Raw genomic sequence first — 85,870 nt, forward strand, 5'->3', positions numbered from 1 at the left:
ATGCAGTCGCCGCAGAAGATCTGGTACAGACCGCCTATATCAAGGCGGTCGAACGGATTGATCAGTTTGAACCGGGCACACGGCTTGACAGTTGGCTGTATCGCATCATCCAGACAAGCTGGATCGATGAGAAACGCCGCGACCAAAGACGCGGCAACGTCATTTCGTTTGAAGATGCCCGCGATACCGTCATGCCCATGCAAAGACATGGCGGAACAGACCGGGTCTTCTTGCAAGCAGCCATGGCATCGCTGGTCGAAGACCAGCGTGCTGCCCTGACACTGGTTTTGATTGAAGGATACAGCTATCGCGAAGCTGGCGACATTCTGGGCGTTCCCGATGGAACCGTGATGAGCCGCGTTGCACGGGCCCGCAAGATACTTGCCGCCCTGCATGACGATGATAGCAACCTGACAAATAATGACGGCATCCAAAGAGGTTCGCCATGACTACTGAACTCAAGGAACAGGATTACATCTTGTTGTCGGCCTATATCGACGGTGAACTCGTCCCGACCGAGTGCCGCAAGCTTGAAGACCGCATTGCCAATTGCCCGGTTCTGACCCGCCAGTTCAACATCATGGCCGGACAAGCCGTTGTTTTGCGCAATCAGTCCAATCGCCTTCTTGATGATCACGTCTATCCGGAGCTGTGCAAAAGCATCCAGGATATCCTTGATCAGAAGCCGGTTGAAAAACGTAACACCGTGCATGATGCAGGCAATGTGCATCCGGCACCGCGTGCTGCGAACAACAATAACGCAATCTGGACCGGCATCGGCGCCGCCGCCGCCGTCCTGATCGCATTCGTTGGTGGTAACTGGTTTAACGAAAACCTTGCCAGCGACCCGCAGGCAAGCGGACCGCAAGGTACTGCACAGATGGCGGCCTTTTCCCCCATCGGCAATCCGGTTCTTGATCAGGAAATCAGCCTGACCTTGGAAAAAACACTAAGCGGCGAAATCCGTCATGTTGCTCTTGGTGCCGATCAGAAGAGCGGTTCGGACACCTTGATCGAACCACTGCGCACCTTCCGTCAGGGCGGGCGGTTCTGCCGCGAATATCAGGTGAGTTTTGCCGGTGATCCGGTAACGGGCAGTGACACAGGTTTCTACGGGCGGGCATGCCGTACCGGTGAAGGACAATGGGAAACGGTGTATCGCCTGATTCCGGGCGTTGATCTGCCCGATCTGGAGCCGCCAACCCCAGATCATAAATTGTAAATACCGGGTTGGGACGAAGGTGGGGCTTCGTCCCAATCTGTAATGCTGAACGACACGATAAAAAACACGACGCAAACATCGACCAAAAAGAATAAGCAGGATCAGGACTATGAAGATGCCGACCCTTTCGCGTCACTTCGGGGCGCTTTCATGCTTTTTGGGCCTTGCATTATTGGGGGCCTGTCAGACCCTTGACGATTTTGGTGCCAAGCTGAATGAACTGAATGACGGCATGGGGCAATATGCCGAAAAGACCGAGAATACCGGTCCCGACCTGGCGCCCGCCACCCTCCCCGATTTCGGGGTTGGTGATGCCTTTGTCTTTGACAGCGGTCGCGCCATCTATGTCGAAAAAATCAGCGGCGATAACTTTGTCTGGAATGGTGGTGGTGATTATCGCTTTGAAACCGGTGCGGATTTCACCGGCCCCAATCTGGAATGGTCCTATACCGACAAGGAAGACCGCAAACGGTCGGGCACCGCAAGCATCAAGGATGGTTCGCAATCCCTGTGGCCACTTGAATATGACAAGATGGTTCGGGTTTCGACCAAGTCGGAAAACATTGATCCCGACACCGGGAAGGTCAACAGCTATGACCAGTGGCTGACTTGCAAGGTGCCTGCGACCGAACGCATCGAAGTCCCCGCCGGGACCTTTGATACCTATGTGATCGAATGTTCCCGGTATTACGGGCAATGGTGGATGCAGACCACCAAATGGTGGTACGCGCCCGAAATCGGTTTTTACGTCAAGCGCGACCGGTCATGGAATTCGGGCAGCGATCATAGTGAATCCCTGATGACCTATGGCCCGGCGCCAACAAAGATCCCGAAAAAGGCCCGTGATCAACTTGCCCAAACCGTACAGACAGCGCTTGAAAACAACAATTCCGGCGATGCCGATAAAACCCGGGTTTCGTCCCTGGGGATATCGGTCACACCGTTAAAAACATTCAAGACCGACAAGGGCAACTGGTGCCGCACCTATCGTCAGGAACTTTCATCCCATAACCGAACCAGCCAGCAAATCAAATCGGCCTGTCGAACCGACAAGGGTTGGGTGGTTGAAGACGAGGTTGCCGCCAAAACAACCGCCGAAAAGTGATCTGATCCATCACATGATATGCAAAAGGCCCCGCCGAAACCGGCTTGGGCCTTTTGTTATTTCAAGATCAAGGAACCAGCTGTTCCGATCAGTAGTCAATCCCGTCAAGCATCGTCGACAGCTCCCCGCTTTCGCGAAGGTGTTTCAGGCCGCTATTGAACTGGGCAATGATTTGTTCGGCCCGCGGGTTTCTTTTCCCGACAATGAAATGCAATGGCTGATCAGACAGGGCTTCGGGGATATGGCCAAAATCATCATTTGAAAGACCGGCGGCTGCTATTGAATTAACCGCCTCGGGCCGCGGACTGATGACACTGTCAACCCGCCCTGCCGCCAGCAGCTGGAAACAGGTTTTCATATCCGGTGGGGCGACCCTTTTTGCCTGACCGTTACCAAACAGTTTTCCGGTATAGCCAAGCTCCGCATGCCCCAGTGGCAGACACAGATTCTTGCCGATCAGATCAAGGTTGGCATCAAAGGAAGAACGCGACTTCAAGAACCATCCATATGCCTTCAGGCTGGTGATCGGATCGGAATACAGCACTGCCTTGCCGCGCGTCCGGGTAAAGGCATAGGGAAAAGTCCCGTCGACTTCCCCGTCCACCGTCATCTCGTAACCCTTAAGCCAGGAACGCCAGGCAATAACGACATTCTCGTGCCCGACACTTTTGAAAACCCTGCGCACGATGTCGGTTGCCAATCCGCCATTTTCGAGTTGCCGGTCGGCAAAAGGCGGGAACTCGTCGCCGGTCACAACGCGGATATCTTGCGCCTCGGCAGACGTCACAAACATGCTGGCCAACAGCACCAAAACCCATCCAGATGCGCGCTGTAGCGACTTGAACATTCTGACAGCGATCCCTTCTTTGTCCTTAGTTTAAAACTTGGACAACGGGGCAGCACTTTCAAGGGCATAGATCAATTGGCCGAACTATTCTTTAGCCTTATACAAATCACCCCGGCCATTTCCGACCGGGGTGATTGATGTATCGCTTTCGCGAGGTCAACAAGCGATCAGGACGCTGCCTTGCGCACGAAGTTACCGCGCTGATAATCATCGAAGGCCTGCATCAGCTCCTGTTTGCTGCTCATGACAAACGGGCCGTACCGGACAACCTGTTCATGGATCGGGCGCGCCGCAATCACCAACATCCGGCCACCATTCTTGCCACCGCGCAGGGTCACACCATCCCCGTCATCAAGGATTGCCAGATGATGGGTCGGGACATCTTTGCCCGCAACAACCGCATCACCGATAAACACATAAACCACCGCTGCATGGCCCTCGGGCACCGGAATGGTGACTTCCTTGCCTGCGTCAAGCTTGGCATCCACAAAGACCGGGTTGGTGGAAATCCCGTTGATCGGACCAACCTTGCCAAACATTTCACCGGCAACCAGACGAAGGTCTGCGCCCTCGGATACGGAAATCTCGGGAACGTCCGGTGCTTCGATATTCTGATAGCGCGGATCAATCATCTTGTCCTTGGCGGGCAAATTGATCCAAAGCTGGAACCCCTGCAAAAGACCATCTTCCTGCATCGGGGTTTCGGAATGGATGATGCCGCTTCCTGCAGTCATCCACTGCACACCACCGGATCGAAGCACGCCTTTGGAACCAATGCTGTCTTCGTGCCCCATCGCACCTTCAACCATATAGGTCACAGTTTCAAACCCGCGATGCGGATGTTCGGGGAAACCGGCAATATAGTCATCGGCATTATCGGTTGAAATGGAATCAAGCATCAGGAACGGATCAAGCATATCAAGCTGCGGCGTTCCGATGGACCGTTTCAGCGACACACCCGCACCATCGGATGTATCCATGGCGCGCAGAACCCGCGCAACACCGCGTATATTTGCGATCTGATCTGACATCATCATTCTCCTGATCTGGCCGACACCTTGTGCCGGGCGGAATTTTATGGGTTCTAATGTGCCACAAAACTGTCGCCAAACAAGGCACAATCAGGCACCTGATTGTTTCCCGAAACGCAACAAAAAAGGCAGTGTCAGGTCCCTGACACTGCCTTTGATCTTAATGGATGACGGCTGGATCAGCCGGCAAGCTTTGCGGCCAGTTCGGCAACGTGTTTGCCCTGGAAGCGCGCAATATCAAGCTCGTTCTCGGACGGCTGACGCGATCCGTCAGCACCGGCAAGGGTCGTCGCGCCATAGGGCGAACCACCGGTAATTTCATCCATATTGGTCAGCCCCGCACAGCTATAGGGTACACCGACAATCACCATGCCGTGATGCAAAAGCGTCGTATGGGTCGAGGTGATGGTGGTTTCCTGACCGCCATGCTGGGTGCCGGTCGATGCAAAGACAGAACCGATTTTACCAATCAGCGCACCCTTGGCCCAAAGACCACCGGTCTGATCAAAGAAGTTGCGCATCTGGGCCGACATATTGCCAAAGCGGGTCGGCACACCAAAGATGATGGCATCATATTCCGCAAGATCGGAAACAGCCGCAATCGGGGCTGCCTGATCAAGCTTGGCACCAGCTGCCTTGGCAACATCTTCGGGCATGATTTCGGGTACGCGTTTGACATCGACCTGGGTTCCGGCAACACCGCGTGCGCCTTCGGCAACTGCATTTGCCATGGTTTCGATGTGCCCATACATCGAATAATAAAGAACCAGTACCTTTGCCATATCAGCCTCCTTGGTTGAAAATTGCGAAGTGCAATAATGACTTACCTGCTTGCCTCTGATAACGATCAGATTGGAAACAGATTGCTGCGCAAAACGATAAAATCGCGGTTATGACGCCGGATTGTTCGCCAAAAACTGCACAGCCTGATCCGGAAAATCGGTGAAAATGCCGTTGATACCCGCATCATCAAAGATCGCCTTCAGGGCAATATCCATATCCCCCGCCCATTTCGGCAACTGATCGGCGCGCAAGGTATAGGGATGGACCAAAAGTTGCGCGCGCTGGGCGGCAATCAGGGTCGGGGTCATGATCGCCGTCCCATTGGCACTTAACCCTTCGATGACTTGCGGCAGCCACGGTCCGATGCCGTCGACAACGGTTGCCATTTCAACCACACCTTCGGCCGATTTCAGATAATCGTAATCCGTGCCCTCTGGCGCGCCCCAGCGGTTTTCACCCAAAAGCTGAACCATCTTGCCCTGATACTTCAGTTCGTTACGGATGCGCTTGGTTTCGGCCCAGTCAAAGCATTGCACAAACGCATTCGACGCCGGATTGTTATAGCCCCACTGTTCCAGAACCGTGATCACGGTCTTGGAAATATCCTGCCCTTCGGCGCGGTGGAATGCCGGGTCCTTGATTTCGGGATAGATACCGACATCACGCCCGGTCGAACGATTAAGCCCCTGGATAAGCTTGATCTCTTCTTCAAGCGTCGGGATTTTGAACATTCCGAAATCACCGGGGAAACGATCTTCATAAACCTGTTTGCCGGTATCGGCCTTGAACCGTTCGGTCACAGTCAGGGATTTAAGCTCGGCCAGTGTGAAATCAATGACGTAGTAACGCCCGTCTTCGCGCTTGCGATCCGGGAACTTGGTTGCAACATCGGTCGTGGTATCCAGATGAATGTCATGCAGGATCACCGGCACGCCGTCCTTTGACAGAACCACATCCTGTTCGATGTAATCGGCCCCCATGCCATAGGCCAGTGCCTTGGCTGGCAAAGTATGTTCGGGCAGATATCCCGACGCCCCGCGATGGGCAATCACGACTTTTTCCTGCGTGACGTCCTGTGCGCGAACGGACATTGCACCCACAAACGGAGCCGCCATCATTGCGGCCACGAACATCCCGCTTGCGATCATACGCCGAGGATTCCAATTTTTTACCAGCATCACAAAGTCCCTTTGATTACAGTCCTGTTCGGATTTTTCAGGACTATAGGCATGGTTTCAAATCACAGAAACGTCAGTGCGAATTTCACCTTCATTCTTCATCAATCTGTTACATTAATTTCTGAACGTATCTCCGCGGATTTGGTTCCCCGTCAGGATCACATAACAATTGCAGATCCAATACTGGAAAACGTTCCCGCAGCCACCAGATACAGATAAATAAATCCGTATTTGTCAGTGAAATCAGTGAACTCAAGTAACAGCACGTTGTCTCCGAACAAAATAAAAGTTCTGTCGGTAACCATTGCCCTTATCGGCATTGCACTCAGTGCCGCGACGACATGGCATCTCCGTAACAGCAATATTGAAATTATCGACGACGCAGCGGACAAAGCTGCAACACTCGCTGTTTCGGCCATCACTGATCGGTTCAGGCTGTACCAATACGGTTTGCAGGGCGCCAAGGCGGTTGTCCTGACAGCTGGCGAAAATGATCTGAGCCGCCGACAATTCATCCAGTACAATCATGTCCGCGATATTGATACCGAGTTTCCCGGTGCGCGTGGCTTCGGCTTTATCCGGCGTGTGCCCGTTGCCGACGAACAGGCGTTTGTTGAACGCGCAAAAGCCGACGATTTCCCGACATTTTCAATCCGGCAACTTACGCCGCATCCTGACGAACGTTATGTCATCCAGTATATCGAACCGGCCGAGCGGAACATGCAGGCCATCGGTCTTGATATCGGTTCGGAAACCAACCGCCGCAAAGCCGCAGACGATGCGATGAAAACCGGGACCGTTCAGTTGACCGGGCCAATCACACTGGTTCAGGCAACCGGCAACCCGAAACAGTCATTTTTAATCCTGTCGCCGCTTTATCGACCGGGCTTACCAACAGACACAGAAGAACAACGCGTTCAGGCAGCTTTTGGCTGGAGTTACGCGCCCTTATTGATGGAAGAAGTGCTGGCTGATCTGGACATTTATGACCAGACTTTTTCGCTTTCGATGACAGACATCACTGTCGCCGACAACCCGGTAACCTTTTTCCGCAACTTCCCGGAAGGCGCGCTTGAGACCACCGGGCTTGTGACCAACTCTGAAATGACCCTTTTTGGTCGCGTCTGGTCGGTTGACTTTGCAATCACGCCTGAATTTGTAAGCAATCTTAATCTGTTTCCCCATCAAGTAGTGATGGGGGCCGGTTCGGCGGCCAGCATCGGTCTTGCCCTGCTTTTTTCGGCCTTTATATCCAACCGCCGAAACAAACTTAACGCGATGAAAGACCGCGCTGCATTGGCGTCGATTGTTGAAAGTTCGTTTGATGGCATCATCGGTTGCGACCTTGAAGGCAAGATCACAAGCTGGAACCCCGCCGCGACCACCCTGTTTGGCTATTGCCGCACCGAAGTGCTTGGATTGCCGTTTGATACCTTGTTGGTTCCACCTGCCCTGCACGGCGAGGAACGTGACCTTAAGGAACGCCTGGCCAAAGGCATACCGGTCCAGAACTTCGAAACCCAGCGGCTTCGCAAAGACGGTACATTGATCGACCTGTCCGTGACGGCATCCCCGATCAAGTCCGATTCAGGCGACATCATCGGTTCGTCGCAAACCATGCGCGATTTCACGGCCCAGAAAGAAGCCCGTCGACGGATCAATGAAATCAATACCCAGCTTGAAAACCTTGTTTCGGTCCGGACCGAGGAGCTGACAAGCGTAAACGCACTGCTGATGAATATTCTGCGCGCTGCCAACGATGTTGCAATCATTGCCACGGATGAAAAAGGGCAAATCACCGTCTTCAATAGCGGCGCTGAACATCTCTTTGGCTTCCTTCAGGACGAAGCTGTTGAAAAACTTCATATTTCCGAACTGTTCGCGCCTTCCGAACTGAAGACATATGCAAAAGAACTGTCAAACCCGATCCGGGGTGACATCCCCCCTGACAGAGCCTTGTTCATCTTGCCGATGATCGGTGAAACGACCACCCGTGAATGGACGCAAATCCGCAAGGATGGCAGCGAATTCATTGCCTCGACCGTGATTTCCGAGCTTAAAAGCGATGCCGGCGAACATCACGGGCTGGTTTACGTGTCAATCGATGTCACACAGCAATACAAAATCCGTCGCCAACTTGATGCCACCAGAAATCAGATCGAGATGGCGGCCGATGTCGCGGAAATGGGAATCTGGTCGTGGGATGTGACGACCAATGCACTTAGGTGGAACCCTAATATGTTCCACATCTATGGTTATCCCGCATTCATGCAAAATGAAGGCGTAAGCTTGGAACATTGGCAATCCCGACTTGATCCCGGTGACGTCGACCGCTTGCAACTTCGTATCGCAGCCCTCCTTGATGGTACGGGCGACTTCAACACGACATTTGCAATCTTTACCCCGGACGGTGAAAGACGGGTCATTCAGGCAGGTGCCGATGTTGAACGCAATGAAGATGGCAGCGCGTTCCGCGTGACCGGCTTTAACCGCGACATTACCGATCAGGCCAACCGCGAAGAACTTTTGCAACAGGCCAAGGAAAGTGCTGATCGGGCAAACGTGGCGAAATCAAACTTCCTTGCCAATATGAGCCATGAAATCCGCACCCCGATGAATGCCATCCTTGGCATGCTTCAACTTACCCGGCAAACCGATCTGACACCGACACAAAGCGACTATTTGAATAAGGCCCAAAGTTCTGCTCGTGCATTGCTGCGTATCCTCAATGACATTCTTGATTATTCCAAAATCGAGGCCGGGAAACTCGAACTTGATATGCACAGCTTTGATCTTGTTCAGTTACTCGAAGAACTGGGACACGTTCTGTATGGCAATCACGTCAATGATGACATCGATCTCATTTTCGATGTCTCGGCAGACCTGCCGGTTAACGTTCGAAGCGACAGCCTGAAACTGCAACAGGTCCTGACCAACCTTGCCAGCAACGCCCTTAAATTTACCCGAACCGGTCATGTCTGCATTTCGGTGAAAACCGTTGATCGCAACATGCCGAGAAAATCAAAAATTCGCTTTGCCGTCGAGGATACCGGCATTGGAATATCAAGCGAACAGTTGGCCCGGCTGTTTACCGGCTTTACACAGGCAGAAGCATCAACATCGCGTCAGTTCGGCAGCACCGGACTTGGCCTTGCCATCAGCGACAGTTACGTCACGGCCCTTGGCGGCAAAATCGAAGTTATGACGATGCCTGGTGAAGGCAGCACATTCTCGTTTGAGCTTGAATTTGATGTCATGGAAGACAGTTTGACGACGACTGAGGACAACCCGCATCCCATTGATAATGAAGACATAGTCTTTCTGGCCATTGCCGATCATGCGGCTGATATCTATCGCAAATTCGTCGAATATCAGCATCTCGATTTCACACTTGCCCGGACCCCGGGGGAATTGATTGAATTGCTACAGGGCTTGAAAAGCCATGACGGCACAGAATTGAAAATCGTCATAGATGAATACGGGCTCAGTGATCAGGATGCGCAGGTCATTGCGGATACACTGGCATCCCTGCCCGATGACACATACCGGATCGTGGCCCTGACACGTCGTGAAAGTAAACTTGCGCACGCAGCCCCAAGCTTGACGATACATGATCTTCAAAAGCCGTTCCTTGCCCACCACCTGAAGGACGCCCTGCAGAACCTTTCGTCAGATGGCAGTGACACCAATCTTGCCAACGGCATCAGTACCGGCCGTCTTGAAGGACTTCACGTTCTTGTGGTCGAGGACAATGCCCTGAACCGGCAGGTGGCAAAGGGACTTCTGGAAAACGAGGGGGCGATGGTCGACCTTGCGGTGAATGGCGAAGAAGGGGTTTCGATGGCTCTTTCCCCTGATCAGAAATATAACATTGTCATCATGGATGTGCAGATGCCCGGTATGGACGGGCTTGAGGCAACGCGTGAAATCCGCAAGGTCAAATCATCGACCGAACTGCCGATTATTGCCATGACAGCCAATGCATCCCGTGCAGATCGGGATGACTGTCTTGCCGCGGGCATGAATGATCACTTGGGCAAACCGATCAATCTTGACGCGTTCATCGACCTGATGGCGCAGCATATCCCGCCCGGCCAAAATACAACCCCGCAAGAACCATCCGCCAACCGGATTAGCGGTTAAGTTCCCCGGTCATACGATCCAACCCGTCAAGGGTCAGGGGGAACATCCGTCCTTCCATCAGCTTGTGCATGATCTGGATCGACTGGTGATGACGCCACCAGTTTTCCGGTTGCGGATTGATCCAGGCCGCATGATGGAAATGATCAACAAGGCGTTGCAGCCACACAGACCCGGCTTCCTCGTTCCAGTGTTCGACAGCCCCGCCGGGATAGGTGATTTCATAGGGGCTCATTGTTGCGTCCCCGACGATCACCAGCTTGTAATCCGCGCCATAGGTATTGATCACATCCCATGTCGAAACCTGTTCGTTCCAGCGACGGGCATTATCCTTCCACAACCCTTCATAGGGGCAATTGTGGAAGTAATAATATTCAAGATGCTTGAACTCGGTTTTGACCGCGGAAAACAGTTCTTCACACACCTTGATGTGGTCATCCATTGATCCGCCAACATCAAACAACATCAACACCTTGACCGCGTTGTGACGTTCCGGGCGCATCTGCACATCAAGCCACCCTTGGCGTGCGGTTGACGTGATGGTGCCCGGAAGATCAAGCTCGTCTGCCGCCCCGGTCCGCGCCCATTTGCGCAAGCGACGAAGGGCCACCTTGATGTTGCGTGTGCCGATTTCAACACTGTCATCAAGGTTCCTGAATTCGCGTTTATCCCAAACCTTGACCGCACGACGATGACGGGACTTGTCCTGTCCGATCCGCACCCCTTCGGGGTTATAGCCATATGCGCCAAATGGCGAAGTCCCGGCCGTCCCGATCCATTTATTACCGCCCTGATGGCGGCCCTTTTGTTCTTCAAGACGCTGTTTAAGCGTCTCCATCAGCTTTTCCCAGCCGCCAAGGGCTTCGATCTCGGCCTTTTCCTCGTCAGTCAGGAATTTCTCGGCCAGTTTGCGCAGCCATTCTTCAGGGATATCAGTTTGGGCAACCTCGTCCATGCCCGCCGCCAGATCGGCAACACCTTTGAAATGTTCGGAAAACACCCGGTCGAATTTATCAAGATGGCGTTCGTCCTTCACCAGGGCCGCACGCGCCAGATAATAGAAATCCTCAACCGAATAGCCTGCCAGTCCCTTTTCCACCGCCTCAAGCAGAGTCAGATATTCCCGCAGTGACACAGGAATACGCACATCTTTAAGCTTATAGAAAAAACCGGTGAACATCACTTGCCCCCCGATCCAAACGCCATCATGCGCGGATCTGAAACTTTTGCGATATAAAACATGACTTCATGCAACCCAAACCTGGACAAAGCGGCCCCCATCAGGCACTTTCCGCCCGCACGTACCGGGCATGATCGCCGCGGATTACCAAAAACAAACGCACGAGCATTCTTTTTATGACTGATTTTCTTTATGGCTTTGTCGCCATTGCCATCATTGCCCGACTGATTTCCTTGGCAATTTCCAAACGAAACGAAGCACGTTTGCGCGCGGCTGGTGCCGCCGAATATGATGTTGCCACCACCCGTATTCTGACCGTTGCGCATATCGGGTTTTATGCTGCCAGCGTTATCGAAGGGATTAACCGCGCAGCCCCGGTCGGTACTTTGACCTATGCCGGAATTGCGATTTGGGTGGTTTCGATTGTCATGCTTGCAGGTGTGATTGCGACGCTGCGTGACCTTTGGACGGTCAAGCTTTTCATCTCGCCCAATCACGAGATTCGCACCAGCATCCTTTATAAAATTTGCAAGCATCCCAATTACTTCCTGAACATCGCACCTGAATTGATCGGCTTTGGCCTGGCTCTTCAGGCGTGGGGAACGCTGATTGTCGGACTGCCGATTTACGCAGCCATACTTTGGCGTCGTATTCGCGCTGAAGAAGCTGCAATGAAGGCAACCTTTCCGGCCTATTAAGGCCGGGAACCACCTAGCGCCCTTCGCGCCGCGCCATGAAGGCCAGCCGTTCAAACAGATGCACATCCTGCTCGTTTTTAAGCAATGCACCATGAAGGGGCGGCACGGCCGATTTGGCATCCTTGGCACGCAGCACTTCGGGCGGCAGGTCTTCGGCCATCAGAAGCTTCAACCAGTCCAGAAGCTCGGACGTTGACGGCTTTTTCTTCAATCCCGAAACGTCGCGAATATCATAGAAAAGGTTCAGGGCCTCGGCGACCAGACGTTTCTGGATACCGGGATAATGCACCTCGATAATCTCGGCCATGGTATCGGCGTCGGGGAAGCGGATATAATGGAAGAAACAACGCCGCAGGAACGCATCGGGCAATTCTTTTTCATTGTTTGACGTGATGATCACGATCGGACGATTGATGGCCTTGACCGTTTGCTGGGTCTCGTAAACGAAGAATTCCATGCGATCGAGTTCCTGCAACAGATCGTTGGGGAACTCGATATCGGCCTTGTCGATCTCGTCAATCAGAAGAACCGGGGCGTCTCCATCCGACTCAAAGGCTTCCCAGAGCTTGCCCTTGACGATGTAGTTGGCGATGTCATGAACACGCTCGTCCCCCAACTGGCTATCGCGCAAACGCGAAACCGCATCATATTCATATAGGCCCTGCTGGGCGCGGGTAGTGGATTTGATCGACCATGTGATCAGCTTTTTGCCAAGTGATTTGGCAATTTCCTCGGCCAGAACCGTCTTGCCCGTACCCGGCTCTCCCTTGACCAAAAGCGGACGTTGCAACGTGATCGCGGCATTGACTGCCACCATCAAATCCTCGGTTGCAACGTAATTCTCCGTACCCTGAAACTTCATTTTGCCCTGCAACATACGTTGACGTTTACGTTAACCTAAGATGTTCGGACTGCCGGGGCAAGTGGCCAAGTTAAAGCTTTTGAACCGCGATCACTAACACAGGCTTAGCGGTCGTGAATGCCTTTGCCTTCCAGAATGCGCGGACGATGCTTTTCGATCCGGGCCAGCCGGGTCGCTGACTGTTTTGCACCACCGATATAAAGCCCGTATCCACGTTGTCGGCCCGGTGTAAGGGCTTCGAACGCGGTTTTCAGTTCGCTGTCTTCGGCAAGTTTGGCAAGCAGTTCCGCAGGCAAATCAGGGGTATCGGCCTTCTCAACCTTAAGCCCCGCTTCTTCGATCTTGAGGGCCGCCTGGACATAGGACTTGATGCTGTTTTCAGATTTGGCAACATCATCCATGCTGGCAAAACGGATTTGTCGGCCGGAGTTTGAATTGGGTCCGGGCGGCACAAGGATATCGGCCGGATCATCCATCAAGGCGCCCTTGAAAAACATCAGGGCAAGAAAATCCTTCATGCCCTGAATGATGGCGATGTTTTTGCCATCCTGCATATAGCAGGGCTTGCCCCATTTAAGGCCTTCTTCCAACCCGCATTCCAAAAGAATGCCGCGAAGACGAACAGACTCAAGCGGCCAGCTCTGTCCTCTTTCGAAATAACCATCTGCCGGTGAGCTCATTATTTTCGGCTCCGATTGCGCGTTTCAACCCTAGGATGCGTTTTGATAACATCACGGGCAAAAGCCGCCAAGCAGTTTGGAATCCATGATCCGGGCTGCTGACATCCTGCTGTCAAAGAACAGGATGTCAGCTTTGCATATCCGCCCTAGTTCCGGACGGGCAGAAAATCATTCATGATTGCAGTCACTTCGCCCATCACGGCACCGGCCCTTTTGTTGCCGTTGGCTTCCTGTTCTGCTACCCAGGCGGCCTGCACATCCTGATAGCGGGTGGCTTTGGCGAATGCGTCAACCTCGGACGTATCAAGCATACGCACATTGGCACCAGCTTCGCGCAGCTTTGAAATCTGGTCATCAAAGCTTTGCGTCATCACTTTACCGAGGGTCTCGTATGATTTTGCAGCAGCCCGGTGAATGGCATCCTGATACTCTGTATCAAGGCTATCCCAAACATCCTTGTTCATGGTCAGTGGATAAACATGACCAAGCCACAGGTCATAGGAAACCAGAATATTTGGCGCCACGTCGTGGGCATTAAGGAAATAGCCGCTATCGACATTGACCATCAGGCCGTCAAGTTCACCAGATTTCATCGCTTCGTAGACTTCCGGACCCCAATGGACACGCACAGGCGTTGCACCAGCATTTTTCAGGAAATCGAGGTGCCAGAAACTTGCCGAACGCCATTTCTGCCCGGCGATCCCCGACAGGTCAGAAAGCGGTTCAGTGCTGTAAAACGCGACCGGATAGCCCGTTCCGAAAAAGATCGGCACAATATTATTATCGGCCAGTTCCTTGGTAAATACGGGTACTTCGTCATAAACGCGGCGGAAAAACGCGATCTGCTGATCATCCTTCGGACCAACGATGAAGCTTTTGAATATTTGATGAAGCGGCATTTCCTTGGCAGTGTATTCCGGCACCGTTGTTGCCATATCAACTGCACCACTGCTGAGCGCACCCAAGGCATCATAGGCCTGTGCCAGTTCACCATCCCAATGATCTTCGATTTTCAGGCGTCCATTTGATTCCGCCTCGATCAACGGAAAGAGCACGTCGCGCAAAAAGCGTGTCCGCATTCTGTCTGCGGGCTGGTGATCACTGAACGTCAAAATGCGCGGTGATGCATGTACCTGCTGGGAAAACCCGACGGTCATCCCCGTTGCCAGTACAGCAGCACCCAGGATCGAGCCAAGAAACAATCTGCGTCCGATCGATATGACCTTCGTGGTTTTAATGCCTTCACGCATGTGCATCACTTTCTGTCCTCGCGGTTTATCAAACCGGGCTGTTCATCCTGTCCCGGATCTTCGGTGTGCGCCACCCAAATCCGGGGAAAATCGTGCGCCCGTCTTGTCGGAACGCTATGAAACAAATATATCTGAACAATCCTTCAGTTTGGAATTCGCATATTGAAAGCATCCGCTACAGACGGCCTGAAGCCCAGAAAACAGCCGATCCAAAGCAGGTCCGGTGTCACGGTCGAGGCCATTCATGAAGCAACCATTCAGGTTTTGCTGGCCGAGGATCTGGGGCGTTTCACCACGACACGCGTTGCGGACCGCGCAGGCGTTTCGGTCGGCACGCTTTATCAATATTTCCCCAACAAGGAAGCCCTGCTTTACGCCATCCTGCTGAACCATTTCGAAGCAATGGCGACGGAATTCGAACGCATTGCCTCCAACGCCGAGAATGCCCCTTTGTCGGATCTCGCGGCAAGCATCGCAGACGCCTATGTATCTGTGAAAATGAGAAACCCCGAAGCAACCAAGGCCATGTACCGGATCGCCGGCGCCATCAATCAGGTCAGATTATCGTCCGACGTGTTCGCACGGATGGGGCGGGCTGTTGGGGAAATTCTTGGAAAGGCAAATGACGCATCCTTTGCCGATCCCAAAACCGCAACATTCACGGTGCTGGCTGCACTGGCCGGACTTGCGCGTGGAAGTTTCGGTGAGTTGGGCGAAGATCACGGCGTTCTGGATAATCTTCGCATTGAAAGCCGACGCCTTGCCATCGCCTATCTGCATGCGGCGGCAAGTGCGGGCAAAAACGCCTAGCTTGCCTGTGATACCAGATCGGCAAGCGGGATATTCTGGCGGGCGACCTGATCTTTCAGGCCATCCACATTCATTTCCTCGTCTTTGACAAACTCGATGAACATCATGTTCACATTGTTAAAGACAAGCTCGCCGGTTGCCGTGCAATCGACATCCTTGCGCACAATGCCGCGATCCTGAAGGGACCGGAAAAGATCGCAAACCTGTTTCGACAGGCGATGATCAAGGGCGGTATAGCGCTTGGAAAACGGTGTTTCAGGCTGTGCGATTGAAAGCGACATGGCAGTCCGCCACATCTCCTTGGACAGATATGTCAGGGAATGGTCGTAATATTTCCCGATCAGTTCAAGCAGGGCACCGGCGACCTGATCATGCTTTTTGGCAATGATCCCCTCGCCCGCTGCCAGCACTTCCTCGACCTCCATCGAGACCGTCGCCATCAGCATATCCCCCTTGTTTTTATAGTAATTATAAAACGTTCCAACCGATACACCGGCCATTTCGGCAATGTCCTCTATGCGCGCACTGTCATAGCCGACTTTGCGAAACAGTGTTGTCGCCGCCTCAAGAATACGGCGGTTTTTATCGGCTTTTTTCTGGGCGCGCAGACCTGACATTGTCACTCCGAGAAAACTGAACGGGTTCAAAAATTACATTGACTCAAAAAATGAACACGTTCAATATTTTTTCAACGGCACCGGAATGAGTGCCGAAAGACCCAATAAAAGGGAGGCCTCAATATGAAATCAGGGAGAGCCTATGTTTCGTCACGTTGCTACGGGGAAAACCCGCAATAAGCTTTTAGGCGGTGCCGCAACCTTTTTGCTTGGTGCCATTGCTGTTGCAAACAGCGCACAAGCCACCGAAGAGTTGAACGCACTTGTCTGGTGCGATCACACCGATCCGGCCTTGATCGAGCCGTTCGAAAAGAAATACGACGTCAAAGTCAATCTGAAGGAATATGAAGGCACGGGTGCGGGCCTTTCGATCATCGAACAATCCCGTCCGGGGGACTGGGACGTGTTTGTGATTGACGGCGTTGATGTGCATCGGGCTGTTGAAATGGACCTTCTGGCCGAAATTCCGGCCGATGCCCTGCCGACTTCCGATATCTTCCCCGAAGTTGTGATGGCGGAAAACAACGTGGTTGATGGCAAGATTTATGCCGTCACCGAAAAGTTCGGCTACAACACCATCTCGTTCGACAAGACCAAGGTTGATCCCAAGGACATGGAAGACATGTCGGTGATCTGGTCGGACAAATATGCCGGGCGCATCGCAGTTTATGATTACTACCTGCCGGTTATCGGACTTGTCGGGCTGGGCCTTGGCATTGATACGGCGGACCTTGGTGCCGACGATATGGACGCCATCAAGGAAAAGCTGTTTGCGATGAAAAAGGTCTCCAAGCAGGTTGGCGAAGTTGTCTCGTCCCAAACGGCTTTGGCCACAGGTGAAGTCGATATTCTTGTTGGCGGCGGTGAATGGATCACGGCGGTTCTGTCCGAAGACAAACCCGACCTTGATTGGGTCATCCCGAAACAGGGCGGCCTGCGCTGGGCCCAGTCGATTGGCGTGATGAAAGAGTCCGCCAAACCCGACCTTGCGCTGAAATTCGTTCAATACATCCTGAGCCCGGAAGGACAGGCACGTCTTGCCACATCGTCCTGTTACTGGGGGATGCCCGCCAACGCCAAGGCCGGCGACAATTTGACCGCCGCGCAAAAAGCAGCCCTTCGCTGGGATGATCAGCCGGGCTACCTTAAAAACTCGCAGCTTTATCCGATCCCAGATGCCGATCTGGATGCCCAGATGCAGGATGCCTGGGTCGAGATGCTCCAGCAATAAGCATCCCGCGCTTATTGCCACCCGCCATTGCCCCGCTTTTTGCGGGGCAGTGGTTCTGCTAAGCTTGCCAAAACGGCGACCAACCTTCCACGACACCAAGACTGGTAACCGGGCCAAATGCCTGTGTTGCTTACAAAGGACACCGTGATGGCTTCTGTCACCCTGGAAACACGCGAGAACCGCCGCGCATGGGGGTTTGTGACCCCGGCATTGCTGTGGACGGTCGCGTTTTTCGTGATCCCGTTTCTTGTCATGGCCGCGATCAGCCTTGCCACCCGCAAGGGCCGCGACATCGTCATGACGTTCAATCTGGACAATTACATCACGTTTTTTGAAAAGGCCCATCTGCTTAAGGGGCTTTTTGTCTCGCTTGAAATCACATTCACCGTCACCATCATTTCCGTGATCCTTGCCTATCCGCTGGCATGGATCATCGCCGAACGTGTCCCCCAAAAATGGCAGCGCATGGCACTGATCATGGCGATCCTGCCATTCTGGACCAGCTATGTGGTGCGGTCCTATTCATGGCTTCTGGTTCTGGCCAAAAACGGGGTGATCAATAACGCCCTTTTGCATATCGGTCTGATTGCCGAACCGCTTGAACTGGCCAGCACCCGCACCGCCACCGTGATCGGGTTCGTGCATTTCTTTGTCATGCTTTTGACCCTGACCATCTATGCCAATCTGGTACAGATGCCGCCAAATTATCGCCGGGCGGCAGCCGATCTTGGCGCCAACGGCTTTCAGGTTTTCTGGCATGTCATCTTGCCGCTGACCTTGCCCGGTATCATGGTCGGTGCGTTTCTGACATTTGTGCTGTGCATTGGTGATTACATCACGCCACAGATATTGGGCGGCAATAATGAATTGGCCCTGCCACAGGTCATCATGTTGCAACTGGGCCGCCGGGCCGATTTCCCGATGGCCGCCACATTGTCGATCATTCTGATGGTGGTGGTCACACTTGCCTATATCGCGTGTGCCCGATGGCTCAAGATGGAGAGAACATAAAATGATCTCTCCACGCTTTTCCAAAATTGCCTCCTGGGTCTATCTGGCGGCACTTTACGGCTTTATCTTTTTGCCGGTTGCAGTCCTTGTGCTGTTTTCATTTCAGGATGGCCGCCTTCCCGTCCCGCCCTTTAATGGGGTCACCCTTAAATGGTATGGCGAGGTTTTTGCCGACAGTCGCCTGATGTCTGCCCTTGGCAATTCCTTGATGGTGGCCATCGGATCTTCGCTGGTTGCCTGTGTACTTGGCTTCTGTGCCGCGTATGGGCTTGCGCGCTATATTCTTCCGGCCTCCCGGCTTCAGCGCGGGCTTCTGGTTGCGCCCATGACGGTCAGTTACCTGATCATCGCCCTTGGTCTGTTATCGACCTTTAACTGGCTGGGTGTTTCCCTGTCGCTTTGGACCGTTGGCATCGGGCATGTGGTGATCAATTTGCCGCTATGCTTTGCGATCATTTACGCATCGATGGGCGATCATCAAAAAAACATCGAACGGGCCGCGCGCGATCTTGGTGCTGCCGAATGGCAGGTGATGACACAGATATCCGCCCCGATGTTGATGCCATCGATCCTTGCGGCATTTTTCCTGTCCGTCACCTTTAGCTGGGATGAATTTATCATCGCGTTCCTGCTTTCGCGCTTTGACGTCACCCTGCCTGTTGAAATCTGGAGCATGTTGCGTTCGGGCCTGAACCCGAAAACCAACGCGGTCGGAAGTGTTGTCTTCCTGGTATCGGTTGCGCTGCTGCTTATTCTTGAACTGATTGTCTTTAGAAGGACGGCAAAGAAATGACCGCCCCAGTATCCATTCGCAATGCGACCAAAACCTTTGGCGATTTTACCGCCCTTGATGATGTCAGTCTTGAAATCGCCGTTGGTGAATTCATTGTCCTGCTTGGCCCGTCGGGTTGTGGCAAAACCACCCTGCTGTCGCTTTTGGGCGGGTTTCTGTCACCGACCCGTGGCGTGATTGAAATCGCCGGGCGCGATATGGGCGATGTCCCGCCTTCCAAACGTCCGACCACCACGATGTTTCAGGATTATGCCCTGTTTCCGCATATGACCTTGCGCGACAATGTCGCCTTTGGCCTGAAGATGCGCAAGGTCGGCAAGACCGAACGCCACGCCAAGGCCGAGGAACTTCTTGATATGGTTGGCCTTAAGGCGTCCGCGACCAAGAAACCCCACGAACTTTCCGGTGGCCAGCGCCAGCGCGTTGCCCTTGCCCGCGCCCTGGCGGTTGAACCTGATGTGTTGTTGCTTGATGAACCGCTTGGCGCACTTGATCTGAAACTGCGTCGTCAGATGCAGGATGAACTCAAAGCCATCCAGAAGCGCGTCGGCACCACCTTTGTTCATGTCACCCACGATCAGGAAGAAGCCATGGCGATTGCCGACCGGATTGTGGTGATGAACGAAGGCAAGATCGAGGATGTCGGTCGCCCCGAAGATATCTATATGCGCCCGCGCACCCTGTTTTCGGCAAGCTTCATGGGGGAAGTCAATTTCTTTCCCGGCACGATTGATGCCCTGACCGATGATGCCATTCACATCCATACGGCACTGGGGGCGGTGAAGTTGCCCGCATCGGTAATGGCCGATCAAAACGCGACAGCGGCGCAAAAGATCACCCTTGCCATTCGCCCCGAACATTTCCGTGCCAGCACCGGAACCGGCCCGCGCATCACACTGGGCAAGGCCAAGGTCGAAGATGGTGCTTTCTTTGGCACGCATCATCGCGCCCATCTAAGCCCGGCGGATTATCCCGACATGATCATCACCGCCCATATGCCGCAATCGGCAATCATTGAACCGGGTGCCTGGATTGACCTGACCCTTGATCCGGCATCGGTGGTCATCCTACCCGGACATCCCGCCGCCAAAGTGCAAGAGGACGCCGCATGAGGATCCTTGATCACGCCAAACCCGAAGACTGGTACAGCACCAAATCCGTCGGCGACGATGTCACCTATATCGGTGAACCGTTTATCGAGGAATTTTACCGCTGCAATATCTGGCATATCCGCGGACGCGATGGCGATATGCTGGTCGATAGTGGCATGGGGGTGGTGTCATTGACCGCCTGGGTGCCACTGGTGACAGAACGCCCGGTTCAGGCGGTTGCCAGCCATACCCATTTTGACCATATCGGCTGTCACCACGAATTTGAAAACCGCATCTGTCATCGCTGCGAGGCAGACCTTCTTGCCGCGCCGACGCGCAAAAACACCCTTGCCGATCCTTATGTAACGGACGAGATTTTCACCAAACTGCCGCCGCTTCCCTATGCCTCGACCACCTATGCGGTCAAGGCCGCCCCGGCCACCCGGATTGTCGAGGATGGCGATGTCATTGATCTTGGCGACCGGCATTTTGAAGTCATCCACACACCGGGTCATTCGCCGGGCGGCATTGCCCTTTGGGAAGCATCAACCGGCATCCTGTTTTCGGGCGATATTGTTTATGATGGACCTTTGATCGAAGACACTTATCATGCAAATGCAAAGGATTACGTGCGATCAATGGAACGGCTTTATGATTTGCCGGTCCGGGTCGTTCATGGCGGACATTTTGCCAGTTACGGGGCCGAACGCCACCGCGAGATTATCAAAAACTGGTTAGGCAATCGGACCTGACTTCAGGCACTCCGTCCCGAACGACAGACGATCTGGCCCGACACAACCCTACGATCAGGAAGGCTTCCTAAATGGAAAACGCAGGCAAATTTTACATCAACGGCAAATGGGTTGATCCGATTTCGTCGCAGAAAATGGATGTCATCAATCCGGCCACCGAAGAAGTCATTACGCAAATCACGCTGGCCAGCGAAGAAGATGTCGATCTTGCGGTTGCCGCGGCCAAACGGGCCTTTGTCACCTATAGCCAAACCACCATTGATCAGCGCCTTGGCTGGTTGGAAAACCTTCTTGCGATTTATAAGCGCCGCTATTCCGAAGTGGCCGATATCATCACCGCCGAACTGGGTGCGCCAACCACCATGGCCCACGAACAGCAGGCCGCGGCGGGCAGTGACCATCTTGCCGATTTCATTGCGGTTTTGCGTGATCTGAAACTTGAAGAAACCCTGCATAACGGTGAAACACTTTTGCGCGAACCGATCGGGGTTTGCGGCCTGATCACCCCCTGGAACTGGCCGATCAACCAGATCGTTCTCAAGGTCATCCCGGCCCTTGCAACCGGCTGTACCTGTGTGCTTAAGCCGTCCGAATTTACCCCGCTTAATGCCACCCTTTATGCCGAAATGATCCACGAGGCGGGCTTCCCCGCAGGTGCCTTTAACCTTGTTCAGGGGGCTGGCCCGGTGGCCGGTGCCACCCTTTCACAGCATCCCGATATCGCCATGATGTCCTTTACCGGATCAACCCGCGCAGGCAAGGCCATCACCCGTGATGCGGCAGAAAACGTCAAACGCGTAACCCTGGAGCTGGGTGGAAAATCGCCAAACATCGTGTTTGATGATGTCGATATCGAAGATCGCATCACCTTTAGCGTGCTGGATGTCTTCAACAATTCTGGACAAACCTGCGATGCACCGACCCGGATGCTTGTGCAGCGATCCATCTATGACGAGGCGGTCAAAGTTGCCAAACGCGTTGGTGACGCCGCCAGAGTCGGTGATCCGACCATCGAAGGCGACCATATCGGCCCGCTGGTCAGCCACATTCAGTTTGACCGCGTACAGACCCTTATTCAGGCGGGCATCGACGAAGGTGCCACCCTTCTGGTCGGCGGAGTTGGCAAACCCGATGGCATCAATGAAGGCTATTACACCAAACCAACCATCTTTGCCGATGTGAACAACAATATGCGCATCGCACGCGAGGAAATCTTTGGCCCGGTCGTTTCGATGATCCCGTTCGATACCGAAGAAGAAGCCATCAAGATCGCCAACGATACCCCCTATGGTCTGGCGGCCTATATCCAGACCCCCGATGATGCCAAGGCCAACCGCGTTGCCCGCAAGTTGCGTGCGGGCATGATCCGCATCAATGGTGCCTTCCCCCGCCCGGGTAGCCCGTTTGGCGGCTATAAGCAATCGGGTATCGGACGCGAAGGCGGCCTGTTTGGCCTTGAAGATTTCATGGAAATCAAGATGCTGCATAAACCATAAATCACATCAAGCCAAAGATGCCGGGCGGCAACCTGCTGCCCCGGCATGGCACTTCGGGGACCTTCATGATCAAACTGTTGCTGGTGTTTTTGGCAGCCACCTTCACTGCCTTTCCGGCCCTTGCTGGAAACCTGTTTGACGACAATTCCGCCATCGGGACGGTCCTGCATAGCCAGATTGAAACGCCGCATGGTGAAATCATGTTGCCAAACGGGGACTGGACCCTTGCCGGTTTGCAAACTGGCGGCGCAGATGCCCCATCATCCCTTGGCAAGACTGTTTTGGCGCGGATCGGGCAGGATAACAGCCTTGATGGCCTGATCTTTGTGACGGTTTCCCTTGGTGATGGAACCGATTACCGACCCACGGCCAAACAATGGTGTGCCCGCAATTCCGATGCCCTGTTCATCACGGAAATGGAACCATCCAGCGCATCCGAAACCGGCTGCCTTGTAATTGAAGAACTGGTCAGCCGGTTGGATAACCTGACACAACCACATCTCAAACAGGCATCAAGCTATCTGGAAAACCGCAAGGCAATCCATCCCGACACCCTGTATTTCGCGACATTCCAGATCGCCAGTGAACAGAAATTCCTGTCGGTATCCTATGGATTTGATTTCCGCCTGCCGCCAACCGAAATGCTGCCCGGATATACCCCGGCAAGCAACACCGCATATGACGGCCCCTATTCCGATCTGACGCGGCAGAACAACCTTGATCTTGTGAAGGGCTGGGCACAGGCAAAGGAAACCGAAATCCGAAACGGGTTTCTGAACTGACCATCGCGGTTCTCTGACCTTTGCCAAACGTCACCTGCATTCATCACCCAAGGTCGACATAGGGCTGGCAATGCCTGCCCCGGTCTTTATAATCCCATCGTTAATCGATAAATCTAATGATCCGGCAAACGGATCAGGAATGGATTGGGAAATCTCGGATGAATGCAATGTCCTTTGCAGATATGGGGCTTGCAGCCCTGAAAAGGCGACAATTTGACGCCGCAATCAATATGCTGCGTCAGGCCCTTGGCGAAGATATGGATAATCTGGAAGCACGGTTCGGTCTGGCCCGTGCGCTTCATGAAAAAGGTTCGATCACCGAAGCACTTGGCGAATATCGCACTGTGCTGCAATCTGATGGGGACAATGCCGAATGCCTCTATCACATTGCACGCGCCCTGCTTGAAAATGGTGATGCCCGCAATGCACTGAACCATGTTGATATTGTTCTGCGCTCCAAACCGACCAACCCGGATCTTCTGACCTTGCGTGCGCAGGCATTGCTTGAACTTGATCGTAGTGAAAGCGCCCTTTCGGCCCTGCAAACCGCCGCCCATCACAGCCCGGGGTCGGAAACCATCCATCGTCTGATGGCAGCGTGTTATCGCGCCAACGACGATGCCGAAGGCGAAAGACGCGCCGTCGAACAGCTGTTGCGCATCAATCCGTCATCACTGACCGCATCGAATGATATGGGGGTCATTAACCTGCGCGAAGGCCACCTGATCGCGGCGTTTGAGGCATTTGAACAAATCCTGTCACAAGCCCCTGAACACCCCGAAGCAACCCTTAATCGTGCCATCGTGCTGACGGTTATGGGCGGGATGGATCATGATGCGATCTGGGGCCGGGTGATGACGGTATGTGATGATCTGGACGGTCTTGAAGATATCCGCGCACTTGCCGATGAACTGGCAAAGCTGCCCGATGACAAACGCAAGGACAGTGACATCGCAAATGCCTTGGTCGCACTGGCTGCACTTGCCCCAAACGATCTGACAGATAACTGATATCAAAACGCCCGCATTATTGTGCGGGCGTTTTTCTGTTCATACAGGTCTCAGACGACCGGCTATTCCGCAGGCGCTTCGGCCGGTGCCGGCACCAGGGCGCGCGACTTGACCCAGCCCAGAATGCCAATCACGCAAATCAATGCGGCAATCCCGCCAACCATAAAAGGCGATGTGTTATTCAGCCCGGCAAGAACGCCACCGGTCAGAACGGCTGCCGCCTCGGCCAGCACATGGACGGACCGGTAAATGCCCAATGCCTGGCCCTGTTCATGCGCGCCTGCCCCGTTTGAAATGAACAGGCTGGTTGTCACCTCGCACCATGCGATCCCGAAAGCAGCAATGCACATCGGCACAAAAACCCAAACCAGACCATCAGGCAGAACAAAGGTCACCAGACCAATGGCCAAAAGCAAATGACCAAGGGTGGCAACACCGCGCAAACCCAGTGGGCGCTGTGCCCGTTCCACGGTCAATCCGGCCAGAATAAGCGGGATCGAAATGATCGCCGAACACATACCAAGGAAGCTGCTGGTCACGTCGCTGGTCTGAACCAGATAGACACCAAAGAAGCAGAAGAACAAATAGATCGCGAAATAGCTGGCAAATGAAACCGCATAGCCCGGCAACAGCACGGAGTCGGTCAAGGTTGCCCAGACAGTTCGCCCGGCAATCGCCTGATCATCCTTGGTCCGACCGCGACGGCGCGCATATTCCGGAATGTGCAGAACAACCGCGACCACCAGAAGGTTAAAGCCATACATGCCCGCCGCAAAGAAGAACGGCCAGGAAACGTTAAAGGACGGATGAATGGACGGGTCGGAGAAAAAGCCGCCCATCAACGGCCCGACGATCCAGCCAACATTGATCGCCACCGTAATCAGGCCAAAGTTGCGCACCTTGTTTTCCGGCTTGCTGATATCCGATGCAATGGACTGGGCAATTGCCATATTGCCTTCGCACAGGCCCGACACAAACCGCCCGATCAGGACCAGCGGCAAGTTCGCACTCGCCACACCCACCGCCACAACGATATAGCCACTGGCCGCCCCCAAAAGGGACGCCATCAAAACCGGCTTGCGCCCGACCCGGTCGGACATCCGGCCAAGCCAGGGGGCACCAATGAACTGCCCGATGGGATAAAGCGCCATGGCAACGCCCAAAAGGATGGTGCGATATTGTTCGGGAACCGACGGATCAAGAAAGCCCAGTTCGGGTTTCAGGAACATCGGGCCGAAGACAGGATAGGGCAAACTGAAACCGGCAAAGCCAAACAAGACAGTCAAAAAGACTGCCGACATTGCCTTGTTTTCCTGTGACATGGGGAACTCCTTGGGGCGTTTGGGGCGCGTTTCTTTAGGGGGCGCTATTGGTGGCGAGAGGGGATAGAAATTATCGTCAATTCATCGGTCAAAAATCGGGAGTCCCGGCATAGGCAGCAGCAAGCGCACGAACCTTTTCACGTGCATCATCAACCTGCCAGCCAGCCCCGATCATCAGATCGGCCAGGCCATCGCACAAAATGCCAACGGCATTCTTGCGCAATTCCTGGCCGTAATGCCGGTCGGTAATTTCTGATAAAACCAGCACATTGATCCCGTAACCAAGCCCCCAACTGCCAAGGTTAAGATTGCGGCTGCGGCTGGTCATGTCCGGTGCAATGCCAAGTTCGTCCTCCCCCTCGGTCAGGAAGGTTTGAAACATGGTGGTGATAGCATTGATCTGATCAAGCTGGGCCTGATGGCGGGCCGGGGTTGCGCGTTTCCAGACCGACGGCGCCAGGGCAAGATATTCGGCCTCGAACAATTGCGGATGATCGATAGAAAAACTCAGATCAAGCAAATTGGCGATGATGTATTTTTCAATCGCACTGCCGTCGTGATTGCGTGCGATGTCGAACTTCCCGGCGCGTTTGGCACCGGCCATAACCGCAAGCCCGATCAGCAAATCTTCCTTGCTGGCGAAATGGCCATAAAGGGTGCCAACCGAAATGTCGCAGGCCCGCGCAAGGTCCGACATCTTAAGCTCGAAAAAGCCGACTTCTGCGATCAGCTCTCCCGCGGCATCAAGGATCAGTTCTTCGCGTTGCTGGCGTTTTTCCATGCGGTTTTGCGCAACCATACCAATGCGGCCTTCCATCCAATGGATCATTTTTGACGTAAAATCGAATTTGGTTCAATTTTTGGATTTAAACAATCGCCGTTTTTGCATGGGTGGGTTTCTGGGCAGGATTCATCGCCGCAACACATTGAATTTATGAAAAACCCGAACCAATAGAAAAAGCCCGACAATCAAAACTGCCGGGCTTTTTGACGCATCTTTGATGGCGCGCCATATGTATTGGGCGGGGTCGGATAAGTGCTGTTAAGGTCAGGCGACCTGACGGACAAGACGCGATGTGATCTTGTTGACCGTTCCGGCACTGAGCATCACCAGCGTAAAGCCGATCGGCCAGGCAACGATAAAGGCCTGCGCCCAGCGCGACGTGTAACCGGCATCAACACCGGTATTGATCAAGGTGACAATGCCGGTCATCAAAAAGCAAAGCCACAGCGACATAAAGAACGAAAAAACCATACGCTGCATCTGCGGGGGGAACATAACGGCTCCTCATATTGGGTCTGTTGTTGGCGACAAACATCCCTTATTCTTGTTTTTGGGAAAAGATCACAATTTCGGAACCCGGATTCTCAAAAATGGAACACCTGAAGAATCTCGATGATCTGGCAATCTTTGCCTGTCTGGTGGATGCCGGCAGTTTACGGCGCGGATCGGCCCAGATGCGTGTGCCGGTCGCGACCCTTAGTCGCCGTCTGCAAAAGCTTGAAGCAGCCCTTGGCAGCAAGCTTCTGGATCGCGGCAGTGGCAATTTCACCCTGACCGAAGCAGGTCGTGAATATTACGACCGCATCAAACCGATCATGTCCGAACTGGCCCTGCAACTGGGTGAAATTGATCAACGCCAAAGCCAGTGTGTCGGTTCATTGCGCCTTGCCTTGCCGGTCAATCTTGCCAATTACTGGCTGCCGGATTTCTTTTCCGACTTCATGACCAAATATCCGCGGATCGAATTGCGCCTGACACTATCGAACGCGCTTCTACCCGAAGAAGACTTTCCGTTTGATGTGGCAATCCGGGTTGGCAAGCAAACCCGGCCATCATTGATGATGCGACGACTTGCGGGAACATGGCTTGTTCCCTGTGCGGCACCGTCCTATCTGGCGCGCAAAGGCTATCCGTCATCCCCAACCGACCTTGCCAATCATGACATGATCATTTCCCGCCCGCTTTTGACCTGGCGGTTTTATGATCGCACCACCGGGGCCGAAGAAAACATCACCGCCACCGGCCGGTTCAATGTTGATGAAATGGAACTGGCGATCAAAATGGTCCGCAAGGGGCACGGGCTTGGTCTTTTTGCCCATAACATCATTGCCGACGATCTGGCATCGGGCAAACTGGTGCCGATCCTGCCCGACTGGGAAACGGAAATGCGTGATTTCTATGCGGTATGGCATGAAACCGATTTTATGCCGATGCGCCAACGGGTGTTTATCGACGAACTTGCCGCCTTTGCGCTGCGCAATCCACCCGACAAGGGCGTTATCCGCTAAATGCGCAAGATCGGTCAGGTATTGTTGCCATGATCCATGCATGATCACGCCAGGATGATTAAGCCAAGAGCAACACACCAACCACAACCCGTCAGGTATCACCGCAATGAGCATCCCGGCCAAAACAGATATCGAACGCCGGTTTGACCGGGTGATTGCCCATATTGATGCCCATCTCGATCAAGCCCTGCCCCTTGATGTGCTTGCCAGTATTGCCGCCTATTCCGCCTTTCATTTTCATCGGCAGTTCGCGGCCTTTTACGGCATCAATGTCGGGCATTATATCCGCCTGATGCGGATGCGCCGGGCAGCCCATATGCTGGCCTTCCGCCCAAACATTCCGGTTCTGCAAATCGCCCTTGATGCCGGGTATGAAGGGCCCGAGGCCTTTGCCCGTGCCTTTCGCCAAATCCACGGGCTAGCCCCGCGTGATTTTCGCAATGCCCCGAACTGGGAGGGCTGGCAGGCCCCGTATCAAGCACTTCTTTCCGTGCGGAGAAATACGATGCAAAACACCATTGCAAACGACGTGACCATCATTGATTTCCCGGAAACCAGAACGGCCTGTCTGGATCATCTCGGTCCGCCTGCACGGATCGGGGATACCATTCAACGGTTCATCGCATGGCGCAAAACCCACCATTTGCACCCGTCAAAACATGCCACATTCAATATTGTCTGGTGCAATCCCGATGACACCCCGCCCGATCAGTTCCGCATGGGGCTTTGCGTTACCACCACGCAAACCCTTTCCGCCGAGGACGAAAAGATGGGTCTTTATTCCCTGACCATCCCGTCCGGTCGCTGCGCAAAACTTCGCCATATTGGCAGCGATCAAACCCTTGGCGACAGCGCCCTTGCCCTTTATCGCGACTGGTTACCACAAAGTGGCGAAACACCCGGTGACTTCCCGCTGATTTTCCAGCGCGTCGCCTTCTTCCCTGACGTGCCGGACCACGAAGCCATCACCGACATCATCCTGCCACTGGCGTGATGTGATTGGGGCAACACCAGTTGCCTTACCACATCGCAATCATCAGACAAAACAAAAGGGCCCCGGTTGGGGCCCTCTTAATCTTCAGACAATTTATGCTTTAGCTATCAAGAGCCATTTCCTCGGCCTCTTCTTCTAATGCTTCGATACTGACATCCAACGATCCATCTCGCTTAGACTTGATCTTGGGAGCAGACTTGCGCCATGCAACAAGGTTTTGCCCAACCTCTTGATAAAACTCGGGCACTATCTCTTCCAAAAGCGAAATGAAGTTGGTCTGCTGAGTAAATTTCGCACCAACTCTGCGCGATAGCAGAATATGGAAACCCAGAACCTGCATCGTTTCCTTCCCGGTCTCGGCCGTAGCGGAATCCTCTCTAAGGTCTTCTAGCGGATAAAGAGTGGCTTCGCTGCTACCCGGCCACATTAACCGCACGTGTATGTCTGGCGTTTCGACTGCCTTTAGCTGCCGCAATAGCCAATTCACACGGGCCTTGGTCGACTTCTTATCTTCTGGAGCCCTTAAGAACATTTCGACCGATATAGTACGCGTCATCAAATTTGCATAAATCTCAACAGGAGAAGCTGCATCAGGAATAATCAACGTCGTACTTAGTCGCTTTGTTTCTCTGAGGCTGGCAAACTCTTCCTTAATCCGCAGATTGGGATCATCCATATGTTTTCTTGGTAGTTTTTCTCGGACCAGTGTTTCTGTCTGCCGACTCAAGATAAGAGACAGATCACGGGTTTCCTGATGCCAAGCTTCGAGAACGACCTGAGCTGCCTCGGATTTCGCAGGAATTCCCTCTGACGCCGAGACCAGCTTGTTTAGCTCAGTCCATTCAGCAGGCATCCGGTCGAACCCTTTAATTCCAGTACTTTCGTGCGTCAAAAACCTCTTGAGTTCATTCAGCAAGTATAGTTGATCAGGATCAGCTATCTCATTGTTGCTAATTAACAAGTCTGCCGTCGTAAGAACAAACATCCAAGACCAGTGATAAACTGGAATTTTGGATCGACTTTTCCGTACCGATTGCAGCGGATGATTTTCTGGCTTCGAAGTGAACTGGTTCGAAATCGTGATAACACAATCGACCCCATGCAATTTTGCAAGATTGCGATATCTATCGACCTGATCATCGTCCAAAACGTTAGAAGCAACTTTCGTTTCCACTAGAGCCCGCCACTCACGCTGGCCAGTTTTGACGATCAGAAGTCCGTCTGGACGGTCTTTTGTCGCATTCTTATCACCAGAAAAAACGATCTCTGTAAAAGCATCGACAGTTGAAGTTTTCCCTACGCGGACTCCAACAGACTTCAAGAGTGACTGTCCAAACTCATGTATGCTCGTCAAACAACTTAGGACAACGGCAGTAGTTCGTCCTTCCTTTGAAGTCGTGGCCAGAACCGGAAACAATCTCGCGGCCTCGCCTTGGGATAAGTAATCTGGTCTCATGTTTCTCTCCCCACAAACACAACCAAAGGTTATCCCTGCAACTACAACCATCGCAATCAAAAGATTTATTAACTAGACATAATTTACGCAGTCTCAGCGCAGAAACAGAAAAAGGGCCCCGTTTGGGGCCCTTCCAATATTCATACTTTTGGTTGTCACGGCATTAGCCGGCAACATGCGCCTCGATGGCGGCGAGTGCAGCGTCAGCCTGTGACGGGTCGGAACCTCCGCCCTGCGCCATATCCGGACGGCCACCGCCGCCCTTGCCGCCGAGTTTCTCGACGCCGATACGGACAAGGTCAACCGCGCTGAATTTCGCGGTCAGGTCTTCGGTCAGGCCCACCACGATGGATGCCTTGCCGCCATCACCCGAAACAAGGGCAACGATGCCAGAACCCATCTGATCGCGCAGCTCGTCAACCATGCCTTTGAGTTCCTTGGCCGGAATGCCGTCAAGCGAACGCAGGGCAAGTTTGACACCATTGACTTCCTTGAAGGCATCGCCACCCGATGCACCGCCGGAACCGGCAGTCGCAAGTTTCTTGCGCAGGTCGGAAACCTCGCGTTCCAGACGACGACGTTCTTCCTGAAGTGCCTTCACACGGGCCGGGACGTCTTCGGCAACGGCCTTAAGATCAGCCGCAACCGTTGCCAGCACGTTTTCGCGTGCAGCCATATATTTGGCAGCATCAGCACCGGTCAGGGCTTCGATACGGCGCACACCGCTTGAAACCGCACCTTCGGAAACGATTTTGAACATGCCGATATCGCCGGTGCGCTTGACATGCGTACCGCCGCAAAGTTCCAGCGAATAAGCATGTTCGTTGCTTTCCGGCAGGCCCATGGAAACAACACGGACTTCATCGCCGTATTTTTCGCCAAACAGCGCCATCGCACCCAGTTCAATCGCCTCGTCCGGGGTCATCAGACGGGTGGTGACTTCGCTGTTTTCGCGGATCAGACGGTTAACGTCTGCTTCGATGATTGCGGCTTCCTCGGCGGTTACGGCCTTGGGATGGGACACGTCAAAACGCAGGCGATCCTGCGCAACGAGCGAACCCTTCTGGGTCACGTGACCACCCAGATGCTTGCGCATCACGGCATGAAGCAAATGCGTTGCCGAGTGGTTGGCACGCAAGGAAGAACGGCGGGAATGATCAACACGGAATTCCGCGGCATCCCCCACATTGACATCACCCTCGACAACCTTGCCCAAATGCACATGCAGCGCGCCGAGCTTTTTCTGGGTGTCGGTGATTTCAATGATCGCACCTTTTTCGGTTTTGATCACGCCGGCATCGCCCTGCTGACCACCGGACTCACCAAAGAAGGTGGTCTGGTTGGCAAGAACGGCAACTTCGTCGCCCTTCGATGCAGCTTTGACCTCGGCACCGTCCTTGATCAGGGCAGTAACAACGCCTTCGGCGGTTTCGGTTTCATAGCCCAGGAACTCGGTCGCGCCATCACGGTCGTTGATGTCAAACCAGACTTCCTCGGTCGCAGCTTCGCCCGAACCCGACCATGCGGCACGTGCCTTGGCTTTCTGTTCTTCCATGGCCGACGAGAAACCGTCTTCATCGATGCCGATTTTACGCGCCTTAAGCGCATCGGCGGTCAGATCAAGCGGGAAGCCATAGGTGTCATAAAGCTTAAAGGCCACATCACCCGAAAGGGTCGCACCTTCGCCCATGCCATCCGTCGCGTCATCAAGCATCTTGAGACCGCGATCAAGCATGGTTTTAAAGCCCTGCTCTTCAAGCTTAAGGGTTTCTTCGATCAGGGCCTGTGCACGAACCAGTTCCGGGAACGCACCGCCCATTTTGCGGACCAGTGCGGGGACCAGTTTATACATGACCGGATCCTGGGTTCCGACCATGTGCAGGTGACGCATCGCACGGCGCATGATACGGCGCAGAACGTTACCGCGACCGGCATTGGACGGCAGAACACCATCAGCAATCAGGAAGCTGGTCGAACGCAAGTGGTCGGCAACCACGCGGTGCGACACATTATGCGGGCCATCCGGGTCGGTATTGGTGGCATCGGCAGATGCTTCGACCAGTGCGCGCATCAGATCAATGTCATAGTTGTCGTGCTTGCCCTGAAGGACAGCGGCAATACGTTCAAGGCCCATGCCGGTATCAATCGACGGCTTGGGCAGATCAACGCGATCGCCATTTGCCATCTGTTCATACTGCATGAAGACGAGGTTCCAGATTTCAATGAAACGGTCGCCGTCTTCTTCCGGGCTGCCCGGAGGACCACCCCAGATGTGATCGCCATGATCAAAGAAGATTTCCGAGCATGGACCACACGGGCCGGTATCGCCCATCGACCAGAAGTTATCAGAGGTCGGGATGCGAATGATGCGATCATCGGTCAGACCGGCGATCTTTTTCCAAAGACCGTGCGCTTCGTCATCGGTGTGATAAACCGTAACCAGAAGCTTGTCTTTGGGAAGACCATATTCCTTGGTGATCAGGTTCCAGGCGAATTCAATCGCGTTTTCCTTGAAGTAATCGCCAAACGAGAAGTTGCCGAGCATTTCAAAGAAAGTGTGATGGCGGGCGGTATGACCGACATTTTCAAGGTCGTTATGCTTGCCACCGGCACGCACGCATTTCTGCGAGGTGGTCGCGCGGGTATAATCGCGCTGTTCCTGACCGGTGAAAACGTTCTTGAACTGGACCATCCCGGCATTCGTAAACATCAGGGTGGGGTCATTGCGCGGCACCAGCGGGCTGGAGGAAACGACTTCGTGGCCGTTCTTGCGGAAGAACTCCAGAAACGTGGTGCGGATATCGTTAACGGTCTGCATATCTCTCCAACCCGGAAAACGCGGAACAAATTCATCCGCCATATTGGCGGACGGACTGCCCTATTTAGCGGCTCGGCCCTGCCCTGTCCAGTCAGGCGAAGGGATCAGGGCACAAATGTATCAAGATTTGTGAAATTACCGGATCGAACCCGAGGGCGGTTTGCTTGCTAAACATGGCTAAGGATCAAACGGAAATGATCACGACGCATGTTCCGAACAAACCCGACATGCGAAAATCCCAGTTTGGTCAACAGCTTGGCAGAAGATGCATTTTCGGGATGGGCAAAGGCAGTCAGGGTCGTCAATGCCGTTTGAGTTCGAGCATAGTCGATGGCAAGGCCTGCCAGTTCTGATGCCAATCCCTGCCCCCAGACATCCGGGTGAAAGAAATAACCGATTTCAGGGCCCCAATCGGGGTCAAACGGATCAATGTAAAGTCCGCCCCACCCGATGATTCTTTGATTTTCATGCAACCGCACCACCCAAGGCGCAAAGCCGTCTGTTTCCCGGCGGGCTTCAAACGCCATCACGCGGGCCTGACAATCGGTGATTGTTTGATCGCAATGGGTAAACTGCATGGCAGATGCATCGCCCAAAAACGCAAAGAGGTCGCCAATATCGGCGACCTTTACGGGCGAACAAAGCAGCCTTTTACCTTGCACAGAAAGAGGCGGGTTATTCATTCACGCTTTCTTGGATTTGCTGACCAAGCTTTTCCATATCACGGCCAAAACCCTCGGCGGTTTCACAGGCCGAAAGCGCCATGCCAAAACCAAGAACCATTGCAGCAGCCAACAAACGCTTTGTCATTGTAACCATCTTATCTGGTTGCTCCGTCTCTGTGCGGGTTTCACCGCTTTGTCTTTATGCCGGTTATTTTGGCGTGATGCCCTTATGCATGCAACTGATATCACCTGCTGATCTCACCGGCCCGGCACCACACATGTTGCGCATATGATTACATACCAAAAAGGACGCCTTTGTGACGTCCTTTTTGGTAGCTTTGAGGGCTGATAACGCGCATCACGTCACATTGGCGGGCGACGACCGCGCAGTGCATTTACCAGAAGCGAAATGGCAAACAGCACGATGAAGACAAAGAACAGGACTTTTGCAATCCCGACGAATGTCCCGGCCAAGCCACCAAAACCAAGAACGGCAGCAATCAGGGCAAGGATCAAACAGAATATGGCCCAACCTAACATGGCCTGATCTCCTGTGATTGTTCAGAATGATGACAGATCAGAATGGCGCTTTACTGCGCGCTTTCCTGAATGGCTTCGCCGGCATCTTCGACGTCTTCGCCGAAACCTTCGGCAGTTTCACAAGCCGCAAGACCAAGGCCCATGCCCGTAATCATCAGAACGGCAAAAATCTTTTTCATCAGGTCCGACATGTTTGTTCTCCTGTTTGCTCGTAAGTGAAATGCTTCACAACAATCAAAACGGGAAGAAGCGGATGATGTTCCCGCAAATCATGCCAATCACCTGATTTGACACAATTAAGGCAGCCGCAACCCTTTCATTTCCAAGCCCCTTGGCCAATCGTGATCATTTTGGGGCACGGGCAAAAGAAGCCGCGATTTTGGGGGCTTCCTTCGCCAATGTGACCGCAATGCCGGTCAGTCGGACTTGGGTTTAAGGGATAGGAAACCGCTGATTTCATCAATGATCTGCGCGTGGATCAAACCCCGGTCCGTCCCCGCCGGGTCCGAACAAATTGGATCATCATCCATCTGTGCCAGCATTTCGGCGACACCGGGAACACATTCCCCGAGGAAAGTCAGATGATTGGCCGGGGCAAAAACCGCATATTCCGGATGATCAAGCTTGGCCAAAAGGTTGCTTCCGGTTGCTTCAACATCACTGGCACGCCAACCATGTTCGCGCCCCAGCCGGATGAACAGAAAATCACCATCGACATCCTTGATGCTGTCGGGATCGACGGCATCGGTCATGCCCGGTTCAATGACGATGAATTTTTGAATGCGCGGGTCTTTCGAATTTGCCGACAGGTCATCGGGAAACTGGTCAAACTTCACCCCGCCCCGGCGCAAAAAGGCGCAATCCTGAACTGTATCGCCAAACCGGTCACAATATTGGCGATAAAGATCGCGATCAAACCGCAAACCCGCCAGATTAAGAACCGTTGACCCGCCAAGCGAGAACCCGGCCACCGCAATCTGGTCGGTATCGATATAGGGCGCGAATTCGGGATTGGCGAGAAGCTGGTCCAAGGTCGCGGTGATATCCGCCGAACGTTGCCCGATATAGGAGGTGCGTCGCGGGGATGAATCCCCCGATGTCGTACCCGGATGGTTTACCGCAACAACCATTGCACCACGCAGGGCAAGTTCGGACGACAACCAGCCAATCGCATCCATATTGCCCCCGGACCCGTGGGACAACAGGACAAGCGGATGTTTGCCCGGCGCAATTGCCGCACCGATATAAGCCATCGTCGTTTTCCAGATCGGTCCCTTATTGACCGGGGCACTATAAATACGGGTTCCCGCCGGATACCAGATCGATGCGGCAAGTGGCATGGATCGATGTGCGGCAGTAACGTCAAAGCGGTCATAGCCCGCCAGATCGCCCTTCGCATGAACAGGCATGGAGAAGGAAATTGCAGCGATCAGCCCGACAGTAAGACAGAATGCAGAAGTTACATGTTTCATGATTTCAATCCGTGTTCTAGATTTCAACAGCTTGAAACTGCCCCGGTTTTCCGGTGGCTGGCGTCCTGAAACCGGTTTCAGGACGCCCAAAACCGGTTTTCGTACCCGTCACCCCAGATCAAGACGAACCACATGATCGCCTTACCCGTTCCGATGATTGTCGCCCTGTTGCTGGGATATCTGTTTGTGCGTGCGGTCGTGCTTGGCAATACGACGCGGTTGCTGAATGCGTTGTTGCTTGCCTGCGCGCTGCAAAGCATGACCGTATCGCTGGTGCATTATTACGGTTTTGACGATGTCCGCCCCCTGCAACCGATTATGGCATCCCTGATCCCGGCCCTTGCCTGGATCGCCTTTCTGGAAAGTGCGATAAGGACACGCTTCAGACTTTCTGATCTTTGGCATGGCTTGGCCCCCGTCATCATGATCATCGTCATGTTTGTGGCCCCGGCCTTTATTGATGCACTGTTGGGCGGACTTTTTGTGGGTTATGCCCTTGCCATCATTCTGGCACTGCATCGCCAAGGCAATGATCTGGCCCATTCCCGGCTGGCATCGGGTCCGGTTCCGGCCTTGATATGGCGGGTAATTGCCGGGGCATTGATTGTTTCAGCACTAAGCGACGCTCTAATTTCGGCAAGCCTGCAATTGGGTATGGACCGTGCGCCGGGCATTATTCTGAGTATCTTTTCCTCACTGGCGGTTCTGGTGATCGGATTTCTCGCCCTGTCGCCTGATCTTGCAATTGCCAAGGACCACACCGACGCATCCAAAGAAGACACGCAACCATCCCCATCCGAGCGGATGGAACCCGAGGTTCCCATCCACGAGATCATGGCCGGGCTTGAACAAGTGATAGTGACCGAGAAGCTTTATCTTGATCCCGACCTGACCCTTGCGCGGATCGCACGGCGGCTTGGATATCCGCTTAAACAGGTTTCAACGGCCATCAATGCTCAAACCGGCGAAAACGTTTCGCGCTATATCAACAAGTTCAGAATTGACCATGCCTGCGCAGAACTTGGCCGTGGGCAGAATGTGACGACAGCGATGCTGGCCAGCGGCTTTAACACCAAGTCAAACTTCAATCGCGAATTTCTGCGCATTACCGGCAAAACGCCCAGCCAGTGGCAGCAACAAAGCTTGTCTGCTGATACCTGAACCGGCCGGACGTTTGTAGCCGGGCAAACTTAATCCAGGACCGGGCGCATAAAGCTGCGTTCATAGGAGATGATGCTGCGATTGCGGACCTCCATTTTCAGGACGTCCTGGCATTCCGCATCATCGGCCATCCGGTTGCGGTAATCTTCATATTCCGCAAGGCTTGGAAAACTGAACAGGGCATAGGCCACATTGCTTGCCCCTTCATGGGGCAGGAAATAGCCATGATGGGTGCCGCCCATGCGATTGACGATCGGGATCCAGCGTTTGGCGTATTCTTCAAATTCCGGGATCTTGTGGCTGTCGATGATGTATTTCAGATAACAGGTGATCATGGCGGGGCCTTTGGTTCGGAGTGGCGGACTTGATGGCTAAAACAAAAAAGACGAGCCGTGAATTCGGCCCGTCTTTTTGGAAATCATGCAGAAAACACCGCGCGATCAATCGTCGTTGACCGGGTCATCTTCGCTCATATTGGTCATGCCTTCGGCAATCAGCCCCGCACTTTCACGGATGCTTTTTTCGATTTCCTGGGTCATTTCCGGGTTTTCGCGCAGGAAGGTCTTGGCATTTTCACGGCCCTGACCGATCCGGGTCGAATTATAGGAGAACCAGGAACCGGATTTCTCGACGATGCCGGCCTTGACACCAAGATCAAGGATTTCGCCCATCTTGGAAACGCCTTCGCCATACATGATGTCGAATTCGACCTGCTTGAACGGAGGTGCCATTTTGTTTTTGACGACCTTGACACGTGTCTGGTTGCCAACGACTTCGTCACGGTCCTTGATCTGACCGATACGGCGAATATCAAGACGAACGGACGCATAGAATTTAAGGGCGTTACCACCCGTCGTGGTTTCCGGGCTACCGAACATCACACCGATCTTCATACGGATCTGGTTGATGAAGATAACCATACAGTTCGACCGCGAGACGGAGCTGGTCAGTTTACGCAAGGCCTGGCTCATCAGGCGGGCCTGCAGACCAACGTGGGTGTCGCCCATCTCGCCTTCAAGTTCCGCACGCGGGACAAGGGCCGCGACCGAGTCAACGACCAGAACATCAATCGCACCGGAACGCACCAGCGTATCGGCAATCTCAAGCGCCTGTTCACCGGCGTCGGGCTGCGAAATCAGAAGTTCGTCGGTGTTCACGCCAAGCTTGCGGGCATAACCCGGGTCAAGCGCATGTTCCGCATCGACAAATGCACAGGTCCCGCCAAGCTTTTGCGCCTCGGCAATTGTATGAAGGGCCAGGGTGGTTTTACCCGAACTTTCCGGACCATAAATTTCGATGATACGGCCACGCGGCAAACCGCCAATACCAAGGCCGATATCAAGGCCAAGGGAACCGGTTGAAATGGCTGAAATGTCAACGGCGCTTTCCCGCTGACCAAGCTTCATAATCGAACCTTTGCCAAATGCCCGTTCGATCTGCCCAAGGGCGGCTTCGAGTGCCTTCTGCTTATCCATAGTATCCTTATCCACCAAATGCAGCGCGGTCTGAATCATTGCTCGAACTCTCTTATTCCACAGGGCCGGGTAGGATGCAACGCAGGCGGTTCCCCGGACCTATAATGCGGAACGCCACCGCTTGAAGAACCTGCTGCCCCGACAGACTGTTTTCCCTGTTCACGTCAGCAGAACGATTGAGAACATAATGCGAACACTCTCATAAAATTTCAGATGTTGCAAGTTTGTTCTCATTCTTTCGCGGACAGATTTTCCATCCAAACAGAAACCCCGGCCACAACCGGACCGGGGTTTTCAAATTCATAAGGGGATACACAGCTTTTGGCGGATGGGCCTTTTGCGGACAGGCCTAGGTCGTGATTTTCAAATGTTCGTGCTTGTGTGCATGGCCATGATGATCATCGCCGTGATGATGGGTCTCGACATGCAACTCGCCCGGCACGGTATAAAGCTGTCCGTGGCGAACCCCCGGCTGCGCCAGCACCTTGTCGGCAAAGGTCCGAATTTCCGCGAGGTTCCCGCGCAAAGTCACGCTTTCAAGACAGGTGTCATGATCGATGTGGAAATGCACGGTCGAGACCGTCAGATTGTGGTGTTCGTGCTGAGTACTCATCAAACGGGATGCCAGCATCCGTTCTTCGTGATCATAGACATAGTTCAGCACGGCAATGCCCACACCATTGTCTTCTTCATCAAGCTTGGTGTTCTGAAGCTTTTCGCGGATCAGATCGCGGAAACCCTCGGACCGATTGGTATAGCCACGTCCTTCCAGGAAGGCGTCAAAGGCCTCCATCAGATCGTCTTCAATCGATACCGTCACGCGGGTCATGGCAAATCCCTTTTCAGAATCATCATCTTGACTTGTATGAACATTTTTGAAAAGTTCACACATCCTGTTCTACAGACCTAATTTCCCAAAGGATAGCAGATGTTTCAATCAAAGTTCGCACGCGCCCTGATAATTGGTGTGACCGGATGCCTTTTGGGCAGTGCGGCAAGTGCCCATGAATTCGTTGCCAGCACCAGCCAAACCGATGCCAAACCGGGCAGCACGGCGATCCTGATAATGGATTCGACCCATCAGTTCGGCATCCCCGAAGAAGCCGAAGCGACCAAACATGTGCGCGCGCAACTGATCACGACATCGGGCAAAACCGGCCTTGAGGTCGCAGAAAATCCTGATGCACCCAACCTTGCCGCATCCTTCACCTATCCCGATCAAACGGCCTGGCTGCAAGGCCACCGCCTGCCGGTGGTGTGGTCACAAACGCCCGATGGCTGGCTTGAAGGCGGAATGGATCAACATGCCGATGCGATCACATCTGCACGCTATGAAAAATTTGCCAAACATCTGATTGGCAGATCGCAGAATGATGACCTGATCACCACGCCACTTGGTGACAAACTTGAAATCGTGCCGCTTTCCGATCCGCGTAAAACCGCGATTGGCACCGATGCCGAGTTTCAGGTCCTGCTTGACGGGCAGCCTTTGACGACCACTGTCCTTGCGACCTATGCCGGGTTCACCGATACCCCGTCATCCTGGGCCTATTACAGCGAAACCCTTGCCGACGAACGCGGCAGCGGCATTGCCAAAGTCCGCATTTCATCACCGGGTCTTTGGGTTGTGCGTGTCGCAACCGATGTTGCCGATACCCAAGAAGGTGTACGGGTTCATAACTTGCGGGCAACGCTGAGCTTCCATGTGGATGGTCAGGATTAATGTTCGCACAATCTGCGCGATGGTTGCCTGTTCTTCTGGTCCTGCTTTTCGCAGGGCCGGAAGATGCCCATGCCCACGGGGCCGGTTGGCAGGTGACAAACAGCGATAACACGGTTCGCTATCGCTTTGGCTATACTGACGGCAGCCCGATGGCCTTTGCCGAGGTCGTCGTGACCAGCCCGGATGGCAAAACCTGGCAAAAGGCCCGCACGGACCGCACCGGCCACTTCGCCTTTGCCCCTGATATCGCTAATACCGGCGACATTGCAAGTGCCCCGGCGGGTAAATGGCAAGTCAAGGTTTCGGACGGGATGGGGCATGTCGTGCAACTCAGCCATCAGGCGGAAAGCGTAACGCCACCCGCAACAGCCGGGCAAGTGCCCACCGATGCGATCAAAGGCACCCCTGCCCTGTTTGACTTGCCGCTTTGGGCCGATATTCTGTTCGGGTTAAGCCTTTTGGCGAACCTTTATGGCGGCTTGCTGATCTGGCACCATCACACTTTGAAAAAGCAATCAGTGCAAGAACAATAAGGCGACACCGGCAAAGGCAAGGCAGGTCCCGGCAACGGCCTGCCAACCGACCGGTTTGCGCAGGATAATCCCCTCATAGACGATCAACAAAACCGGCGGCAACGCCATCAGGGTTGATGCAATTCCGACATTGGCATTCTGAACCGCCATCATCGAAAGCCAGACGCCCACCGCCGGACCGATCAGCGCGCCCAACAACAACCATTTACCGACATCGGGCGCGATACAGGCCGTCACCGTGCGGCGCACCCGCCCTAGTACAAGCGCAATCCCCCACATCACAATGACCGCCACCAGCGTTCTGATCCATGTTGCTGACAGGGCGGAATAGCCGTCAATCAGCGCATATTTGGCCGTGATCAGATTGGCAACCTGCCCGATGGCACCGCCCAGTCCAAAGAGGATACCGATCCCATAATTGCGTCCGGTCAGGCCAACGGGACGGCCCTTTTTGCCCAAAATAACGATCAGCACCCCGCCGACACCAAATGCAATTCCGGTCATTTCAATCGGGCGCAGGGTTTCATCAAACAGCAGCCAGGCCAGCACCGCGCCCATGATCGGCACGGTTGACATCAACAGCATCGAAAGCCGCGCGCCAATCAGAACAAAGGCCTGAAACAGCATGGCATCGCCGATCACAAGACCGACAATCGAAGAAAGGGTAAGCCAGCCCAACTGATCCCAGGTAACACTTGCCGGCCATGGCGATCCTTCAAGAACCAGATGCAGAACTGTCAGGCAGAAAATCGAACAGGCCAGACGCCCGCGATTGACCGTCTGGGCACCAGCCTTGCCGCCGACATTGGAAAAAATCATGCTCGACATTGCCCAGCACAAGGCAGCAGCAAAGGCGGCAGTTTCGCCAAACAGGGAAATCATGGGGCGCGTTTCCTGATAAGAGCTTGTTGCTCTGTTTTCTTTATCCGGCCTTTTACCGGCCTGTGATCATGGTGGCATGGTCTGCGCGCTATAAGCGCAAATTTTGACGGATTTGTAATCCTGATTTTTCATGGAACAGCTATGCATGGAGATTGCCGAACAGGAATGATGTGCGGCGATTGTCGGCAAGTATTTTGGCCGTCATACCACACCAAATAACAGCATCGCATTTCCATGCCATTCCGGGCGATCACCCGGGAAAAATGATATCAGGAACCGATAAAGGAATGACCTTCGGCATAGAACTTTTGAAGGACAGCTGTAATCTGCGTGATCAGGTCCTTATGCTTGGCTGCCAGCCAGACATAGGCACTTGTTTCTTTCAGGGGCGTTCGGGTCGTGCCGGAAAGCATATATCCATAACCGCGAAGGTTCAGATCATCAATCAACAAGGCATCGATCCTGCCCTTGTTGAACATCTCGACCATTAACTCGTAACTCGGCACGGCAATCCGGTTTGGATAAAACTTTGACAGATTATCAGACCAGTCTGTCCCGCGACGGTACCCCAAGGCGCTTTGCCCCAAACTTTCAAAACTTGTGATTTTAGGATCCCTGCTGACAAGAATACCTTCGCCACTGACAAGCGGGACCGGCACCATGACAACATCAGCCTGCTGATACGGGGCAAAGTCGGCCAGTCGCAGGAATTCTCCATCGACTTCGTCATCAAGCAGCAATTGCGCCGACCTTGCCGGCGGATTGTAGATGACAACAAAGCAAGGATTCTGATCGGCAAACAGATGTTCCAGTGCGGCGCCGACTTTCATGCTGATCGGATCGTTCTGGGAAGATAGTTCAAGACAGCTTCGCGCCTGTCCCGCGGGAGGCGCCGACAGGATAGATAGAATACAAATCCCCATGGCAAGGATGCCGTGGACAACAGGCGAGAATTTCATCAAACGGGCTCCGATCAAAACCTCCTGAAGCACATATGATCTATCCGGTCCCGGATCAATTCCGTATCGTTCGAAGTATTCAAGATTTTGCAGATCAGAGTCAGACCATCGCACACACAATCGCGGTGCGACGCAAATCCGTCTGAACGTTCACTCAGTTCTGCGGAACGAAGGTCAGTTCAATACGACTGGTGGCCACGTCATCGGCCTGTGCTGATGGTAACAATTCGAAAGACAGTAACAGCGCCACTACAAAAATAACGGCAACCATGCAGGATCGTACGATCCCGTTCGATGTGCGTTTCGCCATTTATACCCCCAAGCCTGCATCACTGATGGTTCTTTTACTGAACCTTGCCTGCGTGCAGTTTTGCCTGATATCCGGCCATTCATTTTGGATGAACCGGCAATTCATTGTTGTTTTTGGTATCCCCGGCAAGGTTGGCCTTACCAGCGACCATCAACTATAGATACAAAGAAAAGAAACATGCAAGAACTCTAAATCAAATGCGCCGACAAAAAGTGTCGCGCGCCTTCGATCAATCCAGCGAAGCCTTTTGGCGCAATTCCATAAGCATTTTGATATAGGCGGCGTTGCCCTTCTCTATGGCGGGAAGAAGGTCGGAAAATTCCGGGCGAACCCATGTGAAAACCTCAAGATCCTTGACCGGAATGGAAATATAGCCGTCGGGCAATCCCCCGGATAAATGCAGGGAAAATTCATTGATCAGCATGGCATCAAGCCGCCCGGCACGCAGCAGTTGCTGCATCATTTCCGGTCCAAGCGGGCATCGCATGACATTACCATAATCAGCCATCAGGTCTTCGGCCCAACCGGCACCAAGCCAGATGCCAACGGCCTCGTTCGTCAATTCATCAAGCGATTGAACGGTTCCCTCGCGCACGACCAGAAGCCCCGGCACGGTTCTTAACGGGGACTCGCCATGAACCAATCCGGCCTTGGCCTGCTGATCGAAATCGCCCAGCCCGGCAAATACGGCATCAACATCGCCTGTGCGAATGGCAATAACCGCACGCGCATTTGGCATTGAAACAGGCGTCACACATACGCCGACCTGTTTCATCACCTGTCGATAGGGTTCAAGTCCGAATGATGAACCGGTGGCTTCGGCCATTGCAATGCGCAAACATCGATCATCGGCACGCGCCACACTTGGCACCAGGATGCAGTGAAGAAAGGCCGCAAAAATAGCAGCAAGCAAAATACAGGTTCCCGACAACCTGCCTTCCCGTGTGTGTGCCATCCACTCCCCCAGGCAAACATTCTTAACCATAAGCGGTTGGCCGTACTCTTTTGGTACTTAGAATTTGTAACCGGCTCTCAACAGGCTGGTTTGCGGGGAACGATAATGGTTCTCAGAAAGGTTGGCTAGGGCAGTCTGGGAAAGTACGGGATATTTGCGGGGGTATCCCGAAACAGAAAGACCGCGCACTTAAGAAGGTACGCGGTCATATGGTCCCTAATCATCCTTCACAGAAAGGCTATTGGACAGAAATCAGATGCTCTACCACGGGCGGGGTTTCCCCGCGATGCAATGCATTGACCTTGGCCTGAACATCGCGATCCGCCCCGGCAATAAAGGATGCCCGCACTGCCGCCCCCACCTGTCATCAAAGGCGCGCCTGTTTACCGATATGGTCGCCGAAGAATATGCAGAGGCAGAATTCTGACCGCGTTACACAAGGGGCAATAGCTTACCCGTCATATCCAACAGCCTTAAGGTAGGCCTTGGTCCCGATGTCAAACTTTGGAAGAAAGTCGGCAAACTCAGCCCGAAGCCAACTGTAAACCGTGATATTTTCCACCGGAATGGCTTTGTATCCGTCTGGCACCCCGCCCGTTTGCTGCAAGGAATATCCATCAAGCAACATCACATCGATGCGCCCTTCCTGGAGCATTTCCTTTAACATTTCCGCCCCGCGCGGGACCTTGACGATATTCGGATAGCCGGAAATCAGTTTTCGTGGCCATGTTGCGCCAAGTGGTACGCCAAGCACTTCACCATGCAGGCCCCAAAAGCTTGTGATCGGCCCTTCCGGTACGATCAAAAAACCCGGCAACCTTGCAAGAACCACGTCACCATGCATCACGGGAACATCCACCAGTTCCGGAAAGTCTTCCTGACCGGCAAGAACTCCGTCAATTTTACCAGATTGTATGGCAGCGATGGCTCTGACCTGTGGATAGGTTGACGGTTTGACGCATAACCCTGCCTCTTCCATTACACGGCGGTAAAGGTCAATCCCCTCGGCTTCGATGTGAATTTCCGGTACAGCAATGCGCAGGCAAACATCCTTTGCCTCTGGTGATGTGACAAATAGTAGTGACAGGATCAGCCCCAGAAAAAGGCTCCCGAGAATAGAAACAAGGTCAAGCCGACCCATAGCCTGTTCCACCAGTCATGATATCCCCAAACGGCATTCGTTCCCCCGATGCCGCTACTCCGTAGTCTGTTTCCGTTTTCATTTGGAAACTCAGTTCATCCGACCTTTTTGGTCAGTTGATCCAGACGATACTCAGGAATATCGCCTTTGCCTATAGGTTTAATGGCTCTTTACATCTTCTGTTTGTAATTCCTGCTTGACCAAAACCCGGGGCAGGATCACCATCCGCGCGCGGGGAACAGATCACAATGCAACCGCGCCACCAGAACACCAAAATTTACCGATCAACCACGCGCTGTATCCAAACCGGATGCAAGCTGCCCCATTATACGAATATCGCAAATGAAGCTCGGGGATATTGCCCGTTACCTGTTCCTTGCCATTGTCTGGGGACTATCGTTTCTTGTCGTTGTCAAAATCGTCGACGCCTTTGGCTGGGTCGGTGCGGTTACATTCCGCGCCCTGATTGCCGCCGGTTCGCTTTATCTGCTCGCGCGCCTGTTTCGCAAGAAGCTTGATTTTTCGGCGGGCTGGCGTCCCTTTGCCATTGTCGGGGCAACAACCGTTGCCGGACAATTGATCGGATTATCCTATGCGGCCCCGCGGATCGGCACCGCGATGGCGGCAATTTTTGTCGCAGCCATTCCGCTGTTTTCCATGATCATCAGTCAGCTTTGGGGGCTTGAACGTGCTACCCGGCAAAGTTTTGCCGGTCTTGTTCTGGGGATTGGCGGCATTGTGTTGCTGGTTGGTTTTCCCGCGGTCCCGGTGACGACCGAATTTGCACTGGGTTGTGTGGCATCTGTTCTTGCCGCCCTGTGCGCAGCATTTGGCAGCAACTATGCCAGCCGTCATTTGCGCAATACCGGCAATTGGGAAACCACCATCGGCGCGTTTCTGTTTGGCGGATTAATGACCTTGCCGCTGATCGGTGCAGTACCGATCGAGCGCATCCCGGTCGCAGAAGATTACATGTATCTGATCATCGCAGCCGTGTTGATGAGTGTCTGCACCTATATCGTCTATTTCCGTCTGGTCGCATCCATCGGCCCGACACGGGCCATCAGCGTGGAATTTCTGGTCACGGTGATTGCTGTATTCATCGGGGCCACCGTGCTTGATGAAAAGCTGTCTGCCATGCAGTTCGCAGGCGGGGTGACAATCATGGTTGGTTGTGCACTGGTTCTGAACCTTGTGCCCGCATGGATGCGCCCGCGTCCGCAGGTAACCGACATTCCATGATGTGAATGTGTTCGGGATAAAAGAAAAAGGCGACCAGATATCGGTCGCCTTTTTTGTGTCTAGAGGACTTCCTTGACCTTGGTCGCAAGGTCTTTGAGCGAGAAGGGCTTGGGCAGGAAATGCACGCCGTTTTCTTCATCCAGCTCGTCACGATAGGTATCTTCGGCATAACCGGAAATAAAGATGACCTTAAGTTCCGGTTTGTTTTCACGCAGCATCCGGATAAGGCTTGGCCCATCGATACCGGGCATGACCACATCGGAAATGACAAGATCAATGGTCTTGTCGGTCTTGTTAAGCACGTCGAGCGCGTTCTCGCCATTATTGGCTTCCAGCACGTCATATCCCTTGCTGCGCAACGCACGTGCGCCAAAGGTCCGCACCGCGTCTTCGTCCTCGACCAGAAGGATCGCACCGGTCCCGGTCAGATCGCGTGACGGTGCTTCTTCGGTCACGGCCTGGGTTTCGGCAAGTTCCTGTTCGGTCGCCTCGTAGCGCGGCAAATAGATGGTAAAGGTCGTGCCTTTGCCTTCTTCACTGTTGACCGCGATAAAGCCGCCGGTCTGCTTGACGATGCCGTAAACGGTCGAAAGACCAAGCCCCGTTCCCTCGCCGCGTTGCTTGGTCGAGAAGAAGGGCTCAAAAATCCGGGTCAGGTTATCTTTGGGAATACCGATGCCGGTATCCGTGACCTTGATGCCAATATAGTCGCCCGGCGGAATGATTTCGGTACCGGTTGCGGTCGGTTCATCAATAATTTCACTGCTGGTCTGAACCGTAAGAGTTCCACCCTCGCCCGCCATGGCGTCACGTGCATTGACGACAAGGTTAATGATCACCTGATCAAGCTGGCCGGGATCGACCTTGACCAAGCCGATATCGCGCCCGTGACTGACCTTAAGATCAATCTTCTCGCCGATCAGGCGGCGCAAAAGGTTCGACATTTCGGCAAGCGCATCGGTGATATTGATGATTTTCGGCTGCAGGGTCTGACGACGCGAAAACGCCAAAAGCTGCCGGACAAGGTTGGCGGCACGATTGGCATTCTGTTTGATCTGCATGATGTCGGCAAAGCTCGGATCACCCGGCCCGTGGCGCGACAGTAACAGATCACAGAAGCCGATCATCGCGGTCAGAAGGTTATTGAAGTCATGCGCCACCCCGCCGGCAAGCTGACCAACAGCCTGCATTTTCTGGGACTGCGCAAATTGTTCCTCAAGGTTCTTCTGTTCGGTCGTATCAAGGAAATTCAGCAACAGCGCACCGGACTCACCCGAACGGCCCGCAACACGTTGCAGATAAATCTGGGCGGCAACCCCGCGTGCGCCAACAAGGCGGGCTTCGATCTGCCCGCCAGCAGACGTTCCGATAACCGCCTTGGACAGATACCGCGCAACTTCTTCACGGTCTTCGGGCAGGATCAGTTCCAGAATGGAGCGCCCGACAACCTGATTATAGCTTTGCCCGGCTGTGGCGATAAAGGCGCGGTTGGCATCGGTCACCGTACCCGACAGATCGGCAAGCACGATGGAAAGCGGGCTTTCATCAAAGAACCAGCGCACCCGGCGTTCGGTTTCGGCAAGGGCATGTTCCCATTCATGGGCCGGCATCGGATCAGGGAAGATCACAGCCTGGCTGCGAACCGGACCAGTCCCCGGCGCATTGATCGAATGGGTCACAAAGCAGCGAATGGGTTCGCCGCCGGAAACCTTGAATTTAACCTCGCCATTAATGCCATCGCCAACGATCAGATCGGCAAGTTCGACGGTGCCATTATTGAAATCTTTCGGCTCTCCGCCCAGCCAGCTGGCCAAGCGACGGTTGAGGTAAAGAATACGGCCTTCTTCATCAAGACCACATACCCCGACCGGAAGCCGTTCAATCATCTGATCAGCATGTTCAAACCCGCTTGCAGCCGCCGTGACCGGCAGGTTTGAAACCAGTTCCGGTGCAATCGGTGCCGAAAGAGCAAAGCTTTGCGCAGCCTCGCCCGATGGCAGCAACATTGACGCATCACTTTCGGACATGACGGCGGCATCAACACCGTCAACGGTCCATAACATCTGACCGGCCCGCGCATTGGCAGCGGTTACCGATATACGAAGGCAAGTGCCACTCGCCTTTTCCGAGGATTGGGTTGCATCGTGATCTTGCCCCTGATCCGGGGCATCATCCGCATCATCAATTTCGAATTTCTCGGAACGCGACAGATCGACAAACATCTGCCCGCCATCTCCGCGCATCGCACGGGTGCGCAATTCAGCAAGATCGTCACTTCCGATTCCAAGGAAGGACAAACGCGCTTCAAGCGCGGATAACATGTCCGATCCCGGTTCGATCCCAAGTTTGCGTGAAAAGGCGGGATTGGCATAAATGGTACGGCCATAGGCATCAATCAGCGCAACGCCGATGTCGGATTTGCCAAGACCGGCAATCAAGGGACCAAGCTCGGAATGCCCGCCATTGCGCCAGCGTGCCGACAGCGACAATGCCGCCACGGCAATAATCGCCACACCGGTGACCATCGCACCGATGATCCACATCAGACGCGCATCAAGGCCTGCCTTTGCCAGAACATCCATCAGGACAAAGACAAACACAAGGAATGCGACACTTACAGCAAGGATGAGCCCCCGAAACAGCACGCGACCGCCTTTAACGCCAATAACTTATCACTATAGTCTATACTTTTAGCTGGTTATCGCGCGACTGGCTACCGGCAAGTTTTGCCTGCCGGTAGCCAGTCGCAGTCATGTTCTCTCAGTTAATAGCAGTACCAAGAGACGCTCGGTTTTCTCAAACGCCCTCACGCGGCAATCTGAAAGATAAAATACTGGATAGCATCAAGGCGATTCCAATCTGCCATTTTACTGACAGGCGACACCACTAATTCCTCAACTCCATCTAATGCGGACAACTGCTTTCTGACATCGCACAATGCATCTTGTGCTATGGAATTTTCTTCGCATGCCACGAGAAGAACGAAATAATTTTCCATATTAGAAGCACTATCTGTTTTTCTTAGCTTCTCGACATCCTTACGCCACGAAGAAAATTGTTCTCGTGGCTTGTTATTCCACCCTGTCGCAGCCCAAGCTGTTTTGATTTCGATATGCGAAACATAAGAATCTTCGCTTTTCGATATGACGGAAATATCCGTTCTACTTCCTTTGTCTACGCCGGCGGCTTCAACATGAACCCGATATCCAGCATCAGTAAAGCTCTTGAAGATATGACATTTAATCTGGTCTTCTTTAGGCTTAACATCGCGATGCGCGAGCCTAGATATGACCTGATAGTCCCCGACAGCACCTTCTAAACCGGTACTGATCAATTGAACAAACGTATTGGTCATTGTGTTTCATCTTTCTAAAGAACACTTGTTAAATAGTTCAAAGCTTGCAGATATTCGACGAGGAATGGCCGACTGAATTGCTTTTTCCAACTATCGTCGCTGCAATGCGATTTACGACACAACGAACGTGCGGCCACACGATCGACCCACATTTCTCCGCATGGATCAAACATGACATGGTCGACTGTTTCGCGACTTACGATGTTGCGTAATATGTAGCCAAATGCGTCGTCGAACTTCCAAAGCTCAGATGCAACGGCGACCGCCAACATGTCCGAAATCCTGAGATCCAGGTTCTCCGTCGCGTTTCCGGAGCGCAGCTGCCAATGTTTTTTTGCCCAATCTCCGAGCGAGATTGCGGACAGCCGTCCATCATCAAAGACTTTTGAAACCTCGGTTACTGGTATGCCGGCGGCATCCTTTGTCATCATCCAGCGTCTTATTTCCGGTTCGGCTATCTGGCGGATTACCTCATGACACCAAAAGCCGTTCTGACAATCTTGCACTGCATCAATCAAAACCCGTGCAGCCAGTATCGATGCACGGTCATGCGGAGCCTGCAGATCAAGAAACAGTTCAGGTGCCGTGCTTTCCTCCAGACAAAGAGAAACCTGTACCGAAAAGTTCTCTTCCAACCTTGTTTCCCTGTAGACAGATGGCGGTGTAGATAAGATATCGAGCACCATGTACTCCACACAAAAGCTACACATCTGCCAGCTCTCCATCTTGAACTTGTTGCCAATGCAAGAGACTACTGGAAAGGACGACCGCCCGCATGGCGGCTGATGACAAGAGATCATTCACCACCCAGACGGCATTCTCTGCTTTTCCATGTTTGAGCATCGCATTGCACATCCACTTTAAAGGGAAGATACGATCTCCCTGCTCTTTGATTTGCGCGATATGCTTCTGGGCTGCGACGAAATTGCCTTGAGCGCAGAGCAGTTTAATCAACCGCTCCTGACATTTCAGGCGATAAAAACTTCCGTTAAATCGGCTCAAGACTCTTGTCATTTCACTGACATCTGCCTGCTGGTGCCAAAGCAAAAATAGTTGCCAAAGAGCTTCATCTTTCAGACGTTCTTCAGATGCCGAAGCGATGCGGGTTTCTATACAAGAAATCTCCGCCATTGCCTTTGACTGGTCCCCCAAAGAGAACCAAAGCTGAGCAAGCATTCGGGAAATCCAGACCCTGTCACGATGCTCAAACTCGCTTATTATTTGGTGATCACAAATCTCGACAAGCAAACGTTCAACACGGTCTTTTTGTCCCAACTCTGCGAAGTTCGATGCTATTCGCAACAATCCCAACAGATCATCCGTCCTTGAAATACGTCCAGAAAGTTGACGTAACTCCAAATCAATCTGCGTTTGCAAAAGTTCCAATTTTCATCTCGACGCTATCGTTTTCTGCATCAGTATTCGTGGTACTGATGCCCGGATTGGCATCGAAGCTACGCGTTAAAATTGCACCCAACAAACAAATTCATCATTTTCGACACCAAAATATTCACCCTGTGGATAAACATTTTTTATTCCTTTAAAAACAACAGATTAAAAGGGGCAACTTTTAGAAGGGTGACAAATCATTTCGAACAAGCGAGTTCCAAAAGCAAAAGGCAGGACCAATACTGGCCCCGCCTTCGGCACGATTTCGACAACCTGTCCGTAGATTGTCCTACTTTCTCTTAGTCAATTCTCTGTCTTATCGCGCCAGACGCTTAACCTGTCCGGCGTCAAGTTTGGTGCCATCGAATTCAAGGCTGACATTGCCATCGCTGACATTTCGGACAACGGCGCGAACCGATCCGGAAACGCCCGGCAGTTCGAGATCGATTTTGCTGCCTTTGACAAGGTTATCGCTGGTCAACAACAGCGCACCTTTTTCCGAAACGTTTTCCAGACGGGCACGGCCGGACTTGCCACCATTGCGATAGGTCACCTCGACTGCAGACGGATGGCGTTTGGCGGTTCGGCGATCCACGTCGGATGTCGATGTGCGAACGACTTCCACCAGAACCTGACGCAAGTCACGGACAGCTTCAGCCACTTTGTCGGCAAGATTTCCGACCTCGGCGGCCATGCGCCCGGTTCCCGATGCCTCGGTTGAAACTTCGCTGATACGCATCGATACTTCGCGCGATGCCGCGGCTGTTTCATTGACGTTCCGGGCAATTTCGGACGTCGCGGCACTTTGTTCTTCGACCGCTGCTGCGATTGCCGTCGACACCTCGTCCATTTCGTGAATTTTCTCGGCGATCGTCGCAACTGCCTTTACCGCAGAATCAGTGACGGCCTGAATTTCAGCGATCTGCCGGGTAATTTCATCGGTTGAACGGCTGGTCTGGGTGGCAAGGTTTTTGACTTCCTGGGCCACAACGGCAAAGCCCTTGCCCGCATCCCCGGCACGAGCGGCTTCGATGGTTGCGTTAAGGGCCAGAAGGTTGGTCTGTTCGGCAATACCGGAAATCAGTTCGACCACTTCGCCAATTCCGCGCACACTGTCAGCCAGTTGCGAAACCGTGGTTTCGGTTGAACGGCTTGCTTCGACGGCATCTTCGCTGACCCGGTTTGCACGGGCAATCTGGCTGTTGATTTCACCAAGCGACGAATTCAACTGTTCGCCTGCACCGGCAACAGCTTCGACGGTTGCAAGCGCCTGCGATGACGCCGCGGCAACGGTTTCGGAATTGCCCTGCACCAGATCGGCCGAGCTTGCCATACGCTGCGCGGCACCGGCCAGTTCGTTGGTTTGACCCGAAATAGTCTCAACAACGCGGCGGGTTTCATTTTCAACCCGCTCGGCCATCTGCATCAGCGACTGTTGGCGTTCTTTTTCTGCCTGTTTGCGATCTGCTTCCTGCTGTTCACGCATCTTGAGGTTATTCATCCCGGTTTCTCGGAAGATGTGCATGACACGAACAAGGTCGCCGATTTCATCGCTGCGATCAGATTCCTTAAGCTTGATTTGATAATTGCCATCGGCAAGCTGGCCCAGCATGCTGACGCTTTCGGCAACCGGACTGGAAATACGGCGATGCATTACCCATGCGATCAGCGCACAAATCAGGATCGAGGCAGCCGTGACCGACGTCGTCAGCCAAAAGATCGACTGAACGTTCTGTTCAAGCCCGGTCAGCTTCGCCACCAGCTCGGTTTCAACAGCACTGGAGTAACTTTCGGTTTTCTCGACCGCGACTTCGAGGGCCGAGGCAAGATTTGCCGCGGCATCATCAAAGTTGCCCATCATCTTGTTACCGACTTCCGGGCCACCATCGATATAGCCCTGTGCCATCTGCTTTCCGGCGGCATAATAGGCCGGGAAAGCAGCCTCTACAGCATCAAGCGACGTCAGGAGTTCACGTTGATCAAGTTTTTTGGCAAGGGCCTTGGCAATCACGAGGTTTTCATTCAGCCCCTTTGCGGCGGCTTCGGCCTCGTCAAAGCCGTCATTAAGGCCATCCAGCCCGCGGGTTGCCGAAATATCGGTTAGCCACTGCTGCACCTGAATGACGTTATAGCGCGCGCCTTCGATGCTTTTGATCAGAACAGGGATGTCGGTACTGGCAACGACGCCGATTTTGGCGGCCTCATGCGTTGCACGGCGACCATCGGCATTCACGAAACCTATACCAACAGCTACAATGATCAACATTGCAACAATGATCGCGTTAGACAGGGCTATCTGCCCGGCAATCCTGAAATTCATCAGATCAATCCCACCATTTCTGATCGTCGCGCGCAGTCGCGCGAACGAGAAAACATTCCATTCGTATAGTATCTACACCATTAAATGGGAACTCTAATTTTTAACATTACAACGATTGTATAAAGCCTGAATTGATCTGGATCGTTGCAGTTAAGAATTCTTACAATTCGTATTTCAAACGAACATGACAGAAAGCTGAACGCGTCACAGACGCCATTACCCCAGCTTTTTGCCCTTCTGGCGGAAAACGAACGAGATGATTTCTGCCACCGCCTTGTAATGTTCCGGCGGAATTTCCTGATCGACTTCGACGGTTGCAAACAAGGCACGTGCAACCGGCGGGTTTTCCATGATCGTGATTTTGTGTTCTTCGGCAACTTCACGAATTTTCAGGGCGATATTATCCTGCCCCTTGGCCACACAAACCGGGGCTGCCATTGCCCCGACATCATATTGCAAGGCAACCGCGTAGTGCGTCGGGTTGGTGATCACGACGTCGGCCTTTGGCACATTTGACATCATGCGCTGCTGGGCACGTTCCATCCTGATCTGGCGGACCTTGGCCTTGATTTCCGGGCTACCCTCGGTTTGCTTGTATTCGTCCTTGATCTCCTGCTTGGACATTTTCATCTGCTTGTTGAATTCGTATCGCTGATACGCAAAATCAAGCCCTGCAATCACCGCAGTTAACGCAATGGTTGCAATCAGCAGGATGACGATCATGTCGTAAAGGCGTTCAAGCGTCAGCGCGAGGGACAATTGGGGATAAAGCTCGATATCGAGCATTTCGGGCATGATCACCACGGCAAGGACCACGCCGACAAGCACGATTTTGCTGACATTCTTGACGAATTCGACCAGGGTTTTCAGGGAAAACTGGTTTTTGAGACCATTGAGCGGATTAAGCTTGTCCGGTTTTGGCTCGATCCGCTCGGCCGCCACAACAAGTCCGTTCTGGATCAGATGACCGGCAGCGGCAAAAAAGACCAGAAGAACAAACGGTATCCCCAACACCCACAACATACCAATGATCACGTCCTTGAACAGCAAGGGTAATCCGGCATTGGACACGTCATACATATGTGGATGTTCGATGAAACCGCGCGAAAGGTCACGCACACCTTCCGCCATGCTCGGACCCAGCATCAGAATGACCAGACCGCCACCAAACAACAGCATGAAGTTGCCGACTTCCTTCGAAACCGGCACCTGACCCTTTTTTCGCGCGTCCTCAAGCTTTTTACTTGTGGGGTCTTCTGTCTTTTGGCTGTCGTCTTCTTCTGACATGCGTCAACTCATGCTGGGCGGATGATGGAACGATGAACACTCCATTGCGCCTTACGGATTGAGAAATGCCTCGAGCCCGTTTTCGAAATATCCAAGATAGACCATCATCATGGATGGCAGGGCCAAGGTCAACAACAGCAACGCCAGCGCGATCTGGATCGGCATGGCGACAAAGAACACCGGCAATTGCGGCATCAGTTTATTGAGCAAACCCAACGCAATCTGCAAACAGATGGCAACGATCAAAAACGGTGCAGACATCTGCATCGCAATCACGAAGCTTTCATTAAGGGCGTTTGCAAAAAACTCGCTCATATCACCAACAGGAAGGACTCCGCCCGGCGGAAACAGCGAATAGCTTTCAAAAACGGCCTGGATCATCAAATGATCCATCCCGGTCGCAAACAGCAATACCAGGGCAACCTGCATCAGGAAATTGCCCGTCACCGCACTTTGCGCCCCCGATAGCGGATCGGCGGTAAAGGCGTTCGCCATCGACGACAGATAGGCAATAATTGACCCGGCCGTCTGAACACCGGCCATCATCACCTGTGCAAACAGGGCAAAGAACAACCCGACCGTGACTTCATACCCAATCACCAGCAAAAGCGACGGTGCATCGGCCGGTTGCGGCGGAAACATCGGACCGGCCAACGGGGAAATGACCACCGAGACCCAAAAGGCAAATAACAGACGGGCACGGGCCGGAACCGCACGCGCACCAATGCCCGGCATCAGGGAAAAAGCCGCCCCCACCCTGGCGAAAGTCACCAGAACGACATAGACGTTAAGGGTAAGAAGCTCCTGAAGATCCATCTTGTCTTCGACTGCCTTGCATCAAAGCGCGGGATGCACTTTTGGACCAGAAATCCGGTTTCGTCGCTAATTGGGCAAACCAATGAAGTGATCGACCATGCGCCCCATGAACTCGGTCAGTTCCGTAATCATCCACGGCAACAAGACCAGCAACGCAATGAAAATCACAAGGATTTTCGGAACAAAGGTCAGGGTCATTTCCTGGATCTGGGTCAGGGCCTGAAACAGGGCAATGATCAGACCAACGCCAAGCGCAATCAGCATCAGCGGTGTGGTTACCTTCAGCAGCGTCCAGACTGCATCATAGGCCACATCCATGATTTCAGCTTGATCCATTGATCTTCCCGCCTCGTCGTCACTTTCACGCAGTACATTGAAGTACCACCATTCTTCATACAGGATTTCGCGACGCCAATGCCATGATTTCCTGTCCTGGTGCCGCCCCAAAAACAAAAACCGCACGATTGGCGTGCGGTTTTATCACGGGGTCATGATCAGGCTGATCAGACCGGCATGTTCAGAATGCTCTGATAGGCTTCAACCGCCTTGTCACGGACCGAAACCACAGTACGCAGGGTCACCTCGGCGGCCGAAACAGCCGTGACCACTTCGTGCAGTTCCGCATCGCCGGTGATTGCCTTCTGGGTCATTGTTTCACTGTTGACCATGGTTGCGCGCGCATCATGTGCAGCACCACGTACCATGTCGGCAAAACTTTCCCCCGGATTAACCTTGGTGCCGGTGCCGGTTACGGTTTCCGTAACGGTATTGGTCTTGCCCGCAGCCGCATTGCGGTAGGCAGAAATGGCATCGTTGAAGCTGGCGACCATGGGTTTCAATCCTTAAACGTCTTCAGTCCCGTTTGATATCGACTGCTTATTGCAGAATATCAAGGGTCTTGAGCAACATGCTGCGCGATGACTGGATCACATTGAGGTTGGCCTCGTATGAACGCTGTGCTTCGCGCATATCCATCATTTCAACAAGCGTTTCAACGTTCGGGGTCTGGACATAGCCCTGATCGTTGGCTGCCGGATGGCTTGGTTCATACTTCATACCAAAATCAGAACGATCTGGCATTACCTTATTGACCTTGACCATTTCGACACCGACTTCGCGGTCCATGACATTCTTGAATGTCAGAAGCTTGCGGCGGTACGGGTCCTGTCCCGGTGCAGTCGGAAGACTGTCGGCGTTGGCAACGTTTTCCGCAGCAACGCGAAGACGAGTGCCCTGTGCGCGCATACCAGCAGCAGAGATTTTAAAAGCCTTGTAAAGTTCCATGGTTTCAGCTCTCTAACTTATGGTTACACGCGGCCAAGGGCCGAAATGAACATTGATTTCTGTTTGGCATACAGACGGGTCATGGTCTGATAATCGACCTGGTTTTCGTTCATCTTGACCATCTGTTCTTCAAGGATCACGGCGTTTTTGCCCGGCGCGACTTCATAGTTCTTGCGCACTTCCTCGTCCTTGAAGTTCTGCGGTTTGTGCAGACCCTGCGTATGACCGGGTGTGGTTGCCTGCATTGCAAGAATGAACTGGCGATCACGACCGATATTCTTCGGATCGAATTCTTTGAGATCACTGGCGCGGTAATTCGGCGTATCGGAGTTGGCGATATTCTGCGCAATGACTTCCTGGCGCTGGGTGAGCCAGTCCATCTTCTCTTTGAGATTGGCGAACATGCCAAGTTTGCCGATATCCATTTCCTGCTCCTTGTCTGCGCTTTCCGAGTATTGACTGCGCGGGTAAAGCCGAAGTTAACGCCGTTGCCCGGATCGGGTCAGGATCGCCCGGATGGTTGATTTTGCCGCCCCGTTTGATCCTGCCAACACAAATGCATGAAGCGTGCCAAACTGTCCAAGATCTTTGAAATTGCCCGAGGTCTGACCAATTCGCGTCGGGCACTAGACCCCGCGTTTGAAAATGGGCATATTGTGTTCCGTCTGGTAAATTCTGTTTACCATCTATCGAAACCGGAACACTGTATGCTCTATCTCACACGAAAAGTTGGCGACTCCGTTGTCATTGACGACAATATCGAAGTCACCGTCGTTGAGGTCCGTGGCAAGACCGTCAAACTTGGCTTTACTTTCCCCGAAGATGTTCAGGTTCTTCGACGCGAACTTTATGACCGCATTCAGGAAGAAAACCGTTCGGCTGCTGTCAGTGAAGACATCATTCGTCATCTCGGAGGGGCCAACAGCCCGGCCAAGGACATCAGCGAAAAGAAATCAGATACCGACGAGAATGCCGGTAATAGCTGATTGATCAGGGCAAAGCCGGGATGTCCGGCGCCCGCCAAACATATCTGCCTGCTTGCAGGCACCGTCATCTTCCAGGCAGGTAGCCGGGATATTGACCCATCATCTGGCTCTCATCCTTCTTATTGTCGCATGCGCCCGGCTCCGGGCACTGCGATCGTGTATCGACAACGATTTGTTGACCATCTTTGCTCTATGGTCGACGCTTGAAGATCACAGTCAGGCATCAATGACCTGCAATGAAGGGCGATATGAGCGCGAACAAGCCCACCTATGACATTACCGACCAACCGGCAAGCAAGACGGAAAATCTTGCCGCACCGGGCGAACAGGACCAGAAGGCCGTCGCACTTCGGTATGCGCATGGGCGCGACAATGCCCCGATTTTAAGTGCCAAGGGCGCAGGCAGCGTTGCGGAACAGATATTGCAAGTCGCCTTTGCCAACGGGATCAAGGTCCGTAAAGACAGTGATCTTGCCGAAATTCTGATGGCCGTGGATGTCGACAGCGAAATTCCGCTCGAAGCCTTTGCCGCCGTCGCCGAAATTTTAAACTATATTTATCGGATAAATCGTATCTATGGCGGTTCATCGCGCAGCAAGACCGAGCCGCAAGACGAAGTCACAGCAGCAACATCGTTTGATCGAAACGTTGATCTCAATGGGAAAGGCCAATCATGAGCCCTGAACAATTCAAGCCCGATCAGTTCAAGAAAGATCTGAAACGCGTTCTGTCCCTGATCCGTACCGGACAGCGATATCTTGACGATGGCAAGGTTGTCGAATTGTCGGCCCTTGAACACCGGATTGCCGATCTGTGTGATCAGGCACGTTCGATGGGCGCCGAGCAGCGCCGCGAAGTTGCACCACTTTTGGCCGCCCTTGGCGACGAACTTGGTCAGCTCGAAGCCAATATGCAAAAGGAATATTCCGATATTCAGCGCCAGTTGCGCGGCATCAGCAACACCGCACAGGCCACCAATGCCTATGCCCAAGCCGCCCGCACCAAATAGGTCATATCCCGGCCAAGCGGCTGAATTCAAACAATCTGCCATCGGCTTTGCACGTGATGGCAACTTGCCTGCCTGTCAGTGGCACGGTAAACAGAAACACTGATGGCAAATAAAGATAACGATCACGACCGCACGACCGACACAGGTCACTGGTTGTTCTCGGGGAAAGCTACCTGATGGAACTAAGCGCCTATTACCGGTTTGTTGCCGCCCTGCTTTTTGTGCTGGGGATCATCGGCATATTTGCACTGGTTGCACGGCGCATTATTCCCGGTGCGCGCAACATCAACCGTCGCGGTGCCAAACGGCGCCTCTCTGTGGTCGAAGTCGTTCCGGTTGATACCAAGAGACGATTGGTTTTGTTGCGTCGTGATGACACCGAACATCTGGTCATGCTCAGCCCGCAGGGCGATACGGTTATCGAGCGGAATATCGGCACCCATTTCGTCGATCTGATTGACACCGGCAAAAGCGACGACACCAATACGCTTTCGGGTAATGATGAAACCGGTTCTGATACAGCAGAACCGGAAAACAACGACAGGACCAACCCTGCATGAGCCGCATCGACCAGCACCCGACACAAACCGCAATGACCAAACCGGGCAAAACCGGATGGCGTGCGCCACGCTGGCTGACACTGTGTGCCATCTGGTCATTGATCCCGCTGATTGCCCTGCTTGCAGGTGGCGACACCGTGCAGGCCCAGACATTCAATTTCGATCTTGGCGACGGTCCCGGCGTAACGTCGTCAGGCCGTCTGATCCAGTTGATCGGCCTGATCACGGTTCTTAGCATCGCGCCGGCCATCCTGATGATGGTGACGTCCTTTACCCGTATCATCGTGGTTCTCAGCCTGCTTCGTACGGCACTGGGCATTCAGCAATCGCCGCCCAACCAGGTTCTGATCAGTCTGGCGATGTTCCTGACCCTGTTCATCATGATGCCGACCCTTGAACGGGTCTGGGACGAGGGTCTTCAGCCGATGATCAATGGCAATATCGATGAATTCGAAGGGTTCGAGCGGTCGGTCAAACCGGTCCATGACTTCATGATGACCCAGGTCCGAGAACGTGACCTTCAGCTGTTTGTCAATCTGGCCGGGGTTGAAGTCACCACACCGGAAACCATCCCGCTGCGCTCGTTGATCCCGGCTTTCATGATCAGTGAATTGCGCCGGGCCTTTGAAATCGGCTTCCTTCTGTTCATCCCGTTCCTGATCATTGATATGGTGGTCGCCAGTGTTCTGATGTCGATGGGCATGATGATGCTGCCGCCGGTGATCATTTCCCTGCCCTTCAAGCTGATCTTCTTTGTGATGGTTGATGGCTGGTATCTGATTGCCGGATCACTGGTCGAAAGTTTCGGGCGTTAGCGAAGATCATCGCAAATCCGCATTATAAAAGCCGCCAAGCTTGAAGCTGGCGGCTTTTACTTTTTGTTCCCTAGACTCAGGCACTCTGGCGCAGGCCAGATTACGTCGCGCACATGATGCGCAAATCTTTATGACCGCCGTTTTGCGGCCTTGAAAACGTCTTGTTCAAGCGGTTTGAGGCCAAAGCTGCCCCGCCGCGGGCCGGGATTTTCGGCAACGAATTTCTCGGCAATATGGCGTTCGCGTTCCGTCATGCGGGCATGAATGGCCCCCATTTCACGCTGGGCCTGACTGCCCTCGGTCGGGGCCGACATCCGCAACCAGTAATAGGCAAGGATATTGTCCTGTTCGACACCACTGCCAATCGCATAAAGACGCCCAAGGGCGGCCTGCCCGTTGGCCGACCCCTTGCGGGCGGCGCGTTCATACCAGGTCGCGGCACGTGCCATATCGACCGGCACGCCAAGACCATGTTCATACATCACCCCGATCAGGTGATAGCCGCCCGGGTGACCAAGCTCGGCAAGGTCCATCGCCAGATCAAGCGCACTTGGATAATCAGGTTCGCGATGTGGCACACCGAAAATCAGGATTTGCGTCATCTGATATTTTGCAGACGCATCGCCCTGATCACAGGCATTCATCAACATCGTCCAGCCCCGATTAAACAGCTTCAAATCAGGGGAATGGCAGAAATACATCGCAAGGTTGGCCTGCGCATAGGCATCGCCTTCGCTTGCCGCCAGTTCAAACCAGCTGATGCTTTCGGCGATATTGCGTTCAGCACCAAGACCAACACCAAGCGCATAGCCAAGGGCCGATGCAGCTTCAATGCTGCCGGCACGGGCCGCACGCATATTGAATTCAAATGACTTGGCCGGATCACGGTTCACACCGCGCCCTTCAAGATAAAGATAGGCAAGAACACTGGCAGCAGATGGATCGTTCAGATCGCTTGCGCGTTCAAAATATTCAATTGCCTTTTCGTCATCCTGATCGACACCCCAACCGTTAAGGTAACAAACACCAAGGTTATACAGGGCAGCAACAGAACCAAATTCGATGGCTTCTTCAAACCAGTGGGCCGCAGTTTCGGCATTTTCCTGAACGCCAAGGCCCTTGGCATAGAGATAGCCAAGATTGTTTGCAGAAATCGGTTCGCCCGATGCGGCTTCTTCGTGGAACCAGTATGCGGCTTCGCGGTACCATTGCTGGCCTTCGCCAAGATCCTCGGACACGCCGAGTCCCTTGCTGCGCATATAACCATAGCAAACAGCAGCAAATGCACGGCTTTGGCGGTGAATCTGATCAAGAATACGGCGGGTCGCGGACTCATCACGCGGCATTCCGTCGCCCAGAAAATGCTTCTGGGCAAGCGAAAGCTGGGCGAAAATGTCCTTTTCGACATTCGCCTCATCGTAATAGACCATTTTAAGAGCACGATCCATCACAGCACGACACTCGCAATCACACGTTCAAACCAGCAGAAAACGGGCAGAAATCCACGCTTTTGGCGCGGCTAGCCCACGTTACACATTTATCGAACGTTAATTTATAGCACTAAGCTGGGATTTTTCCAACTGATCGCGATAGGTCGCAAGAAAGCCTTGGAAGTTTTCCACTTCATCAACCTTGTCCGCAAGCGTGCGATAATCGATCAACCCCTGCGTGGGCGACGATGTAATCAGGCTAAATGCCTGGGCAAACGGGCTTTGTGCCATGCCTTCGCCGTAACGACGTTTCAACATGTTAAGGGTGCGTTCCTGCCCTGCCATCGCAAGGTTAACCGCCCAATTCAAAAGATAACGCGCCCGTTCGTCGGAAATCGGTCCGCTTTGCCGCTCTTCGTCATCGCCAACAAGACGCTGGAAGGTTTCAGCTGCGGACATGTAATCCCGGGTCTGACGATAATAATCGACCCGCAGCAGTTCTGCATTCTTGCTTAGATCACCATCAAGCGATGCGATGGCCTCGGCCCCGCGATCGGTATCAAGCAATGCCCGTGCCTTCAGATGGCGACGTTGCGTTGCCAGTTCATCGGAAACGCCCGGCTCGTCGGTATCATCGATGACGCGGATGGTATCTTCGGGTTTGCTGTCAAGCAGGTAAACCAGCGCCAAGCGCGCGCCCACACGGGCCTTTTCGACACCGTTCAGGCGGAAATCGACCTGATGCTCAAGAAGGTTTTCGGCGCGTTCAAACAGCTCGACATCCACCATGCGGTCGGCCAGACGGCGGATCAGTTCATCGCCCTTTTCCCCGGCGGGGGTCAGTTCGCGGAACTCGTCATAAAGTGCGACGGCCTTGATCGCCGAGATATTATTGATGTCATCGCCCAGATAAAGATTTTCGAACGTCTTGTGCATCAGGTCGGTGGCCTCGGTCGCAACCGGCTTGTTGGGGAAGAAAATCGCTACCTGACGCAGGGTATTTAGACCGTCACGGAAATCCTTGTTCTCGATCTGCAGTTCGCCAATCCGTTTGAGCAATGCCATCTCGAAGCCATCACCGCGCCATGCAAAGCGCAGTTGTTGAAGCTGTTCAATCGCATCTTCAACAGTCAAACGCTGCAAGCGCATCAGAAGTTCGGTGCGATCAAAGATGGCATGCGCACGTGCCTTGCGGTTGTCGCCTTCTGCAACCTGATCCCAGGTCGCAACAGCTTGTTCCAACTCGCCAGCTTCTTCTTCAAAGAAGCCCTTCAGATACTGGACATCCTGGATTTTCGATTCAGAAAGGCCACTTGTGACCAGCATTTTCTCGATCAGGTCCATGCCGGCTTCGGGATTTCCAACGATCAGGGCCTGCTCGGTCGCAAGCGGGCCAAGCCGCGACAGCAACTCTGGCGGATAGAAATCAAGAATATGGAAACTGTCGAGCAGATCACGTGCCCCCTCGTTCGGGCGTCCAAGTGCTGCAAGGTTGACGGCACGCCACATTTTCATTTCGGGGATCGCACGCAGACGTTCGTCATTGAGCAGACGTTCTGCCTCGCCATAGTCGCGATTAAGGAATTTGACAGCGGCCTTCAGCGCACGGAACTGCAATTTCTGGGCAATTAGCGGATCGTCGCCTTCCATTGCCGACACCACGGCATTGGCTTCGGGGCCCAATCCGTTGGCCATGTAATACTGGGCCAGTTCAAGGCGGGCCTTGTTGCGATGCTCGTCACCACTATTGGCAATATCAAGACGGAGCTTGCGGATGGCTTTGTTGAACTCGTCCAGTCCACCGCGACGCCATGTATCAAGATCAAAAATCAAACCTTCACGGCCGTCACCCGTACTTGCACGCACACCGGTTGCCGATGCCAACAGACGCGCACCTTCCGGCGAAATATTCAGACCATCGGCCGCGGTTACAATCACCGCCTGTCCATCACTGCGATCGGCGACCTGAACACTTTCGTTCATCGGCGCGACGACAACGCCCTGCACGGAGGGCAGGACTTCGAATTCCGGATAGTTCAGCGCGACCTCGATGCCATAACCCGACTGGGTGGTCGTCACCACACGAAGGGTATCGCCCACTTCTGGATCATCAATCGGGATAATCGGGCCGACATCCTCAAGCGGCACAATCAGGCGCGCGCGGGTCTGATCATCAAGCTCAATCGACGGTCCAAGTTTTTCGACCGGCTGCAATGTCCCCTGCTGCAACGTAACGCGCCAGTCACCTTCGGCCGTTCGGGTCGTATAAAGGCCGATGCCATCGGGAATGGTCATGCGCAGAACGGTTGCATAGGGGCTTTCGATCTGTTCGATCACGCCGATAATCTGTGAGGCTTCCTGACGCACAGTTTCAAGATCAAGGCTGGCGCGAACATCAAAGGCCATCCACAAGAATCCTGCACGTGCCCAAACCGCGGCCCCACCCGGCTGTCCAAACGGGAAGCCCAGCGTCATTTCAGTCGCGGTCTGTTCGACCGTAACCTGAAGATTACCGATGCTGGTCCGTTCCTGCGGGGCGTTCCCGGTTGTTGGGGCACCTTGTTCAGCCGCAACTGTCCTTGCCATGGCCTCGGGCGAGTTGGGATCAAGATTATCATTGGCAGCAGTATCAGGCTGTGACTGCCCCGCGCCACTGGATGCCACATTCTCGCCGTTTCGGTTGCCCGCAGCAGGTTGCGGTGCCGGTTGCGGTGCCGGTGCGTTTGGCGCAGCGGGTGCTGTTGGCGCGGTTGCTGCTGTATTCTGACCGCCGGACGCGGTTGTCGGGCGGGTTTCGGCCGTGTCGGTTGCGGGTGCACGTTGCGCCCCCATAACATCAACAACAACCTTGTTCCCCGAACGGAAATGACGCAATTGCCGTGCAGGATTGGTTTCGATCACCACATCAAGCGGATTGGTTCCGGCCTGTGAAATACGCACACCTTCGGGAAGACGGCGCGACAGACCAGTGGCATCTATCCTTGCCGGCGCATCAAACGCCAATGTTTGCGATCCTTGCGCCCCTTCGAGGCTGTAGTCAGTCCGCTTGGGCCAATCAAACACCAACCGGTAAAAGGTCGGATGACGCCCGACACGGACATCAAGCAGTTCAGCATTTGCCGACTGGGCCTGTGGTGCGGGGTTTTCTGTGGCAACGGTTTCAACCGGCGTTGTCGGGGCAGGCGTTACTTGTGGAACCGGCTCTGGTGTGGCTGCGGCAGGCGGCGGCGATGCCGGTTGTGGTTTATCCAGGATATCAAGAACCACATTGCTTCCGACATTAAAGGCGCGGACTTCGTAATCGTCGCTCAGAACAAAGGCGACCGTACGACCATCCGGATCAAAGAAGCCATCGGAAACATATTTGGAAACAGGGTTCAACACCCCGCGCAAAGAGGCAACAAGCGGCTCGTCAAAGCGCACAACAAGCTGATCGCCGATAATTTCGGCGCTGTAATTGACCGGCTTGTTCCATTGCAGAACAATTCGTCCATAACCGCTATGCACCCCGGAACGGATGATCACGGGATCAACCGCCTGGGCTATTGCTGGGCGCATTCCGCTAACGGGCAAAAACATTGCCGTGGTGGTTGCCAGAACAACCGCCAGCAGGACGCGCACGGCAAGTTTCGCCATACTTACGTGCCTCCGATCCCGCTTCCACTATGCGGCTCGATGACAATATCAACGCGGCGCGCCATTTCGAAACGCGCGTTTTCATCAAGCAACGCAGGAAGCTGGTCGTACCTTGATGCCGCAAATCCGTAAATATTTATGTAATCTGTGTAGCCAGATCGTTTTAATTCGTTTGCAACAGCACCTGCGCGGGCCAACGACAGTTCCCAGTTCGATGCATACTGGCCCCGCCCACTCAGGGGACGCGGGTCCGTATGACCCTGAACACCAATGCGGTTACCGATGTTCCGCAAAACACCACCCAGGACAAAAAGCGCCTGCTTGGCCTTGGGCGTCATATCCGAACTGCCCGAAACAAACAGAATATCCCCCGGCAACGAGATCACCAGTTTGTCAGCATCCCGCGACATGCGCGCATCGCCCAGAACCGGGTTGTCGTCAATCGCATCGTCGATAACCGCACTGAGATAATCCAGGTTCATGGCCGGCTTACGATAGACCCGCGGAATGTTCAGGCTTGCTTTGGGTTCGTCGCTTTCTTCCTTTGGGGACGGTTTGATGCTTTGGGACAGGGCGTCAACCACTTCATCCCAACGGTCAATTTTGACCTTGGACATCGCAAACAGCATCACAAAGAATGTCAGCAACAGCGAAATCAAATCCGCAAGACTGAGCATCCAGACCGGCGGGCCACTTGGGCCTGTGTCTTTTTTGACTTCGTCACTCATCAGCTACCTCCTCCGGCTTGTGGGCCAAGGGGAATAGGCTGATTGACAGCAGGCTGATTACCACCGGGCAACGGAATGGCCATTTTGGGCGGGATCATCATTTTCGACGGCGCCACAGGAGCAGAACCACCCGACAGACCAGAAGCACCAGCCCCGTCGGCCGGAAGACTGGTCTCCCCGGTATCGTTTGCTTTTGTACGCTCGATCGGGGTTGGTGGTTCTTTTGGTCCGAAATCCCAGAAGAAGCGGAATGTCGCGATAAACGGATCCGCCCCCGGATCAATACCGACATACAGGTGACTTGGCGGCGCACCGACATCAATCAATTCGCGTGCGAACGAACCGGCACGTGCAATTTGCAGATTGTTGTCGATTTCAATCACGCCCTTGGATTCAATCTGGCTGCCCATCACCATTTCCATCTGATAGGACGCATAACCTTCGTCATCGGCCAGCACCTCGGCCAGCTGCTTCATAAAGCTGGCTTGGCGTTCACGGATCAGGATGGAATTGGGGTCAAACAGCTGATCAACATGCATGATGATTTCCATCAGTTTGCCGGGCTGAATGACTTCGACCCGAACCACCTTGATGGCTGTATCAAACAACTGACCAAGTTTTTCCTGAACATCTTCGGCCGCAACCACCGGACCCTCGATAGAAGTCACGGTCTGCAAGCTGGTCGTCGGCGGAAGGATCGCGGCAAAGGCAGAAGAAAGACTTTCCTGTACTTCGCGCGTTTTGACCTCTTCAAAGGTCGAAATGGTATTGAGCAGAATAAAGAAGGCAAGCAGCAGAAGATAGAGAGCCAGAAACAGCGCCACCGCCCCGTTCGCAGGGGGTGTTGGTGGTGTTGGTCCGTCGTCTTCTATCTCCGCCATGTCAACGCCATTTAGTTAAACATCGCGTCGATGTCAGCCTGCGAAACGCCCTTGCCTTCAAGCTGAGGTCCGTTAAGCAACGCTTCCTCACCTTCAAGTTCTTTTTTCTTTTTCGGATTGGCCGCGGCGTATTTGGCGATCTCTTCGCCAAAGGCGGTTACCAGTCCCTCGACGCGTTCCTCAATGGATTTCAGCGCTTTGATGACCTTGGTTGTCCGCTGCCCGGTAATGTCCTGGAAGTTACAGGCTTCATATACCCGCATGGTCGCATCGGTAACAATTTTCGCCTGTTCGGGCGGCAATGTCGTTGCAAACTCTTCGAGTGTATCCATAGCATCAAGGATTTCGTGGGTTGCCCCCGCGGTCGCATCAACAATGGCATCGAGTTCATCGGTGGCATTGGGGATGTATTCCGCCTTGATGTCATCCGGACGCAGAGATGCAATTTCGGACTTCATCTTGCGGATGATGCCCGACAGTTCATCAAGTTCGCCAAACAGTCGCTGTTGATCCTCGGACGGCTGATCCCCGACGAAACGGGACAGCTGATCCATAAGGCCAGACAACTGCTCGATCTTCAGGTCATCGCCTTCGAGACGCGCGCGAAGATCGTTAAGCAACTTCCGGAGTTCGTCCTTCGACGCTTTGGACATAGCGGTATCGCGGGACACACGCCCCGCGCTCCTGATCAGAAATCGCCAATAACCGTTTTCATTTTGCCTTTCAACGTCTCAGCGTTGAACGGCTTCACGATGTAATTGGAGACACCGGCCTTTTTCGCCATGACCACGTTTTCGGTCTTGGCTTCGGCGGTAATCATGATGAAGGGGAGATCCTTCAGTTTGGCATCTGCACGGACTTCTTTCAGAAGCTGAAGACCGGTCATCGGCTCCATGTTCCAGTCGGAAATCACAAGACTGAACGGAGCTTCACGCAGCTTGCGAAGCGCCATGCTACCATCGGTCGCTTCTTCGATATTCGTAAAGTTGAGCTGCCGCAGAAGGTTACGGATGATACGCAACATGGTTTTGTAATCATCCACAATCAGGATCGGCATATTCGGATCGACGGCCATTCACAACTCCATCAGCTATCTGATCTCTCACCCTTGTCACTCATACCAACGAATAGTGACAAGGCCCCTAATAATCGTGATGTACATATTTAATATTGGTTAATCAAGGTTTTTAACCAGAGATCAAATCATCTCATCACATTGACTATTCTCGAAAAACTGGCTGTTTTTTCATTTGAAAAGGATGAAAACCCCAACCAGCCTGTTGATTGCCCCCGTTATTGCAGCGGCAGCATATTGATATCCTGCTTGTAAGCCAGCTCAGCTGTCAGCGCGCGCGCACGATCGGGCGTCATCTGCGACAAAACAGCGGCAGTATTGGCTTCGCGCATCCCCAGCGCGACCTGCAAGAGAATATCCATATCCAGATCATTCCAGATCCGTGCCGCGTCTTTGGGTTTCATTTTTTCATAGACGCTGATCAGTTTTTTGATCCGGTCATCTTCTTGGGTTTCCTTGGTTTCCACCAGTCCTTCGATGGCGGTTTTCAAGGATTTCATTTCCTCGATTTTGGCATCAATACGTGCTTCGGCTGCCGCGATCAGGCTTTCACGTTCATCAAGACGCTGTTCCTTGCGATCAAGTTCGCCCCGGCGAACAGACAGGTTCTGCAGCAGGTCAATTTCTTCCTGGGTAAACAGGGTCGGATCACCGCCGAGGGTCGGGGCAATGTCATTTGCCCCGCCTTCACCTTCAAGCGGGGTGCCTTCCATCGTCATTGCGGACGGATCATCAAGCCCCGGACCAGCAGGCGCAGCCGCAGGGTCCTGAGCAGCCGGGGTTTGCGGTGCCTGTGCCTGTGCTGTCTGGACCATGCTTACACCTGTTTCTCGAGAACCGGGTGTCATGGCGACCTCCGGATCACTGGAAAACAGGTTCACGACCCGCATTGACAACACCATCAGTCCAACAAGGACAAGCAATGGCAAGATACGCACACCAGACATTCATTCACCCAAGCAATGCGGCACTTAGTGCCCATGCTCCTTCCACTCGAATTATCTTTATTTCATCAGAATGACAGATCACTCTTTAGATATAAAGAAATGTCATGATCTCAAGGCTGCACCGATGTGCCGCCCTGAATTGAATTCCTAACGAACGGACCGCAATGCGGCGAGCAATTCGCGCTCTGCTTCCGAACGACCGGCATCTTCGTCCTGATCATACAGGTCCGAATTGCCATCATCCCCATAACCACCGCCCAGCGAGACATCATCGCGTTCACGGTCGCGATCACGGTCACCCAGCGCGCTGGCGCTGCGTTCAAATTCACCAACCATACGCGCGGCAAGTTCTTCCGCCCGGGTTTCAACACCAACCCGGTCACGATCATCAATCACATCAGGGCGTGCTTTGCCACCGCCCATCATACGCCCCAATCCTGCGGCGTCGGCTTTGTTCGACGATGCCCGTGACGGTGCGCGATCAACAACCACATCACCAGTCTGTCCGGCACCGGAACCACCCGAACGGCGTACAGCATTGACGTCGCTTGCCGCCTTTTCCAATCGATTGGCAATGCTTTCGCCGCGATCAACCATGAAGCTGAGATCTTCGTTCAGCGCACCGGCCTTTTCGATATTCTCGCGCAATTGTTCGCCAGATTGTTCGGCCATGTCGCGCAAGGCCGTGATCGAGGTTTCGGCACGTTCATTCGCAGCATTGAATGCAGTCAAAAAATTCTGCATGTCTTCGCGACTGCGCCGGAAGGCCGCAAGCTTGCGGTTCAGGATGATCGCATAAACGATCGTAACCACCAGCAAGACGATCATCACAAGATCCAGGTAGAACGCGAAGTCCATTACTTTTCTTCCTCGTTTATGCGCGCGCGGTCACGCACCTGAATGGCAATTCGATCACCTTTACGCCCCATCAAACCTTTGAACAGCGGCACATCACCACATCGCACTTCGACCGGTGATGTCGGACTGGTATTGAGCACCAGACGATTACCGACTTCAAGGTTCAGAACATCACCAAGCGCCATCACCTGTTCGTCAAGCACTGCTAACAGGTTAACATGGGTCTGCCACAGTTCGTTTGCGAGGTGGTTTTCCCAAATTGAATCTCGGCCGAACTTCTCGCCCATGAACATCTGAAGCAGAAGTTCACGCACCGGTTCAAGCGTTGCATACGGGATCAGCAGTTCAAGACGGCCACCACGGTCTTCCATATCGATGCGCAGCTTGGCCACAATGGCTGCGTTGGCATGACGGGCAATGGTCGCAAAGCGCGGGTTGGTTTCAAGGCGCTCGAACCGGAAAGTCACCGGGCTTAGCGGGTCAAACGCAGCCGAGAGGTCACCAAGAACCACATGGATCATGCGCTCGACAAGGTTGCGTTCAATCGTCGTATAGGGACGACCTTCAATACGCATTGCGGCCGTACCGCGACGCCCGCCCAGCAACACGTCCACGATGGAATAAATCAGGGCCGAGTCAACGGTCAGAAGACCATAGTTATCCCATTCCTCGGCCTTGAAAACGCCCAGCATGGCCGGCAATGGGATCGAGTTCAGGTAATCACCGAAACGCAATGACAGGATATTATCAAGCGAGACTTCAACGTTATCGGATGTGAAGTTACGAAGCGATGTCGACATCATACGCACGAGGCGGTCGAACACGACTTCCAGCATCGGAAGACGTTCATAGGCAACCATCGACGAGTTGATGATTGCCTGGATGCCCGACTGGTCACCTGCACCCGAACCGTCATCAAAGCCCAGAAGACTGTCGATTTCGTCCTGGTTCAGGACGCGCGCAGAGCCACCGCCCATTTGGGCAGCCATGTCGTCGCCGTCATCACCATCTTCGTCGCCGAGCATGGATTCCCATTCGGCGGCCATATCCTCGCCGCCGTCGTCTCCACCCTCTTCTCCACCCGCCATGGCTTCCCATTCAGCGGCGAGTGCATCATCATCGTCTTCATCAGCCATCAGCGATTGCTTCCTGATTTTGGCATTCGGGCTGCTACAAGCTTATTGTACCAGCATTTCCTTAAATAGAACGTCGTTAATTTTTGCCGGCTTGGCCGCGGCACTGACACGGATCAGCAATTCTTCGCGCAACCGGAACATGCCCTCGGAGCCTGACAAATCTTCGGGGCGCAGTTCCCGAAGGTAAACCTGAAAATTGTCAACAATGCGCGGCATCATCTGTTCGACCTGCGGCAGCATTGCCTGATCATTGACTTCAAGGCTGACACGGATTTTGAGATAGCTTTGCTTGCCCTCGCCGGTGTTCAGATTAACCAGAATTTCCGGCAAATCGACAAAACCGACATTTTCAGGCACGCCAGGCGCTTCTTCGATCGCGTTTTCCGAAATCACTTCCTCGGTCTGCTGGCCGTCACCGCCAGTCAACATATCAATCACCGGCTGCAACAAGCCGGTAAAATAGGCCGCAGCGGCCCCGCCAAGAAGAAGCAACACAAGCAGAATGACCACCACCAGCATTTTCTTGCTGCGGCCACCGCCACCTTCGTCCATTTCGATTTCGTCGACGTCGTCGCCCATAGCTACGCCAATTCCCGCGCTTGAAGTTATGCTGTTATATCCAGCAAACACTGTGCCGGAATAACAGCCTTAACGCTATCACGTTAAAAATCCGTTTCGTTTCCGATCACTTAGCTTAATCCGACAAAGGTTTAGCACTCGGTGTCTGGCAGAATTTACCCAGTGACATGAAGTGCCATACATGTGCTGTCAAAGCATGAGAGATTATAGCACAAAACCGCGCTTGACGTTACCCGCCAGCCCCGCCGCATCTGCAAACCAAAGTACGATCCCGAAGGCACCACCTGAGAGCCGCCTACCGAGACCGGAAAACTTTGTCCCACTGAACAGCCAATGTTCGCGGCAGTTTCTGCCAAAACCCCAAAAACCCACCCCGGCAACAAATGCCGAACACCAAAATGTTTCATAAATTTCAGATACTTGATCATTCTGGCACAGCTTTCGCATTTGTGTTGGCAAATCTCTGCCCCCAAACGGGAAACTGACCATGGAAAATATTTCATATATTGCGCTGTCTCGTCAGAAGACGCTTCGCAGCATGATGAACAACATTTCGCAAAACCTGGCGAACATGAACACGACCGGGTACAAAGAAGAGCGAATGATGTTCACCGACTGGATTGCGAAGAACAAGGACGCGCCCTTCCGCGGCGAACGCGAGATTTCGCTGGTTCAGGATATTTCCCAATACCGAAATACAACGGTCGGCAATATTGAACATACCAACCGCCCGCTCGATGTCGCACTGAGCCAGCCCGATATGTTCTTTGCCGTCGAAACCCCGTCTGGCACGCAATATACCCGCAATGGCAATTTCACACTCGATCCCGGCGGACAGCTGATCACCAATGATGGCTACCCGGTTCTGAGTGATGCAGGTCAGCCACTGTTTTTCAATCAGGCTGACGGCCAGATTGAAATCAAGGGTGATGGTACTGTTTCGACCGATATCGGACAGATTGGCAAATTGCAGGTTGTCTCGGTCGACAATGTCCAGCGCATGGTCGTGACGGGCAACACGCTTTATCGCGCACCGAGCCTTCAAGCTGGCGACGATCAGGAAATCAACATTCAACAAGTTGATAATGCCGGCATTGTGCAAGGCGCGCTTGAAAAATCAAACGTCAACCCGATCAGCGCCATGACGCAAATGATCGATGTTTTACGAACCTATCAATCCGTAACCCGTTCGCTTGAAAGTGAAAACGAACGGATGCGCAACATGATCAGCAAACTCGGGGATGTTCGCGCCTGATCCGGTCGCCGAACCCCTTAAAACAGAAATCTAGCGCACTTGCGCAATCGTAGGAGAAGACAAATGCGGTCACTTGATATCGGTGCTTTGGGGATGCAAGCACAGTCCACCAACGTGGACGTCACATCGCATAACATCGCCAACATGACCACGACCGGCTATAAACGCCAGCGCGCAGAATTCCAGGACTTGCTGTATCAGGATTTGCGTCGCGCAGGGTCGCCATCTTCTGATACCGGCACGATCGTTCCGACCGGTGTTCAGGTTGGCCTGGGTGTCAAAACCGCTGCCATCGGCCGCTATATGGGACAGGGCTCCCTTGTTTTGACCGAGAACGAACTTGATATCGCCATTCAGGGGCGCGGTTATCTTCAGATTGACCTGCCGAGCGGCGAAACCGCCTATACCCGTGACGGGACGCTTAAACTTGATGCGAACGGCTCGCTGGTTACCAAAGACGGTTATGCGGTTCAGCCGGGCATCACGGTTCCGAGCAACGCGACCTCTGTTACCATCAACACCAATGGCGAGGTGTTCGCAGAAATTGACGGTCAGGTGGCCTTGTCAAACCTTGGCCAGATTCAGCTGGCAACCTTCATCAACCCGCCGGGCCTTGATGCTCTTGGTGACAACCTGTTCCTTGAAACAGAGGCATCAGGTCAGGCCAACTCCGGCGCCCCTGGCGCTGTTGGTTACGGTACCGTTCAGCAGGGATATCTGGAATCTTCAAACGTCAACGTGGTTCAGGAAATCACCAACCTGATCAAGGCCCAGCGTGCTTACGAGATGAATTCCAAGTCGATCTCGACCACGGATGAAATGATGAGTGCGGTCAGCAACCTGCGTTAACCTTGCATTCATTTGAACCTGTTTTGTTTGCGCAAGTTGCGGTCTGAAGCATCGCACACTTGCGCAAACAGTATTTACGCGATGTATACCGTTCCGTGGTATAGTAGGCGCATGAAGATAAAAAAAATAATCCTCTCGCTCGCGATATTGTCGCTTGTCCTTCCGGTCGGGACTGCATCTGCGCAGTCCTCGAGGGGGAGCAGTTCGCGCAACAGTCAGCAGATTGATGCAAATATCCTGCTGAAGCCCGATGTGCTGGTCGAAGGGCAATATGTGACGCTTGGGGATGTATTTTCAGGCATTGACCCGCAACAGGCCGACATTGCCATTGCCCATTCTCCGCAACCGGGCAAACAGGTTGTGCTTGATTACCGCTGGCTTTACGGAATAGCACAGCGCCACAATGTTCCCTGGCGACCACGCACCACGGCCGATCAGGTTCTTGTGACCCGCGCCAGTCAGGTCATCACAATCGAAGAAATTCGCGATGCTGTTGAAATCGCACTGGTAGATCGCGGTATCCAGCGCCCCTTCACCGTCGATCTTTCAAGCGAGAATTTCCAGATCCATCTCGCGCTTGATGCACAAAGCACCATTGATATCACCGCAATTGAACTGAATTCCCGCACACAGCGCTTTGTCGCCAGCGTCACCACCGGCGCACAAACCGCCCAACAACGCACCTATCGGATCAGCGGCAAATATTACCCGCTATCCACCCTTCCGGTACTGGTCGAACCTGTCGCGCGCGGTCAAGTCATTCGACCCGACCAGGTGGAATATCGGGACTTCAGATCTGAACGTGTGCCGCCCGGGGCTATTCGCGATATCAATGACGTCATCGGCAAAGAGGTCGTCCGTGCCGGCACCCCTGACGAACCGTTGCTGTTTCGGGATCTGACCAGCCCTATTCTGGTTCGGCGCGGGGCCTTGGTCACCATTCGTCTGGTTACTGCAAACATGTCCCTTACCGCACGCGGCAAGGCACTTGAAAATGGCTCCAAGGGGGACGTGATCAGAGTGGTCAATCAAAGCAGCAACAAAACCATCCAGGTAGAAGTCGTCGCTGAAAATGAAGTCCGGGCACTTCCTGCCGTGTCACAATAATCCCGCCACGTCATACACAGCACACAACACCCAGAACCCGGCAAGCTTTTCCCATAACCACATTACACAACTGGCATGATCCTTGCGTAATTGACTGCAGGAACCCAGGAGGAACTCATGCCCGGTAAAAATACCCATATGTCATGGCGTCGTATCGCGCTCGTGACCGGATTGATTAGTGCGACAGCTCTGCTTTCGGGCTGCAATGCCATGAAACGTCTTTCAGAAGTCGGCGAACCGCCGAAACTGTCATCAATCGACAACCCGACCCAGTCCGAGAACTATCGACCGGTCAGCTTGCCGATGCCCGCACCGCAGATTGCCGAAAGCAACCCGAATTCGCTATGGCGTTCTGGTGCACGATCATTCTTCAAGGATCAGCGCGCCAATCAGGTTGGCGACATTCTGACCGTTGTTGTCGATATGTCTGACAGCGCGGCCCTTGCCAACACCACCACAAGATCACGCACCAACAGCGAAGATCTGGCCGTTCCCAACCTGTTTGGTTTGGAAGCAGAGTTCACCAAAGTTCTACCCGAAACCATTGACCCATCGTCAATGTTTGACATGAACAGCGCCACCTCGAACCGGGGCGCAGGATCTTTGGACCGTACCGAAGCCATCAACCTTCGCGTTGCAGCCATCGTTATTCAGGTTCTACCAAACGGAAACTATGTCATTCATGGCCGTCAGGAAATTCGCGTGAACAGCGAAGTCCGCGAAGTCCAGATTGCCGGTGTCATTCGTGCTGCCGATATCAGTTCAGCCAATGAAGTCGGATATGACAAGATTGCCGAGGCCCGCATTTCATATGGCGGTCGCGGAACGATTTCCGACGTCCAGCAGCCGCGCTATGGCAGCGAAGTTCTCGACATCATCCTGCCATTTTAAAGATATCTGCGTGATCTGATCCCGGGTTCCTGTTCATCAGATCACGCTATCCGTTCAAAAGACCGCCTTCGGGCGGTCTTTTTTATCATCTCTGCCATCAAAACAGGAAAAGCCCGGCCAAAAGGCCGGGCTTTTGAACTTGGTTATCCCTAACCAATAATCTCCCACTTCACCATGTCATTGCATGGCACGGGCCGTTTGACGGCACCTGATACTTTGACACCCGGCGCAATCAATCGTCGCGACGTGTGCGCTCCATCCGTTCGTGGCGTTCCTGGGCTTCAATGCTCAGGGTCGCGATTGGACGAGCTTCAAGTCTTTTCAAGCTGATCGGCTCGTCGGTTTCTTCGCAGTAACCATAAGATCCGTCTTCAATTCGACGCAAAGCAGCATCAATTTTTGAAATAAGCTTGCGCGCCCTGTCACGAGTACGAAGCTCAAGTGCCCTGTCCGTTTCAGCCGACGCGCGGTCGGTCAGGTCAGGTTCTTGCAGCCCGCCATCTTGCAGGTTCGCCAATGTTTCCGAAGATTCGTGCAAAAGTTCTGCCCGCCAGGTCAGAAGCTTCTGCCGGAAATATTCCCGCTGACGCGGGTTCATGAACTCTTCGTCCTCAGCAGGACGATAGTCAGGTGGTAATGTGATAGTCATGTATGCCCTCTATACAGGACTCATCGATCGCGCGGCAATATAGAGGGAGCCAGCGGGTGGTGCAAGCCGATTGAACAAATAAATCTTAAATCGCATTGAAACACGCAGGATACTGCGCTTTTCACGCCAAAACACCGAGGATTAAACGATTAGACCAGGCCCGAAACCTCAAGTTTCGCGAGCTCGATCCGTGCGCGCATGTCAATCTCGTCCAGAACAGCAGAAAGTTCAGGATCATCAATTGCTTCGCGCTGCTGATCCATAAGTCCGACCAGTTGCTTGAGACGCTGGCCCGACAGTGCCCCGCTCAGCAAACCGTCACGAACCGCTTCAAGCTGTTCGAGCATGCTTTTCGCCCGCAGAACTGCCGCCTTCTTTGGAGAGTCCAGGGCATCGCCGTTTTGCTGTAACGCCAAAAGCGCGTCCAGCGCACTGACACCACCCGCACTATGAACACCGACAGAACCACCTGCTTCACCAGAACTGTCAAGCGAACGCATGGTATCTGCAAATCCACCACCACCGGACGCGCCTGATGCTTTCTTGCGTGATGTTCCGCCTGCACCGGCAGCCTTGGAACCGCTAACCTTCATGACCCGTTTCCGCTTCGTTGTGGTACTATCGTTCAGTGACAGACTGCCCCAAGGCCCTCATCAGAGAGCCTCATGAAACAATAATGTCTGCCAAAACTGAATATCCCAGCTGACTATAATAACAAGAGTCTCCCTCAATCAGGGAAACCGCGCAACGGGAAAAAAATGCCGGGTATAAGGAAACGGCTGGTCAGAAACATCCCCATATTCACATCCAGGGGGCATCTGGCCGTAATTTCCGTGCAAGACGCTCAGACAATGCCCGGAATGCCTGACTTGGCACGATTTTCGCAAATTAGCTGACAAACGCGGTTGGCATCTTAAACCGCACCATTTGCCGGATGTTTTACATCCCATGTCAAAGCGGAACTGAGAATATGATCACAGGTCTTGGCAAAATAGCACGCAAAGCGACAATCGCAGTCGCCGTGGGAATGCTCGCCCTGACGCAGCTTGCCCCTGCACACGCCCAATCGCGTATCAAGGATATCGCAGATTTCGAAGGCGTGCGTGACAACATGCTGGTTGGTTATGGCCTTGTGGTTGGTTTGAACGGCACCGGCGATGATCTTGGCGATGCCGATTTTACCCGTCAAAGTCTTGTTGCAATGCTTGAACGACTTGGCATCAACGTCCGTGATCAGATCGACGATCTTGATTCCGATAACATTGCCGCGGTTATGGTGACTTCGACCCTCCCCCCATTCTCGCGTCAGGGATCGCGCATTGATGTCAGCATCAGCGCCATCGGCACTGCAGAAAGCCTTCAGGGCGGCACGCTTCTTGTCACACCGATGGTTGGTGCTGATGGTGAAGTTTACGCCGTTGCTCAGGGCAACCTTGCGGTTGGCGGATTTTCCGCGGGCGGCAATGCCGAGACTGTTGTCAAAGGCGTTCCGACATCTGCACGTATCGCCAATGGCGGAATTGTTGAACGCGAAATCGATTTCAATCTGAATTCCATGCAGGACATGTCTGTCGTGCTGCGCAATCCGGACTTCACCACTGCGCGCCGTGTCTCCGATGCAATTAATGCCTATCTGGGTGAAGTTGCCGCACGCCCCAGCGATCCTGGCACGGTTCGTCTGAACATTCCCGAGCGTTACAATCAGGATGTCGTTGCCCTGCTGACCGATATTGAACAGCTGCGCGTTGAACCTGACCAGATCGCCCGCGTCGTGATTGACGAAAATACCGGCACCATTGTCATGGGCGAGAATGTCCGCATCAACCGCGTCGCCATTGCCCAAGGCAACCTGACCATCCGGGTTACGGAATCCCAGCAGGTTTCACAGCCTTCACCGTTCTCACAAACCGGCACCACCCAAACCGTGGACCGCACCAATATTCAGGTCGACGAAGGCCAGGATAACAAGCTTGGCGTCATGGATGGCGGTGTCAGTCTTCAGGAACTGGTCAACGGCCTTAACAGCCTTGGCGTCGGCCCGCGCGACATGATCACGATCCTGCAGGCCATCAAGACGTCTGGGGCCTTGCAAGCCGAAATCGAGGTGATGTGATGCTGACAGACAGCTCAACCGCCCTGATGGCACAGGCCCAAGCTAACGCACAGTATGGCAAACAGAACAATCTTAGTGCCCGGGTAAATTCGCTTACCGATGGTCACATCAAGACCGAGGCGGAAGCCCGCAAAGCCGGCGAAGAATTTGAATCGATGTTTCTTGGCCAGATGCTGAGCCACATGTTTTCCGGGATCGAAACCAATGAAATGTTTGGCGGTGGTCACGGCGAAACCATGATGCGGTCCATGCTGGTTGATGAATATGCCAAAGAAATGACCCGCGCAGGTGGCATCGGAATTGCAGATGCTGTTACACGCGAAATCCTCAAGATCCAGGAGGGGTAAAAAATGACCACTCAAGAGTTGGTTACAGAACTGAAAAGCGTCACTTACGACCTCATGTCCCTACTGGAACGTGAAACCACCGGCCTGCGGTCGCTGTCTGCAGCGGAATATGAGCAGTTCCTGTCGGAAAAATCTGCCCTGTCGATGCAGTATGAGCAAATCGTCGTCAAACTGCGCGGCCGCGGTGAAGAGCTTCGCGCCATGTCCGAGGACGAGCGTGCTGAACTCCGTGAACTTCAGGCAGAGTTTCAGGAAGCCGCCCGCCGCAACATGCTGGTCCTGCAGGCCGCCAAAGCCACCAACGAACGCATGGTTCAGGCCATTGTCCGGGCTGTGAATGACAAGGCCAAGGATGATTGCACCACCTATAACCGCTCGGCCAAAACCAGCAAAGCCACACTTGGCGGTTATGGCCGCACGATGAATAAATCCGGCGGCGCATTCAGCGTCAACGAAACGCTTTAAGGGTAAAGGCGCGTATCATGTCACTGACCCAGGCACTCAATAGCGCAATTTCCGGCCTTAACACGGCCCAGGCACGCATTGCGATTACGTCTTCGAACATCTCGAACGTGAATACCGAAGGCTATTCGAAGAAAATTGCCGGACAGGAAACCCTGACGCTTGATGGTACGGGTGCCGGGTCACAGATTGCTGACATCTACCGCAATGTGAACGAGGGTCTTCTGCGCGAAGTCCGTGGCGAGCTTGGCAAAGCTGGTCGCGAACAGGTCCGTTATGAATTTTTCCATCGTATCCAGACCCTGTTTGGCACCACCCAGTCAGATGCGGCAATAAGCCAACGCATCAACGACCTGGCCGATGCTTTTGAACAGCTTGGCGTCACACCTGATCAGAACTCGCCCCGTATCGAAGCCATCGAAAGCGCCATTCAGGTTGTTGAATCCTTCGAGAAGCTTTCAAGCCAGCTTCAGGATATGCGTGATGACATCGACGATCAGATCACGGACGAAGTCACGACTGCCAACGCATTGCTTAGCCAGATTGCCGATCTGAATACCGGCATCATCCGCCTGAAAAACCTTGAACAGCCAACGACCGAACTTGAAGATCAGCGCGACCAGAAGCTGAACCAGCTTTCAAAAATCATCGATATTACGACCTTCTCGCGCAGTGACGGGTCGATCGTGATCTATTCGGCGGCAGGTGCAAACACCCTGCTTGATCGCACGCCAAACAATTTGACCTTTACCCAGACGGCTGGCTTTGAGCCGGGAACCGGGGGCTCGGGCCTCTCTCTTGGCGGTGTGGATATTACCGATACGCTGCGTTCGGGCACCATCAAGGGCCTGTTTGAAATGCGCGATTCTGAAATTCCGGCCATCAACGACCAGATCAACGAACTTGCCGGTGAATTGCGTGATGCCCTGAATGCCGAACACAACAAAGGCACGGCCTTCCCGCCGCCCACCAACCTTTCGGGCAACCGTATTGTTGCTGGCAGCGATCCCTTGACCGCTACTGGTGCATTTCGCGTCGCGGCCCTTGATGCAGACGGACAGCTGATTGCAACTGATAGCTGGGCTGATATCTCCTTACCAACAACACCTGCCACAGTTCAGGGGCTGGTTGATGCAATCAACAGTTCTGACGCGGGCGGATATCTGACCGCCTCGCTGGTTGACAACAAGCTTGTCATCGAAGGGCAGAACGGCAATCGCGTGTCCATCAACGAAATGGACAGCGAAATCACAACCAGTGATGGCCGCAAACAGGGCATGTCGCATTATTTTGGTCTCAATGACTTTATTGCGACCGTAAAACGCTCGGACACCATGACGTCTACAGCGCAAAGCAGCTCGACTACTGCGATTAATGCGACAGCCAGTTCCTTTACGATTTCTGCTGGTTCGGGCATCCTGGTCGGCGGCGTGACGGTAAACTATACCGCAACCGATTCACTTGAAGACATTCGCGACAATATCCGTACCGCCCTTCAGGGGGCAGGCATGACGGTCGCCGATTCAGAAGAAGCTGCCTTTATTGTTGAAGACGGCAATCGGTTCCGCCTTGTTCTTGAATACAGCGCGAATATGACGATCAATGATTCAGGCACACTGGCAACCAAGATCGGCCTGACCGAAGATCAGCCAACCCTGTCTGGCAATATGAGTGTCTCTGCCGCCATCCAGAACGATCCGTCACGTATTGTTCGCGGTCAACTTAACGCCGATACCTACGAAACATCAAATGCAGTCGTAAATCCCGATACAGCAATTCCTGGCCTTGTTCCACTCACCCCGCCACCACTGAGCCAAACCTTGACAGTCAGCGGTGCTTTCACCGATGTCACGATCAATTACGATAACGAGACAACACTGCAAGACGTCGCTGATGCCATCAACAATAGTGCCACACTGACGGACAATAACATTACGGCCAAAGTGGTTTTTGACAGTCAGATCGGCGGGTACAAACTTAGCATCACGGATGCCGATGGCGATGCATTCTATTTCAATGATAGCCGCTTACCCAACGCGGATTCCCTGACGACGATCCTCGGTCTCGGTATCAATTTCGGTGTTCACGAAGGTGACAACAGCGCAGCACTTTCGCTCAGCCATACCTTTGAACGTACCGATATTGACTTCGAAGCCACCGATGGCCTGTCCGGCGAACGGACGTCACTGACGGACTATGCAGCAGGTATCGTCGCGACGGCAGCAACCAAAACACAGGTTGCAGAAAGCACTTATGAATTCCAGTCCGGTCTGGTGACAGATCTGAGCACCCGCATCCAGAACGAGGCAGGCGTGAACCTTGATGAAGAGATGTCTGATCTTATCATCTTCCAGCGCGCCTATAGCGCATCAGCCCGTGTGATCTCCACGGTTGATGAATTGTTTGATGCATTGCTCAATGCAGTTTAAACTGCGACTTATGAAGTGAGGATATCATGGTATCTCGTGTCGCAACCTATACAAACCATACCTTGCTTTCGGATCTTGCGATCCGGAATGCGGCAAAGGTAACGGATTTGCAAAACCAGGCGTCGAGCGGTTATAAATCGCGCGATTATGCCGGTATTGCCGATAGCACACAGCGCCTATTGAATCTTGAAGGCGAATATACCCGCACCGAGCAATATCTGCGCAATACGACACAGGCCAAATTGCGTCTGCAAAGCATGGAAACGGCTGTTGACAGCATGCTGACCATCGCAACGCAGATGAAAACCCTTCTGATCCAGGCGAGCTCGGCACAACAGGCCGATGATGTGAACATCAAGGACGAAGCAGATCAGGCTTTGCAGCAGATTGCCAACTTGCTCAATACCAACCTTGATGGCCGGTTCCTGTTTGCTGGCGGGCGCTCAGAGGAGCCCGCTGTTGATCTTGAAAAGATCGGTGCGCCGAACAACTATATGAGTGACCTTGATGTCACCCTTACCGGTGGTACGACGCTGGCGGCACTCGGGGTTACAACCGGCCAGTTGCAAATTGTCAGCACCGACGTTGATGGCAACAGCGTTACCACCAACGTCAACTACAACGCCGCAACGGACGATATCGACGATATCCTTGATGCCATCAACAGCGTCACGACCAACGGAGCAATCGCTTCCTTGCGTGGCTTTGGTGGCAGCGGCAATCCGGTACTGAATATCGAGAATGTCGGTAACGGTACCATCACCATCACCGAAAGTGGTGCGGGCGATTTCCTCACTAAACTTGGTATGGAAAAGATTCCAAACCCGCGCCCCGACGCCGACTATTATGATGGCGACCAGCAAATTCTCGAAGTTCGTGTGGACGAACAATACAACGTGTCTTACGGCATTCTGGCCGACAACCCGACCTTCCAGAAACTTATTCAGGGTCTTGGAATTGCTGCGGGTACGGAAAACCAGGATGCAATGACAGTTGCACTTGGCTTCATCAACGACGCCATCAACGAATTGCCAAACATTCAGGGCCAGATCGGCCTTGATATTTCAAACGTCGAACGCTTTGAAACCCGTCATCAGGACTTCAAAGTTTTTGCTGCACAGGCAATCAGTGACATTGAAACCGTTGATGTGCCTTTGACGCTTGCAGAACTGTCGCAATATGAAACAGCCCTGCAGGCAAGTTTTATTGCGATCTCGCGAGCCTCGGATTTATCTTTGGCTAACTATTTGCGTTGATTATTCTTGGGAACAAACCCCATCAATATGTTTGTGGTTGTCGGTCGGATTGATCGAATTCGCATGGATTACAATGTCGCAAGACATTGAAAGATAGCACTCTTTAAGCTATTCTGAATTCTGCATTCGTATAAATCTGATAATGTACCGCAAAGATATTTGTGGGGTTTGTTTTTAGATATTTAATTGCTTCTTTAACTGTTTTGTCCACTTAATAGCCCATTACGTGCAAACGGACAGAACCTTTCGACCGTCGGAGTAGTATGGGAATGGATACCGAAAACGTCGCCGAAAACGGAACCCCTGAATCCGTCACTGTGGAAACACGCTTTGGCGATATCGAATTCAGCTGGGACAAGGGCATCTATATGCCGGTCGGCTTGCTTGGCTTTCCCGAGCATCATGTCTTCGGGCTGGCAAACATCCCCAACACATCACTTGATCAGTTCAAACTGTATCAAAGCCTGACCGACGCCAACCTGTCCTTTATTGTCGCGCCCTACAATATGGAAAGCGGCGTTTACGCGGAAAAAGACTTGTCGAATGCCCAGAAAAGCCTGGCGATTGACCCCGCCGACATGGCCATTCTGATGGTTGTTACCATTCGCAGCGCACCGGGCGGACAAGGCATTACCATGTCGACCAATCTGCGCGCGCCTATTCTTGTTGATACCGGCCGTCAAGTCGCATGGCAGCATATTCTGCCGAACGAAAAGTACTCTGTGCAGCACGACCTGTAATTTTTGCCTAGTTAATTTGGCACGTACATTGCTTTGATGTCCCGCATGGCAATGTAGCCGAAGGCTTGAATGGCTGAGCCATTCTGTCTTATCCGTGTAGGAGGAAAAAATGGCTCTCAATATCATTTCCAACTATGCAGCGAACGTCGCCCATCGAAACCTGACAGCGTCGGACACGATGGCGACCCGGTCGCTTGCAAAGCTTTCTTCTGGTACCCGCGTTGTTTCCGCGCGTGATGATGCCGCATCCATGGCGATCGGCGCACGCTTGAATGCAACCACGCAGGCCCTGAAAACCGCCACTGTCAACGTTGGTCAGGCGAACTCGATGCTTCAGATCGCCGATGGCGGCATGGCAACCATCGATGATATCCTCGTTCGCATGAAAACGCTGTCGGTTCAGGCATCATCGGGCAACCTGTCCGACACCGAACGTGGATTCCTGAACGACGAATTTGTTCAGTTGCGCGATGAAATCGACCGTATTGCATCATCAACCAACTTCAACGGCATTCAGCTGCTTGGCGATGGTGGTGACGTTGCCCTTGATTTCACCGACCTTGCCGCCACCGGCACCGGTCGCGGCCTTGTTCCGGTGAACGGCTTTGACAGCATTGCCATCACCGACAACAACTATTGGGCAACTGACGCGGATGCGCCGCTGGCCCCGGATGTCACGGACAACAGCTTCCAGGTCAACATTAACGAGATTGCAGGTGGCCAGGTCATTATGACCGTTACCGCAACCATTGACGGTGCTGTCAACCGCACCCAATCGATTGATGTCACGGATTATGCCGCAACCGGCGGCACCACCGCGATTAGTGCTGGTGAAAATGCATCAATCAACTTTGATGAACTCGGTTTGACCTTTGCCGTAAACACCAACTTCTCGGCATCTATCGACTTCGTCATTGCCGGCGCAGCGGGTGCTAACGACTTTGGCACCAGCACGAACTTCAATGGCTCGGGTCTGGACTCATCGCTTGGTAACGTGGTCACGATTGCCGCCGATAACGGCCAAACCCTTCAAGAAACTGTCGACTTCCAGGTTGGCGCTGGCAATACGGCCAATGACCGTCTGGCGATCGAATTCTCGGCAGTTGATTCCGCAACCCTTGGCTCTGGCTCTGGCGGCACTGAAACCTCAATTGCCGACCTTGGCGCAAACGCCATTGATACCGCTGCCAACGCACAGGCCGCAGTTGAAGTTGTGACCCGCGCGATTGATGACTTGCAGCGTGCTCGTGCGAATATCGGTACCTATCAGAACCGTCTGGACTTTGCTGGTCAGAACCTTGCTTCCACGCAGGAAAACACTGAATCAGCGCGTTCCACCCTGCTGGATCTGGATGTCGCGGCCGAAATGACGTCCTTCACCTCCAAGCAGATTCTGGTTCAGTCGGGCGTTGCCATGCTCGCACAGGCAAACCAGATGCCGCAGAACCTTCTGCGTCTGTTGCAAGGCTAATAACAGTCACGACCTAATATCTGACACCGAAAAGAGGCAACTTTCGAGCTGCCTCTTTTTTTGTGTGCGCCTTCCCTCGTCCGCAATGTTTAGTTCGATCTTTGCACCTGTTGCCAAAGGCAGAGAAGCAGGAAGCAGGAAGCAGGAAGCAGGAAGCAACCTTTCGCAAAAGCGCGCCAAAACAAATGCCCGATGCGTTTCGTTTGCGCAGAACATTTTTGCCCGTCAAACGACTGAAAACAGGCCCATTTCTCCACGCTTCTCCAGCAATTATAATAAGATCAAATTGTTTAAAACAGGCGACCTTCGGGTCGCCTTTCTTATTCCCGTTAACCAAACTTTTTAGATACCGCTCAGGTCTACGAACCTGATAACAGACGTTACAATTAACCACCCAGATCCCTCCCACCTTCACACTCCAACGGATTCGCTAGAGTCGCAGACTAATTCATTGAAATATATTACAAAATCACTCTAAATAGCCTATTCTTTCGATGAATATTCCCTGGCATCCTCCATCTTAAGAATAGCTTTTCATAAGAAAATCTAAATTTACGCAGCCATTTATGGACTCATAAGCGTATTACGGCCACAGTACGACCACTGGTAATATTTTAAGTTGTTCACGGAGAACTTCTTGATACTAGTCGCGCCAGTAATTTGTTCTTCAATTCCAAGTAGGAAGATGAAAAATGGCTCTC

88 protein-coding genes (1 of these 88 cut by a window edge) are annotated in these 85,870 nt (G+C 53.4%); 37 read left to right on the plus strand and 51 right to left on the minus strand.

From position 1 onward, the window contains the following. The 3 genes from TH19_RS07870 to TH19_RS07880 form a co-directional block, all read left to right on the plus strand. A protein-coding gene (locus TH19_RS07870) for an RNA polymerase sigma factor (RefSeq protein WP_114101775.1) crosses the window boundary here: on the plus strand, window positions 1-449 show its 3' portion. 76 nt of this gene lie to the left of the window's left edge; only the last 449 of its 525 coding nucleotides appear in the window; its start codon lies off the left edge, out of view; the stop codon is at window positions 447-449. Next, window positions 446-1,222: a hypothetical protein gene (locus tag TH19_RS07875; RefSeq protein WP_114101776.1), complete on the plus strand. Its 777-nt coding sequence runs from the start codon at window positions 446-448 to the stop codon at window positions 1,220-1,222. Before TH19_RS07870 ends, TH19_RS07875 begins: the two co-directional genes overlap by 4 nt. A gap of 109 nt (window positions 1,223-1,331) precedes the next feature. Then, window positions 1,332-2,327, plus strand: coding sequence for a hypothetical protein (locus tag TH19_RS07880; protein WP_114101777.1), 996 nt, complete (start codon window positions 1,332-1,334; stop codon window positions 2,325-2,327). Window positions 2,328-2,415: 88 nt separating this feature from the next. On the opposite strand, the gene TH19_RS07885 is transcribed toward TH19_RS07880, so the two are convergent. From TH19_RS07885 to glpQ, 4 genes are all read right to left on the minus strand, one after another. Beyond that, the gene (locus TH19_RS07885; protein ID WP_114101778.1) at window positions 2,416-3,174 is read right to left on the minus strand and encodes a substrate-binding periplasmic protein; all 759 of its coding nucleotides are present in this window, start codon (window positions 3,172-3,174) and stop codon (window positions 2,416-2,418) included. A gap of 167 nt (window positions 3,175-3,341) precedes the next feature. Beyond that, on the minus strand, window positions 3,342-4,205 hold the full coding sequence (locus tag TH19_RS07890; protein ID WP_114101888.1) for a pirin family protein: 864 nt from the start codon (window positions 4,203-4,205) through the stop codon (window positions 3,342-3,344). Between the two features lie 179 nt (window positions 4,206-4,384). Next, on the minus strand, window positions 4,385-4,987 hold the full coding sequence (gene wrbA, locus TH19_RS07895; RefSeq protein ID WP_114101779.1) for an NAD(P)H:quinone oxidoreductase: 603 nt from the start codon (window positions 4,985-4,987) through the stop codon (window positions 4,385-4,387). Between the two features lie 108 nt (window positions 4,988-5,095). Next, on the minus strand, window positions 5,096-6,166 hold the full coding sequence (gene glpQ, locus TH19_RS07900; RefSeq protein ID WP_258547867.1) for a glycerophosphodiester phosphodiesterase: 1,071 nt from the start codon (window positions 6,164-6,166) through the stop codon (window positions 5,096-5,098). A gap of 267 nt (window positions 6,167-6,433) precedes the next feature. Between glpQ and TH19_RS07905 the strand changes: the two genes are divergently transcribed. Then, complete coding sequence (locus tag TH19_RS07905) at window positions 6,434-10,309, plus strand: PAS domain-containing hybrid sensor histidine kinase/response regulator (protein WP_147250734.1); 3,876 nt, start codon at window positions 6,434-6,436, stop codon at window positions 10,307-10,309. On the opposite strand, the gene TH19_RS07910 is transcribed toward TH19_RS07905, so the two are convergent. Then, complete coding sequence (locus TH19_RS07910; RefSeq protein ID WP_114101782.1) at window positions 10,299-11,486, minus strand: vWA domain-containing protein; 1,188 nt, start codon at window positions 11,484-11,486, stop codon at window positions 10,299-10,301. The genes TH19_RS07905 and TH19_RS07910 overlap by 11 nt on opposite strands. A gap of 176 nt (window positions 11,487-11,662) precedes the next feature. On the opposite strand from TH19_RS07910, the gene TH19_RS07915 reads away from it, so the two are divergent. Then, on the plus strand, window positions 11,663-12,184 hold the full coding sequence (locus TH19_RS07915; RefSeq protein WP_114101783.1) for an isoprenylcysteine carboxylmethyltransferase family protein: 522 nt from the start codon (window positions 11,663-11,665) through the stop codon (window positions 12,182-12,184). 13 nt (window positions 12,185-12,197) lie between these two features. Here TH19_RS07915 and TH19_RS07920 read toward each other — a convergent pair whose 3' ends face one another. The 3 genes from TH19_RS07920 to dctP all read right to left on the minus strand — a co-directional run bounded on the left by TH19_RS07920 (window position 12,198) and on the right by dctP (window position 14,976). Beyond that, window positions 12,198-13,046 (minus strand): AAA family ATPase, encoded by an 849-nt coding sequence (locus tag TH19_RS07920; protein WP_114101889.1) that lies wholly within the window; start codon window positions 13,044-13,046, stop codon window positions 12,198-12,200. A gap of 104 nt (window positions 13,047-13,150) precedes the next feature. Then, window positions 13,151-13,726, minus strand: coding sequence for a YdeI/OmpD-associated family protein (locus TH19_RS07925; RefSeq protein WP_114101784.1), 576 nt, complete (start codon window positions 13,724-13,726; stop codon window positions 13,151-13,153). 146 nt (window positions 13,727-13,872) lie between these two features. Beyond that, on the minus strand, window positions 13,873-14,976 hold the full coding sequence (gene dctP / locus TH19_RS07930) for a TRAP transporter substrate-binding protein DctP (RefSeq protein ID WP_114101785.1): 1,104 nt from the start codon (window positions 14,974-14,976) through the stop codon (window positions 13,873-13,875). Window positions 14,977-15,138: 162 nt separating this feature from the next. Here dctP and TH19_RS07935 point away from each other — a divergent pair, with 162 nt between their 5' ends. Continuing rightward, window positions 15,139-15,786, plus strand: a complete 648-nt coding sequence (locus tag TH19_RS07935; RefSeq protein WP_181846355.1) for a TetR/AcrR family transcriptional regulator — start codon at window positions 15,139-15,141, stop codon at window positions 15,784-15,786. On the opposite strand, the gene TH19_RS07940 is transcribed toward TH19_RS07935, so the two are convergent. Beyond that, window positions 15,783-16,403 (minus strand): TetR/AcrR family transcriptional regulator, encoded by a 621-nt coding sequence (locus tag TH19_RS07940; RefSeq protein WP_114101787.1) that lies wholly within the window; start codon window positions 16,401-16,403, stop codon window positions 15,783-15,785. The two genes, TH19_RS07935 and TH19_RS07940, sit on opposite strands and share 4 nt — an antisense overlap. Window positions 16,404-16,545: 142 nt before the next feature. Here TH19_RS07940 and TH19_RS07945 point away from each other — a divergent pair, with 142 nt between their 5' ends. The 8 genes from TH19_RS07945 (at window position 16,546) to TH19_RS07980 (ending at window position 24,569) form a co-directional block, all read left to right on the plus strand. Further along, window positions 16,546-17,634, plus strand: a complete 1,089-nt coding sequence (locus TH19_RS07945) for an ABC transporter substrate-binding protein (protein ID WP_114101788.1) — start codon at window positions 16,546-16,548, stop codon at window positions 17,632-17,634. Window positions 17,635-17,781: 147 nt separating this feature from the next. Then, complete coding sequence (locus TH19_RS07950; RefSeq protein ID WP_114101890.1) at window positions 17,782-18,645, plus strand: ABC transporter permease; 864 nt, start codon at window positions 17,782-17,784, stop codon at window positions 18,643-18,645. A 1-nt stretch (window position 18,646) separates the two neighbouring features. Next, the gene (locus tag TH19_RS07955) at window positions 18,647-19,438 is read left to right on the plus strand and encodes an ABC transporter permease (RefSeq protein WP_114101789.1); all 792 of its coding nucleotides are present in this window, start codon (window positions 18,647-18,649) and stop codon (window positions 19,436-19,438) included. After that, window positions 19,435-20,550: an ABC transporter ATP-binding protein gene (locus TH19_RS23240; protein ID WP_114101790.1), complete on the plus strand. Its 1,116-nt coding sequence runs from the start codon at window positions 19,435-19,437 to the stop codon at window positions 20,548-20,550. The genes TH19_RS07955 and TH19_RS23240 overlap by 4 nt, the downstream gene beginning before the upstream one ends. Continuing rightward, entirely contained in the window at window positions 20,547-21,281 is a 735-nt protein-coding gene (locus tag TH19_RS07965; RefSeq protein ID WP_114101791.1) for an MBL fold metallo-hydrolase, read from the plus strand. Before TH19_RS23240 ends, TH19_RS07965 begins: the two co-directional genes overlap by 4 nt. Before the next feature lie 71 nt (window positions 21,282-21,352). Continuing rightward, a complete protein-coding gene (locus TH19_RS07970) occupies window positions 21,353-22,777 on the plus strand; it encodes an aldehyde dehydrogenase family protein (protein ID WP_114101792.1) in 1,425 nt (474 codons plus the stop codon). 65 nt (window positions 22,778-22,842) lie between these two features. After that, on the plus strand, window positions 22,843-23,559 hold the full coding sequence (locus TH19_RS07975; protein WP_147250735.1) for a hypothetical protein: 717 nt from the start codon (window positions 22,843-22,845) through the stop codon (window positions 23,557-23,559). A gap of 158 nt (window positions 23,560-23,717) precedes the next feature. Next, window positions 23,718-24,569 (plus strand): tetratricopeptide repeat protein, encoded by an 852-nt coding sequence (locus tag TH19_RS07980; protein WP_114101794.1) that lies wholly within the window; start codon window positions 23,718-23,720, stop codon window positions 24,567-24,569. Between the two features lie 62 nt (window positions 24,570-24,631). Here the strand turns inward: TH19_RS07980 and TH19_RS07985 are convergent, their stop codons facing one another. From TH19_RS07985 to TH19_RS07995, 3 genes are all read right to left on the minus strand, one after another. Then, complete coding sequence (locus TH19_RS07985) at window positions 24,632-25,891, minus strand: MFS transporter (protein ID WP_114101795.1); 1,260 nt, start codon at window positions 25,889-25,891, stop codon at window positions 24,632-24,634. 88 nt (window positions 25,892-25,979) lie between these two features. Then, window positions 25,980-26,708, minus strand: a complete 729-nt coding sequence (locus TH19_RS07990; protein ID WP_181846356.1) for a TetR/AcrR family transcriptional regulator — start codon at window positions 26,706-26,708, stop codon at window positions 25,980-25,982. 231 nt (window positions 26,709-26,939) lie between these two features. Continuing rightward, window positions 26,940-27,170, minus strand: coding sequence for a DUF2798 domain-containing protein (locus TH19_RS07995; protein ID WP_114101797.1), 231 nt, complete (start codon window positions 27,168-27,170; stop codon window positions 26,940-26,942). Window positions 27,171-27,265: 95 nt separating this feature from the next. Between TH19_RS07995 and TH19_RS08000 the strand changes: the two genes are divergently transcribed. Together TH19_RS08000 and TH19_RS08005 are read left to right on the plus strand one after the other, a co-directional pair. After that, entirely contained in the window at window positions 27,266-28,183 is a 918-nt protein-coding gene (locus TH19_RS08000) for a LysR family transcriptional regulator (RefSeq protein WP_114101798.1), read from the plus strand. A 106-nt stretch (window positions 28,184-28,289) separates the two neighbouring features. After that, window positions 28,290-29,177: an AraC family transcriptional regulator gene (locus TH19_RS08005; RefSeq protein WP_181846357.1), complete on the plus strand. Its 888-nt coding sequence runs from the start codon at window positions 28,290-28,292 to the stop codon at window positions 29,175-29,177. Window positions 29,178-29,277: 100 nt separating this feature from the next. On the opposite strand, the gene TH19_RS08010 is transcribed toward TH19_RS08005, so the two are convergent. The 7 genes from TH19_RS08010 to TH19_RS08040 all read right to left on the minus strand — a co-directional run bounded on the left by TH19_RS08010 (window position 29,278) and on the right by TH19_RS08040 (window position 36,128). Next, the gene (locus tag TH19_RS08010) at window positions 29,278-30,498 is read right to left on the minus strand and encodes a hypothetical protein (RefSeq protein WP_220151709.1); all 1,221 of its coding nucleotides are present in this window, start codon (window positions 30,496-30,498) and stop codon (window positions 29,278-29,280) included. A 298-nt stretch (window positions 30,499-30,796) separates the two neighbouring features. Next, entirely contained in the window at window positions 30,797-33,451 is a 2,655-nt protein-coding gene (gene alaS, locus TH19_RS08015; RefSeq protein ID WP_114101799.1) for an alanine--tRNA ligase, read from the minus strand. Between the two features lie 167 nt (window positions 33,452-33,618). Next, window positions 33,619-34,134: a GNAT family N-acetyltransferase gene (locus TH19_RS08020; RefSeq protein WP_114101800.1), complete on the minus strand. Its 516-nt coding sequence runs from the start codon at window positions 34,132-34,134 to the stop codon at window positions 33,619-33,621. Further along, window positions 34,127-34,261: an entericidin A/B family lipoprotein gene (locus TH19_RS08025; protein WP_258547868.1), complete on the minus strand. Its 135-nt coding sequence runs from the start codon at window positions 34,259-34,261 to the stop codon at window positions 34,127-34,129. Before TH19_RS08025 ends, TH19_RS08020 begins: the two co-directional genes overlap by 8 nt. Window positions 34,262-34,479: 218 nt before the next feature. Next, window positions 34,480-34,656, minus strand: coding sequence for a DUF1328 domain-containing protein (locus TH19_RS08030; RefSeq protein ID WP_114098521.1), 177 nt, complete (start codon window positions 34,654-34,656; stop codon window positions 34,480-34,482). A 50-nt stretch (window positions 34,657-34,706) separates the two neighbouring features. After that, the gene (locus TH19_RS08035; RefSeq protein ID WP_114101802.1) at window positions 34,707-34,847 is read right to left on the minus strand and encodes an entericidin A/B family lipoprotein; all 141 of its coding nucleotides are present in this window, start codon (window positions 34,845-34,847) and stop codon (window positions 34,707-34,709) included. Window positions 34,848-35,072: 225 nt separating this feature from the next. Beyond that, window positions 35,073-36,128, minus strand: a complete 1,056-nt coding sequence (locus TH19_RS08040; RefSeq protein ID WP_114101893.1) for an alpha/beta hydrolase family protein — start codon at window positions 36,126-36,128, stop codon at window positions 35,073-35,075. Between the two features lie 132 nt (window positions 36,129-36,260). On the opposite strand from TH19_RS08040, the gene TH19_RS08045 reads away from it, so the two are divergent. Further along, a complete protein-coding gene (locus tag TH19_RS08045; RefSeq protein ID WP_114101803.1) occupies window positions 36,261-37,289 on the plus strand; it encodes a helix-turn-helix domain-containing protein in 1,029 nt (342 codons plus the stop codon). Window positions 37,290-37,318: 29 nt separating this feature from the next. Here the strand turns inward: TH19_RS08045 and TH19_RS08050 are convergent, their stop codons facing one another. From TH19_RS08050 to nikR, 3 genes are all read right to left on the minus strand, one after another. Further along, window positions 37,319-37,624, minus strand: coding sequence for an NIPSNAP family protein (locus TH19_RS08050; RefSeq protein WP_114101804.1), 306 nt, complete (start codon window positions 37,622-37,624; stop codon window positions 37,319-37,321). A gap of 105 nt (window positions 37,625-37,729) precedes the next feature. Then, complete coding sequence (recA, locus tag TH19_RS08055) at window positions 37,730-38,803, minus strand: recombinase RecA (RefSeq protein ID WP_114101805.1); 1,074 nt, start codon at window positions 38,801-38,803, stop codon at window positions 37,730-37,732. A 310-nt stretch (window positions 38,804-39,113) separates the two neighbouring features. After that, the gene (gene nikR, locus TH19_RS08060) at window positions 39,114-39,593 is read right to left on the minus strand and encodes a nickel-responsive transcriptional regulator NikR (protein WP_114101894.1); all 480 of its coding nucleotides are present in this window, start codon (window positions 39,591-39,593) and stop codon (window positions 39,114-39,116) included. A gap of 99 nt (window positions 39,594-39,692) precedes the next feature. Here nikR and TH19_RS08065 point away from each other — a divergent pair, with 99 nt between their 5' ends. Both TH19_RS08065 and TH19_RS08070 read left to right on the plus strand, forming a co-directional pair. After that, window positions 39,693-40,487, plus strand: coding sequence for a DUF4198 domain-containing protein (locus TH19_RS08065; RefSeq protein WP_114101806.1), 795 nt, complete (start codon window positions 39,693-39,695; stop codon window positions 40,485-40,487). Then, entirely contained in the window at window positions 40,487-41,020 is a 534-nt protein-coding gene (locus TH19_RS08070; protein ID WP_114101807.1) for a carboxypeptidase-like regulatory domain-containing protein, read from the plus strand. Before TH19_RS08065 ends, TH19_RS08070 begins: the two co-directional genes overlap by 1 nt. Here the strand turns inward: TH19_RS08070 and TH19_RS08075 are convergent. From TH19_RS08075 to TH19_RS08090, 4 genes are all read right to left on the minus strand, one after another. Then, complete coding sequence (locus tag TH19_RS08075; RefSeq protein ID WP_114101808.1) at window positions 41,003-41,902, minus strand: DMT family transporter; 900 nt, start codon at window positions 41,900-41,902, stop codon at window positions 41,003-41,005. The genes TH19_RS08070 and TH19_RS08075 overlap by 18 nt on opposite strands. Before the next feature lie 269 nt (window positions 41,903-42,171). After that, window positions 42,172-42,861: a substrate-binding periplasmic protein gene (locus TH19_RS08080; RefSeq protein WP_147250736.1), complete on the minus strand. Its 690-nt coding sequence runs from the start codon at window positions 42,859-42,861 to the stop codon at window positions 42,172-42,174. A gap of 154 nt (window positions 42,862-43,015) precedes the next feature. Then, window positions 43,016-43,171, minus strand: a complete 156-nt coding sequence (locus tag TH19_RS22715; protein WP_181846358.1) for a hypothetical protein — start codon at window positions 43,169-43,171, stop codon at window positions 43,016-43,018. A gap of 229 nt (window positions 43,172-43,400) precedes the next feature. Continuing rightward, the gene (locus tag TH19_RS08090; protein ID WP_114101811.1) at window positions 43,401-44,126 is read right to left on the minus strand and encodes a substrate-binding periplasmic protein; all 726 of its coding nucleotides are present in this window, start codon (window positions 44,124-44,126) and stop codon (window positions 43,401-43,403) included. A gap of 286 nt (window positions 44,127-44,412) precedes the next feature. Here TH19_RS08090 and TH19_RS22720 point away from each other — a divergent pair, with 286 nt between their 5' ends. Beyond that, window positions 44,413-44,553: a hypothetical protein gene (locus tag TH19_RS22720; RefSeq protein ID WP_181846359.1), complete on the plus strand. Its 141-nt coding sequence runs from the start codon at window positions 44,413-44,415 to the stop codon at window positions 44,551-44,553. 24 nt (window positions 44,554-44,577) lie between these two features. Here TH19_RS22720 and TH19_RS08095 read toward each other — a convergent pair whose 3' ends face one another. Continuing rightward, window positions 44,578-45,267 (minus strand): substrate-binding periplasmic protein, encoded by a 690-nt coding sequence (locus tag TH19_RS08095; RefSeq protein ID WP_114101812.1) that lies wholly within the window; start codon window positions 45,265-45,267, stop codon window positions 44,578-44,580. A 342-nt stretch (window positions 45,268-45,609) separates the two neighbouring features. On the opposite strand from TH19_RS08095, the gene TH19_RS08100 reads away from it, so the two are divergent. After that, window positions 45,610-46,509, plus strand: a complete 900-nt coding sequence (locus TH19_RS08100) for a DMT family transporter (protein WP_114101813.1) — start codon at window positions 45,610-45,612, stop codon at window positions 46,507-46,509. Between the two features lie 59 nt (window positions 46,510-46,568). On the opposite strand, the gene TH19_RS08105 is transcribed toward TH19_RS08100, so the two are convergent. The 11 genes from TH19_RS08105 to flgB all read right to left on the minus strand — a co-directional run bounded on the left by TH19_RS08105 (window position 46,569) and on the right by flgB (window position 57,385). Next, complete coding sequence (locus TH19_RS08105; protein WP_114101814.1) at window positions 46,569-49,154, minus strand: hybrid sensor histidine kinase/response regulator; 2,586 nt, start codon at window positions 49,152-49,154, stop codon at window positions 46,569-46,571. A gap of 161 nt (window positions 49,155-49,315) precedes the next feature. Beyond that, window positions 49,316-49,864, minus strand: a complete 549-nt coding sequence (locus TH19_RS08110; protein WP_114101815.1) for a hypothetical protein — start codon at window positions 49,862-49,864, stop codon at window positions 49,316-49,318. Window positions 49,865-49,878: 14 nt separating this feature from the next. Then, entirely contained in the window at window positions 49,879-50,499 is a 621-nt protein-coding gene (locus TH19_RS08115; protein WP_147250737.1) for a hypothetical protein, read from the minus strand. A gap of 67 nt (window positions 50,500-50,566) precedes the next feature. Continuing rightward, a complete protein-coding gene (locus TH19_RS08120; RefSeq protein WP_147250738.1) occupies window positions 50,567-51,250 on the minus strand; it encodes a hypothetical protein in 684 nt (227 codons plus the stop codon). 319 nt (window positions 51,251-51,569) lie between these two features. After that, a complete protein-coding gene (locus TH19_RS08125; RefSeq protein WP_114101818.1) occupies window positions 51,570-53,573 on the minus strand; it encodes a methyl-accepting chemotaxis protein in 2,004 nt (667 codons plus the stop codon). Window positions 53,574-53,789: 216 nt separating this feature from the next. Further along, complete coding sequence (gene flhB, locus TH19_RS08130; protein WP_114101819.1) at window positions 53,790-54,860, minus strand: flagellar biosynthesis protein FlhB; 1,071 nt, start codon at window positions 54,858-54,860, stop codon at window positions 53,790-53,792. Between the two features lie 51 nt (window positions 54,861-54,911). Continuing rightward, the gene (fliR, locus tag TH19_RS08135; RefSeq protein WP_114101820.1) at window positions 54,912-55,676 is read right to left on the minus strand and encodes a flagellar biosynthetic protein FliR; all 765 of its coding nucleotides are present in this window, start codon (window positions 55,674-55,676) and stop codon (window positions 54,912-54,914) included. 66 nt (window positions 55,677-55,742) lie between these two features. Further along, window positions 55,743-56,138, minus strand: coding sequence for a flagellar biosynthesis protein FliQ (gene fliQ, locus TH19_RS08140; RefSeq protein WP_309471251.1), 396 nt, complete (start codon window positions 56,136-56,138; stop codon window positions 55,743-55,745). Window positions 56,139-56,179: 41 nt separating this feature from the next. After that, the gene (gene fliE, locus TH19_RS08145) at window positions 56,180-56,506 is read right to left on the minus strand and encodes a flagellar hook-basal body complex protein FliE (protein WP_114101822.1); all 327 of its coding nucleotides are present in this window, start codon (window positions 56,504-56,506) and stop codon (window positions 56,180-56,182) included. 46 nt (window positions 56,507-56,552) lie between these two features. After that, window positions 56,553-56,960: a flagellar basal body rod protein FlgC gene (gene flgC, locus TH19_RS08150; protein WP_114101823.1), complete on the minus strand. Its 408-nt coding sequence runs from the start codon at window positions 56,958-56,960 to the stop codon at window positions 56,553-56,555. Window positions 56,961-56,983: 23 nt separating this feature from the next. After that, window positions 56,984-57,385 (minus strand): flagellar basal body rod protein FlgB, encoded by a 402-nt coding sequence (gene flgB / locus TH19_RS08155; protein WP_114101824.1) that lies wholly within the window; start codon window positions 57,383-57,385, stop codon window positions 56,984-56,986. A gap of 282 nt (window positions 57,386-57,667) precedes the next feature. Here flgB and csrA point away from each other — a divergent pair, with 282 nt between their 5' ends. The 5 genes from csrA to fliP all read left to right on the plus strand — a co-directional run bounded on the left by csrA (window position 57,668) and on the right by fliP (window position 60,330). After that, window positions 57,668-57,946 carry a carbon storage regulator CsrA gene (gene csrA, locus TH19_RS08160; protein ID WP_114101895.1) on the plus strand — a complete coding sequence of 93 codons (279 nt, stop codon included), beginning with the start codon at window positions 57,668-57,670 and terminating at the stop codon, window positions 57,944-57,946. Between the two features lie 248 nt (window positions 57,947-58,194). Then, entirely contained in the window at window positions 58,195-58,623 is a 429-nt protein-coding gene (locus TH19_RS08165) for an EscU/YscU/HrcU family type III secretion system export apparatus switch protein (protein ID WP_114101896.1), read from the plus strand. Beyond that, complete coding sequence (locus tag TH19_RS08170; protein ID WP_114101825.1) at window positions 58,620-58,955, plus strand: hypothetical protein; 336 nt, start codon at window positions 58,620-58,622, stop codon at window positions 58,953-58,955. Before TH19_RS08165 ends, TH19_RS08170 begins: the two co-directional genes overlap by 4 nt. A 176-nt stretch (window positions 58,956-59,131) precedes the next feature. After that, entirely contained in the window at window positions 59,132-59,515 is a 384-nt protein-coding gene (locus TH19_RS08175; RefSeq protein WP_114101826.1) for a FliO/MopB family protein, read from the plus strand. 32 nt (window positions 59,516-59,547) lie between these two features. Beyond that, the gene (gene fliP, locus TH19_RS08180; RefSeq protein ID WP_114101897.1) at window positions 59,548-60,330 is read left to right on the plus strand and encodes a flagellar type III secretion system pore protein FliP; all 783 of its coding nucleotides are present in this window, start codon (window positions 59,548-59,550) and stop codon (window positions 60,328-60,330) included. 128 nt (window positions 60,331-60,458) lie between these two features. On the opposite strand, the gene TH19_RS08185 is transcribed toward fliP, so the two are convergent. The 11 genes from TH19_RS08185 to TH19_RS08235 all read right to left on the minus strand — a co-directional run bounded on the left by TH19_RS08185 (window position 60,459) and on the right by TH19_RS08235 (window position 72,089). Beyond that, a complete protein-coding gene (locus TH19_RS08185; protein WP_114101827.1) occupies window positions 60,459-61,778 on the minus strand; it encodes an SEL1-like repeat protein in 1,320 nt (439 codons plus the stop codon). A gap of 99 nt (window positions 61,779-61,877) precedes the next feature. After that, window positions 61,878-65,396, minus strand: a complete 3,519-nt coding sequence (locus tag TH19_RS08190) for a tetratricopeptide repeat protein (RefSeq protein ID WP_114101828.1) — start codon at window positions 65,394-65,396, stop codon at window positions 61,878-61,880. 2 nt (window positions 65,397-65,398) lie between these two features. After that, a complete protein-coding gene (locus TH19_RS08195) occupies window positions 65,399-66,124 on the minus strand; it encodes an OmpA/MotB family protein (protein ID WP_114101829.1) in 726 nt (241 codons plus the stop codon). Beyond that, the gene (locus TH19_RS08200) at window positions 66,124-67,005 is read right to left on the minus strand and encodes a flagellar motor protein MotB (RefSeq protein WP_114101830.1); all 882 of its coding nucleotides are present in this window, start codon (window positions 67,003-67,005) and stop codon (window positions 66,124-66,126) included. Before TH19_RS08200 ends, TH19_RS08195 begins: the two co-directional genes overlap by 1 nt. An 11-nt stretch (window positions 67,006-67,016) precedes the next feature. Then, the gene (locus TH19_RS08205) at window positions 67,017-67,658 is read right to left on the minus strand and encodes a protein phosphatase CheZ (protein WP_114101831.1); all 642 of its coding nucleotides are present in this window, start codon (window positions 67,656-67,658) and stop codon (window positions 67,017-67,019) included. 35 nt (window positions 67,659-67,693) lie between these two features. After that, entirely contained in the window at window positions 67,694-68,080 is a 387-nt protein-coding gene (locus tag TH19_RS08210; protein ID WP_114098493.1) for a response regulator, read from the minus strand. Between the two features lie 218 nt (window positions 68,081-68,298). Beyond that, window positions 68,299-69,027 (minus strand): MotE family protein, encoded by a 729-nt coding sequence (locus TH19_RS08215; protein WP_114101832.1) that lies wholly within the window; start codon window positions 69,025-69,027, stop codon window positions 68,299-68,301. 147 nt (window positions 69,028-69,174) lie between these two features. Then, window positions 69,175-69,885, minus strand: a complete 711-nt coding sequence (locus TH19_RS08220) for a DUF6468 domain-containing protein (RefSeq protein WP_114101833.1) — start codon at window positions 69,883-69,885, stop codon at window positions 69,175-69,177. Beyond that, entirely contained in the window at window positions 69,885-71,021 is a 1,137-nt protein-coding gene (gene fliM / locus TH19_RS08225) for a flagellar motor switch protein FliM (RefSeq protein WP_114101834.1), read from the minus strand. Before fliM ends, TH19_RS08220 begins: the two co-directional genes overlap by 1 nt. A gap of 42 nt (window positions 71,022-71,063) precedes the next feature. After that, on the minus strand, window positions 71,064-71,600 hold the full coding sequence (locus TH19_RS08230; protein WP_114101835.1) for a flagellar basal body-associated FliL family protein: 537 nt from the start codon (window positions 71,598-71,600) through the stop codon (window positions 71,064-71,066). 204 nt (window positions 71,601-71,804) lie between these two features. Then, window positions 71,805-72,089 (minus strand): hypothetical protein, encoded by a 285-nt coding sequence (locus TH19_RS08235; RefSeq protein WP_147250739.1) that lies wholly within the window; start codon window positions 72,087-72,089, stop codon window positions 71,805-71,807. Here TH19_RS08235 and TH19_RS08240 point away from each other — a divergent pair. The 4 genes from TH19_RS08240 to flgH all read left to right on the plus strand — a co-directional run bounded on the left by TH19_RS08240 (window position 72,088) and on the right by flgH (window position 75,702). Continuing rightward, window positions 72,088-72,855 (plus strand): flagellar hook-basal body complex protein, encoded by a 768-nt coding sequence (locus TH19_RS08240; RefSeq protein ID WP_114101837.1) that lies wholly within the window; start codon window positions 72,088-72,090, stop codon window positions 72,853-72,855. The genes TH19_RS08235 and TH19_RS08240 overlap by 2 nt on opposite strands. Before the next feature lie 63 nt (window positions 72,856-72,918). Next, on the plus strand, window positions 72,919-73,704 hold the full coding sequence (gene flgG, locus TH19_RS08245) for a flagellar basal-body rod protein FlgG (protein WP_114101838.1): 786 nt from the start codon (window positions 72,919-72,921) through the stop codon (window positions 73,702-73,704). 111 nt (window positions 73,705-73,815) lie between these two features. Further along, on the plus strand, window positions 73,816-74,811 hold the full coding sequence (flgA, locus tag TH19_RS08250; RefSeq protein WP_114101839.1) for a flagellar basal body P-ring formation chaperone FlgA: 996 nt from the start codon (window positions 73,816-73,818) through the stop codon (window positions 74,809-74,811). Between the two features lie 117 nt (window positions 74,812-74,928). Beyond that, window positions 74,929-75,702 (plus strand): flagellar basal body L-ring protein FlgH, encoded by a 774-nt coding sequence (flgH, locus tag TH19_RS08255; protein WP_114101840.1) that lies wholly within the window; start codon window positions 74,929-74,931, stop codon window positions 75,700-75,702. Window positions 75,703-75,934: 232 nt separating this feature from the next. On the opposite strand, the gene dksA is transcribed toward flgH, so the two are convergent. Continuing rightward, the gene (gene dksA, locus TH19_RS08260; RefSeq protein WP_008890403.1) at window positions 75,935-76,351 is read right to left on the minus strand and encodes an RNA polymerase-binding protein DksA; all 417 of its coding nucleotides are present in this window, start codon (window positions 76,349-76,351) and stop codon (window positions 75,935-75,937) included. A gap of 149 nt (window positions 76,352-76,500) precedes the next feature. Next, window positions 76,501-76,944 carry a flagellar assembly protein FliX gene (locus TH19_RS08265; protein ID WP_114101841.1) on the minus strand — a complete coding sequence of 148 codons (444 nt, stop codon included), beginning with the start codon at window positions 76,942-76,944 and terminating at the stop codon, window positions 76,501-76,503. A gap of 377 nt (window positions 76,945-77,321) precedes the next feature. On the opposite strand from TH19_RS08265, the gene TH19_RS08270 reads away from it, so the two are divergent. From TH19_RS08270 to TH19_RS08300, 7 genes are all read left to right on the plus strand, one after another. Beyond that, window positions 77,322-78,464, plus strand: coding sequence for a flagellar basal body P-ring protein FlgI (locus TH19_RS08270; protein WP_114101842.1), 1,143 nt, complete (start codon window positions 77,322-77,324; stop codon window positions 78,462-78,464). Next, window positions 78,464-78,811 carry a rod-binding protein gene (locus tag TH19_RS08275; RefSeq protein ID WP_114101843.1) on the plus strand — a complete coding sequence of 116 codons (348 nt, stop codon included), beginning with the start codon at window positions 78,464-78,466 and terminating at the stop codon, window positions 78,809-78,811. The genes TH19_RS08270 and TH19_RS08275 overlap by 1 nt, the downstream gene beginning before the upstream one ends. A gap of 3 nt (window positions 78,812-78,814) precedes the next feature. Further along, window positions 78,815-79,276, plus strand: coding sequence for a hypothetical protein (locus TH19_RS08280; protein WP_147250740.1), 462 nt, complete (start codon window positions 78,815-78,817; stop codon window positions 79,274-79,276). Between the two features lie 17 nt (window positions 79,277-79,293). Continuing rightward, window positions 79,294-81,702 (plus strand): flagellar hook-associated protein FlgK, encoded by a 2,409-nt coding sequence (gene flgK / locus TH19_RS08285; RefSeq protein WP_114101845.1) that lies wholly within the window; start codon window positions 79,294-79,296, stop codon window positions 81,700-81,702. Between the two features lie 26 nt (window positions 81,703-81,728). Further along, window positions 81,729-82,958: a flagellin N-terminal helical domain-containing protein gene (locus TH19_RS08290; RefSeq protein WP_114101846.1), complete on the plus strand. Its 1,230-nt coding sequence runs from the start codon at window positions 81,729-81,731 to the stop codon at window positions 82,956-82,958. A gap of 269 nt (window positions 82,959-83,227) precedes the next feature. After that, the gene (gene fliW / locus TH19_RS08295) at window positions 83,228-83,698 is read left to right on the plus strand and encodes a flagellar assembly protein FliW (protein WP_181846360.1); all 471 of its coding nucleotides are present in this window, start codon (window positions 83,228-83,230) and stop codon (window positions 83,696-83,698) included. A 109-nt stretch (window positions 83,699-83,807) separates the two neighbouring features. Beyond that, window positions 83,808-85,169 (plus strand): flagellin N-terminal helical domain-containing protein, encoded by a 1,362-nt coding sequence (locus tag TH19_RS08300; RefSeq protein WP_114101848.1) that lies wholly within the window; start codon window positions 83,808-83,810, stop codon window positions 85,167-85,169. Window positions 85,170-85,870: the final 701 nt, after the last annotated feature.

Source organism: Thalassospira profundimaris, assembly GCF_003326675.1.
Classification (GTDB): domain Bacteria; phylum Pseudomonadota; class Alphaproteobacteria; order Rhodospirillales; family Thalassospiraceae; genus Thalassospira; species Thalassospira aquimaris.

Bases quoted from the DNA above. Each gene is read 5' to 3' on its own strand.
- TH19_RS07875 (WP_114101776.1), top strand. From the start codon at position 446: ATGACTACTGAACTCAAGGAACAGGATTACATCTTGTTGTCGGCCTAT.
- TH19_RS07880 (WP_114101777.1), top strand. From the start codon at position 1,332: ATGAAGATGCCGACCCTTTCGCGTCACTTCGGGGCGCTTTCATGCTTT.
- TH19_RS07885 (WP_114101778.1), bottom strand. From the start codon at position 3,174: ATGTTCAAGTCGCTACAGCGCGCATCTGGATGGGTTTTGGTGCTGTTG.
- TH19_RS07890 (WP_114101888.1), bottom strand. From the start codon at position 4,205: ATGTCAGATCAGATCGCAAATATACGCGGTGTTGCGCGGGTTCTGCGC.
- wrbA (WP_114101779.1), bottom strand. From the start codon at position 4,987: ATGGCAAAGGTACTGGTTCTTTATTATTCGATGTATGGGCACATCGAA.
- glpQ (WP_258547867.1), bottom strand. From the start codon at position 6,166: ATGCTGGTAAAAAATTGGAATCCTCGGCGTATGATCGCAAGCGGGATG.
- TH19_RS07910 (WP_114101782.1), bottom strand. From the start codon at position 11,486: ATGTTCACCGGTTTTTTCTATAAGCTTAAAGATGTGCGTATTCCTGTG.
- TH19_RS07915 (WP_114101783.1), top strand. From the start codon at position 11,663: ATGACTGATTTTCTTTATGGCTTTGTCGCCATTGCCATCATTGCCCGA.
- TH19_RS07920 (WP_114101889.1), bottom strand. From the start codon at position 13,046: ATGAAGTTTCAGGGTACGGAGAATTACGTTGCAACCGAGGATTTGATG.
- TH19_RS07925 (WP_114101784.1), bottom strand. From the start codon at position 13,726: ATGAGCTCACCGGCAGATGGTTATTTCGAAAGAGGACAGAGCTGGCCG.
- dctP (WP_114101785.1), bottom strand. From the start codon at position 14,976: ATGCGTGAAGGCATTAAAACCACGAAGGTCATATCGATCGGACGCAGA.
- TH19_RS07940 (WP_114101787.1), bottom strand. From the start codon at position 16,403: ATGTCAGGTCTGCGCGCCCAGAAAAAAGCCGATAAAAACCGCCGTATT.
- TH19_RS07945 (WP_114101788.1), top strand. From the start codon at position 16,546: ATGTTTCGTCACGTTGCTACGGGGAAAACCCGCAATAAGCTTTTAGGC.
- TH19_RS07950 (WP_114101890.1), top strand. From the start codon at position 17,782: ATGGCTTCTGTCACCCTGGAAACACGCGAGAACCGCCGCGCATGGGGG.
- TH19_RS07955 (WP_114101789.1), top strand. From the start codon at position 18,647: ATGATCTCTCCACGCTTTTCCAAAATTGCCTCCTGGGTCTATCTGGCG.
- TH19_RS23240 (WP_114101790.1), top strand. From the start codon at position 19,435: ATGACCGCCCCAGTATCCATTCGCAATGCGACCAAAACCTTTGGCGAT.
- TH19_RS07965 (WP_114101791.1), top strand. From the start codon at position 20,547: ATGAGGATCCTTGATCACGCCAAACCCGAAGACTGGTACAGCACCAAA.
- TH19_RS07970 (WP_114101792.1), top strand. From the start codon at position 21,353: ATGGAAAACGCAGGCAAATTTTACATCAACGGCAAATGGGTTGATCCG.
- TH19_RS07975 (WP_147250735.1), top strand. From the start codon at position 22,843: ATGATCAAACTGTTGCTGGTGTTTTTGGCAGCCACCTTCACTGCCTTT.
- TH19_RS07980 (WP_114101794.1), top strand. From the start codon at position 23,718: ATGAATGCAATGTCCTTTGCAGATATGGGGCTTGCAGCCCTGAAAAGG.
- TH19_RS07985 (WP_114101795.1), bottom strand. From the start codon at position 25,891: ATGTCACAGGAAAACAAGGCAATGTCGGCAGTCTTTTTGACTGTCTTG.
- TH19_RS07990 (WP_181846356.1), bottom strand. From the start codon at position 26,708: ATGGAAGGCCGCATTGGTATGGTTGCGCAAAACCGCATGGAAAAACGC.
- TH19_RS07995 (WP_114101797.1), bottom strand. From the start codon at position 27,170: ATGTTCCCCCCGCAGATGCAGCGTATGGTTTTTTCGTTCTTTATGTCG.
- TH19_RS08000 (WP_114101798.1), top strand. From the start codon at position 27,266: ATGGAACACCTGAAGAATCTCGATGATCTGGCAATCTTTGCCTGTCTG.
- TH19_RS08005 (WP_181846357.1), top strand. From the start codon at position 28,290: ATGAGCATCCCGGCCAAAACAGATATCGAACGCCGGTTTGACCGGGTG.
- alaS (WP_114101799.1), bottom strand. From the start codon at position 33,451: ATGCAGACCGTTAACGATATCCGCACCACGTTTCTGGAGTTCTTCCGC.
- TH19_RS08020 (WP_114101800.1), bottom strand. From the start codon at position 34,134: ATGAATAACCCGCCTCTTTCTGTGCAAGGTAAAAGGCTGCTTTGTTCG.
- TH19_RS08025 (WP_258547868.1), bottom strand. From the start codon at position 34,261: ATGACAAAGCGTTTGTTGGCTGCTGCAATGGTTCTTGGTTTTGGCATG.
- TH19_RS08030 (WP_114098521.1), bottom strand. From the start codon at position 34,656: ATGTTAGGTTGGGCCATATTCTGTTTGATCCTTGCCCTGATTGCTGCC.
- TH19_RS08035 (WP_114101802.1), bottom strand. From the start codon at position 34,847: ATGTCGGACCTGATGAAAAAGATTTTTGCCGTTCTGATGATTACGGGC.
- TH19_RS08040 (WP_114101893.1), bottom strand. From the start codon at position 36,128: ATGAAACATGTAACTTCTGCATTCTGTCTTACTGTCGGGCTGATCGCT.
- TH19_RS08045 (WP_114101803.1), top strand. From the start codon at position 36,261: ATGATCGCCTTACCCGTTCCGATGATTGTCGCCCTGTTGCTGGGATAT.
- TH19_RS08050 (WP_114101804.1), bottom strand. From the start codon at position 37,624: ATGATCACCTGTTATCTGAAATACATCATCGACAGCCACAAGATCCCG.
- recA (WP_114101805.1), bottom strand. From the start codon at position 38,803: ATGATTCAGACCGCGCTGCATTTGGTGGATAAGGATACTATGGATAAG.
- nikR (WP_114101894.1), bottom strand. From the start codon at position 39,593: ATGACCCGCGTGACGGTATCGATTGAAGACGATCTGATGGAGGCCTTT.
- TH19_RS08065 (WP_114101806.1), top strand. From the start codon at position 39,693: ATGTTTCAATCAAAGTTCGCACGCGCCCTGATAATTGGTGTGACCGGA.
- TH19_RS08070 (WP_114101807.1), top strand. From the start codon at position 40,487: ATGTTCGCACAATCTGCGCGATGGTTGCCTGTTCTTCTGGTCCTGCTT.
- TH19_RS08075 (WP_114101808.1), bottom strand. From the start codon at position 41,902: ATGATTTCCCTGTTTGGCGAAACTGCCGCCTTTGCTGCTGCCTTGTGC.
- TH19_RS08080 (WP_147250736.1), bottom strand. From the start codon at position 42,861: ATGAAATTCTCGCCTGTTGTCCACGGCATCCTTGCCATGGGGATTTGT.
- TH19_RS22715 (WP_181846358.1), bottom strand. From the start codon at position 43,171: ATGGCGAAACGCACATCGAACGGGATCGTACGATCCTGCATGGTTGCC.
- TH19_RS08090 (WP_114101811.1), bottom strand. From the start codon at position 44,126: ATGGCACACACACGGGAAGGCAGGTTGTCGGGAACCTGTATTTTGCTT.
- TH19_RS22720 (WP_181846359.1), top strand. From the start codon at position 44,413: ATGCAATGCATTGACCTTGGCCTGAACATCGCGATCCGCCCCGGCAAT.
- TH19_RS08095 (WP_114101812.1), bottom strand. From the start codon at position 45,267: ATGGGTCGGCTTGACCTTGTTTCTATTCTCGGGAGCCTTTTTCTGGGG.
- TH19_RS08100 (WP_114101813.1), top strand. From the start codon at position 45,610: ATGAAGCTCGGGGATATTGCCCGTTACCTGTTCCTTGCCATTGTCTGG.
- TH19_RS08110 (WP_114101815.1), bottom strand. From the start codon at position 49,864: ATGACCAATACGTTTGTTCAATTGATCAGTACCGGTTTAGAAGGTGCT.
- TH19_RS08125 (WP_114101818.1), bottom strand. From the start codon at position 53,573: ATGAATTTCAGGATTGCCGGGCAGATAGCCCTGTCTAACGCGATCATT.
- flhB (WP_114101819.1), bottom strand. From the start codon at position 54,860: ATGTCAGAAGAAGACGACAGCCAAAAGACAGAAGACCCCACAAGTAAA.
- fliR (WP_114101820.1), bottom strand. From the start codon at position 55,676: ATGGATCTTCAGGAGCTTCTTACCCTTAACGTCTATGTCGTTCTGGTG.
- fliE (WP_114101822.1), bottom strand. From the start codon at position 56,506: ATGGTCGCCAGCTTCAACGATGCCATTTCTGCCTACCGCAATGCGGCT.
- flgC (WP_114101823.1), bottom strand. From the start codon at position 56,960: ATGGAACTTTACAAGGCTTTTAAAATCTCTGCTGCTGGTATGCGCGCA.
- flgB (WP_114101824.1), bottom strand. From the start codon at position 57,385: ATGGATATCGGCAAACTTGGCATGTTCGCCAATCTCAAAGAGAAGATG.
- csrA (WP_114101895.1), top strand. From the start codon at position 57,668: ATGCTCTATCTCACACGAAAAGTTGGCGACTCCGTTGTCATTGACGAC.
- TH19_RS08165 (WP_114101896.1), top strand. From the start codon at position 58,195: ATGAGCGCGAACAAGCCCACCTATGACATTACCGACCAACCGGCAAGC.
- TH19_RS08170 (WP_114101825.1), top strand. From the start codon at position 58,620: ATGAGCCCTGAACAATTCAAGCCCGATCAGTTCAAGAAAGATCTGAAA.
- TH19_RS08175 (WP_114101826.1), top strand. From the start codon at position 59,132: ATGGAACTAAGCGCCTATTACCGGTTTGTTGCCGCCCTGCTTTTTGTG.
- fliP (WP_114101897.1), top strand. From the start codon at position 59,548: ATGACCAAACCGGGCAAAACCGGATGGCGTGCGCCACGCTGGCTGACA.
- TH19_RS08185 (WP_114101827.1), bottom strand. From the start codon at position 61,778: ATGGATCGTGCTCTTAAAATGGTCTATTACGATGAGGCGAATGTCGAA.
- TH19_RS08190 (WP_114101828.1), bottom strand. From the start codon at position 65,396: ATGGCGAAACTTGCCGTGCGCGTCCTGCTGGCGGTTGTTCTGGCAACC.
- TH19_RS08195 (WP_114101829.1), bottom strand. From the start codon at position 66,124: ATGAGTGACGAAGTCAAAAAAGACACAGGCCCAAGTGGCCCGCCGGTC.
- TH19_RS08200 (WP_114101830.1), bottom strand. From the start codon at position 67,005: ATGGCGGAGATAGAAGACGACGGACCAACACCACCAACACCCCCTGCG.
- TH19_RS08205 (WP_114101831.1), bottom strand. From the start codon at position 67,658: ATGTCCAAAGCGTCGAAGGACGAACTCCGGAAGTTGCTTAACGATCTT.
- TH19_RS08210 (WP_114098493.1), bottom strand. From the start codon at position 68,080: ATGGCCGTCGATCCGAATATGCCGATCCTGATTGTGGATGATTACAAA.
- TH19_RS08215 (WP_114101832.1), bottom strand. From the start codon at position 69,027: ATGTCTGGTGTGCGTATCTTGCCATTGCTTGTCCTTGTTGGACTGATG.
- TH19_RS08220 (WP_114101833.1), bottom strand. From the start codon at position 69,885: ATGGACTTCGCGTTCTACCTGGATCTTGTGATGATCGTCTTGCTGGTG.
- fliM (WP_114101834.1), bottom strand. From the start codon at position 71,021: ATGGCTGATGAAGACGATGATGATGCACTCGCCGCTGAATGGGAAGCC.
- TH19_RS08230 (WP_114101835.1), bottom strand. From the start codon at position 71,600: ATGGGCGACGACGTCGACGAAATCGAAATGGACGAAGGTGGCGGTGGC.
- TH19_RS08240 (WP_114101837.1), top strand. From the start codon at position 72,088: ATGGAAAATATTTCATATATTGCGCTGTCTCGTCAGAAGACGCTTCGC.
- TH19_RS08235 (WP_147250739.1), bottom strand. From the start codon at position 72,089: ATGGTCAGTTTCCCGTTTGGGGGCAGAGATTTGCCAACACAAATGCGA.
- flgG (WP_114101838.1), top strand. From the start codon at position 72,919: ATGCGGTCACTTGATATCGGTGCTTTGGGGATGCAAGCACAGTCCACC.
- flgA (WP_114101839.1), top strand. From the start codon at position 73,816: ATGAAGATAAAAAAAATAATCCTCTCGCTCGCGATATTGTCGCTTGTC.
- flgH (WP_114101840.1), top strand. From the start codon at position 74,929: ATGCCCGGTAAAAATACCCATATGTCATGGCGTCGTATCGCGCTCGTG.
- dksA (WP_008890403.1), bottom strand. From the start codon at position 76,351: ATGACTATCACATTACCACCTGACTATCGTCCTGCTGAGGACGAAGAG.
- TH19_RS08265 (WP_114101841.1), bottom strand. From the start codon at position 76,944: ATGAAGGTTAGCGGTTCCAAGGCTGCCGGTGCAGGCGGAACATCACGC.
- TH19_RS08270 (WP_114101842.1), top strand. From the start codon at position 77,322: ATGATCACAGGTCTTGGCAAAATAGCACGCAAAGCGACAATCGCAGTC.
- TH19_RS08275 (WP_114101843.1), top strand. From the start codon at position 78,464: ATGCTGACAGACAGCTCAACCGCCCTGATGGCACAGGCCCAAGCTAAC.
- TH19_RS08280 (WP_147250740.1), top strand. From the start codon at position 78,815: ATGACCACTCAAGAGTTGGTTACAGAACTGAAAAGCGTCACTTACGAC.
- flgK (WP_114101845.1), top strand. From the start codon at position 79,294: ATGTCACTGACCCAGGCACTCAATAGCGCAATTTCCGGCCTTAACACG.
- TH19_RS08290 (WP_114101846.1), top strand. From the start codon at position 81,729: ATGGTATCTCGTGTCGCAACCTATACAAACCATACCTTGCTTTCGGAT.
- fliW (WP_181846360.1), top strand. From the start codon at position 83,228: ATGGATACCGAAAACGTCGCCGAAAACGGAACCCCTGAATCCGTCACT.
- TH19_RS08300 (WP_114101848.1), top strand. From the start codon at position 83,808: ATGGCTCTCAATATCATTTCCAACTATGCAGCGAACGTCGCCCATCGA.